This window comes from Salibaculum griseiflavum (assembly GCF_003129565.1).
GTDB lineage: Bacteria > Pseudomonadota > Alphaproteobacteria > Rhodobacterales > Rhodobacteraceae > Salibaculum > Salibaculum griseiflavum.
In genome coordinates this window covers 55,795-155,060 of sequence record NZ_QETF01000007.1, presented here as the reverse complement: position 1 = coordinate 155,060, position 99,266 = coordinate 55,795, and the positions used below count along the sequence as shown (strand labels likewise).

General features: G+C 61.8%; 99 protein-coding genes, 1 tRNA gene and 2 pseudogenes (1 of these 102 running past the window's edge). 49 read left to right on the top strand and 53 right to left on the bottom strand.

Annotated elements, in window-relative coordinates; all coding sequences use genetic code 11:
* Positions 1 to 113 (top strand): annotated as a pseudogene (locus tag DFK10_RS08830) (IS5/IS1182 family transposase); the annotation flags it as partial.
* 369 nt (positions 114 to 482) lie between these two features.
* Here the strand turns inward: DFK10_RS08830 and pncB are convergent.
* Complete coding sequence (pncB, locus tag DFK10_RS08820; RefSeq protein WP_109388652.1) at positions 483 to 1,775, bottom strand: nicotinate phosphoribosyltransferase; 1,293 nt, start codon at positions 1,773 to 1,775, stop codon at positions 483 to 485.
* Positions 1,776 to 1,846: 71 nt separating this feature from the next.
* On the opposite strand from pncB, the gene DFK10_RS08815 reads away from it, so the two are divergent.
* A complete protein-coding gene (locus tag DFK10_RS08815; RefSeq protein WP_109388651.1) occupies positions 1,847 to 2,743 on the top strand; it encodes an ATP-grasp fold amidoligase family protein in 897 nt (298 codons plus the stop codon).
* Here the strand turns inward: DFK10_RS08815 and pncA are convergent.
* Positions 2,740 to 3,333, bottom strand: coding sequence for a bifunctional nicotinamidase/pyrazinamidase (gene pncA / locus DFK10_RS08810; protein ID WP_109388650.1), 594 nt, complete (start codon positions 3,331 to 3,333; stop codon positions 2,740 to 2,742). The two genes, DFK10_RS08815 and pncA, sit on opposite strands and share 4 nt — an antisense overlap.
* Positions 3,334 to 3,484: 151 nt before the next feature.
* Between pncA and DFK10_RS08805 the strand changes: the two genes are divergently transcribed.
* Genes DFK10_RS08805 through DFK10_RS08790 form a run of 4 tightly spaced genes read left to right on the top strand, consistent with a single transcriptional unit; the run spans position 3,485 to position 6,832 of the window.
* On the top strand, positions 3,485 to 4,012 hold the full coding sequence (locus tag DFK10_RS08805) for a flavodoxin domain-containing protein (protein ID WP_109388666.1): 528 nt from the start codon (positions 3,485 to 3,487) through the stop codon (positions 4,010 to 4,012).
* 38 nt (positions 4,013 to 4,050) lie between these two features.
* Positions 4,051 to 4,974 (top strand): oxygen-dependent tRNA uridine(34) hydroxylase TrhO, encoded by a 924-nt coding sequence (gene trhO, locus DFK10_RS08800; protein WP_109388649.1) that lies wholly within the window; start codon positions 4,051 to 4,053, stop codon positions 4,972 to 4,974.
* 9 nt (positions 4,975 to 4,983) lie between these two features.
* Complete coding sequence (locus DFK10_RS08795) at positions 4,984 to 5,547, top strand: hemerythrin domain-containing protein (RefSeq protein WP_109388648.1); 564 nt, start codon at positions 4,984 to 4,986, stop codon at positions 5,545 to 5,547.
* A gap of 40 nt (positions 5,548 to 5,587) precedes the next feature.
* Positions 5,588 to 6,832: an aminotransferase class V-fold PLP-dependent enzyme gene (locus DFK10_RS08790; protein WP_109388647.1), complete on the top strand. Its 1,245-nt coding sequence runs from the start codon at positions 5,588 to 5,590 to the stop codon at positions 6,830 to 6,832.
* Between the two features lie 62 nt (positions 6,833 to 6,894).
* Here DFK10_RS08790 and gyrB read toward each other — a convergent pair whose 3' ends face one another.
* The 10 genes from gyrB to mutM form a co-directional block, all read right to left on the bottom strand.
* A complete protein-coding gene (gyrB, locus tag DFK10_RS08785; RefSeq protein ID WP_109388646.1) occupies positions 6,895 to 9,312 on the bottom strand; it encodes a DNA topoisomerase (ATP-hydrolyzing) subunit B in 2,418 nt (805 codons plus the stop codon).
* An 81-nt stretch (positions 9,313 to 9,393) separates the two neighbouring features.
* A complete protein-coding gene (locus tag DFK10_RS08780; protein WP_109388645.1) occupies positions 9,394 to 10,014 on the bottom strand; it encodes a LysE family translocator in 621 nt (206 codons plus the stop codon).
* A gap of 10 nt (positions 10,015 to 10,024) precedes the next feature.
* Entirely contained in the window at positions 10,025 to 10,567 is a 543-nt protein-coding gene (locus DFK10_RS08775; RefSeq protein WP_109388644.1) for a GNAT family N-acetyltransferase, read from the bottom strand.
* Positions 10,564 to 10,986: a VOC family protein gene (locus DFK10_RS08770; RefSeq protein WP_408005578.1), complete on the bottom strand. Its 423-nt coding sequence runs from the start codon at positions 10,984 to 10,986 to the stop codon at positions 10,564 to 10,566. The genes DFK10_RS08775 and DFK10_RS08770 overlap by 4 nt, the downstream gene beginning before the upstream one ends.
* Positions 10,983 to 12,101 (bottom strand): DNA replication/repair protein RecF, encoded by a 1,119-nt coding sequence (gene recF / locus DFK10_RS08765; RefSeq protein WP_109388643.1) that lies wholly within the window; start codon positions 12,099 to 12,101, stop codon positions 10,983 to 10,985. Before recF ends, DFK10_RS08770 begins: the two co-directional genes overlap by 4 nt.
* 64 nt (positions 12,102 to 12,165) lie before the next feature.
* Positions 12,166 to 13,284, bottom strand: coding sequence for a DNA polymerase III subunit beta (gene dnaN / locus DFK10_RS08760; protein ID WP_109388642.1), 1,119 nt, complete (start codon positions 13,282 to 13,284; stop codon positions 12,166 to 12,168).
* Between the two features lie 173 nt (positions 13,285 to 13,457).
* Positions 13,458 to 14,807: a chromosomal replication initiator protein DnaA gene (gene dnaA, locus DFK10_RS08755; RefSeq protein WP_109388641.1), complete on the bottom strand. Its 1,350-nt coding sequence runs from the start codon at positions 14,805 to 14,807 to the stop codon at positions 13,458 to 13,460.
* Positions 14,808 to 15,349: 542 nt separating this feature from the next.
* On the bottom strand, positions 15,350 to 15,613 hold the full coding sequence (gene rpsT / locus DFK10_RS08750; RefSeq protein ID WP_109388640.1) for a 30S ribosomal protein S20: 264 nt from the start codon (positions 15,611 to 15,613) through the stop codon (positions 15,350 to 15,352).
* Positions 15,614 to 15,785: 172 nt separating this feature from the next.
* Entirely contained in the window at positions 15,786 to 16,562 is a 777-nt protein-coding gene (locus DFK10_RS08745; protein ID WP_109388639.1) for an enoyl-CoA hydratase, read from the bottom strand.
* A 61-nt stretch (positions 16,563 to 16,623) separates the two neighbouring features.
* Entirely contained in the window at positions 16,624 to 17,469 is an 846-nt protein-coding gene (gene mutM / locus DFK10_RS08740; protein ID WP_109388638.1) for a bifunctional DNA-formamidopyrimidine glycosylase/DNA-(apurinic or apyrimidinic site) lyase, read from the bottom strand.
* A 216-nt stretch (positions 17,470 to 17,685) separates the two neighbouring features.
* On the opposite strand from mutM, the gene ubiE reads away from it, so the two are divergent.
* Both ubiE and ubiB read left to right on the top strand, forming a co-directional pair.
* The gene (gene ubiE, locus DFK10_RS08735) at positions 17,686 to 18,435 is read left to right on the top strand and encodes a bifunctional demethylmenaquinone methyltransferase/2-methoxy-6-polyprenyl-1,4-benzoquinol methylase UbiE (protein WP_109388637.1); all 750 of its coding nucleotides are present in this window, start codon (positions 17,686 to 17,688) and stop codon (positions 18,433 to 18,435) included.
* Positions 18,436 to 19,965 carry a 2-polyprenylphenol 6-hydroxylase gene (gene ubiB / locus DFK10_RS08730; protein ID WP_109388636.1) on the top strand — a complete coding sequence of 510 codons (1,530 nt, stop codon included), beginning with the start codon at positions 18,436 to 18,438 and terminating at the stop codon, positions 19,963 to 19,965.
* A gap of 3 nt (positions 19,966 to 19,968) precedes the next feature.
* On the opposite strand, the gene DFK10_RS08725 is transcribed toward ubiB, so the two are convergent.
* Entirely contained in the window at positions 19,969 to 20,625 is a 657-nt protein-coding gene (locus tag DFK10_RS08725) for a flagellar hook capping FlgD N-terminal domain-containing protein (protein WP_109388635.1), read from the bottom strand.
* Between the two features lie 9 nt (positions 20,626 to 20,634).
* Entirely contained in the window at positions 20,635 to 22,074 is a 1,440-nt protein-coding gene (gene fliK / locus DFK10_RS08720; protein ID WP_217810109.1) for a flagellar hook-length control protein FliK, read from the bottom strand.
* 53 nt (positions 22,075 to 22,127) lie between these two features.
* Between fliK and DFK10_RS08715 the strand changes: the two genes are divergently transcribed.
* Both DFK10_RS08715 and DFK10_RS08710 read left to right on the top strand, forming a co-directional pair.
* Positions 22,128 to 22,376: a rod-binding protein gene (locus tag DFK10_RS08715; RefSeq protein WP_109388664.1), complete on the top strand. Its 249-nt coding sequence runs from the start codon at positions 22,128 to 22,130 to the stop codon at positions 22,374 to 22,376.
* The gene (locus DFK10_RS08710; RefSeq protein WP_109388633.1) at positions 22,369 to 22,710 is read left to right on the top strand and encodes a flagellar biosynthesis protein FlgN; all 342 of its coding nucleotides are present in this window, start codon (positions 22,369 to 22,371) and stop codon (positions 22,708 to 22,710) included. The genes DFK10_RS08715 and DFK10_RS08710 overlap by 8 nt, the downstream gene beginning before the upstream one ends.
* A gap of 229 nt (positions 22,711 to 22,939) precedes the next feature.
* Here DFK10_RS08710 and DFK10_RS08705 read toward each other — a convergent pair.
* The 5 genes and pseudogenes from DFK10_RS08705 to DFK10_RS08685 form a co-directional block, all read right to left on the bottom strand.
* Positions 22,940 to 23,029 (bottom strand): annotated as a pseudogene (locus DFK10_RS08705) (chemotaxis protein MotB); the annotation flags it as partial.
* Positions 23,030 to 23,104: 75 nt separating this feature from the next.
* Entirely contained in the window at positions 23,105 to 23,866 is a 762-nt protein-coding gene (locus tag DFK10_RS08700) for an FkbM family methyltransferase (RefSeq protein ID WP_109388632.1), read from the bottom strand.
* On the bottom strand, positions 23,863 to 24,264 hold the full coding sequence (locus tag DFK10_RS08695; protein ID WP_109388631.1) for a DUF6165 family protein: 402 nt from the start codon (positions 24,262 to 24,264) through the stop codon (positions 23,863 to 23,865). Before DFK10_RS08695 ends, DFK10_RS08700 begins: the two co-directional genes overlap by 4 nt.
* A 4-nt stretch (positions 24,265 to 24,268) precedes the next feature.
* Positions 24,269 to 25,633: a tetratricopeptide repeat protein gene (locus DFK10_RS08690; RefSeq protein ID WP_109388630.1), complete on the bottom strand. Its 1,365-nt coding sequence runs from the start codon at positions 25,631 to 25,633 to the stop codon at positions 24,269 to 24,271.
* An 8-nt stretch (positions 25,634 to 25,641) separates the two neighbouring features.
* On the bottom strand, positions 25,642 to 26,421 hold the full coding sequence (locus DFK10_RS08685; RefSeq protein ID WP_109388629.1) for a hypothetical protein: 780 nt from the start codon (positions 26,419 to 26,421) through the stop codon (positions 25,642 to 25,644).
* A gap of 213 nt (positions 26,422 to 26,634) precedes the next feature.
* Here DFK10_RS08685 and DFK10_RS08680 point away from each other — a divergent pair, with 213 nt between their 5' ends.
* The 3 genes from DFK10_RS08680 (at position 26,635) to msrA (DFK10_RS08670) (ending at position 30,068) form a co-directional block, all read left to right on the top strand.
* On the top strand, positions 26,635 to 29,037 hold the full coding sequence (locus tag DFK10_RS08680) for a GcvT family protein (protein ID WP_109388628.1): 2,403 nt from the start codon (positions 26,635 to 26,637) through the stop codon (positions 29,035 to 29,037).
* 75 nt (positions 29,038 to 29,112) lie between these two features.
* Positions 29,113 to 29,559, top strand: a complete 447-nt coding sequence (msrB, locus tag DFK10_RS08675) for a peptide-methionine (R)-S-oxide reductase MsrB (protein WP_109388627.1) — start codon at positions 29,113 to 29,115, stop codon at positions 29,557 to 29,559.
* The gene (gene msrA, locus DFK10_RS08670) at positions 29,559 to 30,068 is read left to right on the top strand and encodes a peptide-methionine (S)-S-oxide reductase MsrA (RefSeq protein WP_109388626.1); all 510 of its coding nucleotides are present in this window, start codon (positions 29,559 to 29,561) and stop codon (positions 30,066 to 30,068) included. The genes msrB and msrA (DFK10_RS08670) overlap by 1 nt, the downstream gene beginning before the upstream one ends.
* A gap of 3 nt (positions 30,069 to 30,071) precedes the next feature.
* Here the strand turns inward: msrA (DFK10_RS08670) and DFK10_RS08665 are convergent, their stop codons facing one another.
* The 6 genes from DFK10_RS08665 to DFK10_RS08640 all read right to left on the bottom strand — a co-directional run bounded on the left by DFK10_RS08665 (position 30,072) and on the right by DFK10_RS08640 (position 36,111).
* Positions 30,072 to 30,707 carry an ATP-binding cassette domain-containing protein gene (locus DFK10_RS08665; protein WP_109388625.1) on the bottom strand — a complete coding sequence of 212 codons (636 nt, stop codon included), beginning with the start codon at positions 30,705 to 30,707 and terminating at the stop codon, positions 30,072 to 30,074.
* Positions 30,700 to 32,340 (bottom strand): ABC transporter permease, encoded by a 1,641-nt coding sequence (locus DFK10_RS08660; protein WP_109388663.1) that lies wholly within the window; start codon positions 32,338 to 32,340, stop codon positions 30,700 to 30,702. Before DFK10_RS08660 ends, DFK10_RS08665 begins: the two co-directional genes overlap by 8 nt.
* Positions 32,341 to 32,377: 37 nt before the next feature.
* Positions 32,378 to 33,577, bottom strand: a complete 1,200-nt coding sequence (locus tag DFK10_RS08655; protein WP_109388624.1) for an ABC transporter substrate-binding protein — start codon at positions 33,575 to 33,577, stop codon at positions 32,378 to 32,380.
* Complete coding sequence (locus DFK10_RS08650; RefSeq protein WP_109388623.1) at positions 33,574 to 34,197, bottom strand: CDP-alcohol phosphatidyltransferase family protein; 624 nt, start codon at positions 34,195 to 34,197, stop codon at positions 33,574 to 33,576. Before DFK10_RS08650 ends, DFK10_RS08655 begins: the two co-directional genes overlap by 4 nt.
* 146 nt (positions 34,198 to 34,343) lie before the next feature.
* Positions 34,344 to 34,796 (bottom strand): c-type cytochrome, encoded by a 453-nt coding sequence (locus DFK10_RS08645; protein WP_109388622.1) that lies wholly within the window; start codon positions 34,794 to 34,796, stop codon positions 34,344 to 34,346.
* A gap of 172 nt (positions 34,797 to 34,968) precedes the next feature.
* Entirely contained in the window at positions 34,969 to 36,111 is a 1,143-nt protein-coding gene (locus tag DFK10_RS08640) for an alpha-D-ribose 1-methylphosphonate 5-triphosphate diphosphatase (protein ID WP_109388662.1), read from the bottom strand.
* A 49-nt stretch (positions 36,112 to 36,160) separates the two neighbouring features.
* Between DFK10_RS08640 and DFK10_RS08635 the strand changes: the two genes are divergently transcribed.
* A complete protein-coding gene (locus DFK10_RS08635; protein WP_109388621.1) occupies positions 36,161 to 36,832 on the top strand; it encodes a DUF1045 domain-containing protein in 672 nt (223 codons plus the stop codon).
* 87 nt (positions 36,833 to 36,919) lie between these two features.
* Here the strand turns inward: DFK10_RS08635 and DFK10_RS08630 are convergent.
* From DFK10_RS08630 to DFK10_RS08615, 4 genes are all read right to left on the bottom strand, one after another.
* Positions 36,920 to 36,995, bottom strand: a tRNA-Thr gene (locus tag DFK10_RS08630).
* Positions 36,996 to 37,038: 43 nt separating this feature from the next.
* Positions 37,039 to 38,493: a heme biosynthesis protein HemY gene (locus DFK10_RS08625; protein ID WP_109388620.1), complete on the bottom strand. Its 1,455-nt coding sequence runs from the start codon at positions 38,491 to 38,493 to the stop codon at positions 37,039 to 37,041.
* A gap of 10 nt (positions 38,494 to 38,503) precedes the next feature.
* Complete coding sequence (locus tag DFK10_RS08620) at positions 38,504 to 39,838, bottom strand: COG4223 family protein (RefSeq protein ID WP_217810107.1); 1,335 nt, start codon at positions 39,836 to 39,838, stop codon at positions 38,504 to 38,506.
* Positions 39,839 to 39,910: 72 nt separating this feature from the next.
* Positions 39,911 to 40,603 carry a uroporphyrinogen-III synthase gene (locus tag DFK10_RS08615; RefSeq protein WP_217810106.1) on the bottom strand — a complete coding sequence of 231 codons (693 nt, stop codon included), beginning with the start codon at positions 40,601 to 40,603 and terminating at the stop codon, positions 39,911 to 39,913.
* Positions 40,604 to 40,675: 72 nt separating this feature from the next.
* Between DFK10_RS08615 and tsaD the strand changes: the two genes are divergently transcribed.
* Genes tsaD through DFK10_RS08590 form a run of 5 tightly spaced genes read left to right on the top strand, consistent with a single transcriptional unit; the run spans position 40,676 to position 43,852 of the window.
* Complete coding sequence (gene tsaD, locus DFK10_RS08610; RefSeq protein WP_109388618.1) at positions 40,676 to 41,770, top strand: tRNA (adenosine(37)-N6)-threonylcarbamoyltransferase complex transferase subunit TsaD; 1,095 nt, start codon at positions 40,676 to 40,678, stop codon at positions 41,768 to 41,770.
* Positions 41,767 to 42,729: an NAD(P)H-dependent glycerol-3-phosphate dehydrogenase gene (locus DFK10_RS08605; protein ID WP_109388617.1), complete on the top strand. Its 963-nt coding sequence runs from the start codon at positions 41,767 to 41,769 to the stop codon at positions 42,727 to 42,729. Before tsaD ends, DFK10_RS08605 begins: the two co-directional genes overlap by 4 nt.
* Before the next feature lies 1 nt (position 42,730).
* Positions 42,731 to 43,003 (top strand): YciI family protein, encoded by a 273-nt coding sequence (locus tag DFK10_RS08600; RefSeq protein ID WP_109388616.1) that lies wholly within the window; start codon positions 42,731 to 42,733, stop codon positions 43,001 to 43,003.
* On the top strand, positions 43,003 to 43,425 hold the full coding sequence (locus DFK10_RS08595; protein ID WP_109388615.1) for an EVE domain-containing protein: 423 nt from the start codon (positions 43,003 to 43,005) through the stop codon (positions 43,423 to 43,425). Before DFK10_RS08600 ends, DFK10_RS08595 begins: the two co-directional genes overlap by 1 nt.
* A 34-nt stretch (positions 43,426 to 43,459) precedes the next feature.
* Positions 43,460 to 43,852 (top strand): DUF1761 domain-containing protein, encoded by a 393-nt coding sequence (locus DFK10_RS08590; RefSeq protein ID WP_109388614.1) that lies wholly within the window; start codon positions 43,460 to 43,462, stop codon positions 43,850 to 43,852.
* Positions 43,853 to 44,089: 237 nt separating this feature from the next.
* On the opposite strand, the gene DFK10_RS08585 is transcribed toward DFK10_RS08590, so the two are convergent.
* Positions 44,090 to 44,431 carry a DUF2853 family protein gene (locus DFK10_RS08585; protein ID WP_109388613.1) on the bottom strand — a complete coding sequence of 114 codons (342 nt, stop codon included), beginning with the start codon at positions 44,429 to 44,431 and terminating at the stop codon, positions 44,090 to 44,092.
* 148 nt (positions 44,432 to 44,579) lie between these two features.
* A complete protein-coding gene (gene ahcY, locus DFK10_RS08580) occupies positions 44,580 to 45,968 on the bottom strand; it encodes an adenosylhomocysteinase (RefSeq protein ID WP_109388612.1) in 1,389 nt (462 codons plus the stop codon).
* Positions 45,969 to 46,157: 189 nt separating this feature from the next.
* On the opposite strand from ahcY, the gene DFK10_RS08575 reads away from it, so the two are divergent.
* Complete coding sequence (locus DFK10_RS08575; RefSeq protein ID WP_109388611.1) at positions 46,158 to 47,114, top strand: glycosyltransferase family 8 protein; 957 nt, start codon at positions 46,158 to 46,160, stop codon at positions 47,112 to 47,114.
* 31 nt (positions 47,115 to 47,145) lie between these two features.
* The gene (locus DFK10_RS08570) at positions 47,146 to 47,709 is read left to right on the top strand and encodes an HD domain-containing protein (RefSeq protein ID WP_109388661.1); all 564 of its coding nucleotides are present in this window, start codon (positions 47,146 to 47,148) and stop codon (positions 47,707 to 47,709) included.
* Positions 47,710 to 47,753: 44 nt separating this feature from the next.
* Here the strand turns inward: DFK10_RS08570 and DFK10_RS16465 are convergent, their stop codons facing one another.
* Positions 47,754 to 47,915, bottom strand: a complete 162-nt coding sequence (locus DFK10_RS16465; protein WP_217810105.1) for a hypothetical protein — start codon at positions 47,913 to 47,915, stop codon at positions 47,754 to 47,756.
* Positions 47,916 to 48,012: 97 nt separating this feature from the next.
* Here DFK10_RS16465 and DFK10_RS08565 point away from each other — a divergent pair, with 97 nt between their 5' ends.
* The gene (locus tag DFK10_RS08565) at positions 48,013 to 48,891 is read left to right on the top strand and encodes a LysR family transcriptional regulator (RefSeq protein WP_109388610.1); all 879 of its coding nucleotides are present in this window, start codon (positions 48,013 to 48,015) and stop codon (positions 48,889 to 48,891) included.
* Here DFK10_RS08565 and DFK10_RS08560 read toward each other — a convergent pair whose 3' ends face one another.
* Together DFK10_RS08560 and DFK10_RS08555 are read right to left on the bottom strand one after the other, a co-directional pair.
* Entirely contained in the window at positions 48,892 to 49,437 is a 546-nt protein-coding gene (locus DFK10_RS08560; protein WP_109388609.1) for an ActR/PrrA/RegA family redox response regulator transcription factor, read from the bottom strand.
* 62 nt (positions 49,438 to 49,499) lie between these two features.
* Positions 49,500 to 50,123, bottom strand: a complete 624-nt coding sequence (locus DFK10_RS08555) for an SCO family protein (RefSeq protein WP_109388608.1) — start codon at positions 50,121 to 50,123, stop codon at positions 49,500 to 49,502.
* A gap of 82 nt (positions 50,124 to 50,205) precedes the next feature.
* Here DFK10_RS08555 and regB point away from each other — a divergent pair, with 82 nt between their 5' ends.
* The 13 genes from regB to DFK10_RS08490 all read left to right on the top strand — a co-directional run bounded on the left by regB (position 50,206) and on the right by DFK10_RS08490 (position 66,417).
* Positions 50,206 to 51,582 carry a sensor histidine kinase RegB gene (regB, locus tag DFK10_RS08550; RefSeq protein WP_109388607.1) on the top strand — a complete coding sequence of 459 codons (1,377 nt, stop codon included), beginning with the start codon at positions 50,206 to 50,208 and terminating at the stop codon, positions 51,580 to 51,582.
* Between the two features lie 63 nt (positions 51,583 to 51,645).
* Positions 51,646 to 52,665 carry a PAS domain-containing protein gene (locus DFK10_RS08545; RefSeq protein ID WP_109388606.1) on the top strand — a complete coding sequence of 340 codons (1,020 nt, stop codon included), beginning with the start codon at positions 51,646 to 51,648 and terminating at the stop codon, positions 52,663 to 52,665.
* 15 nt (positions 52,666 to 52,680) lie between these two features.
* Entirely contained in the window at positions 52,681 to 53,217 is a 537-nt protein-coding gene (locus DFK10_RS08540) for a hypothetical protein (protein WP_146193247.1), read from the top strand.
* Between the two features lie 37 nt (positions 53,218 to 53,254).
* Positions 53,255 to 53,716 carry a tRNA (adenosine(37)-N6)-threonylcarbamoyltransferase complex ATPase subunit type 1 TsaE gene (gene tsaE, locus DFK10_RS08535; protein ID WP_109388604.1) on the top strand — a complete coding sequence of 154 codons (462 nt, stop codon included), beginning with the start codon at positions 53,255 to 53,257 and terminating at the stop codon, positions 53,714 to 53,716.
* Positions 53,706 to 54,665 carry an aminoglycoside phosphotransferase family protein gene (locus tag DFK10_RS08530; RefSeq protein WP_109388603.1) on the top strand — a complete coding sequence of 320 codons (960 nt, stop codon included), beginning with the start codon at positions 53,706 to 53,708 and terminating at the stop codon, positions 54,663 to 54,665. Before tsaE ends, DFK10_RS08530 begins: the two co-directional genes overlap by 11 nt.
* The gene (locus tag DFK10_RS08525) at positions 54,662 to 55,351 is read left to right on the top strand and encodes a nucleotidyltransferase family protein (protein ID WP_109388602.1); all 690 of its coding nucleotides are present in this window, start codon (positions 54,662 to 54,664) and stop codon (positions 55,349 to 55,351) included. The genes DFK10_RS08530 and DFK10_RS08525 overlap by 4 nt, the downstream gene beginning before the upstream one ends.
* Complete coding sequence (addB, locus tag DFK10_RS08520) at positions 55,348 to 58,278, top strand: double-strand break repair protein AddB (RefSeq protein WP_109388601.1); 2,931 nt, start codon at positions 55,348 to 55,350, stop codon at positions 58,276 to 58,278. Before DFK10_RS08525 ends, addB begins: the two co-directional genes overlap by 4 nt.
* A complete protein-coding gene (addA, locus tag DFK10_RS08515) occupies positions 58,275 to 61,655 on the top strand; it encodes a double-strand break repair helicase AddA (protein ID WP_109388600.1) in 3,381 nt (1,126 codons plus the stop codon). The genes addB and addA overlap by 4 nt, the downstream gene beginning before the upstream one ends.
* A gap of 62 nt (positions 61,656 to 61,717) precedes the next feature.
* Positions 61,718 to 62,038 carry a thioredoxin gene (gene trxA, locus DFK10_RS08510; RefSeq protein ID WP_109388599.1) on the top strand — a complete coding sequence of 107 codons (321 nt, stop codon included), beginning with the start codon at positions 61,718 to 61,720 and terminating at the stop codon, positions 62,036 to 62,038.
* Positions 62,039 to 62,149: 111 nt separating this feature from the next.
* Positions 62,150 to 62,707 carry an ATP-dependent protease subunit HslV gene (gene hslV, locus DFK10_RS08505; protein WP_109388598.1) on the top strand — a complete coding sequence of 186 codons (558 nt, stop codon included), beginning with the start codon at positions 62,150 to 62,152 and terminating at the stop codon, positions 62,705 to 62,707.
* The gene (gene hslU / locus DFK10_RS08500) at positions 62,704 to 64,005 is read left to right on the top strand and encodes an ATP-dependent protease ATPase subunit HslU (RefSeq protein WP_109388597.1); all 1,302 of its coding nucleotides are present in this window, start codon (positions 62,704 to 62,706) and stop codon (positions 64,003 to 64,005) included. Before hslV ends, hslU begins: the two co-directional genes overlap by 4 nt.
* Complete coding sequence (locus tag DFK10_RS08495; protein ID WP_109388596.1) at positions 64,005 to 65,114, top strand: alpha/beta hydrolase; 1,110 nt, start codon at positions 64,005 to 64,007, stop codon at positions 65,112 to 65,114. The genes hslU and DFK10_RS08495 overlap by 1 nt, the downstream gene beginning before the upstream one ends.
* Before the next feature lie 79 nt (positions 65,115 to 65,193).
* On the top strand, positions 65,194 to 66,417 hold the full coding sequence (locus DFK10_RS08490) for an MFS transporter (RefSeq protein ID WP_109388595.1): 1,224 nt from the start codon (positions 65,194 to 65,196) through the stop codon (positions 66,415 to 66,417).
* Here the strand turns inward: DFK10_RS08490 and DFK10_RS08485 are convergent.
* Genes DFK10_RS08485 through DFK10_RS08475 form a run of 3 tightly spaced genes read right to left on the bottom strand, consistent with a single transcriptional unit; the run spans position 66,400 to position 68,671 of the window.
* Positions 66,400 to 66,990 carry a Smr/MutS family protein gene (locus tag DFK10_RS08485; protein WP_109388594.1) on the bottom strand — a complete coding sequence of 197 codons (591 nt, stop codon included), beginning with the start codon at positions 66,988 to 66,990 and terminating at the stop codon, positions 66,400 to 66,402. The two genes, DFK10_RS08490 and DFK10_RS08485, sit on opposite strands and share 18 nt — an antisense overlap.
* Positions 66,987 to 67,958: a murein transglycosylase A gene (gene mltA, locus DFK10_RS08480; RefSeq protein ID WP_109388660.1), complete on the bottom strand. Its 972-nt coding sequence runs from the start codon at positions 67,956 to 67,958 to the stop codon at positions 66,987 to 66,989. Before mltA ends, DFK10_RS08485 begins: the two co-directional genes overlap by 4 nt.
* 53 nt (positions 67,959 to 68,011) lie before the next feature.
* The gene (locus tag DFK10_RS08475; RefSeq protein ID WP_109388593.1) at positions 68,012 to 68,671 is read right to left on the bottom strand and encodes a Tim44/TimA family putative adaptor protein; all 660 of its coding nucleotides are present in this window, start codon (positions 68,669 to 68,671) and stop codon (positions 68,012 to 68,014) included.
* Between the two features lie 111 nt (positions 68,672 to 68,782).
* Between DFK10_RS08475 and DFK10_RS08470 the strand changes: the two genes are divergently transcribed.
* The gene (locus DFK10_RS08470; RefSeq protein WP_109388592.1) at positions 68,783 to 69,277 is read left to right on the top strand and encodes an FxsA family protein; all 495 of its coding nucleotides are present in this window, start codon (positions 68,783 to 68,785) and stop codon (positions 69,275 to 69,277) included.
* Positions 69,278 to 69,333: 56 nt separating this feature from the next.
* On the top strand, positions 69,334 to 69,840 hold the full coding sequence (gene secB, locus DFK10_RS08465) for a protein-export chaperone SecB (protein WP_109388591.1): 507 nt from the start codon (positions 69,334 to 69,336) through the stop codon (positions 69,838 to 69,840).
* A gap of 3 nt (positions 69,841 to 69,843) precedes the next feature.
* On the opposite strand, the gene dnaQ is transcribed toward secB, so the two are convergent.
* From dnaQ to DFK10_RS08445, 4 genes are read right to left on the bottom strand one after another with little or no spacing between them, the layout of a single operon-like run.
* Positions 69,844 to 70,578: a DNA polymerase III subunit epsilon gene (gene dnaQ, locus DFK10_RS08460; protein ID WP_109388590.1), complete on the bottom strand. Its 735-nt coding sequence runs from the start codon at positions 70,576 to 70,578 to the stop codon at positions 69,844 to 69,846.
* Entirely contained in the window at positions 70,571 to 71,161 is a 591-nt protein-coding gene (gene coaE, locus DFK10_RS08455) for a dephospho-CoA kinase (protein ID WP_109388589.1), read from the bottom strand. The genes dnaQ and coaE overlap by 8 nt, the downstream gene beginning before the upstream one ends.
* Positions 71,158 to 71,991 (bottom strand): shikimate dehydrogenase, encoded by an 834-nt coding sequence (locus DFK10_RS08450; RefSeq protein WP_109388588.1) that lies wholly within the window; start codon positions 71,989 to 71,991, stop codon positions 71,158 to 71,160. The genes coaE and DFK10_RS08450 overlap by 4 nt, the downstream gene beginning before the upstream one ends.
* Positions 71,988 to 72,587 carry a Maf family protein gene (locus tag DFK10_RS08445; RefSeq protein ID WP_109388587.1) on the bottom strand — a complete coding sequence of 200 codons (600 nt, stop codon included), beginning with the start codon at positions 72,585 to 72,587 and terminating at the stop codon, positions 71,988 to 71,990. The genes DFK10_RS08450 and DFK10_RS08445 overlap by 4 nt, the downstream gene beginning before the upstream one ends.
* A 513-nt stretch (positions 72,588 to 73,100) precedes the next feature.
* On the opposite strand from DFK10_RS08445, the gene rho reads away from it, so the two are divergent.
* From rho to DFK10_RS08415, 6 genes are read left to right on the top strand one after another with little or no spacing between them, the layout of a single operon-like run.
* A complete protein-coding gene (rho, locus tag DFK10_RS08440; RefSeq protein WP_109388586.1) occupies positions 73,101 to 74,375 on the top strand; it encodes a transcription termination factor Rho in 1,275 nt (424 codons plus the stop codon).
* A gap of 19 nt (positions 74,376 to 74,394) precedes the next feature.
* The gene (gene mnmE / locus DFK10_RS08435) at positions 74,395 to 75,681 is read left to right on the top strand and encodes a tRNA uridine-5-carboxymethylaminomethyl(34) synthesis GTPase MnmE (RefSeq protein ID WP_109388585.1); all 1,287 of its coding nucleotides are present in this window, start codon (positions 74,395 to 74,397) and stop codon (positions 75,679 to 75,681) included.
* 3 nt (positions 75,682 to 75,684) lie between these two features.
* Positions 75,685 to 77,568 (top strand): tRNA uridine-5-carboxymethylaminomethyl(34) synthesis enzyme MnmG, encoded by a 1,884-nt coding sequence (mnmG, locus tag DFK10_RS08430; RefSeq protein WP_109388584.1) that lies wholly within the window; start codon positions 75,685 to 75,687, stop codon positions 77,566 to 77,568.
* On the top strand, positions 77,568 to 78,182 hold the full coding sequence (gene rsmG, locus DFK10_RS08425; RefSeq protein WP_109388583.1) for a 16S rRNA (guanine(527)-N(7))-methyltransferase RsmG: 615 nt from the start codon (positions 77,568 to 77,570) through the stop codon (positions 78,180 to 78,182). Before mnmG ends, rsmG begins: the two co-directional genes overlap by 1 nt.
* Positions 78,172 to 78,984, top strand: a complete 813-nt coding sequence (locus DFK10_RS08420) for a ParA family protein (protein WP_109388582.1) — start codon at positions 78,172 to 78,174, stop codon at positions 78,982 to 78,984. The genes rsmG and DFK10_RS08420 overlap by 11 nt, the downstream gene beginning before the upstream one ends.
* Positions 78,981 to 79,868, top strand: a complete 888-nt coding sequence (locus tag DFK10_RS08415) for a ParB/RepB/Spo0J family partition protein (RefSeq protein ID WP_109388581.1) — start codon at positions 78,981 to 78,983, stop codon at positions 79,866 to 79,868. Before DFK10_RS08420 ends, DFK10_RS08415 begins: the two co-directional genes overlap by 4 nt.
* Here the strand turns inward: DFK10_RS08415 and hemW are convergent.
* The 3 genes from hemW to rph are packed head-to-tail and all read right to left on the bottom strand — an operon-like array spanning position 79,829 to position 82,306.
* On the bottom strand, positions 79,829 to 80,995 hold the full coding sequence (gene hemW, locus DFK10_RS08410; protein WP_109388580.1) for a radical SAM family heme chaperone HemW: 1,167 nt from the start codon (positions 80,993 to 80,995) through the stop codon (positions 79,829 to 79,831). The two genes, DFK10_RS08415 and hemW, sit on opposite strands and share 40 nt — an antisense overlap.
* Positions 80,988 to 81,599 carry an RdgB/HAM1 family non-canonical purine NTP pyrophosphatase gene (gene rdgB / locus DFK10_RS08405; protein ID WP_109388579.1) on the bottom strand — a complete coding sequence of 204 codons (612 nt, stop codon included), beginning with the start codon at positions 81,597 to 81,599 and terminating at the stop codon, positions 80,988 to 80,990. The genes hemW and rdgB overlap by 8 nt, the downstream gene beginning before the upstream one ends.
* The gene (gene rph, locus DFK10_RS08400) at positions 81,596 to 82,306 is read right to left on the bottom strand and encodes a ribonuclease PH (protein ID WP_109388578.1); all 711 of its coding nucleotides are present in this window, start codon (positions 82,304 to 82,306) and stop codon (positions 81,596 to 81,598) included. The genes rdgB and rph overlap by 4 nt, the downstream gene beginning before the upstream one ends.
* A 118-nt stretch (positions 82,307 to 82,424) precedes the next feature.
* On the opposite strand from rph, the gene hrcA reads away from it, so the two are divergent.
* Together hrcA and DFK10_RS08390 are read left to right on the top strand one after the other, a co-directional pair.
* Positions 82,425 to 83,486: a heat-inducible transcriptional repressor HrcA gene (gene hrcA, locus DFK10_RS08395; RefSeq protein ID WP_109388577.1), complete on the top strand. Its 1,062-nt coding sequence runs from the start codon at positions 82,425 to 82,427 to the stop codon at positions 83,484 to 83,486.
* Between the two features lie 10 nt (positions 83,487 to 83,496).
* Positions 83,497 to 84,060 (top strand): nucleotide exchange factor GrpE, encoded by a 564-nt coding sequence (locus DFK10_RS08390; protein WP_109388576.1) that lies wholly within the window; start codon positions 83,497 to 83,499, stop codon positions 84,058 to 84,060.
* Here DFK10_RS08390 and mutS read toward each other — a convergent pair.
* Positions 84,038 to 86,683 (bottom strand): DNA mismatch repair protein MutS, encoded by a 2,646-nt coding sequence (gene mutS, locus DFK10_RS08385; protein ID WP_109388575.1) that lies wholly within the window; start codon positions 86,681 to 86,683, stop codon positions 84,038 to 84,040. The two genes, DFK10_RS08390 and mutS, sit on opposite strands and share 23 nt — an antisense overlap.
* A 127-nt stretch (positions 86,684 to 86,810) precedes the next feature.
* Between mutS and DFK10_RS08380 the strand changes: the two genes are divergently transcribed.
* Positions 86,811 to 89,066, top strand: coding sequence for an NADP-dependent malic enzyme (locus DFK10_RS08380; protein ID WP_109388574.1), 2,256 nt, complete (start codon positions 86,811 to 86,813; stop codon positions 89,064 to 89,066).
* Positions 89,066 to 89,932, top strand: a complete 867-nt coding sequence (locus DFK10_RS08375; RefSeq protein WP_109388572.1) for a ribokinase — start codon at positions 89,066 to 89,068, stop codon at positions 89,930 to 89,932. Before DFK10_RS08380 ends, DFK10_RS08375 begins: the two co-directional genes overlap by 1 nt.
* Here DFK10_RS08375 and msrA (DFK10_RS08370) read toward each other — a convergent pair.
* Positions 89,929 to 90,591: a peptide-methionine (S)-S-oxide reductase MsrA gene (gene msrA / locus DFK10_RS08370; RefSeq protein WP_109388571.1), complete on the bottom strand. Its 663-nt coding sequence runs from the start codon at positions 90,589 to 90,591 to the stop codon at positions 89,929 to 89,931. The two genes, DFK10_RS08375 and msrA (DFK10_RS08370), sit on opposite strands and share 4 nt — an antisense overlap.
* A gap of 153 nt (positions 90,592 to 90,744) precedes the next feature.
* On the opposite strand from msrA (DFK10_RS08370), the gene DFK10_RS08365 reads away from it, so the two are divergent.
* Both DFK10_RS08365 and DFK10_RS08360 read left to right on the top strand, forming a co-directional pair.
* Positions 90,745 to 91,662 carry a D-amino acid aminotransferase gene (locus tag DFK10_RS08365; protein WP_109388569.1) on the top strand — a complete coding sequence of 306 codons (918 nt, stop codon included), beginning with the start codon at positions 90,745 to 90,747 and terminating at the stop codon, positions 91,660 to 91,662.
* Positions 91,659 to 92,378, top strand: a complete 720-nt coding sequence (locus tag DFK10_RS08360; protein WP_109388567.1) for a sulfotransferase-like domain-containing protein — start codon at positions 91,659 to 91,661, stop codon at positions 92,376 to 92,378. Before DFK10_RS08365 ends, DFK10_RS08360 begins: the two co-directional genes overlap by 4 nt.
* Here DFK10_RS08360 and DFK10_RS08355 read toward each other — a convergent pair.
* The 7 genes from DFK10_RS08355 to idi all read right to left on the bottom strand — a co-directional run.
* The gene (locus DFK10_RS08355; protein ID WP_109388566.1) at positions 92,375 to 93,364 is read right to left on the bottom strand and encodes an MDR family oxidoreductase; all 990 of its coding nucleotides are present in this window, start codon (positions 93,362 to 93,364) and stop codon (positions 92,375 to 92,377) included. The genes DFK10_RS08360 and DFK10_RS08355 overlap by 4 nt on opposite strands.
* A gap of 88 nt (positions 93,365 to 93,452) precedes the next feature.
* Positions 93,453 to 94,418, bottom strand: coding sequence for an ABC transporter ATP-binding protein (locus tag DFK10_RS08350; RefSeq protein WP_109388564.1), 966 nt, complete (start codon positions 94,416 to 94,418; stop codon positions 93,453 to 93,455).
* Positions 94,415 to 95,404, bottom strand: a complete 990-nt coding sequence (locus DFK10_RS08345; protein ID WP_109388562.1) for an ABC transporter ATP-binding protein — start codon at positions 95,402 to 95,404, stop codon at positions 94,415 to 94,417. Before DFK10_RS08345 ends, DFK10_RS08350 begins: the two co-directional genes overlap by 4 nt.
* Positions 95,401 to 96,342, bottom strand: a complete 942-nt coding sequence (locus tag DFK10_RS08340) for an ABC transporter permease (RefSeq protein ID WP_109388560.1) — start codon at positions 96,340 to 96,342, stop codon at positions 95,401 to 95,403. The genes DFK10_RS08345 and DFK10_RS08340 overlap by 4 nt, the downstream gene beginning before the upstream one ends.
* Position 96,343: 1 nt before the next feature.
* On the bottom strand, positions 96,344 to 97,327 hold the full coding sequence (locus tag DFK10_RS08335; RefSeq protein WP_109388558.1) for an ABC transporter permease: 984 nt from the start codon (positions 97,325 to 97,327) through the stop codon (positions 96,344 to 96,346).
* A 94-nt stretch (positions 97,328 to 97,421) separates the two neighbouring features.
* Positions 97,422 to 98,999: an ABC transporter substrate-binding protein gene (locus tag DFK10_RS08330; protein ID WP_109388556.1), complete on the bottom strand. Its 1,578-nt coding sequence runs from the start codon at positions 98,997 to 98,999 to the stop codon at positions 97,422 to 97,424.
* A 227-nt stretch (positions 99,000 to 99,226) separates the two neighbouring features.
* On the bottom strand, positions 99,227 to 99,266 hold the final stretch of the coding sequence (gene idi, locus DFK10_RS08325) for an isopentenyl-diphosphate Delta-isomerase (RefSeq protein ID WP_109388554.1). It continues 485 nt past the right edge of the window; only the last 40 of its 525 coding nucleotides appear in the window; the start codon falls outside the window, past its right edge; the stop codon is at positions 99,227 to 99,229.

Below are 99,266 nucleotides of genomic sequence, written 5' to 3'. Positions count from 1 at the left end.
TCATGTTTGGTAGGTTGAAGGATTGGCGGCGTGTGGCAACCCGCTACGACAGGTGCCCGAAGGTCTTCCTGTCAGCCATCGCCCTCGCAGCACTCGTCATCTACTGGCTATGAGTCCTGACCCTAAGTTGTGGTCGCGGGAGCGATAATTGGTGTCATGTTCAAAATGGCTCAAAGCCTGATAACTGAGATAATTCGAATTGATAACCAGAATCGCGCGCTTGCGAAGGTGAGCATTGTCGCAACTGACGTACACAACGCATCGTCTGACGGCTTGGATCTAAGTGACGAAGAAATCTACCACCTTAGGACTGGACTTAAGATGGACATGCTTAGAGATCATTTGAAAACCTACTTGTCTGAGAGTTTTGACTACATATCGTCGGATCGCGTGAAAGCTAGATTGAAACAATCAGAAAACAAAAAGAACCAGTCAATGGAGAATGAAGTGCGACTTGGCTCGGAGGCAGATACAGAGGACACCTAAACCACAACCTCCAACCTCTCCTGCTCCCCCACCCCGAACACGCGCTTATAACGTGCGATCTCGTCAACTGGCCCCATGGCCTTGTTGGGGTTGTCCGAGAGTTTCACCGTGGGCCGGCCGTTGGCCTCGACCGCCTTGCAGACGAGGCTGAACGGGGCCAGCGTGTCGCCTGCTGTCAGGCCCTTGAAATCGTTGGTGAGCATGGTGCCCCAGCCGAAAGACACCTTCACCCGGCCCGCGAATTGTTTGTGAAGTTCCGCGATCTTTTCGGCGTCCAGCCCGTCGGAGAAGATGATAAGCTTGTCCTTCGGGTCCTCGCCCCGGGCTTTCCACCAGTCGATGGCGATCTCGGCCCCGGCGGCCGGGTCGCCTGAATCGATGCGGATGCCCGTCCAGCCCGCCAGCCAGTCGGGTGCGTTATCGAGGAAGCCGCGCGTGCCGTAGGTGTCGGGCAGGATGATGCGCAGGTTGCCCTCGTGCTCCTCGTGCCAATCGGACAGCACGTCATAGGGCGCGCGGGCCAGCGCCGCGTCATCCTCTGCCAGCGCGGAATAGACCATGGGCAGTTCATGGGCGTTGGTGCCGATCGCCTCCAGGTCGCGGTTCTTGGCGATCAGGCAGTTGGACGTGCCGACGAAGCGGTCGCCCAGCCCCTCGGTCATGGCCTGCACGCACCAATCCTGCCAGAGGAAGGAATGCCGCCGCCGGGTGCCGAAATCGGCGATGCGCAGCCCGTCGATGGGCCGCAGGTGTTCGATCTTTTCCCACAGCTTGGTCATGGCGCGGGCATAGAGCACCTGCAGTTCGAACCGGCCCATTTCGCCCAGCACGGCGCGGCCGCGCAGCTCCATCAGAACCGCAAGGGCGGGGATTTCCCATAGCATGACCTCAGGCCAGGACCCTTCGAAGGTCAGCTCATACTGACCGTCGCGCTTTTCCAGGTGGTAGGGTGGCAGGCGCAGGGCCTCGAACCAGTCCATGAACTCGGGCGTGAACATCTGCCGCTTGCCGTAGAAGGTGTTGCCGCGCATCCATGTGCTTTCGCCGCGCCGCAGGGACAGCGAGCGGATGTGGTCCAGCTGTTCGCGCAGCTCGCCCTCGTCGATCAGCTCGGCGAGGCGGATGTCCTTGGTCCGGTTGATCAGGCTGAACGTGACCTGCGTGTCGGGCTTGTTTCGAAACACCGACTGGCACATCAGCAGCTTGTAGAAATCGGTATCGATCAGGGACCGGACGATCGGGTCGATCTTCCACTTGTGGTTCCAGACGCGGGTGGCGATATCGACCATGATCGTCCTTTCTGTCGCGAGTCCGGGCGAGTCTTGCTGTTTTTGCACGGCGGTGGCAAGCAGGGTGGCAAATGGCCTGGTCAACGGACCTGAAATGGCCCGCTGACAGCGATGAAGGTACGATGCAGCAATTCCCTACGCGTCAGCGGTCGCAGGTGCCACTGATCGACAGAGCCTTCCATTGGGTGAGCTTCTTGAAGCGCCATAGACGACTTCCTGACCGAAGTCGCAAATGGGTCAGCGACCTGATCTATGACCAGATGACCAGCGGCCGCAATCTGGATCCAGTGGTGCAGCTGACGTCCGACAAGGAACACGTGAAGGCGCATGTCGATGCGGTTCTCGGGCCCGGCCACACGATCCCGACCCACGCCATTCTGCGGACTGCGGACGAAATCGACACCTACGATTTCACATCCGGAACATTCGTGAAACCGACCCATATGTCGAGCAAGGTCGCTCAAGGGGACTCGGTGGACCGTTCCACGCTGAACAAGTGGCTGCGCCGCAATTTCTATTATCGCAAGCGCGAGCATCAGTATCGCTACCTTACCCCCAAGATCATCGTAGAACCGCTGGTATTCGACGGAGCGCCGTTTCGCGAGTTCAAGTTCTATGTCTTGCGTGGTCGCTCACGGCTCGGCTTCGAGGTCCGTCGCAGCCCCGACGGCCAACACTTTCTCATGTTCGGACGAGACCTCTCCGTTGTCCCGTATGACAGCCGCTTCCCTGCGCCGGAGCACCTGGACCCACCGACCTGCTTGGAGGCGATGTGGGATGCCGCGGAGAAGCTGGGCACGCCATTCCATTTTGTCCGCGTCGACATGATGACCGATGGGGAGCGCTACGTCATCAACGAGCTTACGCACTCGGAGGGCGCCGGGCGCTATCGATATCGGTCTCGCAGGCACCCCAATCTGGCCAGCGAACAGGAGGTGTCGGCGCTTCTCTTCGGAGACGCGGATTAACCCACACGGACACCTGCGCCCTTCATCCCTTCGATCGCCGCGTCGAGAGACCCGTCGAAGTCGATTGCACGGCACAGGTCGGTCCGGACGGTGACGTCAAAGCCAAGCCGGGCTGCATCCGTCGCGGACCAGTTGACGCAGAAATCGGTCGCCAACCCGACCATCGTGAGGCTGTCGATGCCACGGCTGCGCAGGTATCCATCCAGCCCGGTCGGTGTTTCATGGTCGTTCTCGAAAAACGCCGAATAGCTGTCGAGGTCCGGGTTGAACCCCTTGCGGAGGATCAAGTCGGCGCGGTCGATCTCCAGGTCGGGGTGGAATTTCGCCCCATGCGATCCCTGGATACAATGATCGGGCCAGAGCACCTGCGGGCCGTAGGGCATTTCGGTCATGCTCATCGGTTCGGCATCATGCGTGGACGCGAAAGAGGAGTGCCCGGCCGGGTGCCAGTCCTGTGTCAGGATCACCGCATCGAAATCGGCCATGAGCGCATTGATCGGCTGCACGATCTGGTCGCCGCCTTCAACGGCCAACGCCCCGCCGGGGCAGAAATCATTTTGCACGTCGATGACGACAAGGGCATGGGTCATGAGGCTTCCTTTCCTGAACGGCGCCAGACTAGGGCGGAGGCGCCGACTTGAAAACCCGACCGGGGAAATCGGAAGGGCAACTTGACTCGCATCAACGCGCAGAGGCGAGAACGCCAGCATTGTATGCCCAATGATCACGGAGGGCACTGACATGAAACTACTGATTGGATACGCCTCGACCGAAGGGCAATCGCGCAAGATCGCGCGGCATATCGCGGACAAGCTGATGGACCAGGGCCATGGTATCGAGCTCCTTTCGCTTGAGGATGCCGAAGGTTTGGAGCCAGATCGGTTCGACCGCGCGGTCCTGGTGGCCTCGGTCCATGCCGGGCAATATCGCAAGGAACTGTCGGGCTTTGCGTCCGATCACCGTAGCTGGCTCGACCGGCATCCGGTGCTTTTCCTGTCCGTATCGCTTGCGGCGGCCGGTCACGAGGCTGAGGACTGGCGCGGACTGGAGCGGATCATCGACGACTTCGCCGAGGTTACGGGCTGGACTCCGGACCGGATCGAACAGGTTGCGGGCGCGTATCGGCCCTCGCGATACGACATGTTCACGCGGTTCATCATGCGCCGCATCATCGCCTCCAAGGATCCGGGCGCGGATCTGGAGTCGGACAAGGAATACACGGACTGGGCCGCTCTGGATCGCCTGATCGACGATTGGATGGGCGGCTGATCTTGCGAGTGGCCCCTTGGGATCGTAAGTGATCGGACATGTTCACCGTCGCCGCGCTCTATCATTTCACACCCTTTGCCGACCCTCGGGCGATCCAGGGGCCGCTCAAAGTGCTGTGCGTGGAGACCGGCACCACCGGCACGCTGCTTCTGGCGCGCGAAGGGATCAACGGCACCATCGCGGGCAGCCGGGACGGGATCGATCGGGTTCTCACCCATATCCGGGCCCTGCCGGGCTGTGCGGAGCTGGAGTGGAAGGAAAGCACGGCCGCAGAACAGCCCTTTGCGCGCATGAAGGTGCGGCTCAAGAAAGAAATCGTCACGATGGGCCAGCCTGACGTGGATCCGCGCGCCCATGTGGGCCGCTATGTCGCGCCAGAGGAATGGAACGATCTTATCAGCGCGCCGGATGTCGCGGTGATCGACACGCGAAACGACTACGAGGTGGCGATCGGCACGTTCGACGGTGCGATAGACCCCGAAACGGCCTCTTTCCGTGACTTTCCCGCCTGGTGGGAGAAAAACAAGGATCGCTTTCACAACAAGCGGATCGCGATGTTCTGCACCGGTGGTATCCGATGCGAGAAATCGACCAATTTCCTGATCGGGCAGGGTGTCGAGGAGGTCTATCACCTCAAGGGTGGCATCCTCAAATACCTCGAAGAGGTGCCCGAAGAGGACAGCCTTTGGCACGGCTCCTGTTTCGTCTTCGATGGGCGGGTCAGTGTCGATCACGGGCTGAAGGAAGGGCCGCATGTGCTTTGCCATGCCTGCCGCCGGCCGCTTCTGCCTTCCGACATGGTGTCCGAGCACTACGAGGCCGGCGTGTCCTGCCATCAGTGTATTGATGAGACCAGCGACGCCGACAAGGCGCGGTTCCGCGAACGGCAGAAGCAGATTGCGCTTGCCCGCGCACGGGGTGTGCAGCATCTGGGGGCTGACCTGTCGGGTGACGCAGGCTAAACGGCCAACATGGACCTGTCACTCGAAACCCGAGAGGGACTGCCCGAGGCCCTTCAAGTGCTCTTGCGTGAACACCCGCGCGAGGCGTGGGAGGCCGACCCTCAGTTCAACGGGTTGATCGCCTTCTGGCTGGATCGTCACATGATGTTCCGCAAGTTGGGTGCCTTGTTGCAGCAGGAATCCGAAACCCTGTTGGACGGCAAGACCGATGCCCGCCGATTTGCCCAGGCGGTCGGCCACTATGGCGGCATGTTCGTCAACCAGCTGCACGGGCATCATCAGATCGAGGATCACCATTACTTCCCCGTGCTGGCGACCCGCGACAAACGGATCGAGAAGGGGTTTACCCTTTTGGATGCGGACCACCATGCGCTGGACGGCCATCTGGACCGGTTCGTGAAATCAGCCAATGCGGCCATCAAAGGGACCGAAGAGGCCGATGCCAAGCCCGCAGCCGCGAAATTCCTTGAGGCGTCCCGCGACATGGATCGTCTGTTGCGCCGACATCTGGACGACGAGGAAGACCTGATCGTGCCGGTGATCCTGAAATATGGCACCGAGGGGCTTGGCTAATCCGGCGCTTTGGTCTCATCTGGGCGCGAAGGAGACCCCGATGATCACAGAGACCCTGCTCAAGGACATTCGCTCCCGTTTCGCCCATGTCGACAGCTGCCCCTTCGAGGGAGAGCGCATCTTTTTCGAGAATGCCGGCGGGGCGCTGACCCTCGGCAGCGTGGTCGAAACATCGGCCCGGTTCGCGGCGATCCCGGACAATCAGGGCCGCGCCAACGGGGCGTCACAGGCGCTGGTCGATATCATTGCACGGGCCAAGACGGCGGGGGCCGAATTCTTCAACGCCCAAGGCGGGCAGGTCATCGTCGGCGAAAGCGGCACGGAATTGCTGTTCCGGCTTGTGCGCACGGCCGTCACGCGACAGGCGCGCGGTGTCGTGCTGAGTTCGACCATCGAACATCCGGCTTCCCGGTCTGCCGTCGCCCATTGGGCCGGTGTCATGGGGCTGGAGCACCGGCTTGTGCCACATGACGATGATCTCGGATTGGTTACGCCCGACGCCTATGCCGCCGCCATGACACCCGATGTCACGGTGGCAACGATCCTGCATACCTCGCCCGTGACCGGGATGGGGATGGATCTGAACGGGATCGCTCGCGCGATCCGCAGCATCGCACCAGAGGCCATGATCATCGTGGATGGAATCCAGCATGCCAGCCATGGCGGGATCGACGTGGCGGCCGCAGGCGTCGATGGCTACGTCATTTCGCCTTACAAGGTGTTTTCCAGGCATGGCTATGGGGTGGCCTGGGTCGGCGACCGGCTGACCGACCTTGGCCCCGAACAGCTGGCGGGCGGCCCGGAACGCAACTGGGAACTGGGCACACGCGACACCGGCGCCTATGCGACCTTTGCCGATGTGGTGGACTATTTCGACTGGCTGGGTGCGCAGGTTGGCTACGCGGACACCCGACGTGGCCGGATCGAGGATGCTGGCCGTGCGATCCATGCGCATGAAAAGCGTCTGACAGACACGATGCTGCATGGCACCGGCAACCTCAAGGGGTTGGCCGAACTTCCGGGCATTCACGTGATCGGAGGCATCGACAACCCCGCCCGCGAGGGGCTGGTCTGTTTCTGGGCCGATCGCATCGCCGCGCCCGATATCGTCGATCGTCTGAACGCCGAAGGCATCCGCACCCATACCCGCAAAGCCGACCATTACAGCGGCAACATCCTTGACCCGCTTGGGCAGGAGGCCGCCGTCCGGGTCAGCATGTGCCACTACAATTCCGAGGCCGAGGTGGCGCGGTTCCTGTCGGTGATGGCCGATATCCTGGAATGAAAAAGGGGGCAGCCGCTTGGCTGCCCCGCTTCATATTGGCAATTGACCGGGCGCCCGGTCGATCAGAAATCCAGGTTTTCCACTGACAGCGCATTCTGCTGAATGAATTCCCGGCGCGGTTCGACCATGTCGCCCATTAGCTTGGTGAACAGGTCATCCGCCTCGATCATGTCATCGACCTTGACCTGCAACAGCGTCCGCGCGTCCGGGTCCAGCGTGGTTTCCCAAAGCTGGTCATCGTTCATCTCGCCCAGACCCTTGTAGCGTTGCAGCGTCAGGCCGCGTTCGCCTTCGCCCAGGATCGCCCTGAGCAGGTCCAGCGGGCCATAGATCGCCTGGTGGCGGTCCTTGCGATGCAGTTGGGCCGGCAGGTTGTAGACCTCTTGCAGTGACTTGGTGAAGCTGCCGGTCTTGCGGGCCTCGCCCGAGCGCAGCATCGGGCCATCCAGCGTCCGCACCTCTTCGACGCCGCGCAGGATACGGGCCAGCCGGATACCGTGATCCTGGGTGATCCGCCCTTGCCAGCCGCGTTCGTATTCCAGCGCGATCTGGTCAAGGCGCGCGGCCACCTTGTCGGCCACGCCTTGCAGGTCGTCATCCACCGCACCCGGCACGAAGGCCCCCGCGATCGCCGCCTGTTCCAGGATGTTGCGCGGGTAATGGGTGGGGAAGGCATCGAGGACGCGGCGCAGCTGACGCGCCTCGTCCACCACGCGCTTGAGGTCCTGGCCGGTGATCTCTTCACCCGATCCCAGGCGCAGCATTGCCCCCTCGACGCCCATGTCGATCAGGTAGTCGTCCAGAGCGGCCTGGTCCTTGAGGTAGACCTCGGACTTGCCCCGGCTGACCTTATAGAGCGGCGGCTGCGCGATATAGAGATACCCGCCCTCGATGATCTCGGGCATCTGCCGGAAGAAGAAGGTCAGCAGTAGCGTGCGGATATGCGCGCCGTCCACGTCCGCATCGGTCATGATGATGATCTTGTGATAGCGCAGCTTGTCGATGTTGAACTCGTCACGTCCGATCCCGGTGCCCAGCGCCATCACCAGATTGCCGATCTCCTGGCTGCCGAGCATCCGGTCGAACCGTGCGCGCTCCACGTTCAGGATCTTGCCGCGCAGGGGCAGAATGGCTTGCGTCCGGCGATCCCGGCCGGTCTGGGCGGACCCGCCAGCGCTGTCGCCCTCGACGAGGAAGAGTTCGGTCTTGGACGGGTCCTTTTCCGAGCAGTCCTTGAGTTTCCCGGCAAGGAAATTCACGTCCATCGCCGTCTTGCGGCGCGTGAGTTCGCGGGCCTTGCGTGCCGCTTCGCGCGCCAACGCGGCCTCGATGATCTTGCCGACGATCATCTTGGCTTCGTTCGGGTTTTCCTCGAACCACTCCGACAGCTTCTCACCAACAAGGTTCTCGACCGCCGGGCGCACCTCGGACGAAACCAGCTTGTCCTTGGTCTGGCTGCTGAACTTCGGGTCCGGGACCTTGACGGATAGCACGCAGGTCAGCCCCTCGCGGGCATCGTCGCCCGTGAAATTGACCTTTTCCTTTTTCGCGATCCCGCTGTCCTGGGCATATTTCGAGATCGTCCGGGTCAGCGCGCCGCGGAAACCTGCCATATGCGTGCCGCCGTCGCGCTGCGGGATGTTGTTGGTAAAGGGCAGCACCGTTTCGTGGTAGCTGTCGTTCCACCACATCGCGACCTCGACGCCGATATCGTCGCGTTCACCGCGCACATAGATCGGCTCTTCCATCATCGCGGCCTTGGACCGATCCAGGTATTTGACGAATTCCTTGACGCCGCCCTCGTAGAACAGTTCCGACTTGAGCGGCTCGGCGGGGCGTTCATCTTCCAGGATGATGCGAACGCCGGAATTGAGGAAGGCCAGTTCGCGCAGCCGCTTTTCAAGCGTTTCGAAGCTATAGTCGAGGTTCGAGAAGGTGTCGGTCGAGGCGAGGAACCGAACCTCGGTCCCGGTTTCATCACCGGCATCGCCGATCACTTCCAGGTGGTCGGTCGTCTCGCCATGGGCAAAGCGGGCCCGGTGCACCTTGCCATTGCGCCAAACGGTCAGCTCCAGCCAGACGGACAACGCATTCACAACAGATACGCCCACGCCGTGCAGGCCGCCGGAAACCTTGTAGGAATTGCTGTCGAATTTGCCGCCCGCATGCAGCTGGGTCATGATGACCTCGGCTGCCGAGACGCCCTCTTCCTCGTGCATCTCGACGGGCACGCCGCGCCCGTTGTCGCGCACCGATACGCTGGAATCCGCGTGGATTTTCACATGCACGTAGTCGGCGTGACCGGCCAGCGCCTCGTCGATCCCGTTATCGACGACCTCGTAGACCATGTGGTGCAGACCGGACCCGTCGTCGGTATCCCCGATATACATGCCGGGGCGCTTGCGGACCGCCTCCAAACCCTTGAGAACCTTGATAGAATCGGCGCCGTATTCGTTCGGCTGCTGCTGCTCTTCGGCCATTGCGGACCCTTTGTGTTATTCCTGCCATTTTATACGAAATCCGGGGGGGAATGTCACGCCGAAGGGGCATATTTTGTGGTGTCAGAAGAAAGGGATGCCCAAGCCGACAACGATCAGCAAAAGGCCCGAGACAACGTTCATCCGGCGCAAGGCTTCGGGCGACTTCAAGAGGGTCTTCACCCTGCCCACGAAGGTCGCCACGATCAGGTTCCCGACCAGGGGCACCAGCGCGGACATCAGGCCGATCGCCACGACATCCCACGCGGTCAGGGCACTCAGATCGAAGAAACCGGGCAACATACCCATGTAGAACAGGATCGCCTTGGGGTTGGCCAGGATTACCGCGAGTCCGGCCAGAAACCCGGCCACGAAGCCAGGGCGAGTCATGCGGCTGTCCCGCCCGATCTCTTTGCCCGCAGAGCGTAAAACAAGTGCGCCCATCAGCAAGAAGGTCGCGCAGGCCACCCATTTCATGACGGTCATCGCCATGGAAAACTGGTCGACCACCCAGGCCATCCCCAGAACCGCCAGAATTGACCACAGCACGTCGCCCACCATGACCCCGAGGGTAAGGGGCCAGGCCGCCGCGAACCCGCCCGACATGGCGCGAGCGATCAGGCCCAGCCAGACCGGTCCGGGCGTCAGGAACAGGATCAGAAGCGCCCCGGCATAGAGGGCTGCATCGGCCGCGGAGATTGTCATCAGGGTTGCCTTAGAATTTCGTGCCCAGCAGGTCGATATGCGCGGTTTCATCCCATGCCAGGTCACCCAGCGGCAGGATCATCATGTCGAACACGCTGTCAGAGCCATCGGTTTGGACAACGTTGCCGGTCCGCGCGCCGAAATGTTCGACATAGGTGAACGTGTTCGGCACCACTCGAAAGCCGTGGCCTGCATAGATCGGACGGTTCCCGAACAGCATGAAGAAGTCGGCGGCGCTGGCGCGGGCTTCCTCGATGGCGACCGCAAGCAGGCGCGTTGCAATCCCTTCACCGCGCCGCTCTGGGTCGGTCGCGACCTCGGCCAAGCCGACGATATCGACGAGGTCCTCGCCCATGCGGATCGCCCGGTAGGTGAGCGCCATGTGACCGATGATATCCGGATCACGCAGGACCAAACGCAGGTGGTGCCGCTGCTGGTGGTAGCTGCGCCCGCCGAAACTATCATCGAAGGCCGACAGAAGTAGCGTCGCGATCTTCTGTTCGTCCGCGTCGGTGAGATGCATTTCGTCGATACGTTCGATTTTTCCGGTCATGCAATACGCCCGTCCTGATCCAGTGGTGAAAATGGGTTATGCGCAAACTCCCAAACATGGCCGTCCGGATCCGCCACATAGCAGGAATAGCCACCCCAATTGGTTTCAAAAGGCGCACGCACCGGCGTGGCCCCGCACTTCAACGCATGGGCATAGGCCGCGTCGACAGCGGCGGGGTCTGGGTAGTTCTGCGCCAGCGTCATGGCCCCGGTGCGCAGGTCAGACGCTTCGCGGCCAGTTTCCTGCGCCAGCCCGTCGAGGGTGAACAACCCGAACTTCGATCCGCCCATGTCGTAGAACGCCACCATCTCGTTGGCGCTTTCCAGTTGCCAACCCAGCGCCTCGTAATAGGCCCGTGCCCGAGGCAGTTCCGCCACGGCGAGGGTGATGAAGGTGACGCGATTGAAAGGCAGTGTCATGGGGCCTCCTCGGGCTCTATACGGCTGGTCTGGTGCTCTTCCTGCACAGCCAGCCACTGGGCGCGCGCGCCCAGGTCTGCGAAGAGTTCGGGCCCGGTCCCGGTCAGGAAGGCCTGTGCGCCCAGCGCGCAGATTTCATCATACAGCGCGGCACGACGACCGGCATCCAGATGCGCCGCGACCTCGTCCAGTAACAGGATCGGCGGCGCGCCAAAATCTTCGGCCAAAGCCCTGCCATTCGCCAAGATCAAAGAGACAAGTAGCGCCTTCTGTTCGCCGGTGGAACAGTCCCGCGCCGCGACACCCTTGGCGGCAAACAGCGCGTCGAGGTCGGCGCGGTGCGGCCCTGCCAAGGTGCGTCCGGCGGCCATGTCGCGGGATCGGCCCGCGGCAAAGCCAGCCTGCAACGCATCAGGATCATCCGGAGCCTCGGGTGCCGGGTCAGGATGTGTCAGGGTCAGGACAGCGGTTGGAAAGGCCGTTTCCGCACGCGCCTGCGCCTCGCTCAACCGAGAGATCGCATGGGCACGGTTGCGGTGGATCACCGCGCCCGCCTCGGCCATCTGCGACTCCAGGGCACGATACCAATGGGCATCCGCCACCTGGTCCTTAAGCAGCCGGTTACGTTCACGCATGGCCTTCTCATAGGTCAGCACCACCTCGGCATGGGCGGGTTCGAAACTGAGCGTGGCCCGGTCCAGGAATCGGCGCCGCCCCTCGGCGCCTTCGATCCAGAGTCGATCCATGGACGGGATCAACCACAGGATACGTGCGATGCGGCCCAGCGCGGTTTGTGGCGCCGCCTTGCCGTCGATCCGCACCTGGCGCGGGGCGGCATTTTCGGACAAGGTCTCGATCTCGTGGTTGCGGCCTAGCGACGTCAGACTGGCGGTGATCTTCCAGCCCAGCGACTCGGGCCGGCGCGCCAGATCCTCGGCGCTGGCCCGTCTCATGCCACGGCCCGGCGAGAGCATCGACACCGCCTCGAGGATGTTGGTCTTGCCTGCGCCGTTGGGGCCGTGAATCGCCACGGGGCGGCCGTTCAATTCCAGTCGCGCCCGCTTGTGCGAGCGAAAATGCGACAGGCCAAGCGTCGTTATGGCCAGACCACTCATCGTCCGTCACCATCATCCAGCCCAGCGAATTGGACTGGGTTTTTCCGGAGAATTACGCGCCCCGTCACACGCGCATCGGCATCACGACATAGACGGCGGTCGTGTCATTGCCTTCGCGCATGAGCGTCGGGTCACCCGAGGAATTGAACAGGAATACGGCGTTCTCGCGGTCGACCTGGCTGGCGATTTCGAGAAGGTATTTCGCGTTGAACCCGATCTCCAGCCGTTCGTCACCATAGGCGACGGCCAGTTCTTCCTCGGCGGCGCCGCTGTCGGGGGCGTTCACGGAAAGAACAAGCTTGTCCTCGTCCAAGGCCAGTTTCACCGCGCGAGAGCGTTCAGAGCTGACAGTCGCGACACGGTCCACCGCCTTGGCAAATTCGGCGGCATCCACTTCCATCTTGCGGGTGTTTCCCTGCGGGATGACGCGGGTGTAGTCGGGGAAGGTGCCGTCGATCACCTTGGATGTCAGGGTGATGTCGGGGGTCGCAAACCGCACCTTGGTTTCGCTGACAGATACGGCGATCGTCATGTCATCATCGTCCAGCAGCTTGCGCAGCTCGCCTACGGTCTTGCGCGGAACGATCACGCCGGGCATGCCGTCCGCGCCCTCGGGCAGGTCGGCGTCGATCCGGGCCAGGCGGTGCCCGTCGGTGGCGACGCAGCGCAGCACCTTGCCGCCATCGGCCTCGGAGACGTGCATGTAGACACCGTTCAGGTAATAGCGGGTTTCCTCGGTCGAGATGGCGAATTTCGACTTGTCGAAGAGGCGCCGCAGCACGGGCGCGGGCGCCGCGAAATTCGTGCTGTAGTCGGACGACGCCATGACCGGGAAATCTTCTTTCGGAAGCGTGGCGAGCGAGAAATTGGACCGCCCCGCCTCGATCGACAGGCGCCCGGCCGCACTGTCCTCGGACAGGGTCACAAGGGCGCCGTCCGGCAATTTGCGGACGATTTCATTCAGCGTCACGGCGGAAACCGTTGTGGCTCCGGCCCGTTCGACCTGGGCCGGAGCCTTGTCGACAACCTCGATATCGAGGTCCGTCGCCCGGAAATACACATCGCTGCCGTCAGCCTCGATCAGGACATTGGCGAGGATCGGAATGGTGTTGCGCCGCTCGACAACAGACTGCGCCTGCGCCACCGCCTTGAGCAACACGCCGCGTTCGATACTGAATTTCATAGCCCTCGCTCCGTCCATAGCGGCCCTGAAGTGAGTTCAGGGGCCGGGAGGGCGAAACTAACGGTTTCACCCTGCCATACAAGTCTTTTGATGGACTGTCCGCGACCGGGATTCAAGCGTCAACAGCCCGCATGGAGACGGCCAATGGCTATGCCCGAGCGTGGCGGATTTGCCTATTCCTGAAGCGCGCGTTGGAGCATTTCCAGATCATCGGCGATCTGGCTGTCCGTCTGGCGCAATTCCTCGATCTTTCGGATTCCGTGCATGATCGTGGTGTGGTCACGCTTGCCGAACTTGCGGCCGATCTCAGGGAGGGACCGGCTGGTCATGTTCTTGCAGAGCCACATGGCGATCTGGCGCGGGCGGGCCAGGTTGCGCGGACGACGCGGCCCCAGCATGTCGGACAACCGAATGGCGTAGTGTTCCGAAACCTTGCGCTGAATCTCCTCGATCGTGACCTTGCGATCCGACGACCGCAGGATGTCCGACAGGCAATCCTGCGCCAGCTCCATCGTCACTTCGCGACCGACCAGCGAGGCGAAGGCGAAAAGCCGGGTCAGAGCCCCCTCCAGAATACGCACGTTGGACGAAATACGGTGCGCCAGGAATTCCAGAACACCGGTCGCCACCTCGACGCCAGGGTAGATCGAGCGATACATCTCCTGCTTGGCATGCAGGATGCCCAGGCGCAGTTCGTAATCGGTGGGATGCAGGTCGACCACAAGGCCGCATTGCAGGCGCGAACGGATACGTTCAGAGACATCCTTGAGCTCGCCCGGCGCGCGATCGGCCGAAATGATAAGCTGTTTGTTCTGGTCCACCAGCGCGTTGAAGGTGTGGAAGAATTCCTCTTGCGTGCTTTCCTTGCCGGCCAGGAACTGGATATCATCGACCATCAGCACATCGACCGAGCGGAACATCTGCTTGAAGTCCATCATCTTGCGATCGCGCAGGGCGGAGATGAAGCGATAGATGAACTGGTCGGCAGAGATGTAGAGCACGTTCAAATCGGGCTGCCGGACAGACAGTTCATGCGCGATGGCATGCATCAGGTGGGTTTTGCCCAGACCAACACCACCATAGAGGAACAGCGGGTTGAACGTGACCGGCCCGCCTTCGGCAACACGCTTGGCAGCGGCATGGGCCAGCTCGTTCGGCTTGCCGACAACGAAGGTGTCAAAGGTGAACCGGTGGTCGGGCTGAATCTCCCCACTCGGCTTCGCTGCCGGCGTGCCGTTGGCGACGGCGGGCTTGGCACTACCGGCCGGCTTCTGAGCGACGGCATCCGCCACGGCGAAGGAAAGGCGCTGAACCTGCGCGCCTTTGCGATTCAGATGGTAGATGATCTGGTCGCCGAAGGTCTTCCCGACGTAATCCCCCATGAAGGCATTCGGCACCTGGATATGGGCCACCCCTTCGCTCAGCGATGATAGAACCAGTGGTTCAATCCAGTTCTTGTAGTTGCTCGCCCCGACCGCGCTGCGGATGTCGTCCTTAACTGCGCGCCATTCGTGTTGTGCCATTCTGTCCCGACCGCCCTGTCAAATAATGCTCTGTCCCACGCGGCGGAAGAATTCGCCACGCCACGGTCCGCATCATTCCCCGGTCAATTGGCAAAGAAGAACCCCTCCGCCGGAACCTGTTCCGACGGTCTCCTTTTCGACCAAACTCAGAGCCTTGCGACGGATCACGGGCAAAAAACCCGATCTGTGCCGCAATCGGCAAGACAGTGGAACAAGGGTGGGCCGGTCTGACCGGTTCTTCGCCTTCGCCGGCGTCCCTATGGATCCGCCCGGGCCTGCGACCCTGAATTGGATCGCGATTTGCCGGGCCGATCCCCCATCTTCCCCCAGGAACGATGTGAATCGCTGAGAAAACATAGCGACCTCGTAGAGCGCATTTCAACTGCAAGGTTGGGCTTGACTCGGTGCTTTGCGAGAACGAATCCGGACAGGGTTTGAATCTTAAGAGAAACTCTTTTTCGCCGCGCCGCAGAAACGCGAAGAGGCACCCGATTGGGTGCCCCTTGAGTGTTGCCGTTTGGCACAGGTCCAGATGATTCTGCCTAGCCCAGCGCCTTCACCCGGGCGCTGAGACGCGACAGTTTCCGCGACACGGTGTTCTTGTGCATCACGCCCTTGGTGACACCGCGCATCAACTCGGGCTGGGCAGCGCGCAGCGCGACGGCGGCGGCATCCTTGTCACCGGCGGCGATGGCCTCTTCGACCTTCCGCAGGTAGGTGCGGATGCGCGAACGGCGGGCCTTGTTGACGGCATAGCGGCGCTCGTTTTGGCGGGCGCGTTTCTTGGACTGGGGCGTATTTGCCATGTGCGTGTTCTCTTTCGTCGGGTCGTTTCAAATTGCAAATGCACGGGACGTCCCGACCCCGGGTTCACTACCGGGCGAATCTGGCCAAGGCGGGCCGCACGCGCATGTCTGGCGCGGCATATACAGGCTTTGGACCGGGTTGCAAACAGCAATTTCGCGCCGGGCGCGCCGCTTACTTGTCGCGGAACTGCGGTTCGCGTTTCTCGGTGAAGGCTGCCATGCCTTCGGACTGGTCCTCGGTCGCAAACAGCGAGAAGAAAAGGCGCCGCTCATAGTTCAACCCTTCGGCCAATGTCGTCTCGTAGGACCGGTTCACCGCATCCTTCGCAGCCATGGAGGCCAGAAGGGATTTCTCGGCGATCTTTCCAGCAGCGGCCAGCGCCTCTTCCTTCAACTTCTTGGCAGGGACGATGCGCGACACCAGCCCACAGCTCTCTGCCTCCTCGGCATCCATGAAACGGCCCGTCAGGTGCATGTCCATGGACTTGGACTTGCCAACGAACCGGGTCAGACGCTGGGTGCCGCCAATCCCGGCAATGACGCCGAGATTGATTTCGGGCTGGCCGAATTTCGCGGTGTCGGCAGCAATGATAAAATCGCACATCATGGCCAGTTCACACCCACCGCCCAGCGCGTAGCCGGATACCGCCGCGATGATGGGCTTGCGCACCCGCAGGAACCGGTCGCTTTCGTTGCCGAAGAAGTTCTGCCGGTACATCTCGACGAAGCCCTTGTCAGCCATCTCGGTAATATCGGCCCCGGCAGCAAACGCCTTCTCGGATCCGGTGATCACCATGCAACGCACCTTGTCGCTGTCATCGGCCTTTTCCAGCGCCGTTGTCAGTTCGCCGAGCAGCTGGCTATTGAGCGCATTGAGCGCCTCGGGCCGGTTCAGCGTGATCAGCGCCACGTGATCCTTGATATCGACGGTAATCGTTTCGTAGGCCATGGAGTGCCTCCTGCGCGTTGCATGGATCGGAAGGGTTACCAGAGGATCGACGGGGATCAACCTATCTTTGGCATTTCGGGCAATAGAAGGTGGACCGCCCTGCCTGCACGATGCGGCGGATTTCTCCACTGCATTCCGGGGTGGAACACGGGCGGCCCTCGCGGTCGTAGGCTTTGAAAACGTGCTGGAAATAGCCGAGTTCGCCATCGGCTTGCCGAAAGTCCCGCAAGGATGATCCACCCGCCTCGATCGCCTCGGAAATGACGTCGCGGATGATGGGAACCAGACGCGCCGCGCGAGCCGCCGACAGCTGCCCGGCCTTGCGGCACGGGTTGATTCCCGCCCGATGCAATGCCTCGCAGACATAGATATTCCCAAGTCCCGCGATGATCCGTTGATCCAGCAAGGCCGCTTTGATGGGCGTGTTGCGGCCCCTCAGCGCGGCAACGAGGTAAGTCTCGTTGAAGGCATTGCCCAGCGGCTCTGGGCCAAGCGGGTCCAGCAGCCAATGCGATGCGCCCGTCGGAAACAGATCCATCGCGCCGAAACGGCGCGGATCGTTGAAGGTCACGCGGGCGCCGTTGGCCATGTGAAAGACGACATGGTCGTGTTTCTCGGGGGCCGGGTGCCGGTGGTGGAATACACCAAGCGGATCACCCGATACGGTCATCCGGCCGGACATGCCAAGATGGATCAAGAGCGTCTCGCCGCTGTCGAGATCGGCCAGGATGTATTTCGATCTCCGCCGCAGGGCCGTCACCCGCACCCCAGTCAACCGCGCGGCCAAGTTGTCCGGGAACGGCCACCGCAGATCCGGGCGGTTCACCTCCGCCTGTTCGATGACCGCCCCGTCCATTGCGGGAACAAGCCCGCGGCGGACGGTTTCGACTTCCGGGAGTTCTGGCATGCGCCCCTCAGGTTTTCGGCGATAGTGATCTGGGCGAAGGTAAGGAACTGCGGCACGTCGGCAAGGCATTTCTAGCCTTCTGGCCAGGCGATGAATGGCCGCGACAGCTGGTGCAGCTCTAATCACGATGCAAACCTGCTGCGTCAGAAAGTGGGTTTGTATCTGAATGGACTTAGCTATAGGTGCAATCCTACTGGATCAGGGCAGGCCCACGACATGACCGAGACCGACCGCACCACCCATTTCGGCTTTGACACCATCCCCGAGCAGGACAAGGCCGGGCGCGTGCAGGGTGTGTTCTCCAGCGTGGCCAGCAAGTATGACGTCATGAACGACGCCATGTCTCTGGGTATCCATCGCATCTGGAAAGACGCGATGATGGATTGGCTGGCCCCGCGGCCCGGGCAGCGGCTATTGGATGTCGCGGGCGGCACCGGCGACATTTCCTTTCGCTTCCTGAAACGGGCCGGATCGGGACATGCCACGGTGCTGGACCTGACCGAGCCGATGTTGATCGAGGGTCGCAAGCGGGCCGAGGCGGCGGACATGGCCGACAGCCTGGACTGGGTCGTGGGGGATGCCATGGCCCTGCCTTTCGATGACAACAGCTTCGATGTCTACACGATCAGCTTCGGCATCCGGAACGTGACCCGGCCGCAAGAGGCCCTGAACGAAGCCTACCGGGTGCTGAAACCGGGTGGGCGGCTGATGGTGCTGGAATTCAGCCAGATCCCCAACGACCTGTTACAGCGTCTCTACGATTTCTATTCCTTCAACGCGATCCCGGTGATGGGCAAGGTCATCACCGGGGACCGGGACAGCTATCAATACCTGGTGGAATCCATCCGGAAATTCCCCGATCAGGACACCTTCCTGTCGATGGTGCGGCAGGCGGGATTCGAAAACGCCAAGTATCGCAACCTGTCGCTGGGTATCGCCTGCCTGCATTCGGGCTGGAAACTCTAGATGCGCGGCCCCCACAATATCTTCCGCCTGATCCGGACCGGCGCGACACTGGAACGCAATGCGGCCATGGCGGACATTCTGGCCGCGGTCGAGGCGCCCCGCCCCGCGCGGATCGCGATCCGCGCGCTGGCCTGGCCGTTCAAGTGGCTCGGCTATCGCGGCGATCCCGGCCTGCCACCCGTGGCACGGGCGCTGACGGCCATGGGGCCGGCCTATATCAAGTTCGGCCAGATCCTGTCGACGCGCCCCGACGTGGTGGGCGACGATCTGGCGCTGCAACTCCGCCTCTTGCAGGACAAGCTGCCGCCCTTCCCGGTCGCCGCTGCGAAAGAGACCGTTGCCTATGAACTCGGTCGCCCAACCGATGAGCTTTTTGCCGAGTTCTCGGAACCCGTCGCCGCTGCCTCCATCGCCCAGGTCCACCGCGCCCGAATGGCAGAAACCGGGCAGGACGTGGCGGTCAAGGTGCTGCGGCCCGGCATCGAACGCGCCTTTCGACGCGATATCGACGCGTTCTATTTCGCCGCAGGGCTCGTGGCGAAGTTCCTGCCTGGGTCGCGTCGCCTGCGACCGGTAGAGGTGATCGAGCATTTCGAAGGTGTGGTCCTCGGCGAGTTGGACCTGCGGCTGGAAAGCGCCTCGGCGTCGGAATTCGCGGACAACACCCAGCACGACGAGGGGTTCCGCCTGCCGCAGGTGCTTTGGAATCATTCCTCTCGCCGGGTCATGACGATGACGTGGGCCGATGGGATCAATGCAAGCGATGTCGAGGCGCTGCGCGCCGCCGGGCATGATATGACGGCGCTCAGCCAGCGGGTGATCCAGCTGTTCCTGAGCCATGCCCTGCGCGACGGCTATTTCCATGCCGACATGCATCACGGAAATCTCAAGATCGCGGCGGACGGCGATATCATCGCCTATGATTTCGGGATCATGGGCCATATCGACGAGTATACTCGCCGGGTCTATGCCGAGATCCTCTATGGCTTCATCAAGCGCGATTACCGGCGCGTGGCCGAGGTGCATTTCGAGGCCGGCTACGTGCCCGCTGATCGGGACGTGGATGAATTTGCCCGTGCCCTCCGCGCCGTTGGCGAGCCGATCTTCGGCATGGATGCCAGCCGGATCTCCATGGGCAAGCTGCTCGCCTACCTGTTCGAGGTCACCGAACGGTTCGGCATGGAAACCCGGACCGAGTTGATCCTGCTGCAACGCACGATGGTCGTTGTCGAAGGGGTGGCACGCACGCTGGATGAGCGCATGAACATCTGGGATGCCGCCAAGCCGGTTGTGGAGCGATATATCGCTGAAAGCATCGGACCCAAGGCCATCACCGGCGATCTGGTCAAGACCGCGCGGGTTCTGGCCCGGTTCGGTCCAAGGCTGCCCGCGCTGGCCGAAGAGGCCCTGATCCGCCTGTCCAAGGAGCCCGAACCGGCCGAACGTCCGTCGCGTTGGTGGGGCCTTGCCTGGGCCGTCATCGGCGGAGCGATCGGGGCGGGCGCGGTGGCTATCCTGACCCTTCTGTAACGATCATTCGCGCAACGCGGTGACCTGTGTGGCCAACACTCCGGCTCCGCCCTCAAGGATCAGGATCGTTTCACCGGCCTCGGCGCGCACCTCCGTCACGCGCGCATAGATCTCGGCCGGCTCGTCGATCAGTATCTCCTCCCCCGAATAACTGATCAGGTTGAACGTGTACTGGCCATGGGGAAGCGGTGAGCCATCCTCGGCCACGCCCTGCCATTCATAAGGCTCGGCCGATGTCGGAAGCTGCAGCCGCTGCACCTCCGCCCCCGACTCGTCGGTCACGACCAGTTCGACCTTGTCAGCAATCGCCGCAGGATTCGGGGCGATGGTGATCGGGTCGCCGTCAAACTGGCCCGGCACCGCGGCCCGCGCCTCGCGCCCCACCCAGGACGCCATCTGCGCCATGCCTGTCGTCCCCATCTGAACCATCAGCGACTCGAGCAGGTCATTTGTCAAAACCTGCTGCTCGACCCCCGAAAAGGTTGCCAATTGCATGGCATATTCAGCGGAGTCCGTGGGATTCAAAGGGTCCTGGTTTTCCATCTGGACGGTCAGCATCTTCAGAAAGGTCTCGAAATCCGAACTGATCACGGTTTCCGGCGTTTCCGTGCTCTGCCCGCTTGCGAAGGCCGTGTTCGACTGCACCTGTGCGATTTCCATTGTCATGTCCTATAGCTTGAGATCCAGCCCGGCGCCGAGGGCGAGGCCCTCGGCGACTTGGGGCATGTCAGTGTCATCGGGCAGGTCGGAACGGGGAACGAAACCGCCGCGAGCTGTCTCGTGGCCGCGGTCTTGTTGGCTCTCACCCTCGAACCGGAAATCGACATCGGCGTATCCCAGCGCCTCGAATTCGCGGGCCAGACTGTCGATATGACGTCGTAACAGATCTGCCGTTTCGGGCCTTTCGGCCGCGATGGCGACGACCAGCCCGCCCTCGGATCCGGAAAGGGACAGCCGGACACGGCCCAGCTCCTCCGGGTTGAGGCGCAGTTCGGTCTGTCCGCCTTGGGCCACCGATACGCCGACGGCGATCTGGTGAGCGATCTGAGCCGGCGTTGCCCGTGTGATGGTGCCGGCCATGGCCGCGGCCGACGCTCCAGTCGCGGCGCGATCGCCTCCGGATACAGGGACCGCGTCGCCCAGCAGCGAAAGCGAACCGTCACCGGTTGAACCAAAGTCAGGCCCCGGCATCGCGGCGGCAAAGGGGAATGGCGCGGTAGTCGCACCGGGAACCGCGCCGACGCCAATGCCTGAAATGATCGCGGACGAGGCCGCCTGCCGATTCATTCCTGCGGTGACGTCCGGGCTCTTCGGGGTAATCTCCGGCACGCGGGACAGATCAGGCACATCAAGAGGACGACCTGATCGTCGAGCTTCCAATTGCTCGGCTACGGACCAAGGCGTTGTTTTTGCAAGGATGGGAACCGAACTGGGCCTTTCCGATGGGGAATGAACACTCGTGGCGCTGACCAGCGGCGCCGGGTCCACCAACCGCGCCAACCGGTCCACAGGCATTCCTGCCGGGCCTGCATTGCTCTCCAATTGTGGCTCCATCCTACCGGACATTGCCCCGGCATGAGACCCAGCCCCGACTGTTCCGCCGTTTTGATCCGGCCGCATCGCATGACCGCGCCCCTCGGGCCATTCAACCGAATGGCGCCCTGTTCCGACCGGTTTCGATTCGACGGGGACAGGCGCAAATTCTGGGCGCTCGACCGTTTCGCGATGCGCTCGCGCAATCTCGGGCATCGGTTCCGAGCGCGTCTCGGAATCCGTTGCCGGCACCATTTCCTCGCCGCCATCCTCGGCCGCCGCGAAAGGCCCTGCACCCCCGCTCTGCTCGTCCATTGACTCCGGCACCGGCAGTTGCCCGGTGGTCTCGGGCAGGGGGTCTTGGTCTCGCATCGCCTCGGACTTCAGGACATCACCAAAGGCATCTGGCTGCCCGGGCATCTCTTTTGTGTGTCCGGCCGCCAGTTTGGGCCGGGCCGGGGACACAGAATGGGTCTCAACGGGAATCATCGGGTTCTCCGAGCGTTGTTTCGACAGCCGTTCTACGCCCGGGAAGCTTACCCAATCTTTACTGACCGACTGCCATAGTGCGCCCAATTCGAATTATCGAGGAAACCGCCATGACGCTCATTTTCGACTCGACCAGCCCCATGCAACCACCCCCCAGAACGAACGACGCGCTCAAGTCGGCCGCGCGTCAACTGGAGGCGAATTTCCTGTCCCGGATGCTCAAATCCGCCGGTATCGGCGAGGCGCCAGAGGCATTCGGCGGAGGGATCGGCGAGGATCAGTTCGCCTCTTTCCTGAGGGAGGAACAGGCCCGCGAAATGGCCGACGCCGGAGGAATAGGCCTCGCCCAGAGCCTGTTCGAAGCGATGAAGGAAGACCGTGATGCCTGATGTGATCGACCGCCTTACCCGCATTCTGGAAGCCGAGCGACAGGCCTTGCGGCAAGGCGACCTTGCCGCCCTGGCCGGTCTGACCCCCGGGAAGGAGGCGCTGGCCGACGACGTATCGGACGGCGCGATGCTGACCCGACCACAGCTTGAACGCATCCAGATGCTGCTCGAGCGCAATCGTCAACTCTTGGCGGCGGCGCAGGAAGGCGTCCGCGATGTCCAGAGCCGCCTGAAGGAGCAACGGCAACTGCGTCAGGGCATCACAACCTATGACAAATCCGGCCAAGAGGCGCGAATTGCCACGTCACGGCCCGATACCGAGCGCCGGTTCTGAAGGCACGATCCATTCGATTCGAATTGCAGGAAATATTCATCGGAAGGCCGCAAACGCGTTAAGTCGTCGTTAGGTTGACCAGCCCAATATCCACCTTGCATCCGATCGGATGGCGCTTTGCCGAAACGGCATCTGCACCCGTCAGAATGACGAAACGTCCGGCTCCAATCCGGGGCCGGTCCCTGAAACCCCGGCGCAAAATGCGCCCCCAAGAACAGGACCAAAACATGGCGACTTTCCAGGCTCCGCCGTGGTGACCATCGCCGCCGACGACCTTCTTGCGCTTGATAATGACCGGCGCGTTCGACTTGTCGCCCATGATCTCACCCTTTTTTCACCCGCATCGGGGGTAGCAGGGCAAAGGTGAAGACCAGCCTAACAGTTCAAATCCGCGCTATTCCTGAACCAGTTGATACACCTCGTCCGGGCCGCAGAATTCGGCCAGCTTGTAGCCATTATCATACATGATCTCACTGATCCTTCGGTCGCCGGTGTTATTCTCGATCGACCAGAATTCGACACTGAACTTGCTGAAATCGAAGGATTCAAGCACAGGGATCTCTCCGCCCTCGATATCGAGCGAGACAAAATCCGGCGCGGTCACGCCGGTCTCTTCCATGATCCCGGCCAGGGTGCGGGTTGCGACCGTAAAGCGGCGTTCCTTGTGGCGGCTGTCGGCCCGCACCGTGGCAAGCGCCCGTTCATCATAGGTTTCGGCCAGGCCACTCATCTGGGTGTAGCCTTCGACCACTTCGATGAAGTCTGCTTCCCCCTCGGTCGCCGCAACCGCGACACCGTGACAAGGGCAGCGCCGCACGTCCTGCGCCTTCTGCAACTGGGCCGGAACGGGTTCGATCAAGGCGCCGGTCCAACCGCGAAAGACCTCAAGGAAGAAGGTATTCGACCCGCGTACGCCGTCATAGCCGCCGATATCGAGGAAGGTTCCGCCACGCTTGCGTTGCAGCATCATGTCGATCACGAGGTCCTGTCCGGCCTGAGAGGAATAGTGATAGCCGGGGTCAAGCATGCGGCGAATCTCGTGCAAGCGGCGCACCATCGGCGCGCGCCGGCGCGTCTTGTCTTTTTCGAGGATGCCGCTCAACCGGCGCACTTCGGCGAAAAGGGCCTGGCGGGTATCGGCGAGAATATCGCTCATGGGTCGACTCCGTGATCGGTGTAGGATTTTTCCTCGACCAGGTCCGATCCCAGCAAGGTGTTGATTTTCTTTTTGACTTCGGCCCGCTTGTCATTGGTTACATAGACCGACCGGGCCAGGTCTATGAATGCCGGCCCGAAATCCCCGCGTGCCTCGCAGGCGCGAATGTCGTCTTCGATGACCCAAAGGCGCGCATTGATCTGGTAGAGATCCTCCCAAAGCGTGGCCAGGTCGTCATCGGCCGGCAAATAAACCTCGGCGGTGCGCGTCAGAACCTGTTGCTCATGGCGGATATTCGACAGCTTGGCGGGATCTTCGATCCGTTCGCTCTTGAGGCGCAGGATCGTCAGCTTGTCGATCAGCTCTGCGGGAGCCGTGGGCACCATGATTCTATCCATACCATCACCGTCCTTTCACTGTCGTCCGCAAGGCCTGTTCGACCCGGCCGAACACTCCGGACCAATCCAGTGGCCGGTCCTGCCGGAACAAGCGCATCGAGGGATACCACGGTGTTGTCTCGCCCGCATGGGTATAAACCCAGAACGGATCCCAGTGCAGGATCGTCCAGACCGGGATGCCCAGCGATCCGGCGATATGCGCCGTTGCGGTGTCCGAGGTAATGACAAGATCCATTTCCAGCATCGTCGCGGCGCAATCGGCGAAATCCCGGTCGGTGCTGGCGGTATCGACCATGTAGGCGGCACTGCCGTCGGCGTGAAACTCAGCCAGCGAAGGCCCCTTGTAGAGCGAGAACAGTTGCACCCCGGCTATATCGGCAAGCGGTAGATAGGCACGATGGGAAAAGGACCGGAACGCGTTGCCCTTGTAGGTGGCCGACCCCGACCAAACCACGCCAACCTTGAACCGGTCCGAGTACGGCGCGGCAATAGCGCGGGCACGGGCACGCGACTCCTCGGGGATGGTCAGGCGCGTCGGCGGTGGAGGCTTTCCCGGCTCATCCGGCGCGAACACGGCCATGGGCATGTCCATCAGGTTCATCCAGGCATCATATGGTGACAGGTCCGACACCGACGTGCCGACCCACGCCGCACCGTCGAGCTCGGCCAACAACCGCGCCACTGGCTTCTCCGCCAGAAAATGAACTCTTGCCCCCTTCTGGGCCAGAACAGGGACGAATCTGGCAAACAGGATCGCATCACCAAACCCCTGTTCGGGGAGGACAAGCACAGTCTTGCCCGCAATTGAATCGCCGTCCTGCCAGGCCGGCAGGTCAATCTTGCGCGGGGTCATCTCATCGCAGCGCCACCGGGCACGATAGCTGCGAAACGCCGGGCCATAGAGGCCCGCGCCCAGCTGTGCAAAGGCCAGTTGCAGCTCGATCTCGGGCTCTTGAGGATGCTCAGCCACCTTGGGCGCAAGATAGTCGATCGCCGCCCGGTAGTCGCCCTTGCCACGTTCGCAACGCCCGATCATCGCGTGGTGCATCAAATGCGTCGCGTCGTCAGCGAGAGCCGCCCGCCGCAGGGCGATGGAACGGTCATAGTCGCCGAGATCGGACAGGATATTGGCATAGTTGTTCCGAATCCCGGGATCGTCCGGACTCAGCGCATGGGCGCGTTCCTGCGCGCGCCGTGCCTGTTCATGCAGGCCTTGCGACCGGAACAGCGCGCCCAGATTGGACCAGATGCTGGCATCCCTTGGATTCTGGTCAAGATAGGCCACATAGCCGGCGCGCGCTTCGTCCAGCTTCCCGTTGCGATGCAGAGCCGTCGCCGCATCGGCGGCCTTGCGTTCCTTCGGCGCCACGCTCGGCCTCAGCCCTTGCGCTCGATGGGTTTGACCAGAGTCGCCGGGCGGCGCGCCTCGGCAGCCTCGAACAGCGAAAAGGTCTGGTTCACATAGTTCACCGCGCCCGAAATCAGCTCCATGTAGGATTTGAGATCGTCGGTCAGCTCCACCTCTTTCACCGCGACGCCGCGATCCTGCGGCAAAGTCTCGAACATCACGTAGAACAGCGGATCGCCCCGCCGCAGCTTGATCGGCTTGTCGGTATCATGCCACTCGAAGGCCCACATCAGCGGCCGCGGCCAGACATTGATCGGAAAGCGCCCACCGAAGATCGTGCCCGGAAGCGGATCTTTCGCATAGTGCATGAAAGGGCTGATTTGGCTGGCGTAGACAGGCTCGTCCGCGATGAAGACATAAGGCAACGACAACTGAATCGTTGGCACGCCCTTGAGGCGCCACTCCGGCTCCGGTGTCAGGTGCAGCTTCTCGCCGAGTTTGTTGGCACGGATCGCACTCTTCGAGCCAGACAGGTTTTTGAGGAAAGGCTTGCCATCCTTGTCACGGTCGAAGCCGACATGAATGTCAAACGGGCAGCGCACCATGAAATAGCGGCTTTCCAGATTGATGACCGCCGGGCAGCGAGACGCCGATTTCGCGTGGTCGCGATTGACCTCGGCGGTGCGGACCCGTTCGGGCGGGTCGTAGATGACGCCGCCTTTCTGATCCGCCAGGAACCAGCCGACAGTCACCGGCCCGGTGGCGGCGGGGGATTCACCGGTCTGCTCGAACGTCACCGACACGCGCATGCTCTGGACTCCTCGTTTCATCGCCCCGGAACGACTTGAAGCCCAAAGAGGTTGCCAAGTCAAAACCTCATGCAAGGGCGGGCACAATTGGCGTCATGCGCGTGTCCTGCCTGCGTCGACCACGGACGTCAGAAGGACCGGATATGTCGCAAACGGGTCTAGACTTGCCCTGTCCCGGTTGTTTTCGTGTCAGGAACAGCAGGAGGACCGATCATGAAAACGCATTACCGGGTCGCCGTAATCGGCGGGGGCGTCGTCGGCGCCTCCGTGGCCTACCATCTGACGAAGTTCGGCTGGACCGACGTTGCAATCATCGAACGAAACGTGCTGACCGCCGGGTCGTCGTGGCATGCGGCTGGCGGCATTCACGCGCTTAACGCCGATCCGAACATGGCGGCCCTGCAAGCCTATACGATCGACCTTCTGGCCGAGGTCGAACAGGAAAGCGGGATCGATATCGGCCTGCACATGACCGGCGGCATCACCATCGCAACGAATGAAACCCGCTGGGAATGGCTTCAATCCTCTTATCGCACCTTCCAATCGGTCGGGATCGAAGATTGCTACCTGATGACCCCGGACGAGGTTAAGGAAAAATGCCCGATCATGGACACGACCGGCGTCATCGGCGGCCTCTGGGCGGATCGCGAGGGCTATATCGACACGACAGGCACCGTCCATGCCTATGCGCGCGCCGCCAAGAACCGGGGCGCCGACATTATCGAGCACAACCGGGTTCTGGAACTGAACTGGAAGGGCGACGCCTGGGAGGTTGTGACCGAAAAAGGCACTATTACGGCTGAACACGTGGTAAATGCCGGTGGCCTTTGGGCCAAGCAGTGTGGCCGGATGGTCGGCCTGGACCTGCCCGTTTCGCCACTCGCGCATCACTACTTCCTGACCGAATCCATTCCGGAAATCGAGGCACTGGATTTCGAGGTGCCCATGACCGTGGACCCCGAAGGCTTCACCTACATGCGGCAGGACAAGAAGGGCATCCTTGTCGGGATCTACGAGATCAATCACCAGCACTGGATGATGGACGGCGCGCCGTGGAACTACGGGATCGAGCTGCTGCAGGAGGATATCGACCGGATCGAGAACGAATTGACCCTGGCCTTCGAGCGTTATCCCTGTCTGAACGACGTCGGGATCGAAAACTGGGTCAACGGCGCCTTCACCTTCTCGCCCGATGGCAACCCGTTGGTCGGGCCCGTGGCGTCCGTGCCGAATTACTGGCTGGCCTGTGGGGTCATGGCCGGGTTCCTTCAGGGCGGTGGCGTTGGCAAGACACTGGCCGAATGGATGATCCACGGCGACACCGAGGCCGATGCCTGGTCGATGGATATCGCCCGCTACGGGCCGCACCAGTCCAACAAGGAATACATCAAGCAGACAACTGGCCAGTTCTATTCGCGCCGCTTCGTCATGTCCTACCCCAATGAACAGCTTCCGGCGGGTCGACCGCTGCGGATGGCGCCGGCCCATTCCGAGATGACGGCGGCCGGCGCGCGTTGGGGATGCAGCTGGGGCCTTGAAACCCCACTCTATTTCGCGCCGGAGGGGTTCGAAGAGGTGCCGAGCCTGAAGCGATCCAACGCACATGACATCGTCGCGGCCGAACACAAGGCCGCGCGCGAGGATGTGGCGCTGCTGGATATCACCGGTTTCAGCCGGTTCGAGGTCACCGGCCCGAAAGCCGAAGCCTGGCTGGACAAGGTATTCTCGACCCGCCTGCCCAAGCCCGGCCGTGCGCGGCTGGCCGTGATGCTGTCACCCGAAGGCAAGCTGAAAGGCGACCTGACACTCTTCAACTGGGGCGACGGCACCTGGTGGATCATGGGCTCCTACTACCTGCGCGAATGGCATATGCGCTGGTTTAGTGACTATATGGAAGAGGGCGTCAGCATCCGTGACATCGGCGATGATATTTGTGGCTTCTCCCTCAATGGTCCCAAATCGCGCGCCGTGATCGAGAAGCTGACAGACGCGCCCATTGGTGACCTGCCCTTCATGGGCTGCGGCACCTTCGACCTTGGACTGATCCGCGCCAAGGTGGGCCGCCTGTCTGTCACGGGCGAGATGGGCTACGAGATTCACTGCAAGGCCAACGAACATATCGCCCTGCGCCGGATGCTGCTGGAGGCCGGTGCCGATCAGAATATCCGCGAAATGGGCTTCAACGCGCTCCTGTCCCTTCGGATCGAAAAGAGTTTCGGCATATGGTCCGCCGAATTCACCCAGGACCGCACCCCCGGCATGACCGGCATGGATCGCTGGATCGCGTGGGGCAAAGGGGATTTCGTCGGCCGCGAGGCCGCGTTGAAAGAACGCGAGGCCGGCACCGAGCAGGTGCTTGTGACCTTGGGTATCGACAGTGCCGAAGCCGAGGCCGTCGGCTATGAGCCCGTCTGGCAGGATGGCAAGAAGGTGGGTTTCACGACGTCCGGGGCCTACGGGCACACGGTCGGTCAGTCCCTGGCCATGGCGCTGGTGGACAAGGGGGCGGCCAATCCCGGAACCGAGCTGACCACCCATATCGTCGGCGTGGAATGCAAGGCCACCGTGCTTGAGCCTTCGCCCTATGACCCGCAAGGCATGGCAATGCGAGGATAGCACCTCGCATCGCCGTGATCGGCACTGGCATTCCTGATCATCAGGCCCATATTCTCGCCGAGGAAAGGAGTGCCGATGACCACTTATCGCAAGACAGACGATGCCGTCGCCCGGCTGACGCCGGAACAATACCGCGTGACGCAGGAAAACGGCACCGAACGGCCCTGGACCGGCCCGTATCTGGAGAACAAGGAGCCAGGTATCTACGTCGATATCGTCTCGGGCGAACCGCTTTTTGCGTCCTCGGCCAAGTATGAGTCCGGCTGCGGCTGGCCCAGCTTCACCAAGCCGATCGAGCCCGCCCATATCAACGAGCTTATGGATGACAGCCTCGGCACGGTGCGCACCGAGGTTCGCTCGACCCATGGTGACAGTCACCTCGGCCATGTCTTTCCCGACGGCCCGCCCGAACATGGCGGGCTGCGCTATTGCATCAACGGTGCTGCGCTTCGCTTCGTCCCGCGTGACGAGATGGAGTCCGAAGGCTATGGTGCCTATCTGGACCAGGTGGAGGATATCTGATGGCTGAAGATCGTGCAGTTCTGGCCGGGGGGTGCTTCTGGGGCATGCAGGAGCTCATCCGCAAGATGCCCGGCGTGATGTCCACCCGTGTCGGCTATACCGGGGGCGACGTGCCCAACGCGACCTACCGCAATCACGGCACCCACGCCGAGGGGATCGAGATTATCTACGACCCCGATACGCTCAGCTATCGGCAAATCTTGGAATTCTTCTTCCAGATCCATGACCCGACCACCCCGAACCGTCAGGGCAATGATATCGGGATGAGCTATCGCTCGGCCATCTACTACACCGATGCCCGCCAGCGCGAGATTGCGCTCGACACGATCAAGGATGTCGAGGCCTCTGGCCTTTGGCCAGGCAAGGTCGTGACCGAGGTCGCGCCGGTCGGCGATTTCTGGGAGGCAGAGCCGGAGCACCAGGACTATTTGCAGCGTGTTCCCAACGGCTACACCTGCCATTTCGTTCGCCCCAACTGGACCCTGCCCAAGCGAAACGCGGCGGAATAGGGTCTATTCACCAAGCAGGATAACCGGGCCGCCAGCGGCCCGGGCATCGTCCTCGTCGTGGGTAACCATAAGGACAGGCAAGTCGCGCGCCCGCGCCATGTCAAAGACCAATTCCCGGATCTGCGCCCGTCGGCTCGTATCGAGCCGGGAAAAGGCCTCGTCCAGAAGCAAGGCCTTCGGCTCAGACAACAGCACGCGCAGCAGCTGCACCCGTGCGGCCTGTCCTCCCGAAAGGGTCGCGGGGTCGCGGCCCTCGAACCCCTTCAGGCCGATCTCTGACAAGGCTTGGGCGATCCGCGCCCGCCGGTCTGCCCGGTTTCCGCCCGGCGCCATCCCAAAAGCGAGGTTCTGGCCAACGCTCATATGCGGAAACAGGATGTCGTCCTGGTAGAGGATGCCAACCTGCCGCAGATGCGGCGGACGCCCGGTGATATCCTCGCCATCCAGCAGAACCCGACCGGTCGCCCTGAAGACGCGGTCCAGTGTCCCGGTCACAAAGGACAGAAGCGTCGATTTCCCGACGCCGGACGGCCCCATGATCGTCAGCACCTCGCCCGGCGCGACAGTGCAATCGACCTCGATCAGCGTTGCCCCGCCATCGGTGATGCGGACATTCTCTAGAACCAACCCGTCAGACATGAAGCCCCCGCCTGTTTCGCCAGACCAGTGTCGGCACGATGATCGCCAGCGCAAAGGGCAGCAGGGCGGCCAGCGTCTGCATGATGCCATAGACCCCGATGGCCCGCCTGTCACCGCCCGAAGCCAGCGCGACCGCCTCGGTCGTCAATGTTGCCACGCGCCCGCCACCGATCAGGAGCGTCGGCAGGTATTGCCCGACAGAGACCGCCATGCCGACCGCAAAGGCTGTCAGTATCGGGCGCAAAAGCATCGGCATCCGCACCCGCCAGAAGATCCGGCCCGGCGACGCGCCCAGGGTGGCCGCCACAACGGCGTTGCGTTGGTCCCAGGCCCGCCATGGATCACCCAAGGAAAGGAAGACATAAGGCAGGACGAAGACCAGGTGCGCAAAAACCACGGGCAGGCGCCCCACATCCGCCCCCGCCTGCAGCAAAAGGATCTGAAGACCGGGCAGAAAGGCCGTCTGCGGCACCAGCAGCGGCAGGTAGAGCAACCACAGGCCGCGCGTCGTTATCGTGCGCCCGGTCCGTTGCTCTGCTTCGAGGCAGCCGAGGACCAACGCAAGGGCAATCACGGTCGCGAGGCCCGCCACGAGGAAAGTCTCGCCCAGCGCCGTGATCGTGCCGGGCCCGTGTCTGGTCCAACTGCGCAAGCCGAAACTGTCGGGCAAAACGGCAGGAAAGCTCCAGAACCCGGCGAAGGACCAGACGAGCAATCCCGCCATGGCCAGCATGACGACCCCGGCCGCAAGGGTGCCAAGGCCGATACCGGCTCGGCGCATCTGCCGGTCCAGGAAGTGCCGCTGCCCGGTTTCGATCCAGCGCGATCCAAGCCGGGCCACCAGGGCTTCGCCGGCCCGCCATAAAAGGAGCGCGAAGACGACAAGCCCAAGCTGCAACATCGCCCCGGCAGCCGCGGTCAGGCGCAGGGACAGGTCCGGGTCGCCCATCCACTTGACGATCTGGACTGACAGGCTGGGCGGCCGCGTCGGGCCGAGGATCATCGCGACGTCCACCACGCTCATGGAGTAGGCAAGCACCACGTAAACCGGCAAGCGGATCTGTCGGTAGACAGCGGGGAATACGGTCTTCAGCCACCCGGTAACACGGTCATAGCCCAGCGTTCGTGCTGTTTTCAGTCTCTGTTCCTGCCGAACCTGCCCCAGTGCTGCCAATGTCATCAACAAGAGGAATGGCACCTCCTTGGCAACAAGACCCAGGGTCATTGCCAAGCCGGCGGGGTCCTGCAAGACCAACAGGTCGGGCGGGCGCCCCCATCCGGTAAGCCAGGGGGAAAACAGGCGGCTGATCCAGCCAGACGGGGCGATCAGGAAGGCCAGGCCGAAGGCCGCGGCGGCATGCGGCACCGAGAGGATCGGCGCAAGGAGCCGCTGCAAGACACCGAAGGCACGGGTGCCGGACCATCCCGCAGTCACCAGCACGACAATCGCCAGCGACAGGACAGTGGCCTGAAGTCCGGGAACGACAGACAGCCCCACCGCCTGCCGCAGACCAGGCCAATCCAGCAGATCGCGCATGGCAACCAGCGATGGGCCGGTCAGACCCGCCCCCGGCAGATGACCGAAGGCGGGCAACACTGTTCCCCACAGCCCGGCCACCACCGGGCCGAGCATGACGACCAGCGTCAGAAGGGGAACATGGCGCAGCACGTCACTGAGCGGTGCCGTAGCGCGCCGCCCAATCCTCTGCGATGCGGGTCATCCAGCTGGGATGCGGCTCATCCTGCACCTTACCGAGCTCGGCCGGCGAAAGCGTGGCGATGCCCAGATCGAGCGCCTCGAATGCAGCACGATCTGCCTCGGGCAGCTTGTCCATGGCCAGCACGGTGCCATAGCCCAGAACCTCCGGGTCTTGCGCCCGCAATTGCGCCTCGGGCGACATCAGGAAGTTCGCGACCACCATGGCTCCGGCAGCGGACCCGGAATTGTACGGAATGGCCACGAAACTGGCATTGCCGATCGTGCCCTTATCCAGCACGAAAGTCCGCACTGTGTCGGGCAGCTGGTAGTTCGCGATCGCCGCCGTCGCTTCGCCGGGGCTGAAGGAAATGGCCATGTCGACTTCGCCATCCGCGATCAGTTGCAACTGCGCCGGTCCAGTCTGCGGATAGGCACGCCCCTCGCGCCAGAGGGTCGGCGTCAACTCTTCCAGAAAGGCCCAGAGCGGCGCGGTAACATCTTCATAGGTCGCATCCTCGACCGGTTGTGACAGGACCGACGGATCCTCCACCAGATCGACCAGAGCCTGCTTCAGGAAGGTGGTGCCGAGAAAATCCGGCGGCTGCGGATAGGTGAAACGACCGGGATTGGCCTTGGACCATTCCAAAATTCCGGTCATCGACCCGAAGGGCGCCGCGATATCGGCGGTATCATACATGAACACGACCTGCGCCATGGCCCAGGGGCTCTCATAGGCCTCGACCGGCACGGTGAAGTCAGTCTGAACGGTCTTGCCCTCAGTGTCTACATAGGCCCAGTTCGGCAAATCCTCGGCGAAGGGGCCAAAAAGTAGCCCGGCTTCCTTCATGGCCGCGAAATTGGCACCGTTGATCCAGATCAGGTCGATCGCGCCGTCAGTGTCCTCTCCGGCCTGTTTCTCACTCAGCACGCGCGTGACGGCGTCCGCCGTATCCGTCAGCTTGACATGCTCCAGCGTCACGCCGTGGTCTTCGGACACGCGTTCGCCCACCCAGGCGATGAAATCGTTGGTGGTGGTCGATCCGCCCCAGGCATTCCAATAGACCGTCTGGCCCTCGGCCTCCTGAAGGACAGCCTCCCAGTCGGAAGGGTTTGGCGTAGCCGAAGCGGCAAACGGCATCAGGAGCGCCGCTGCAAGCGAGAGGTATTTCATGTCTGGTCCTTTGTTCGTGAGAAGACAGTGCGGGCAGAAAGGATACGAAGCCCCGCGGTCGCGAAACAGAGCGCTCCAAATATCCAGGCCAGAGGCGCGAAGGCGGAGGGGAACAAGCAAATAAGAACGAAGAACAGGATCGTTTCCGTTCCTTCGAGCAAGCCGTTCGAGAAATAGAGAGATTTCACACCTTGGGTTGTTGTTTCGATGCCGCGCCGTTCCGCAAGGATCGCGTAGCCCAGAAAACTGGTTCCATTGAAATAGAAACTGACCAGCAGGAACGCACCGGCAACGCCATTGGCACCCGGATCGGACAGCACGAAACCCAGCGGCACCGCGCCATAGAAAAGGAAATCGCTCGTGATATCGAGATAGCCGCCGAAATCCGTTTTCTCGGTGGCACGGGCAATCGCCCCGTCCAGCCCGTCGGCAAGGCGGGACAACAACAAGGGGACCAGCGCGAGGAGCGGCTGGCCCAGCGCGATCAGAAGCGCCGCAAAGAGGCCAATGACCAACCCGAGGATCGTCACCGTATCCGCCCCGATCCCCAGCGCGGCCACGCGCCGCCCGGCCACGTTCAGCGGCGGATCAATCACCTTGCGGGCGGCGGCATCGAGCATCGGTCAGTCCTCGGTTTCGGCCCTTGTCGCCAAGACCGACCCGCAAGACAATCCGGTTGACGCGAAAGTGAGGTGAACGTGTCCCTGGACAAGAAAACGGCCACGCCTGCGCGGGCATGGCCGTTCCGGTTTTCGAGCGGGCACCGTTACTCGGCGGCGCCTTCGTCAAGGCTTGCCAGATAGGCGTAGATGTTCACCGCATCCTCGGGGTTGCGCACGCGGAACGCCATTTTCGAGCGGGCACGATCATCGCCGGTGGCTTCGCGCAGCCAGGCTGTCGGATCCTGGACGTAAGAGGCGAATTTCTCCTCGTTCCAAGTCATGCCTTCTTCGTTCAGCTGCAGGATGGCGGGACCATAGCGAAACTCCTCGGCAGAACCGATGGTGCCGCCGGCGATCCCGTAGAGGTTGGGGCCGGTCCTGACATTCGGCCGCCCGGCAAGAACATCGCCTGCATCGTCAACAACGTTGTGGCAGGATACGCACTGGCGTCCGAAAGCCCGCTCGCCGGCAGCGGCGTCGCCAGTGGCGGCGTGATCGTCGGCAAAAGCGGGGGCCGCGAAAAGAACCGCGGCAGCGGTGATTGCGAATTTGGTCATGACGTCTCCTAGTCTGGTTGTCACTCTCGACGAACCTCTGTCGCAACTTAGTCGGATTCGTTCGCGAAAACAGCCCGAACTCCGACGCGCAGCAAGGTGTCGCCGAAGAGCCACCATATACATGGCGCTTAGGCAATGTGTTTCGGCCCGCCTGCGGCGCTTGGTAGCGGCCTCAGGCGACCCGAAACCCCCTGCAGAAGGTCGCCCGAACCACCGGTATGTCTCCTGCGAGGGCAACACGCACGAAGTCCGCGCGAAGGCTCGGCATGATCCGGCCCCGGTCCGTCAGACCGACGGCGGTCGCGGGCCCGGTGCTCACGGTGGAAATGGCCCTTGGCAGATCATGCCAGATCTCGGCAAGACTGAACGCCGCATGGATCAATCCGGCGGGCACGTAGTCGGACGACAGGATATCGATCAACCCTTCCCTTGCGAGCTCCTCCGCCGACACATTGCCGGAATGGGATCCGCCGCGGATCAGATTCGGTGCCCCCATGATCGTCGCGATCCCAAGGTCGGAGCAAGCCCGGGCCGCCTCGACCGTGGTCGGGAATTCGGCCAGCGAGACCCCCAGGCTCGACGAGTGGGAGACCTGAGCCGCGGTCGTATCATCGTGGCTGGCCAGGGTGGCCCCGATGCGAGCCGCTTCCGCGACGGCGGCGGCCTCGTGCTGCGCCCCGACCTCTGTCTGGAGCGCCTTGAGCTTGACAACAAGCGCCTCGTAGGCGGTGTCGGACAGGTCATACTTGCCCTGCCAATAGGCCCGAAATTGCGCCATGTCGCGGAATTGCCGCTGGCCGGGTGTGTGGTCCATCAGGCTGATAAGACCGACCCGGTCCGAGGGTCCGAACTTTGCCATTTCCTCCACCAGGGTCTCCGAACACAGCTCGGCCCGCAAGTGCAGCATGTGACTGATGCGCAGGGCTCCCTCGGCGCGCAGCGCCAGCAGCTCATCCGCCAGGGTGCGAGCGTATTCGCCATAGTGGGTCTGCCGCTCCGTGAACGACCCGATCCGCAGAGCGTCGAAGACCGTGGTGATCCCGCATCCCGCCAGCTCCGCATCATGCGCCAGCAATGCGGGCTTGTGCGGCCAGTCAACTCTGGGGCGGGGCTTGATATGGCGTTCGAGGTTGTCAGTGTGCAGCTCGATCATGCCGGGTATCACGTAATCCCCTGCCGCATCGATTGCCCCGGCCGGAACCGTCTCGCCCTCGATGATCCTGGTGATCACGCCGTCCTCGAAGTGAACCGCCCCCCGGATCACCTGATCCGGCAGAACCAGACAGGCATTGGCAAGGCAGCCAGAGCCTGTCATCTGGGTGTCATCGTCGTCTGCGAGGGCTGCGGAAAGAGCGGGCGTGTTCATGTCAGACTTCACACGGTTTGCGATCTACTATCTGCCCCCGGAAGGCGGGGACTTGGCGAGATTCGGCGCACATTGGCTGGGTTGGGATGTCGATGCCGCCTGCACCATCCAACAGGATCCGGACCTGTCCGCGCTGACCGAGACCCCAAGGAAATACGGGTTTCACGCCACGATCAAGCCACCTTTCCGGTTGAAGAAGGGTATCGACCCCACGGCGCTTGCCGATGCAACGCGCCGATTTTGCGCCGCAACGCCTCCGATTGCATTGGCCGGTTTGTCGGTGCGCTGCATCGGCGGGTTCGTGGCGCTGTTGCCTGATGGTCCGACAAACCAGATTGATGCCCTGGCCGCGTCCTGCGTCGAAACGCTGGACCGGTTTCGTGCCAGACCCGCCGAGGCCGAACTCGCCAAGAGGCGGGCTGTGGGCCTGACGCCGGAACAGGATCGTAACCTGCACCGCTGGGGCTATCCCCATGTCATGGACGAATTTCGCTTTCACATGACGCTGTCGAGCCGGCTCGTTCCGACGGATCGCAATCATCTGACGCGCATTGCCAAGGAAAGACTGCCGGCCCTGCCGCAGCCCTTTCAAATTGACGAACTCACCCTTGTGGGCGAGCGGAAAGATGGGCGATTTCAGACACTCCATCGCTATGCCCTGTCCGGGTAGAGTGCCGCGGAATGGTCTCAGGCAAGGGTTTACGGGACCTGGCAACATCGACGAGCTGCAGGTTTACCAATGACTTTCCTGTTTGGGTGGTGCCGCTGAAGGGACTCGAACCCCCGACCCCATCATTACGAATGACGTGCTCTACCAGCTGAGCTACAGCGGCCACGGCGCTCCCTTTAGCATTGGCTCGCAACCAAGGAAAAGGGCTATTTTTCCGCTTCGGTTTCGCCGTCGATCACATGGGCCTCTTCTGTCTCTTCCTGAGCATCTTCCGGCCGGCTCTCGATCTGGCCCACGATCAGCGGCAGCATCTCGGTGCCGCTGGGCATCGCAACCTCGCCCGCGGGCGGGCGACGCCAGTCGAGCGTGTCGAAGGCATGGCAATTGCCGCACACCGGCGCCCAGTCCGAATGCACCTGCTGGCAATTGTCACAAATCCACTGCGGGCCGCGCGGCGCCGTCAGCGCCTTGGTCAACCAGCCCCGCACCACGGTATCCGGTTTGCCCTCGCCACGCTCGATGGCAGCCATGATCGTCAAGCTGCGCGCGGTCGGATCGGTTTCTATCAGATCGCCCAGCGCCCGACGCGCAGCCGGAAAATCTTCGGCCGCGATTTGCAGTTCGGCCAGCAGCATCCTGGTTTCAGGATGGTCCGGCTTGATCTTCAACAGCGGCTTGAATCGCTTGATCCGGGCTTGCGGGTCTTCGTCAGGCGCAATTTCGGCAAAGACGCGGGCCAAGTCGGGATGCGGGTGGGTGGTCCATGTCTTCTTGATGATCCGGGCCGCGGGCCGGATCGCACCCTTGGCGATCTGTGCCCGGGCAGCCGCGACAGTGGCCGGGATCAGATCGGGCGAAAGACGGTTCGCCTCGAAAATGGCCTCTTGCGCCTTGCTTTCCGCCCCCTGTTCACGAAGTTCAACGGCCTCGGAGAGGGCCAGGACAGCGTCACGGCGCTTGTGCACATCGCGCGGCAAGGTGCCACTCTTGAGCTTGGCACCGAGGGTTGCCCGCGCGCCCTTCCAATCCGCTTTTTCGGCCTGAAGCCGCAACAGGGTATCCTGGGTCTCTTCATGGCGCGGCTTGATGGCAAAAGCCTTCTCGGCAAGTTTCAGCGCGGTTTCGGTGTCACCATCGGCAAGCTTCTGTTTCATAATGCCCCGAACGCCCACGAACCGGGTCTTTTCGTCCTCCAGCAACTTTCGATAGGTGCGTTCGGCGGTCTTTCTGTCACCGGACATCTCGGCAGCCTGGGCAGCCAGCAGATTGGTCAGATGCGGCTTGCCCAGATATTTCTCGGCCCGCGACGCCTTGGCGAGCGCAAGCTGCCCTTCGCCAGAGGCCAGCGCCATCATGCCCTCGGACAGTGCGTCGAACCCCTTGCGTTCGCGATTGCGCGAGAAATAGCGCGAAATCGCCGTTTCGTCTCCGTTGAGGAACTTGAACGTTGCCACCAGTAGACCGATCAGCTTGATCCCCAGCCAGACAAGCAGGACCAGCAAGGCAAGGACGACGACCAGCTCGAGAACACTCATCGTCATGCCGAAGCCGGCGACGTCGATCACCACCTCGCCTGGCACGTCCATCAGCAACAGCCCCCCATAGGTCAGGGCGGTCACGAGGGCCACGAAGGCCAGTATCTTTACCAGGGACCAGAGCATCAGGGCAGCCTCAGTTCGTGTTCAGGGTTTCGGACAGGTCAGAGATCGCGGCCAGCGCATCGGCACGGGTCTGGGCCTTGGCGGTCCAGTCGGTCATCTCGGCGCGAGACACTTCCGGCAGCGTGGCGATTTCGGCCAGGGCATCGGACAACCGGTCCGATTCGACCGCGGCCTCTGCGCGGGACAGAACCGCATCGGGGTCACTTCCTTCGCGCGGTTGTGTCGACCGAACATCGAATTGCTGGCGCAAGAAACTGCCCAGACCGCCGCTTTCCCCGGCCACGCCCTCTTCTCGGGCGGCGGCCAGTGCCGCCCGTGCGGCCGGTCCGAACTCATCTTCGAGCGTCGCTCGGGTGGCGACGCCGGTTTCAGCGACTGACGTAAGCGCCACCGGCAGATCGCCTGCGACGGGTTCAAGATCCCCCAGAAGCTCGGCAAAGGGATCGCCGGTCTCGACGGCCCCGCGCAAACGGTTCAACGCGGCGCGCCCCGCCGCGGCGCGCGCCTCGCGCAGTGCTTCCTGTTCCATTTCTTCGGCTTCGGCACGGGCCGCATTCAGATCCTCGGCCGCCTGCTCGGCAATGGCGATGACCTCTTGACGCTGCGCGTCGAGCTCCGCGCGCAGCGAGTCCAGCTCGCGTTCGTAAGCCGCAAGCGCCGAATCGCTCAGCGTGCCATCGCTGCCCGGTCGTTTTTCGACTTCGGAAAGACGAGCATCCATAGCGTCGATCCGGTCGGACAAGCTTGTTTCGAGACCGCCAATCTCATCGGAAACGGCGGATTCCAGCGCGGTGATCCGCTCCCGCAGCGGGGTCAGATCCGGCGCGGGCGGGATCGCGTCGATCTCAGCCCGCAGCGCATCGATGGTGCCGGATTGCTCTTCGATCAATGCAGCAAGGTCGGGCCCGGCGGCTTGCTGGTTGTCCAGATAGGTCTCGACGCCATAGCCGAGACCGCCGGCTGCGAGACCACCGATGAGCAAAGGCAAGAACCCTCTGCTGCGACGGGGCTGTTGCGTCACCACGGGAGTTGTCGCCGGGTCCGCATCGCCTTGACTGGCCGCGGGCTGGTCCGGTTCGGCCTCGATATCCACCTCATCCGGGCCGGGTCCGGCATCGGACTCTTCAGTTGATTCGGTTGTGCCATCCGACTCGGACTCGACAGGTGTATCATCGAGGACTTCAGCATCCTCGATGCCCTCGGCCGCGTTGTCGGGCTCGGAGGTTTGGGCCTCCTCATCCGCTTCGACCTTGCCCCTATCGGCTTCGGTTTCGGCGACGAGGTCGTTTTCCTCGACAACCTCGGGTTGGTCCGATTTCGGTTTCTTCCTTGAAGATTTCGCCAACTTCGCCACCCAAATCCTTGTTCCGCCTGACCCATCGGCCAGCTCAAAGCCTATCCTGCCAGCGGGCGGGCCTCAAGCGATCAGCCCTGCGACAAGTCTGACCATCGTCGCCAAGTCCGGTTTTGCCGAGATTTTCACCTCAACCGGGTCCAGCGGCACTGACGCGCGGGCGACGTTCTCGCTCAGGGCACAGACCGTGATCGGTGCCGCGAACGGACCTTGATCAACAAGTAGCGTGGCCGTCTCGGGAGAAAACAGGGGAAGCAGGACCGGTGTTTTCCCCATCAAGGCCGCATCGGCATCTTCCGCCAGCGGCTTGGGGATCTTGCGATACACGATACGATCACTGCAATTCAGCCCGGCAACGCTCAAGGCCCCACAGATATCGGCCGCGCTCACCTCCCCCCGCAAATGCACCAGCTTCCGTTCAGGCTTGGCCGATCGGATGAGGGCGATCAGGTCGTTTGCATCGCCCCCCGCGTTTCTTGTGACAAAGCCCGCAGCCGCAGCCGTTCGGGCCGTGTGATCCCCCACGCACCAGGCGAGCCGCCCGGCGCCGGGCCCCGCATGACGCACCGCCTCACCCGAGGTGAAAATCAGATCGGCACCGGGTTCGACAAGGGCATGCTCGACCGCTTCGTAGTCGAAAAGCGGGCTGACGATCGCAGTCACCCCGGTGACACCGCGGTCGGTCAATGCCTCCAGAAAGGCCCGCGATCCCGCCTCGGGTCGGGTCAGCAGAAGGATCGGTCTTTCAGGTGTCACACGGCCCCCGGCCATTGTCGGATCAGGCCCCGAGTGTTACCTCGGAAAAGGTCCAGTGCAACCGGTCGAGACATGAACGAACCCCTGACACTTCTTGGTATTGAAAGCAGTTGTGACGACACGGCTGCCGCGATTGTCAGGGGCGTTCCCGGCAAGGCTGAAATCCTGTCCTCAGTCGTGTTTGGGCAAACGGACCTGCATGCGGATTTCGGCGGCGTCGTGCCTGAAATCGCCGCGCGCGCCCATGCCGAGAAACTAGATATCGTGGTGGAACAGTGTCTTTCCGAGGCGAATGTCTCGCTGTCCGATCTCGACGGGATCGCGGTGACTGCGGGCCCCGGCCTGATCGGCGGTGTGCTGTCCGGGGTGATGTGCGCCAAGGGCCTGGCGGCCGCCACGGGTCTGCCGCTGATCGGGGTCAACCACCTGGCGGGCCACGCGCTGACGCCCCAATTGTCGCACGGGCTGCCCTTTCCCTATCTCATGCTGCTGGTTTCGGGGGGGCATTGTCAGTTTCTTCTGGTCGAAGGACCGGAGGATTACAGACGGCTCGGTGGCACCATTGACGATGCACCGGGAGAGGCATTCGACAAATCCGCCCGGATTCTCGGGCTGTCTCAGCCGGGTGGTCCCGCCATTGAGCGTGCGGCCCGGGGGGGTGATGCGAGCCGGTTCCAACTGCCCCGTCCATTGCTCGACCGGGACGACTGCAACATGTCCTTCTCGGGTCTGAAAACCGCGATGCTCCGCGCACGGGATGGCCTTGTCGACGCCAAAGGCGGGTTGACCCGACAGGACCAGAATGATCTGGCCGCCGCTTTCCAATCGGCAATCCGGGATGTTCTGGTCGAGAAGACCCGGCGTGCTGTGCATATGGCCCGGTCTTGCCGGGCCGACTTGTCACGGTTTGCCGTGGCCGGTGGCGTTGCCTCGAATATGGACATTCGGGCCGGGTTAGAGACGATATCTGCTGACCTCGACCTTGATTTCGTGGCCCCGCCACTTGCGCTTTGCACCGATAATGCCGCGATGATCGCCTATGCGGGGTTGCTGCGTCATGCCGGGGGCGAGCATGATGACATGACCCTGGCCGCGCGGCCGCGATGGCCGCTGGACCAGCGCAGCCCCAGCCTGCTGGGGGGCGGCAAGAAAGGAGCCAAGGCATGAAGATTGGCGTCGCGGGCGCGGGCGCGTTCGGCACGGCACTGGCTGTCGCCCTCTCGTCCAATGGTCCGGTGACACTTTGGGCACGGGACCGCGACCAGTCACGCGACATGCAGAACCATCGCGAAAACAGGCGCCGCTTGCCAGACGTTGCGCTTGGCCCGAATATTTCGATCACGTCAGACATCGAGTCTCTTTCGGCGCTGGACACAATCCTTGTCGCGGTGCCCGCCCAGACCCTGCGGGGCTGGCTGACAGAACATCGGGCGCTTCTGGGTGGCAAGAGATTGGTGTCTTGCAGCAAGGGCATCGACCTTGAGACGCTCAAGGGAACCGGGGCGCAGCTGGCCGAACTCGTGCCCGATGCCAGCGCCGCCGTGCTGACCGGACCCAGTTTCGCCGTGGATATTGCCCGGCACTTGCCAACCGCCCTCACGCTGGCCTGTGCCGATGCGGACGATGGTGAATACCTGCAATCCTGCCTGTCCACCCCGGCTTTGCGGCTCTACCGGACCACCGATGTGATCGGGGCCGAACTTGGCGGGGCACTGAAAAACGTGATCGCCATCGCCTGCGGGGTTTGCATCGGTGCCGGTTACGGTGAAAGCGCCCGTGCCGCGCTGATGACACGTGGTTTCGCCGAGATGCGGCGGTTGGGTGATGTCCTTGGGGCACAGCCCGAGACGCTGGCCGGCCTGTCGGGGTTCGGCGACCTTGCCTTGACCTGCACCTCGGACAAGTCACGCAACTATCGCTTCGGTCTGTCGATCGGACGCAACGAACCCTTCGACCCATCGACCACCGTCGAGGGTGCCGCAACAGCGGCCGCCCTGATAAAGCTGGCAAGGCATCATGATCTCGACCTGCCGATATCGACGGTCGTTCATGCGCTGGCCACGAAGGAAATGGCGCCCGAAACCGCACTTGGGGCCTTGCTGTCCCGCCCATTGAAGGAAGAATGAAATGCGATATGCCGTGATCTGCCTAGACAAGCCCGGCCAAATTGATCTGCGCAAGGCCAACCGCGATGCCCACCTGGCTTATGTCAAGGAAACGGGCGTGGTCGAGATGGCCGGACCATTCCTCGATGCTGCGGGTGAGATGTGCGGCAGCCTGCTGGTTCTCGAAGTCGAGACGATCGAGCAGGCACGATCGTGGGCCGACGGCGACCCCTACGCCAAGGCCGGTCTGTTCGAAACCGTCTCGATCAGGCCCTGGAAGAAGGTGATCGGCTGATGCGATACTGGCTCTTCAAATCCGAGCCCAACACATGGGGCTGGGACGATCAGGTCGCCAAGGGCGGCACCGGCGAGGAATGGGATGGTGTGCGCAACTACCAGGCCCGAAATTTCATGCGCGAGATGTCGGTGGGCGACCGGGGGTTCTTTTACCACTCGGTCAATGAGAAGCGCATCGTCGGCATTGTCGAGGTCATCGCAGAGGCACATCCCGACAGCACCACGGATGATCCGCGCTGGGAATGCGTGGATATCAAGGCCGTGCGGCCCTTCGAAACACCTGTCACGCTGGACCAGATCAAGGCTGATCCCCGACTGGCCGACATGGTGCTGCTGAAGAATTCGCGGCTGTCAGTGCAGCCTGTCTCGGAAGAAGAGTGGCGCATGATTTGCGCATTGGGCGGGACAAAACCCGATTGACCTGCCAATCTGTTCCAAAAACCGGAGGAAACAGATGGAATTGATCAATATACTAGCGGCCGCTGCGGGTTCTTGGGCCTTCGGCGCAGTTTGGTACATGCTTCTGTCCAAGCCATGGATAGAGGCAGCCGAAATCGAATGTGACGAAAAGGGCCGGCCCAAGGGCGGCAACGCAACACCCTTCATCCTTTCCGCACTGGCGATGATCGTGGTGGCTGGAATGATGCGGCACATCTTTGGGATGGCCGGGATCGACAGCGTGGACAAGGGATTGATCGCGGGGTTGGGGATCGGGGCGTTTTTCATAGCGCCCTGGGTGTTGATCAACAATGCCTACGCCATGCGGCCGTTCAAGCTGACCCTGATCGACGGGGGATACGCGGTCCTTGGTTGCGGCATAATCGGCACGATCTTGACGCTGTTCTGAAACACCGTTTTCCTGAAAAAAGAGAAAGGGCCTGCGCCGTTGCCCAGACCCTTTCCTTCACCCACGTGCTCCCAAAGCCACCACACGTGTATTCGAAACTTGGTCGGGGCCGTACTGGCCTCGCATTCAGTTGTGGCACGAAAAGGGATTACGGGCAAAGGCAAAGCCCCTGGCCTTTGTCTCAAATGTGAAACGCCCGCCGTGGGGCGGGCGCTTTCTGCAAACCGTTCCTGACGATCAGCCGTAGACGGATTCCTTGCCGAAATGCTTGACCAGCATGTAATACACCACCGCGCGGTACTTGTTCCGCTCGGAGCGGCCATAGGTATCGAGGACCGAATTGATTGCGTCCATGAGTTGCGGCCCGTCGGCGAGACCAAGTTTCTTGACGAGGAAATTGTCCTTGACCGTTTCCAGCTCGCTTTCCTGCGTCGCCGCCACGGTCGAGGCATCCGCGTTGTAGATGGCCGGGCCACAGCCGATGGTCACCTTTGTCAAAAGGTCCATGTCCGGTGTCATGCCGCACTTGTTCTTCAGATCATCGGCATATTGCGCGATCAGTTCGTCTCTCTTACCCATTGTAGAGCTCCCACCTGTCAAATGACCGCCAGTTGCGGCCTCGCGAAGAGGTTAGACCCTGTCGCGCGGCCAATCAAAGAAAAATTGACGGTCAGATTCCCCCTTCCGGTCAGGAGAGAAACAGATTTGCAGGCAGGAACCGCCGGCCTCAATACCGATAATGCTCCGGCTTGAACGGCCCCTCGACCGACACGCCGATATAGTCGGCCTGGTCCTTGGCGAGGGTCGACAGCTTGACGCCGATCCGGTCCAGATGCAGCCGTGCGACCTTTTCATCCAGGTGCTTGGGCAGGATGTAGACGCCGGGCGCGTAATCGTCGCCATTGGTCCACAGCTCGATCTGGGCCAGAACCTGGTTGGTGAAGCTTGCCGACATGACGAATGACGGGTGCCCCGTTGCATTGCCAAGGTTCAGCAGACGCCCCTCGGACAGAAGGATGATGCGATTGCCCGAGGGCATCTCGATCATGTCCACCTGGTCCTTGATATTGGTCCATTTGTGGTTCTTCAGGTTGGCCACCTGAATCTCGTTGTCGAAATGGCCGATATTCCCGACGATCGCCATGTCCTTCATCGCGCGCATGTGCTCGATACGGATCACGTCGCGGTTGCCGGTGGTGGTAACGAAGATATCCGCCGTTTCGACGACATCCTCCAGCGTTGTCACTTGAAAGCCGTCCATCGCGGCCTGCAGGGCACAGATCGGATCGACTTCGGTGACGATGACACGCGCGCCGGCACCGGCCAGCGATGCAGCCGATCCCTTGCCCACGTCGCCATACCCGCAAACCACGGCGACCTTGCCGGCCATCATCGTGTCAGTTGCGCGGCGGATACCATCCACCAGGCTTTCCTTACAGCCATACTTGTTGTCGAATTTCGACTTGGTGACGCTGTCGTTCACGTTGATCGCCGGGAAGGGCAGGTTGCCCTTCTTGTGGAGATCGTAGAGGCGGTGCACCCCGGTTGTGGTTTCTTCGGAAACACCCTTGATCGCATCGCGGGTCTTGGTGAACCAACCGGGGGTTTCCTTCATCCGCTTGGCGATCTGGGCCTTGATCACGACCTCTTCCTCGGATTGCGGAACGGGAATGATATCCTCTCCCGCCTCGGCGCGGGCACCCAGCAGGACATAGAGCGTCGCATCGCCGCCATCGTCGAGGATCATATTGGCGCCCTCGGGGAACTGGAACGACCGGTCCAGGTAGTCCCAATGCTCTTCCAGCGACTGGCCCTTGACAGCAAAGACAGGCGTGCCGCCCGCGGCGATCGCGGCAGCGGCATGGTCTTGCGTGGAAAAGATGTTGCACGAGGCCCAGCGCACATCCGCGCCCAGCGCCACCAGCGTCTCGATCAGAACGGCAGTCTGGATAGTCATGTGCAGCGACCCGACGATCCGCGCGCCCTTGAGAGGCTTGCTGTCCCCGTATTCCGCACGGCAGGCCATCAGGCCCGGCATCTCGGTTTCGGCGATATCCAGTTCCTTGCGGCCGAACTCGGCCAGCGAAATGTCTTTGACGATATAGTCTTCGGCCACGCTCACGACTCCTGCAGCGACTTGTTTCGAGGGCATGTAGCACCGGCACCGCACAGGAGCAACGGAGCGCGACTCATTAGCGACTGACCACTGAAGCCATGGTTGTTTTCCGTGCCAGACTATAGCCAAAAGCCTGCCCGGTGATCTAAGAATACATTTGTGTGAAGAGGCCGAGAAGATGGGGACGACATGGCCTTCGAAGTCACAACCAATCGCGCTGCCAAGGCACGCCGCGCCGTGATATTCTGTGTCAACGAGGCCTACTTCCCTTATGCCCTGCTCGCAGCGTCCCAGGTCCGGGCGCTCTGTGCTTCCGAATTGGCCGACATTGTCATATGTGCGGAAACCGGCGAAATCCCCGCCAGCCTTTCAGACTTGGACATTCGCCTCGCGCGTCTGACCCTCGAAGGTCAGACCGCAGATATGGGGCGACTGGACCAGAAAGAGACTGTTACTTATCACAGGCTGTTCCTTCCGCACGCCTTCAAGGACGACTACGATCGAATACTCTACCTGGACAGCGACATCTTCATAGAACGGGGTGATTTCGCGCGGCTGCTGGAAGTCGATCTGAAGGGCCATGTTCTTGCCGCCGTTCGCGATGAGGTGCAGTGGTTCAATCCCGAACGTGATGCCCATGATTTTCGCACCATGGGTATTCGCGGCAAGAAATACTTCAATGCCGGGGTGCTGATCATCAACTGCCAAGCTTATCGGGACAAGGACATTCTGAGTAAAGCATTGGACGCAAACAGGATGTTTCGGGACAAGTTGAAACATAACGATCAACCGCTGCTCAATGCAGCGCTGCGTGGAGAGTGGCTGGAACTCAGCCCGGTTTGGAACTGGCAGCATGCGCGCCGATTTCCAATGCTGACGGCCACGGTACCGGTTGGGATCACCCATTTCATCGGGAAAGCGAAACCATGGAACGATCCCGACTCTCTCTTGCCGCCGCGCTATTCGATGGCCTTTCAGCACTTCATGGCTCGGCATTTTCCCGATCGCCCCGAGATCAAGATCTCAAGCGGTTGCGATGTTTCCGATGCGACGCTAGGACGTCAGGCCTTGCGGTCATGGTGGCATGCTCGCAAGATCACGCGATATCTGAAACGGTTTCCTGACGACCTCGTGGCAAAAGAATAGGCTCTTGAAAAAACCCCGCGCCTGGCAACGCATGCTTTCTGGCCGCAGGCTGGACCTGCTGGACCCGACACCCATGGATATCGAGATCGAGGATATCGCGCATGGGCTGGCCTTTGTCGCCAGATGGAACGGCCAGACACGCGGCGATTACGCCTATTCCGTGGCCGAGCATTCCTTGCTGGTCGAAGAGATTTTCGGGCGCCTGCAACCAAAGGCACCATCCAAATGGCGGCTTGCCGCCTTGCTGCATGACGCGCCGGAATACGTGATCGGCGACATGATTTCGCCAGTAAAGGCGGCGGTTGGTCCGGGCTATGGCGAATTGGATGACAGGTTGCAGGCGGCCATTCATATCCGTTTCGGACTGCCAGCCCAGGTGCCAGCCGCGATCAAGAAACAGATCAAGAAGGCCGACCGCATCAGTGCCTGGCTGGAAGCGACCCAGATCGCGGGTTTCTCGGTCGCCGAGGCTGACAAGTTCTTCGGCCGTGTCACCCCTGAACTGGCCGAGGGGCTGCACATCCGCCTGCGCCCGCCGGTCGAGGTGCGACGGGATTTTACCGACCGTCACGCGACCCTGCTTGCACAGGCCTAAGGAACGGGCCGCCCGGGAGAACAGCGGCCCGCCCCTTTCGGTTGTTACCGCCCATCCAGCGGTTCGGTCACCCGCAGGTCGCGGGCAGCATCACTCGTGCGGCGAAGCGCAGGAGTGAAACGATCGGCCTTGGGCTTGGCCGCTTCCGGCGTTTCGCTGGACTTACGAGACGCGGTGAACATGCTGTCTGCAAGAATGGTGAACATATCGCGCTCCTTTCGCTTGGCTGATATCGCTCATATAGGGGGCGATATCGGCTTCGCGAAGTCAGGAACTTTTTCAAAATGAAAGGTGGGCTAACACATGGATTGGCGTAATGTTCCCTCTTTGACCGCTCTGCGCGCCTTCGAGGCCGCAGCCCGCCTGGGCAGCTTCTCAGCAGCGGCGCGCGACCTTAACGTGACCCATGCGGCAATCGCCCAGAATGTCCGCACCCTGGAAGCACATTTCGACACGATCCTGATGGAACGGCAGGGGCGCGCCATGGTCACAACGGCAGAGGGCCACCGTCTGTCCATGGCCCTGGCCGAGGCCTTTGGCCTTATCGGATCGGCAACCGAAGATCTTCTGGATGTGGCGAGCCAAAGGCCCCTGCGCATCGCCGTGACCCCCTCTTTCGCCGCAAACTGGTTGATGCCACGAATTGGCGCGTTCTGGTCGGAACATCCCGAGATCGAGGTCGAGATCATTCCGGGCGTCGGTCTTGTCGATCTGCGCCATGATGCAATCGATGTGGCCATCCGCTACGGCCGGGGCGGCTGGCCTGGGGTCCAGGTTGCATCGCTGATCCCCGCAGGGCACGTGGCGGTCGCAGCGCCAGGCCTCGTCGGTGCCAACAGGGTGTCGAGGCTGGCGGATCTGCGCGGCGTTACATGGCTGATGGACGGTCAGACCTCGGAAGAACGGTTCTGGGTGGCTGCAAACGGGATTGATCCGGACGAGGAGCGGATAAAAACCTTTGCAACCGCGCAACTGTCACGTGAAGCGGCGCGCGCCGGACTGGGCGTCGCGATTCTACCGGCGCCACTGGTCGAGGACGAGATCGAAAGCGGCCGCCTGGTGGCCCTGTTCCGCGAAAAGGACAGCGCCATCGCCTACCACGTCCTCACCCGGCCCGGCACGGTCTCCGCCCAGCGCGACGCGTTCGTGCGCTGGCTGAAAAAGCAGGTCAGGCCGGGATGATCAGCGCGGACTACGCTTGGCCAGGATACGTTGCAGCGTCCGGCGGTGCATGTTCAGGCGGCGCGCGGTTTCGCTGACATTGCGATCACAGAGCTCGTAGACCCGCTGGATATGTTCCCAGCGCACGCGATCCGCGCTCATCGGATTGTCGGGCGGTGGCGGCAATTCATCACCCGTGGCCAACAGGGCATTCGTCACGTCCTTGGCATCGGCTGGCTTGGACAGGTAGTCCGTCGCCCCGATCTTGACCGCGGCGACAGCCGTCGCAATCGCGCCATAGCCGGTCAGCACCACGATGCGGCTGTCCGGGCGCTGTTCGCGAAGGGTTTCGACCACATCGAGGCCGTTGCCGTCCTCAAGCCGCAGGTCAACGACGGCATAGGCAGGCGGACGCGCGGTGGCGATGGCCTTGCCGGCGGCCACACTGTCAGCGGTTTCCACGGCAAAGCCGCGCTTCTCCATCGCCTTGGCCAGACGCCTCAGAAACGGTTCGTCGTCGTCCACGATGAGAAGCGACGGATCCTCGCCGATTTGCGCTGCGTCCATTTGGGGGGCCTCCGCTAAATCCTTATGACTAGGTAGAGTCTTAGCGCGGTCCGGTCAATTCTCTAGCTACCAGCGGCATTTACGAAACAGGCCACGCTATCGGCCATGGCTTCGGGCCCGACATCCCGGCGATAGAACTCGACGAAACCCTCTTCGGGGAACACCAGGTAAGACATCGTCGTATGGTCAACGAGATAGAATTCATCCTCGGTGTCTTCCTTCTGGAAGAAGGTCTTGTAGGCGCGTGATGCAGCACTGACCTGTTCAGGGGTCCCTGTCAGGCCCAGCATCCGTTCATGGAAGGTATCTGTGAAATCGACCAGGCGTTCCGGGGTATCCCGCTCCGGGTCGATCGAGATGAAGACCGGCTTCACCTCGATGCCGCGATCGTCCAGAAGGTCCACCGCCATCGCGTTGCGCATATTGTCGGTGGGGCAGATATCGGGGCAGAAAGTGTAGCCGAAATAGACAATGGTCGGCCCCGTGATAACGTCGCCATCTGTCACCGTGCGTCCGGTTTCGTCCACCAGTTCGAAAGGCCCGCCGATATCGGCGCCCCCCACGGTCGTTGCGCGGCACTGGGCGAACTTGTCGTCCGCACCCCCGCCGCCATACTGCGTCGCGAAAAAGAGACCGGCCGCCGCTGCGGCTGCGACCGCCACGGAAAGGACGATTATTCTCTGCATGCCCTGAACCTCCGCATCGTGATTGTCGCCTATCTATGCGACCGTTATCCTGCATCAACCTAGAAACCGGGGTCGTGGCACTATGGCGCAGGCATCCTCAGACGCGTTTTTCGCAAACCAGCGCAGCAACTGGGTGCGCATTCGCACCCTCGTACTGCTACGCTGGGTAGCGGTCATCGGGCAAAGCGCCGCGGTGGTCGTGTCGCTTTATGTCTTCAACCTGCGCCTTGAGGTCGGGCTGATCGCGATGACCATCGGCGCGGCCGTTCTGGCCAACATTTTCTCGACCTTCCTTTATCCCGAGAACCGCCGCCTCAACGAGGGCGAAGGCATGATGATGATGGGGTTCGACCTCTTGCAGCTTGGCGTATTGCTTTACCTGACCGGAGGCCTGAGCAACCCGTTTTCACTGTTGATCCTCGCGCCAGTGACCATCGCTGCCAATGTTCTGCCCGCGCGCAGCACGATCCTACTGGGCCTGTTTGCGATCCTTATCATCAGCGCGCTGAGCCAATGGCATATCCAGCTTCTGACCGGCACCGGGTTCCCCCTGGAATTGCCGCGGCTCTTCATCTTCGGTTTCTGGGTGTCTCTTGTCACGGGCATCATCTTCATTGGCCTCTACGCCCGGCAGGTCACGCAGGAAATGGTGTCGATGGGCGAGGCTCTCGCCGCGACCCAGATGGCCCTTGCCCGCGAACAGAAACTGACCGATCTGGGCGGCGTCGTCGCGGCGGCGGCGCATGAATTGGGAACGCCACTGGCCACGATCAAGCTGGTCAGCAGTGAATTGATCGACGAGCTGGAGGAAGGGTCGGACCTGCGCGAGGATGCCAAGCTGATCGGCGAACAGGCGGACCGGTGCCGCGACATCCTGCGGTCGATGGGACGGGCGGGCAAGGATGACAAACACCTGCAACAGGCCCCCTTCGAGACCGTAATCCGGGAAGCCGCCGAGCCGCATCTGAACCGCGGCAAGGACGTCGCCTTTCACATCGCCGACGGCTCTGATCCCATGCAACAACCGTTGATCTTTCGCCAGCCCGAGATCATCCACGGAATCCGCAACCTGGTGCAGAACGCAGTCGATTTCAGCACCCGAACCGTACGGATCGAGCTGTACTGGACGGAAGACGAACTGGGCGTTCGCATCGCCGATGACGGTCAGGGCTTTTCCAGCTCCGTGCTGGGGCGCATCGGGGACCCCTTCATGCGGCGGCGACGCTGGACACTGATGGACGACCCGCGGCCCGGTTACGAGGGGATGGGGTTGGGACTCTTCATCGCCAAGACCCTGCTGGAGCGATCCGGCGCACGGCTGACCTTTTCCAATGGTGGTGCCCGAACCCTCGCCAACCGTTCTGGCGGCGCGATCGTCAATGTGACCTGGCCGACTGACCGTATCGAGGCCGATCCGCAGAGCACCCAACCATTGGGCCAGAATGAACGGATCGCGTGACTTAACCCGGAATTAACCAATCCCTCCGAAATCTGGACCCGTCCAGGTCTCGGAGCGCATGTCATGATCCTATCCCCCGCCCTCGAAGCGTTGCTTGCCGCTGGAATCGGCCTGACGGCCGCCGCCTTGCTGTTCCTGTGGTGGAACCGCACCAATACCGCCAAGGCACTGGCAGCACGGCAGTTGATCGCGGCCAGCGAAGGGGAAACCGTTCTGCTCTTCGATGATGACAGCCTTCTGGATGCGACCCCGCAAGGCCGCGCGCTCTTGGCACAGGCACGCTCGGGCGGGTCGGATTGGGATCGGCTGGTCACCGCGCTTGAGCCACGCTTTCCCGATCTTCGAGCGCAAGGCGCCGATGTCGCAACGTCCGGTCAAAAGACAGTGGCAAGCGAGGGACCCGACAAGGACCTGGTTGAGATGACCTACCTGGACGGTGTGGTGCGCGTTGCGCTGCTGTCGCCCCAGAACGGCACGGATCCGACCGAACGCCTGATCGTCGACGCGATGGAGCAGGAACTGACCCTGCTGCGCAGCATCGGGGACAATGCACCTCAACTGATCTGGCAAAGAAACACCGCCGGCGATCTTGTCTGGGCGAACCGCGCTTACCTCGACCTGGTGGACGAGATTCACCCAGCCGAGGCGGACATGCCCCGGACCTGGCCACCGCAGGACCTCTTTGATGACGTTGCCGAGCCCGGTGGCGCGATCCCCGTGATCGAAGAGAAATGGCTGCAATCCAACGGCCGGCTGGCGCCGCGCTGCTACGAGGTGTCGAGCGTCCGACGAGATGTCGGCACCATGCACTACGCCGTCGATGTGACAGAGGTGATCGAAGCCCGTGAAGACCAGCAGAAATTCGTTCAGACCCTTGCCAAGACCTTTGCGCAGCTTTCGGTCGGGTTGGCGATCTTCGACCGAAACAGGCGGCTTACACTGTTCAATCCGGCCCTGACGGACATGCTGCAAATACCCACCGATTTCCTGATCTCACGACCGCATATCGGCCAGTTCCTCGATCGGCTGCGCGAGGCGCGTATGATCCCGGAACCCAAGGATTATGCCGCATGGCGCACCTAGGTCGAAGCGGTGGAGATGGCAGCCGAGAATGACAGCTATTGCGAGAGCTGGGATTTGCCCAACGGCCAAACCTTCCGCGTGACCGGCCGGCCGCATCCTGACGGGGCCTTGGCCTTCCTCTTCGAGGACATTTCAGAGGAATTGTCGATGACACGCCGTTTCCGGTCTCAGATCGAGATGGGCCAGCAAATCCTCGACTCCATGACCGAGGCCGCCGTCGCTTTCAGCGCGACCGGAGAGATGGTCATGTCGAACCGCGCCTACCGGCTGCTCTGGGGCAGCGAGGGTCATCTGGGACTTGGCGTGCCCACCTTCGCGGATGAACTGGCTGTCTGGCGGGCAAACACCGCGCCAAACCCCTTCTGGCACCGTCTTTCCACGGTGTCAGGCCTAAGCGACCAGATTGCGGATATCCAGATGCACAACGGGCATCCCTACACCTTGCATTTTTCGACCTTGTCCACCGGACACAGGCTGGTCCGCTTCGCCGAACGTGAAACCAACGCGGGCGCAGGTTGGTCCGGCACCGAAAACCTGGCCCGGAACGGATAGGGCTTGTCGCGGCGCGCCAGTCCCATAGTCTGGCACCATGCGAGGTCGCGAGCAAAGGCTCTCATTCAGGTCCGAGGCGGAAACCGCCCGGTTCGGCGAAACCCTCGCCGGGCTTCTGCGGCCCGGTGACGTGGTTCTGCTTGCCGGCGACATCGGGGCTGGAAAATCCTTTCTCGCGCGGGCGATCATCCGCGCCCTTTGCGGCGCCGAGACCGACGTCCCGTCGCCCACATTCACGCTTGTGCAAACTTATGATTGTGACGCAGGCGAGATCTGGCACAGTGATCTCTACAGGCTCAGCGACGCGGACGAAGCCCTTGAGCTCGGGTTGATCGACGCTTTCGAAACAGCCATCAACCTCGTGGAATGGCCGGATCACCTTGGCCCCTACCTGCCTGAGGACGCATTGAGGATCGATATGACAGCCACGCCCGAGGCGCATAAGGCTCGGCTGATCCCCATTGGCAAATGGGCGGAAAGGCTGGAAGATGCGCTCTGACCGGATCACGGAATGGCTCCAGTCCTTGGGGTATGGGCGATGGGAACGCGCCGCCCTTGCCGGCGATGCCTCGGCCAGACGTTATGAACGGCTTGCAGACGGGGCGGGCCAAAGCGTGATCCTGATGGACGCCCCACCCGACAAGGTATCATCGACATCCGATTTCCTGCGTCTGGCCGATTTCCTGTCGGCTCATGGCCTGGCCGCACCGGCGATCTTGCATGCCGAGCCCGAGGCCGGGCTGGTGCTGCTCGAAGATCTTGGCACCACCCATTTCGCCGACTGGCTTACCAATAGGCCCGCCGACGAGGCCGTGCTCTACGCTGAGGCAACGGATGCCCTGTTGGCGGTTCAGCACCTTGGCCTTCCGGCTGGCCTGACCACGCTCGACCCCGAAACCGCAGCGGAAATGGTAACGGTAGCGTTCGACTGGCTGCCAAACACCGCCGACGAGGAAATGCGACGAACCATCGGCGCGGGCATCAGATCAGCCGTCGCTACGCTTTCTGATCGGCGCCAGGTTCTGTCCCTGCGCGACTTCCACGCCGAAAACCTGATCTGGCGCCCCGACCGCGAAGGCACCGAAAGGGTCGGACTACTGGATTTCCAAGACGCCTTCGGCGCCCCCCCGGCCTATGACCTCGCCTCGCTACTGCGAGATGCGCGCCGGGATGTCGCTGATGACACCGCCAACGCCATGATAGACCGGTTCGCCTCCGCAACCGGCAACCGATCAGAGGCCGTGGCGCGGGATGTCGCGATCCTTTCGGTGCAGCGCAATCTGCGTATCCTCGGCGTTTTCGCCAGGCTGGCAAAGCGGGACGGAAAGCGCCGCTATCAAGGCCTGATGCCGCGTATCTGGGGCCATCTGCGCAAGGACCTGGCGCATCCCGACCTCGCGGATCTCAGGGGTTCGCTGCAAAACGCCTTCGAGGAACTGTCTGAATGAGCCTGGCCAAACCCGATACGGCCCTGCTGTTCGGGGCGGGTTTCGGCACCCGCATGGCGCCGCTGACCTTGGACCGTCCGAAACCGCTGGTCGAAGTCGCCGGCAGACCCCTCCTCGACCATGCGCTCGACATTTTGGCCGAGGGCGGGATCGAGCAGATCGCGATCAACACGCATTATCTGGCAGAGCAGATCGCTGACCACCTTGCGGACCGCCCGGTTCTGATCTCGCACGAGCCGGAAATCCTCGATACAGGCGGTGGTTTGAAACAGGCTCTGAACCTGCTTGAAAGCGACCCGGTTCTGACCTTGAACACCGACGCGGTCTGGACCGGACCAAACCCCGTCAAGACACTGCTCCGGCATTGGGATCCGGACAGGATGGAGGCGCTTCTGTTGCTCGTCGCGAATGAAAATGCGACCGGCCACCGGGGCAAAGGCGATTTCCTGATGGACCCGGAGGGCCGGCTCACGCCCGGCCCGGGTGCGGTCTATACCGGGCTGCAGATCATTCGCACGGACAGGGTGAGCCAGCATTCACAAACCGCCTTTTCCCTTTGGGAGATATGGCGCGAAATGCTGGATCGCGGCACCATTTTCGGCGCCCTGCACAAAGGGGGTTGGTGCGATGTCGGGCGACCGGACTCCATCGCCCTGGCCGAAGACCTCTTGCGGAGGCATGCATGACTCTACCGAACCTCTTTTCGATTGCTCCGACCCTTGATTTTGGCAAGGCCTTTCTGAACGGGCTGGATCAACGGTTTGGTCACCTGCCACCCGAGCAATTCGCACGCATCGAAATTCTCGTGAATACACGGCGTACACAGCGCCGCTTGCGTGACCTGTTCGATCAGGGCCCGGCACGTTTGTTGCCGCGAATCCGGCTTGTCACCGACCTCGGCCAGGACGCGGCGTTTCACGATCTGCCGCCCCCTGCCTCGGCCCTGCGCCGCCAGCTGGAACTGTCGACCTTGGTAGGTGAGCTTCTGAGGCAGGATCCGACACTGGCGCCCCGCGAAAACCGCTTTGCGCTGGCCGAGAGCCTTGGGGCGCTTTTCTCGGAGATGCACGGCGAAGGGGTCGATCCGGACCAGATCGTTTCCCTCGATGTCGAGGACGAATCAGGCCACTGGAAACGGGCGCTGCGGTTCATCACGCTGGTTCAGCACTATTTCGACGAAACCCGCCCGGACCCGGACCCCGAAGCACGGCAAAGGCTGGTGGTCGAGCGGCTGGCAGATCAGTGGGCGAACACCCCGCCGGACCACCCGGTCATCGTCGCAGGGTCAACCGGATCACGGGGCACGACGGCACGGCTGATGCAGGCCGTTGCCCGGTTGTCGAACGGTTTCGTCGTCCTGCCGGGGGTCGACCCACACCTGCCCCACGCTGTCTGGGACCGGATGACGGCGATGGATGGTGGAGAAGATCACCCGCAATACCGGTTCAAGGCCCTGGCCGAGACACTTGACATGCACCCGGCGGACATCCCGCCCTGGGTCGATACCGCCGCGCCGGAACAGGCCCGATCAGAGCTGGTGTCCCTCGCGCTGCGGCCAGCGCCGGTGACCGATCATTGGATCACCGAAGGCCCCAAGCTGGCCGCATTGGACAAGGCCACCAAGGGCCTGACCCTGCTTGAGGCGCCAAGCCCGCGCGCCGAGGCCGGGGCGATTGCCATCGCCATGCGCCATGCTGTCGAGCAGGGCAAAACGGTGGCCCTTGTCACGCCCGACAGAACCCTGACCCGACAGGTCACGTCGGCCATGGAGCGGTGGGATATCCTGCCCGATGACAGCGCCGGGACACCCCTGCACCTGTCTCCTCCGGGTCGGTTCCTGCGCCATACCGCCGCCTTGCTTGCAAACCGGCCGACCCCCGAAGCGCTGCTGACCCTGCTCAAGCACCCCTTGTGCCATTCCGGCGCACGCCGCGGGCCGCATGTTCTGAACACAACCGCGCTGGAGCTGAAGTTGCGCCGACACGGACCGGCCTTTCCGGGGCCACAGGATCTGCGCGACTGGGCGGCGGCCGGCAAACCGCCCAGCCCCGAACGGCAGGACTGGGCGCATTGGCTGGCCGCATTGTTGCCCACGCACGATCCGAACCGGCAACTGCCGCTGAAGGACTGGGTTTCGTGGCACCGCTCGCTTTCCGAACAGCTGGCGGCCGGGCCGGACGGCACCAAGGCGGGTGATCTCTGGGAGAAAAAGGCCGGTCGCGAAGCCCTGCGGATGATCACCGCCTTGCAGGAAGACGCCGACGCGGCGGGCGAAATGACCGCGACGGATTACGAGGTTCTGATCGGTCAATACCTGTCCGGCGGCGAGGTCCGCGAGGCGGATCAGAGCCACCCGGATGTGCTGATCTGGGGCACACTCGAAGCACGGGTTCAAAGCGCGGATGTGGTGATCCTGGGCGGGTTGAACGAAGGCACCTGGCCCGCTGTGCCAACCCCGGACCCATGGTTGAATCGCGCGATGCGCCGCGCGGCGGGCCTACTCTTGCCCGAACGCCGCATCGGCCTGTCAGCCCACGATTTCCAGATCGCCGCCTGCGCCCCCGAGGTCATCATCAGCCGGGCAATCCGCGACAACGAGGCGGAAACGGTGGCCAGTCGCTGGGTCAGTCGCCTTCTCAACCTGCTGGGTGGTCTGAAGGCCACGGGCGGCCCGGAGGCTCTTGCAGACATGCGCGCGCGGGGCAGCCGCCTTTTGCACGCCGCGGCCACGCTTGAAACGCCTGAAGATGCCCAGCATCCTGCGCCCCGCCCCTCCCCGCGGCCCCCGGCCACAGCGCGGCCCCGACACCTCTCGGTCACGCAGATCAAGACCCTGATCCGGGATCCCTACGCGATTTATGCGCGGCATGTGCTTGGCCTGAAACCGCTGGACCCGCTGGTGCACTCTCCGGATGCGGTCTTACGGGGTAGCCTGACCCACGATATCCTCGAAGCCTTCCTGCCCGAATGCCCCGATCCCTCCGATCCAGCCGCTTACGAGCGCTTGCTGGAAATCGCCGAAGGGGTGCTGGCCCGGGATTGCCCCTGGCCCGCGGTTCAGAGGCTCTGGCTGGCCAGCGTCGAGCGTTTCGCCCGACAGTTCCTGGAGGACGAGATCGTCAGACAGGCCCGCGCAGCGCCCGGAAACCTGGAAAAGCGCGGCGAAACCCGGCTGGACGGCGTGGATTTCACCCTTGTGGCCAAGGCCGACCGACTGGATGTGACCGAGGACGGGCAGGTCTGGATCTACGACTACAAGACCGGGCAAGCCCCCACAAAGACGGCACAGTCCGCCTATGACAAGCAGCTGCACCTGGAAGCCGCCATGGTCGAACGCGGTGGCTTCGAGGCTGTCGGCAAGGCCCGTGTCGCCGGGGCGGAATACCTGCAACTGGGGTCCGAGGTGAAGACGGTCGCGGCCGACCTTGAGGCCGAAAATGGTGATTTCTGGGAGCGTTTCACCCGGCTGATGCAACGTTGGGCGACCGATGATCTGGGATATACGGCGCGGCGGGCCAACATGAAGGTCGACGAAACAGGCCAGTACGACCACCTGGCCCGCTACGGCGAATGGGACGAGACCCAACCCCCCACACCCGAGGATCTGACATGACGATGGACGATGCCACACGAGCCCAGGTGGACGCGGCCGACCCACGTGCCTCGACCTGGCTGTCGGCCAATGCGGGATCGGGCAAGACACGGGTTCTGACCGATAGGGTTGCGCGGCTTTTGCTGGCCGGAACGGACCCCAGGAACATCCTGTGCCTGACCTATACCAAGGCGGCCGCCTCGGAGATGCAGAACCGGCTGTTCCGGCGGCTGGGCGAATGGGCAATGATGCCGGACCCGGACCTGAAAAGCGCGCTTTTCGAGCTTGGTTTCGACGACCCGGTCGATACGACCGGCCTCGCCGATGCCCGCAAGCTGTTTGCAGCCGCCATCGAAACGCCGGGTGGGCTGAAGATTCAGACGATCCACTCCTTCTGCGCTGGTATCCTGCGCCGCTTCCCGCTGGAGGCCGGGATCAGCCCGCAATTTCGCGAGATGGAAGATCACGAAACCGACCTGCTGCGCGGCGACATCCTCGAAGCCATGGCCGAAGACCACGACAAACCCCTGGTCGATGCCCTGGCCCGGCAATTCACAGGGGCCGAGATCGGCAAGCTTCTGAAAGAGATCACCGGCAATCAGGAGGAGTTTCCAGCCTCGGTCGAAAAAGCCGTCATTTGCGAGGCGCTCGTTGTCGATCCAGATATCACGCCCGATAGCCTGGCAAGCCAGGTCTTCGGCCCGGATGACCAAGCGCTTCTGTCCGAATGGATCGAAATCCTGTCCAGCGGGACCTCCACCGAAATAAGGGCGGCAAATCAGCTTTCCGAAATGGGTCGGGATACGGTTTTCGATCCAAATGATCTGAAGATCATGGAAAGTGTCTTTCTGTTCCGGAGCTCTGCCAAGGTGCCATTTGGCCCCAAGATCGGATCGTTTCCGACAAAGGACACGAGGGGCCGCCATCCCGATCTCTGCGACGCACTCAATGACCTGATGCAGCGCGTGGCGGATTCGCGGCCCATCAGGTTGCGCTCCATGGCACGCGACCGAACGCTGGCCCTACATCGTTTTGCCACCGCCTTCATCGCCCGCTACATCGCGGAAAAACAGCGGCGCGGTGTTCTGGACTTCGATGACCTGATCCACAAAACCCGTGACCTTCTGACCGATCCGGCGGTTGCGCAATGGGTTCTGTTCCGGCTCGACGGCGGGGTTGACCATATCCTCGTGGACGAGGCTCAGGATACATCGCCCGTGCAATGGCAGATCATCGAGCTTCTGACCCAGGAATTCACCAGCGGCGAAGGTGCGCGCGCCGAACGCGACCGGACCATGTTCGTCGTCGGGGATCGCAAGCAATCCATCTATTCCTTCCAGGGGGCCGATCCCGACGAGCTCAACACGATGCGGGACCAATTCGGCCGCGCGCTGGGCAATGTCGGCAAAGCCCTCAGGCCCCGCGAGTTGCGGTATTCCTTCCGGTCCTCTGCCGCGATCCTGAACCTCGTGGATCAGGTCTTCACCGGGGATGACGCCGAGGGGGTCGGAGAAGGCCTGGTTCATCTTCCCTTTCATGCCGAGATGCCCGGCCGGGTGGACCTGTGGCCAGTCATCGAGAAGACAGAACAGGACCAGCCGGAATGGGATGATCCCCGCGATGTCGTGGCAGAGAGTCATCACGAAATTCAGCTGGCACGGAACATCGCCACCGAGATCGAGCGGATAATAAAAGAGGAAAAGCTGACCGTTCCGAGGGATGGATCATGGGTGCGCCGGCCTGTCACACCGGGGGATTTTCTGATCCTCGTGCGGCGGCGCAGCAGCCTCTTCACCGAGATCATCGGCGCCTGCAAGGCAGCCGGGCTGGAGATCGCCGGCGCAGACCGGATGTATCTGGGCGACGACCTCGGCGTGCGAGATATCCTGTCTTGCCTGAGGTTTCTTGCGCTGCCCGAAGACGACCTGTCCTTGGCTGAAGCCCTGAAATCCCCGATTTTCGGCTGGACCGAGACTGACCTGTTTTCACTGGCCCATGGTCGCCCCGAAGGCCGGTCCTTGTGGGAAACGCTGCGTGCCCGGGAAACGGAATTCCCGCAAACCCTGACGATCCTGCACGATCTACGGGACCGCGCAGAATTCCTGCGCCCCTATGACCTGATCAATCGCATCCTTCTGAAACATGACGGTCGCCGGAAGCTGATCGCACGGCTCGGACATCAGGCCGAAGATGGAATCGACGCGCTTCTGGCACAGTCCCTTTCCTTCGAACGCTCTGACGTGCCCAGTCTGACCGGGTTTCTCGCATGGTTCGATGCCGAGCAGATCCAGATCAAGCGGCAGATGGATTCCGCGGGCGATCGTATTCGGGTGATGACAGTGCACGGGGCCAAGGGGCTGGAGGCCCCGATCGTCATCCTGCCGGATACGACGGACCGCAAAAGAGAGCACAAAAGTGATATCCTTTCAGGCGGTCCGGTGCCGATCTGGAAGCCGAGAAAGCCCGACGAGCCACCAGAACTGGGAGAGTTGCGCGAGGCTGGGATCGAGGCGGATTCCCGGGAATTCCGAAGGTTGCTCTATGTTGCTCTGACCCGCGCTGAAAGCTGGCTGATCGTGGCAGGCGCGGGAACGGTGAGCGACAACGGCGAAAACTGGTACAACATGGTCGGCAAGGGCATGGCCCATATCGGCGCTGCAAATGCAGAGCTGCCGGGTATCGGCACCATCCAACGCGCGGAATTCGGTGACTGGACCTCGGCCCCGGTAGACCTAAGCGGCGACGCGACCGATGAAGAGCCAGAGAACCTGCCCCCGTTTGGCGATACCCCGAAGCCCGACCCGAGGCTGAGGACCGTCGCGCCCTCGGATCTTGGCGGCGCCAAGGCGCTTCCCGGCGATATCGACGAAGACGACACCGCCGCCGCGAAGGCCCGCGGCCGCATCATCCACAGCCTGTCAGAGGTCTTGCCCGATCTGCCCGCCAGAGACCGAAGGGCCGCCGCCAAGGCGCTGGTTGGGCGGCATCCGGAAATCGGGCTTGTTGCGGACCGTGACGCTCTGGTCGAAGAGGTCCTGTCGATGCTGGATCGACCGGAATTGGCGAGGATATTCGAAACCGGTCTGGCCGAGGTGGACATCACCGCCACCTTGCCCGGCCTTGGCGACCGCCGCATTCATGGTGCCATCGACAGGCTGGTGGTCACGGACAGCGAGGTGCTGGCCGTCGATCTGAAATCCAACCGCGAGGTGCCGGACAGCGTCACGCAGGTTCCCGTGGGTCTGCGCCGCCAAATGGCAGCCTATCGCGATGCGCTTGCCCAGGTCTATCCGGGCCGATCTATCCGCGTCGCGCTGCTTTGGACCCGCACCGGTGCGCTGATGACCCTGCCCGACGATATGCTCACGGACGCGTTGGCCGAGGCCACGGTGCCTTGACGCGACCCATAACGGCCCATACGTTCCAAATCCGAGATATTTTCAGGCCCCAGGAGATCCCAATGCCTACCGTTGCTGTCACCGACGATACCTTTGACGCCGAAGTCCGCCAGTCCGATATCCCCGTCGTGGTGGATTTCTGGGCCGAATGGTGCGGCCCCTGCAAACAGATCGGCCCGGCCCTTGAGGAGCTGGCCGAGGAAATGGCCGGCAAGGTCAAGATTGCCAAGGTCAACGTGGACGAAAACCCCATGTCGCCCGGCCAGATGGGCGTGCGCGGCATTCCCGCCCTGTTCATCTTCAAGGATGGCGAAGTGGTTTCGAACCGCGCCGGCGCGGCGCCCAAAGCCTCGCTTCAGGGTTGGATCGAAGAAAGCATCTGATCGCATTCTCGACCGGCGAAAGGGCGCCCCCTTAGGGCGCCCTTTTTCGTTGCGGGCTTGAGTCCCGGTTGCTGGACGGCCATATCGGGGCGGCGACAGAAAGGAAAACACATGGCGGAACAGGATTTTCCCGGCTGGCACGGCACCACGATCATCGGTGTGCGCAAGGGCGGCGAGGTGGTCATTGCTGGCGACGGGCAGGTTTCGCTCGGCCAGACCGTGATCAAGGGCACCGCCCGCAAGGTGCGGCGCATCAGCCCGGGCGGCTATGACGTGGTCTGTGGGTTCGCCGGCTCGACCGCCGATGCCTTTACCCTGCTTGAGCGACTGGAAAAGAAACTGGAGTCGACGCCGGGCCAGTTGCAACGGGCCGCCGTCGACCTGGCCAAGGACTGGCGCACGGACAAATACCTGCAGAAGCTCGAAGCGTTCCTGATCGTCAGCGACGGCAAGGACCTTTACGTGATCACCGGGGCCGGCGATGTGTTGGAGCCTGAACATGACGTGACCGCCATCGGATCGGGCGGGAACTATGCGCTGGCCGCCGCCCGCGCCCTGATGGACAGCGACATGAGCGCCGAGGAGATCGCCCGCCGCGCCATGGGTATCGCCGCCGATATCTGTGTCTACACCAATGGCAACCTGACCGTGGAAAGCCTCAAAGCATGACCGACCTGACCCCCCGCGAGATCGTATCCGAGCTTGACCGCTTCATCATCGGCCAGAAAGACGCCAAGCGTGCCGTGGCCGTCGCGTTGCGCAATCGCTGGCGGCGCAAGCAGCTGGGTGACGACCTGCGTGACGAGGTCTATCCGAAAAACATCCTGATGATCGGGCCCACCGGCGTCGGCAAGACCGAGATCAGCCGCCGTCTGGCAAAGCTGGCCCGGGCGCCGTTCCTCAAGGTCGAAGCCACGAAATTCACGGAAGTCGGCTATGTGGGCCGCGACGTGGAACAGATCATCCGGGACCTCGTGGATGCCGCCATCGTCCAGACTCGCGACTACATGCGCGAGGACGTGAAGGCCAAGGCCCACCAAGCCGCCGAGGATCGTGTGATCTCTGCCATTGCCGGCGAAGACGCCCGCGAGTCCACCCGCGAGATGTTTCGCAAGAAACTGAAGTCGGGCGAACTGGACAACACGATGATCGAGCTGGAGTTGCAGGACAATTCCAACCCGTTCGGCGGCATGGAAATGCCGGGTCAGCCCGGTATGGCGCCAGGGATGGACCTGGGATCGATCTTCGGCAAGGCGTTCCAGCGCACTGTCAAGAAGCGCGTCACCGTCGCCGAAAGCTATGAGCTGCTGATCAATGACGAGGCCGACAAGCTGCTGGACGATGAAACCGTGACGAAGCAGGCGGTCGAAAGCGTTGAACAGAACGGCATCGTCTTCCTCGACGAGATCGACAAGGTCTGCCGCAACGCCGATGCGCGCGGCGCGGATGTCAGCCGCGAAGGGGTGCAACGCGACCTGTTGCCCCTTATCGAAGGCACAACCGTCAGCACCAAGCACGGTCCGGTGAAGACCGACCACATCCTGTTCATCGCCTCGGGCGCATTCCACATTGCCAAACCCTCGGATCTGTTGCCCGAACTGCAGGGCCGGTTACCGATCCGTGTCGAGTTGCGCGCGCTGACCGAGGGTGATTTCGTCCGCATCCTGACCGAAACCGACAATGCCCTGACACGGCAATATACCGCCCTGATGGGCACCGAAGACGTGACCGTGACCTTTACCGAGGACGGTATAGCCGCGCTGGCGAAGATTGCCGCCGAGGTCAACGAAAGCGTCGAGAATATCGGCGCGCGGCGGCTTTACACGGTGATGGAGCGGGTGTTCGAAGAGCTGTCCTTCACCGCCCCGGACATGGCCGGAGAAGAGGTGACGGTCGACGATTCATTCGTCGAAGACCATCTTGGCGAACTCAGCCGGTCCACGGATCTGAGCAGGTATGTCTTGTGATGACGCATTGGCGCGGTGCGCTGATCTTTCTGGTTTGGGCCATTGCTGGTTGCACGCCGCGCGGCACAATCGCCCTTGACCCGACCGCGGCCGAGGTCGGACAGCAACGCGCCGTCTTCTATTCCACCACCCGGTCCGCCTCTGACGATCCTGGCCTGGTCTATGGAACCGCCCGCACCGCCCGCGCGAGTTTCGGTCGGTTCGATATGTCGATCCCGCCCGACCGCCAGGCTGGTGATGTTTCTTACCCCCAGAATACGCCCGACCCGAGCACTGACTTCGTAGCAACAGAAGCTGTTGTCTATGATGACCGCACGAGTTTTCGCCGCGCCCTGGCGCGCGACCTGCGCAACCAACCGCGCGGCGAACGCGACGTGGTCCTGTTCGTGCATGGGTTCAACAGCACCTTCGCCGAGGGCATGATCCGTCTGGCACAGCTGGCCGAAGACCTGTCCCTGCCCGGTGTTGCCGTGCATTACGCCTGGCCCAGCCTGAACAACCCGCTGGGTTACAGCTATGATCGCGACAGTGTGCTCTTCGGGCGCGACGGTCTTGAAGCCCTGCTGGAAGAAACCCGCGCGGCCGGGGCCGAGGACATCATTCTCGTCGGACATTCCCTTGGGTCCCTGATGCTGATGGAAACCCTGCGCCAGATCGAAATCGGCCGGCCCGGCGCGGCATCGCGCACCGTCGAAGGTGTGATCCTCATGTCTCCGGATATCGATGTCGACCTGTTCCGCATGCAGGCGCGACGGATCGGTGACCTGCCGCAGCCTTTCCTGATCTTTACGTCACAACGCGACCGGGCACTCCAATTGTCGGCCCGGCTGACGGGACAGCGCGAAAGGCTGGGCAACCTGTCCGATCTGGAACGGGTGGCCGACCTGGAGGTCACCATGCTGGACGTCTCCAATTTCCGGGACGGAACACGACACCTGACCCCCGCAACCTCGCCAACACTGATTGCGTTGATGCAGGATTTGGGAAGCCTGAACGCGGCCTTCCAGGGCGAGCAGGCAGGGCGACCGGGGCTTTTGCCCGGGACTGTCTTGACGGTGCAGAATGCGACCCAGATCATCCTGTCACCCGTCACGGCGCTGTCACCCTGAACCTGGGCCGCGCCCCAGCGCGCGCGGGGAGCGAGATTGGGGCTTTCCACTTTCCGGCGAAAGGCGCAGATATGCGGCCATGCGCCTGCTTCCTTTCATTCGCGACAATGCGGCTTTCCTGTCCGCCGGGTTTCTTCTGACCTTCGGGTCGGCATTCGGTCAAACGTTCTTCATTTCACTGTTCGCAGGCGAGATCCGCGCCGAATTCGGGCTGAGCCATGCGGCCTGGGGACAGATATATGCGGTCGGCACATTGGCCAGCGCGCTCGTGATGGTCTGGTCCGGGGCACTGACGGATGTTTTCCGAATCCGGGCACTGGGCGCGATGATCCTGATCGGCACGGCTGGCGCCTGCCTTTTCATGGCGGCTGCGCCCGCTTGGTGGGTTCTTGTGCCCGCCATCTTTTTCCTGCGGTTCGTGGGCCAGGGCATGATGAGCCATATGGGCCAGGTCGCCATGTCGCGCTGGTTCGTGGCGACACGGGGCAAGGCGCTCTCCATTGCCAGCCTGGGCTTTTCCGTGGCCGAAGCGATCCTGCCGATCCTGATCGTGGCGCTTCTCGTCTGGTTCGACTGGCGTTTGATCTGGGTGGGATGCGCGGTCTTCGCATTGATGTTGTTACCCATCCTACAACGGCTCCTGCGGCTGGAGCGCACGCCGCAGGACGATGCAAAGGGATCTCAGGCCGTTGGCCTTGGAAATCGCCATTGGACGCGTGGCGAGGTTCTGAAACATCCGCTTTTCTGGTTCATGATCCCGGCGCTACTTGGCCCTCCGGCATTCAATACCGCGTTCTTTTTCCAGCAGGTGCACTTTGCCGAGATCAAGGGCTGGACGCATCTGGAACTGGTTGCGCTCTTCCCGCTCTATACGTCCATCAGCGTCGCGGCGGCTTTTGGGACCGGGTTCATCATCGACAAGGTGGGAACACGGCGGCTGATGCCGATCTACCAGTTTCCCATGGCGCTGGGCTTCGTCGCCTTCGCGATGGCGCAAACGCCTTGGGGCGCTGCACTGGGTTTGGCCCTGCTGGCTGTTGGAAGCGGGGCAAACAATCCTCTGACATCCGCGTTCTGGGCGGAATTCTACGGCACCCGCCATATCGGCGCGATCAAGGCCATGGGCACCGCCATCATGGTTCTGGGGTCGGCCATCGGCCCCGGCCTGACCGGTAGTTTGATAACCGCCGGGATCGGGATCGAGACGCAGATGCTCTGGATCGCGGCTTATTTCATCCTGACCTGTATCGCTGCGGGCATCGGCATTGCCAGCGCACGGCAGCTATCAGCCGCGGCGTCTTAGATAAACGTAAAAGGCGCCCTGCCCGCCATGGCGCGCATGCGCCTCTGTCACTTGCAGAACAACCGGAGCCAATGGCGGCATCCGCAACCACTGCGGCACCTGGTGACGCAAGACGCCCAGCCGGGTGGGGATAGGATCGCCGGTATCACGGTTTTTGCCCTTGCCGGTGATCACGAGGACAAGACGCCGACCGGCCGCTTGCGAGGACAGGATGAATGCCATCAGTTCCGGATGCGCCTCGGCCAGTGTCATCCCGTGCAGGTCCAGTCGTGCCTCGGGCTTCAGCTTGCCGCGCTTCAACTTGCCATGTGTCTTTCGATCCATGGCCAGCGGCGCATTTCCGATCTGTTCACTGAGCGAAGGTAGAAGATCATGATCGCCCGAATGGTCGATCTTCTCGCCGATCCGAAATGGCGTCAGCCGATCTGCGGGTGCCTGTGTCTTGGCGGCCGCCTTTCTCTTGGGTGCCGCATCTCGTTGCGGCTTGGGCCGATCCTCCAATGGCTTGGCCGAGCGCGCGACCTTGTCCCACAAGGCGCGCTCCTCGGGCGAAAGGTGACGCGGCCGTTTCATTCCACGATTTCGGGCACCAGGGCCAAAGCGTTCTGGATCGGCATGAGAACGATCATGCGGCCGCCATCACGAACCTTTCCTGCTGCACGTCCGGCCGCATCGCCCGTTCCAAAGAAGATGTCAGCTCGCTGTGCCCCCTTGATCGCCGATCCTGTATCCTGCGCAACCATCAGTCGATTGATCGGCTCGGCGCCGTCCTTTTCGATCCAGACCGGACTGCCCAGCAAGGTGATCGACGGATCCACTGCGATAGTGCGCCCGGCTGTAACCGACCGACCCATCGCACCAATTGGGCCCATATCGGCCGGAACATCGTCGAGCTCTCGGAAGAACACAAAACTGTCGTTGGTCCAGAGTAGACCCTGCCCATCGCGGGGATTGCGCCGCACCCAGGATCGGATCACGTCCGCCGAAACCTGGTGCGCCTTGTAGATGCCACGGCGCACAAGCTCGGACCCGATCGAGGAATACTCATGCCCGTTGGCGCCCGCATAGCCGACGCGGACGATCGACCCATCGTCGAGCTTCACCCGGCCTGATCCCTGCACCTGCAAAAAAAAGACATCGACCGGATCGTCGATCCAGGCGATTTCCAGCCCCCGCCCGTCCAGCACACCGGATTCCTCGATTTCCCGACGGGTCAACCAGGGCGGTTCAAGATCATTCGGCAAACGATACAGCGGGTATTGATAAGGCCCGCCCTGTCGCCGAGACCCCCGGATCGCCGGCTCGAAATAGCCGGTGAACAGCATGTCCTGCTCATCTTGGATCAGAACCGGCGTGAAAAAGGTCTCGAAAAAAGCACGTGCTTCCTGCCCCTGGCTGGCGAGATCACACAGCGCGGGCCATCCGTGCTGCTCGATGTCGCCACAGGTTGTCAGGAAAACATCAAGCGCCTCCTGATGGTCGTCCTCGGACCAACCGCGGAGGTCAGAGAAATCAAGAAGGCTGTAGGTCGGTTCAGCCATGGCCGCCCCGGAGCAGAGGGCAAGCACAAGAACGGCCGATCCGACCCTCCGATTCATTCGCCTGTCGCAACAAGGGTCCAGTTGGGATCGGATGTTCCCATCTTACGGGCAAAGGTCCAGACATCACGCTGACGCTTGATATCGGTGGCGGATCCCTCGATAACATCTCCGGCGCGGTCGCGGACAACCGAGGTCATCTCGCCGATGAAGCGCACGGTCAGTTCGGCCTCGTTCGTCATGTCATCGAAATCCGCGTCGGCCAGTTTCAGTTCAGACACCCCGACAAAGGTGAAGTCGATATTCAGCCCCTGCTCATTGCGGGATTCGACCACTTCGGCAAAGGCTTCGTAAACATCATCGGACAGGAACGGCTTGATATCCGCCATCTCGCCATTCTCGAAAGCGGTCAGGATCATTTCGTAGGCGCCACGTGCACCTTGCAGAAAGTCCCGCACGGAAAAGTCGTTGTCGATCCGTTTCATCTTGGCCAGCGCCTTGGCGGCATCGCTGTCCTCGGGGACATGGTCGATGATGTCGTGATCCGGGCCACTCTCTATCACCTCAAGCTCCGGCGCCTGGCGGTCGTTATCCCTTTGTCGCGGGACGGGCGGCTTTTCGAACCCTTCGCGCGTTCCCAGAACACTCCGCAGCCGGAGGATCAGGAAGATGGCGATCCCGGCAAGGACCAGAAGCTGAAGAATGGGCGAATTCATGGTTATCTCTCTTGCGGATGTAGCAACAATGGCCTGTCGAACCTATGTAAGGTGGCGACCGGGCCAAGTCCACCTTGGCCCCGACCAAGTTCCGCCGGTTGGAGGGCGATCATGCCGCTTTTTCTTCTCTTCATTGCAATTCCGCTGATCGAGATCACCCTGTTCATCCAGTTGGGCGGCCTCATCGGCCTTGGCTGGACGCTGTTCATCGTGATCGCGACTGCAATCATCGGCGCTGCCATGGTCCGCAGCCAGGGCGCTTTGGCGATGGATCGGCTCCGGCGATCGATGGAAGACCTGACCGATCCGTCCGAGCCCCTGGCCCATGGGGCAATGATCCTGTTTTCCGGGGCGCTGATGCTGACGCCCGGTTTCTTCACCGATGCGGTCGGCTTTGCCTTGCTCGTGCCCGGGGTGCGTCAGGCCGTCTTCAGATGGGCGCAGTCGCGGATCAAGATGCGCTCGTTCCAGATGGGAGCCGGTCCGGCGCAAACCGACCCGAACGCGCGCCGCAAGCCAGATGACAGGATCATTGATGCCGAGTTTGAGGATATTCCGTCCGAGCATCGCCCCAATCATAACGGATCCGGCTGGACCAAGCATTGAGGCTTGAGCAATCCGCTGCTACGAAGCCTTCGATTTATTCAACCAGGAGCGCCCCGATGGCCGAGAATGAAAACGGCGCGGCGGAAGAAACCGCCGCCACGACGCAACAGCAAGCCCCTCAGATCAAGCACCGCATCCTCGCGCAATACACCCGCGACATGTCTTTCGAAAACGTCATGGCCCAGACCGGTGTTGACGGCGAGGTGAAGCCCGAGATCAAGGTCGAGGTCAGCCTGGACGCGCGCAAGCGTGGCGCCGAGAACCAATACGAGGTCATCACCAAGATGAAGGTGACATCGACCAACCAGGGATCGGACAAGACCCTTTTCCTGCTGGAGCTGGAATATGCCGGCATCTTCCACGTCGAAGGCGTGCCCGACGAGCAGTTGCATCCGTTCCTTCTGATCGAGTGCCCGCGCCAGACCTTCCCGTTCGTGCGCCGGATCGTGAGCGACGTGACCCGCGACGGTGGTTTCCCGCCGCTCAATCTCGAACAGATCGACTTCCTGGCCCTGTATCGCCAGCAGTTGGCCCAGCGCGCCCAGCAAAAAACCGACGCCTGATCCTCAGGCGTCCAGCGTCTTCCAGAGGGCGTCCTCGCCAAGCGTTTCAACGAACGCCGCGTGGGCGTCCTTTTCCGATTGAGTCAGGCGTTCGGGAAGTGGCTTTGGCCGTGGCATCGGCCGCCAATCGCTGTCGGCTGCAACAGTCCGTGAATCGCGGGTGCCACTGGACAGAACAAGACCAGGCTGGCGCCCACCGATCAGCTCCAGGTAAACCTCTGCCAGGATTTCACTATCGAGCAAAGCGCCGTGCAATGTGCGGGCAGTATTGTCGATGTTGAACCGGCGGCAAAGTGCGTCGAGTGATGCGGGTGAACCGGGGTATTTCCGGCGCGCCATGTCCAGCGTGTCAACGGCCTGCTCCCATGGGATCTGACCAAGACCCGCCCAACCAAGCTCGGCGTTGAGAAACTTCATGTCGAAGGCGGCGTTGTGGATCACCAGGTTGGCATCGCCGATGAACTCGAGGAAGGCCTGCCCGACCGCGGCAAAAAGCGGCTTGTCCTTCAGCGTGACCTCGCCTGCTTCCGCAGCCCGCGGTGGATCAAGAATATCGGGGCCGATCCCGTGCACTTCGAAGGCCGATTGCGGCATGTCCCGCTGGGGATTGATATACTGATGGTAGGTTCGGCCGGTCGGCATATGGTTGAACAGCTCGATCGCACCGATCTCGACGAGACGGTCCCCCTGGCCCGGCTCGAATCCCGTGGTTTCGGTGTCGAGAACGATTTCACGCATGGGTCTCTCTCAGCTCTTCAAGTATTGATCTGACGGATGCCCGCGCAGCGTCAAGCGTCAGCGTCTCGATCACATAGTCCGCGCGGCTTCGCTTTTCGGAATCGGGCATCTGGCGCGACAGGATGGATTGGAATTGCTCTTCGGTCATGCCTGGCCGGGACAGGACCCTGGACTTTTGCACCGCGGGTGGAGCGGTAACGCAGATCGTAACGTCCAGCCAGGCCTCGGCCCCGGTTTCAAAAAGCAACGGAATATCAAACAGCACGAAGGGTGACGCGCGATGGGCCGCAAGGAAATCTTCCCGGTCGCGGGCCACGAGGGGATGAACGATGCCTTCAAGGACCGCGTAGAGGCTGGGATCCGCCTTCAGGATCGCCTTTAGCCGATTCCGGCAGACGGCACCGTCAACAATCGCGTCGGGCATGGCATCGGCAACGGCCGGAACCGCCCTGCCTCCCTTCGCGTAAAGCCGATGAACGGCATGATCCGCGTCCCAGACCGGAAGTCCCTCATCTGCAAACATCTGGGCCGTCGTGCTTTTGCCCATACCGATTGATCCGGTCAGGCCGATAAGACAGGTCATTTGAGAACCGCGGCACGGGTATCTACATCGACCTCCGGACGTACACCGAACCAGCGTTCAAATCCGGGCACGGCCTGATGAAGTAGCATGCCAAGACCGTCGACGGTGACACAGCCAGCTTCCTCGGCCTCCCGCAAGAGGCGGGTGCGCAAAGGTGTGTAGACAAGATCGGTGACGACGGTTCCACGCTGCAATCCGTCCAGCGGCACGCGCAATTCCGGCTGGCCCTTCATGCCAAGGGACGTCGTGTTCACCACCGTCGCGCAATCTTCGAGCATGTTACCGGCCTGAACCCAGTCGATCACGGTAATCCGGGACCCGAATTCCGATTTCAGCGCGTCGGCACGAGGCCGTGTGCGATTGCTTAGAAAGATCTCTTTGACCCCGACCTCGATCAGCGATGACAGGACAGCCCGCGCCGCGCCGCCCGCCCCCAGAACCGCGGCGGGTCCGCTATCGGGTTTCCAGCCGGGAGCGTTCTGCTGAAGGTTGGCGATGAACCCGTAGCCGTCTGTGTTATCGGCATGGATCTTGCCGTCGCGCCGGAAAATCAGCGTGTTCGCCGCCCCGATCAACGTGGCCCGGTCGGTTACGAGGTCCGCGATATCAAGCACGGCAACCTTGTGCGGGATGGTGACGTTCACACCCGCGAAACCCATTGCGGGCAGGGTTCGGATCACCTGTTCAAGGTTCTTTTCCTCGACTCGGATGGGCAAGTAATACCCTTCCCGTCCGTATTTCCGCAGCCAGTGCCGGAACAGGCGGGGTGATTTCGAATGGGCGACCGGGTTTCCCAGGACGCCGGCCAGTGGAATGTGATGATCCGTCATGCCGGCAATGTTCCGCGAAGCGTCAGATATGACAAGAGTTCCAGGAGCGGCAGGCCCTGTATGGTGAAATGATCGCCGATGATGTTGCTGAAAAGCCTGACGCCTTCTTCCTCGATCTTGTAGCCTCCAACGGACCACCGGATGCTGTCCCAGTTCCGGGTGATATAGTCGTCCAGGTAGGCATCGCTGAACTGGCGCATGGTCAGACGGGCAACACCGACATGACGCCAAAGCGGTTCACCATCCTGATAGAGCACGGCGGCGGATAGCAGTTGATGGGTCTGACCTCTTAGAGCGGCGAGCTGCGTGCGGGCCTGTTCGGGATCTTCGGGCTTCGAGAGCAGTTTCTTGTCGAAAGACAAGACCTGGTCACAGCCAAGCACGAGCGAGCCGAAGTTCTTCATGGACAGCTTGCGCGCTTTCATTTCGGCCAGCGCGTCAGCAATGTCGCGCGGGGACGCAGCTTCGGACAGGAGCGCAGCCTTTGTCGCATCCTCGTCTATCCGGGCGGGTATCGATTCGTGTGGCACGCCCGCTGCGCGCAGCATTTGTGACCGGATCGCGGAGGCAGAGGCTAGGATAAACGGATCTTTCATGTGGATATCCTGGTGTGCAATTTCGTGGGCAAACTGCGGAGCGATTGGTTGATCGAGAACCCGTATCGGGGCGCCCAAGGACAAGCACGCCCTTGTCCCAGTGTTCCCCCGGTTTGTCCACTCGGGACAAGGAGGAATCAGTGATGTGGATAAATTGGACCGTTCCTGGGCCCAAACTGGAATGCAATATCGAAAATCGCGCCTGCGAGAATACTAAATGCTTTAATATCAGTCATTTAACCTATATCTTGCCCGGTGACCGCGATTTGGGTTCAACGGCGGAAATGTGGGCAAACCAGAGGAAAAGTCGCAAGAGAGCGATTATCCCCGGCACCACTACCACCACCATCTTTCTAGATTCTTTTTTGATTTGGTAAGAGGTTGGCATGGCAGGGGACGTGCTCTGTCGCTTGACTCGAGAAAGCGATGTGCTTAGCTGCTTCCTGTTCCGTCCGGAACGATGAATTCCCTTAGAAGACTGACAAAGCCGATCTGCTCGGCAGGAGAAGACCATTGTCTGAACACCGACTGAATCTGGCCGACCTGAAGGCACAGAGTCCCAAAGACCTGTTGTCCATGGCCGAGGAACTGGAGATCGAAAACGCCTCGACCATGCGCAAGGGCGATATGATGTTCTCGATCCTGCGGGAGCGGGCTGACGATGGGTGGATCATCGGGGGTGACGGTGTTCTGGAGGTTCTTCAGGATGGCTTTGGCTTCCTTCGCTCGCCGGAAGCGAACTACCTGCCAGGACCGGACGACATTTATGTCAGCCCGGAAATGATCAAGAAATTCTCCCTACGGACCGGTGACACGGTTGAAGGGGTGATCAAGGAACCGAATGACAGCGAACGTTACTTCGCGCTGATCACGGTCGAGTCGATCAACTTCTCGGAGCCGGAAAAAGCCAAGCACAAGGTTGCGTTCGATAACCTGACGCCGCTCTACCCGGATGAGCGGTTGAAGATGGAAATCGAGGACGATCCGACGATCAAGGATCGCTCGGCGCGGATCATCGACCTTGTGGCGCCGATCGGTAAGGGGCAGCGGTCGCTGATCGTGGCCCCGCCGCGCACGGGTAAGACGGTTCTGCTTCAGAACATTGCCCATTCGATCGAGCACAACCATCCCGAATGCTATCTGATCGTCCTTCTGATCGATGAACGGCCGGAGGAGGTCACGGACATGCAGCGCTCGGTGAAAGGCGAGGTCATCTCCTCGACATTCGACGAGCCGGCCTCGCGCCACGTGGCGGTATCCGAGATGGTGATCGAGAAGGCCAAGCGCCTGGTCGAACACAAGCGGGACGTGGTGATCCTGCTGGACTCGATTACCCGTTTGGGGCGCGCCTTCAACACGACCGTGCCGTCGTCCGGCAAGGTCCTGACCGGTGGTGTGGATGCCAATGCGCTGCAGCGGCCGAAGCGGTTCTTTGGTGCCGCAAGAAATATCGAGGAAGGCGGATCGCTGACCATCATCGCGACGGCGCTGATCGATACGGGTAGCCGCATGGACGAGGTGATTTTCGAAGAATTCAAGGGAACTGGTAACAGCGAAATCGTTCTGGACCGCAAGGTTGCCGACAAACGTGTCTTCCCGGCGATGGATATCCTGAAATCGGGCACGCGGAAGGAGGATCTCTTGGTGGACAAGGTCGATCTGCAGAAAACCTTTGTCCTACGGCGGATCCTCAACCCGATGGGCACGACGGATGCCATTGAGTTCCTGATTTCGAAGCTCAAGCAGACCAAGACGAATTCCGATTTCTTCGAGTCCATGAATACCTAATAAATTCAAGGAGTTATGAATGGATACCATATTTGCCCAGGCAACGGCCCCGGGCAAGGCCGGGGTGTCCATCGTGCGGGTTTCCGGGCCAAATGCATTGGAAGCCGGGCGGCTCTTCAATGTGGACCTGGACACCGTTGATCGAAAGGTCGCACGCTTGCAGGACAGCGATGGCGGCCTGATCGACATTGCCTTTGTCCTGTCTTTCGAGAAGGGCCGGAGCTTTACCGGAGAGCCAGTCGTCGAGTTTCATGTTCATGGATCCAGAGCGATTGTTGCGCGGGTTCTGGACCGGCTTTCGGCGGCGGGGTATCGGCACGCTGAACCGGGGGAGTTCACAAGGCGCGCGCTTGAGAATGGCCAGCTTGATTTGGCCCAGGTCGAGGGGCTCGCGGATCTGATAGATGCGGAGACAGAGGAGCAAAGGCGCCAGGCGGTCCGGGTGCTAGATGGGGCCATCGGTAAACTCGTAGAGGGTTGGAGAAGCCGGTTGATCAGGGCAGCTGCGCTTCTCGAGGCAACGATAGATTTCGCTGAAGAGGATATACCTGAAAATGTCTTTCCGGAGGTGACGGAGCTTCTGTCTTCGGTTCATCAGGAATTGAAGCGCGAGGCTGAGGGTGCCGAAATCAGAGAGCGGGTGCGCGACGGGTTCGAGGTCGCGATCATCGGTCCACCGAATGTCGGGAAGTCGACACTTCTGAACAGGCTCGCAGGGCGCGATGCTGCGATCACGTCGGAACATGCGGGTACAACGCGTGACGTGATCGAAGTGAACATGGATCTTCGAGGCATACCGGTGACCATGTTGGATACAGCTGGCCTGCGGGATGCCGAGGATGCCGTCGAGAGGATCGGGATTGACCTTGCCCGAAGACGCGCAGCGGATGCTGATATCAGGATCCAACTTATTGCGTCGCCCGACGACCGTGTTGAACGTTACAGCGAGGATGACATCATCCTGCTTGGCAAGGCGGATTCGCGCCCTTTGGAGGGTATCGATGGCGTATCCGGTTTGACGGGATTGGGCGTTGATGACCTTGTAGACCGCGTCGCGGCGCTCCTTTCGGACCGGGTGATGTCGGCCGGGGCGGCCACGCGTGCACGGCATGCAGTCGCGTTACGGGAAGGGGTTGTTCTGATTGCTGCTGTCTTGGATAGGATTGCCGAGGGTGATATCGAAACAGTGGACCTATTGGCCGAGGATGTCAGGACCGCAACCCGGTCGCTGGATTCGTTGGTCGGGCGCATTGATGTTGAATCGTTGTTGGACGAAATCTTCAGTAGCTTTTGCATCGGAAAGTGAGGCGTGTTTCACGTGAAACATTCGAGCTATGACGTGATAGTAGTCGGTGGAGGGCATGCGGGCGCCGAGGCGGCCCATGCTGCCGCACGCATGGGTGTATCGACGGCCTTGGTCACCTTGTCGGTGAACGGTATCGGGGTGATGTCCTGTAACCCGGCGATCGGTGGACTTGGGAAAGGCCACCTGGTCCGCGAGATCGACGCGATGGATGGCGTGATGGGTCGGGTTGCTGATTTCGCGGGGATCCAGTTTCGCCTTCTTAATCGACGCAAGGGACCCGCCGTTCAAGGGCCACGCACGCAGGCGGACCGGGCGCTTTACCGTAAGGCGATGCTTGACGAGACGATGCGTCAGCCGGGGCTCGACATCATCGAGGGAGAGGCTGTCGACCTTATCGTCAAAGACGGGCAAGCGCGAGGAGTGGTCCTGGGAGATGGAAGTGAGGTTCCGGCAAAGCGGGTCGTTTTGACCACCGGAACTTTTCTCCGAGGGATCATTCATATTGGGGATGAACAACGCCCCGCGGGACGAATGGGCGAGAATCCCTCTGTCCGACTTGCGGAAAGACTGGATCATCTTGGTCTGGAGCTTGGCCGCCTGAAGACTGGAACTCCACCACGTTTGGACGGGCGGACGATCGATTGGAATGGCCTTGATCGCCAGGAGGCTGATCTTGACCCCGTCTTGTTCAGCTTCCTGCATGACAAACCTTTCGCGCGCCAGGTCGCTTGCGGGATCACGCACACGAATGAAAAAACGCATGATATCATTCGGCGAAACCTGGATCGGTCGGCAATGTATGGCGGCATGATCGAGGGTGTTGGGCCGCGCTACTGCCCGTCGATAGAAGACAAGGTCGTGCGGTTCGAGGGTAAGGAGTCGCATCAGGTCTTCCTGGAGCCGGAGGGCCTCGACGATAACACCGTCTATCCGAATGGTATTTCGACGTCGCTGCCGGCTGAGGTGCAGGAGGAATACGTTCATTCGATGGCCGGATTGGAAAACGCTCGTATTCTGCAGCCTGGTTACGCGATCGAGTACGACTATGTTGATCCGCGCAGTCTTACCTCACATCTTGAGCTCCAGGCGTTGCCCGGGCTTTACCTTGCCGGACAGATCAATGGAACGACGGGGTATGAAGAGGCCGCCGCTCAGGGGCTTGTCGCTGGCCTTGCGGCCGCTGCGATGGTTCAGGAGAAGGAGCCGATCCAGTTTGATCGCGCGAATTCCTATATCGGGGTGATGGTGGATGATTTGGTGACCCGCGGTGTTACCGAACCCTATCGCATGTTCACCTCGCGCGCTGAATACCGTCTTGCTCTTCGCGCTGACAATGCCGATGCCCGACTCACAGAGATTGGACGGGCGGCAGGATGTGTTGGTGATCAAAGATGGTCGGTCTTTGAGGAGAAGTCCGAGGCGATTTCAGATTTGACCGATCTGTTGCGCGAAACCATTGTCAGTTCGCGGGAATTGGCGGGCGCCGGGGTCAAGGTCAATCGTGATGGGCCCAAGCGATCTCTTTTCGACGCCTTGTCGATCAGCGGGACTGAGTTTCAAGACATCGTCGGCTTTCTCGATGATGAATTGCGACCGGCGAATGCGAAGATCATCAAGCAAGTCGCCACGAACGCACTTTATCATCACTATCTGGAGCGGCAGCAGAAAGACGTGGCGCTGCTCCGCAAGGACGAGGCGCTGAAATTGCCGACTGATCTCGACTACGAAGGGCTGCCGGGCCTCTCTGGCGAATTGGCGGTCAAGCTGCAGCGCATTCGGCCGGAAACCATTGCGCAAGCGAGCCGGATCGAGGGCATGACTCCGGCGGCCCTGACGTTGCTGGTCGCTCTGATCCGGAAGCGCGAAGCCCGAACGATAGCCTCCTGATGGGACCGCTTGGCATTGCAGGACTTGATGTTTCACGTGAAACATCCGAAAAGCTTGAGGCCCTCGCTGCACTGACGCTGAAATGGACCAACAAGATCAACCTGATCTCGCGCTCAACGCGCGAGGACATTCAAGACAGGCATATCCGGGATTCCGCGCAGCTTTATCTCCTCGCGCCAACCTCGTGGATCAGCTGGACAGATCTTGGTAGCGGCGGTGGCTATCCCGGACTTGTGATCGCTACCCTGGCCTCTGGCCAGCAAAGGGTCACGCTTGTCGAAAGTGATGCCCGCAAGTGCACCTTTCTTAGAACGGCCATTCGTGAGCTTGACCTGCCAGCCAGCGTCGTTAATGAAAGGATAGAGAACGCCAACCTTGTCTCGTCCGATGTTGTGTCGGCACGCGCCTTGGCGCCGCTGGAAAGCCTGCTCACCTATACGGAACACCTTTTGAAAAAGGATGGAGTTGCCCTTTTTCCCAAGGGACGCGGCTATCTCGATGAAATCGCGGCGGCGCATCGAAATTGGGCCTTTGAGCACGAAGCGCTTCCCAGTATCACTAGTCCTGACGCCCGCATCCTCCGACTCTCAGGGATAAACCGACGTGGATCTTAGCCGAACAACTGACCCAAAGATCATTGCCATCGCCAACCAGAAAGGCGGGGTCGGCAAGACGACGACGGCGATCAATCTTGGCGCGGCGCTTGCACGGTCTGGCAGGCGTGTCCTGCTGGTTGATCTTGATCCACAGGGCAACGCGTCGACTGGCCTTGGGATGGATGACCGGGATGTGACGACATATGACCTCATCCTGGGAGATGCGACGCCGGGTGAATCAGCCCAGTCAACAGGCGTCGAAAACCTTCTGCTGATCCCGGCAACAACTGATCTGAGCTCGGCAGATATCAATCTGATCTCCAACGAAAAACGAAGCTTCGTGCTGCATGATGCGCTGCGGCAGCCTTCGATGGATGATTTGCACCTGGATTACATCCTGATCGACTGCCCGCCGTCTTTGAACATCCTGACGGTCAATGCCATGGTTGCGGCGCATTCTGTTGTCGTTCCCTTGCAGAGCGAATTCTTCGCACTTGAGGGCCTGTCGCAGTTGATGTTGACCATCCGAGAAGTGCGCCAGGCCGCGAATCCGTCCTTGCGTATCGAAGGTGTGGTGTTGACGATGTATGATAAACGCAACAACTTGTGTCAGCAGGTTGAGCTGGATGCGCGCGAGAATCTGCAGGACCTTGTTTTCAAGACGGTCATCCCGCGAAATGTGAGGCTGAGCGAGGCGCCCTCTTATGCTCTACCGGTGATGGATTACGATCCCAGTTCCAAGGGCAGTCAGGCCTATTTGGGGCTGGCGCAAGAGATCATGGCACGAGAGGTGCCCGCGGCGGAAAGGCGGACAGGATGAGCGAGAACAAGACACGGGCAAGGGGTCTCGGGCGCGGTTTGTCATCGCTCATGTCCGATGTGGTGACACAGGAGCCGACCGCGACTGACGGCCCTGTTTCGAAAACCAATCCCGATCGTACCGTTCCCATAGAACGCATTCGGCCGAATCCCGAGCAGCCACGGCGCAGTTTCGACGAGGGCGCTCTTGCGGAGCTGGCAGACTCGATCCGGGCGAAGGGGGTCATTCAGCCCTTAATCGTCCGTGAGACTGACGACTCCATGTACGAGATCGTAGCCGGCGAACGCCGCTGGCGTGCCGCTCAAAAGGCCGGTCTGCACGAGCTTCCGGTTCTCGTGCGTGATTTGTCCGACACCGAGGTGCTGGAATTCGCCATTATCGAGAATATTCAACGCGCTGACCTGAATGCCGTGGATGAGGCGACCGGTTATCGCCAGCTGATGGACCGCTTTGATCGCACCCAGGAAGATATCGCGTCCGCGCTGGGGAAGAGCCGCAGTCACATTGCTAATCTCCTCCGCCTGCTCACCCTGCCCCAGGACGTTCAGGCTTTCGTGGTTGACGGGCGACTATCTGCCGGGCACGCCCGTGCGCTGGTTGGCAAGGAAAACGCCTTGGATCTCGCGCGCAAGATCATCAAGGATGGTCTGTCCGTGCGGCAGGTCGAGAAGCTCGCATCAGCGAAACGCAAGAACAAAGCGCCGCAGCCCCAAGCCGTGGAGAAAGACGCGGATACCAAACAGATCGAAAAGGAATTGGCGGCACATCTTGGAATGCCCGTCCAGATCGATCACGCATCCGGTGCAGAGAACGGCAAGCTCACGCTGAAATACCGCGATCTCGCTCAGCTTGATGATTTGCTTAGGCTGTTGTCGGGCGGCTGATCGGCAAACAGGCGGCTCAACACGGCATTCAGAAGCGGGCGGCCCGCCGGGGTCAGGCGTAGCCTGTCATTCACCTTTTCAATCAGCCCAATTTCTTTTAAGTAATTGATATTATTAGAAAAAATATCTGTTTCGCGAGGCGTGATTTCAATACCCTCAACCAGCCTCAACCCCATCAGGAAACGCTCTTGGCACATTTCGCTTTCAGATAGCGCGACGCGAGTCTCCGCGCTGGCCTGATCCACTGCCGATAGCCAAGCCTGAGGGCTTTTCTGTGCCTCGGTCGACCACCGCTGTCCGTCCAGTGTCAACCGGCCATGCGCACCAGGACCGATACCAGCATAGTCCCCACCCATCCAATAGATCAGATTGTGGCGGCTCTCCTGTCTCGGTCGGGCATGGTTAGACACTTCATATGCCGGCAGGCCGGCCCTCTCGGTCATGCCTTGCGTTACATCCCAAAGATCGGCGCCCAGATCCTCATCCGGCAGGCCGCGAAGCCCGCCCCGCGCGAACCTGTCACCGAAAGCCGTCCCGGGCTCGATGGTCAGTTGATAGAGCGAAAGATGCATCGGCTGGAAGTCCAGCGCGCGTGCGAGTTCGGCCGACCACATTTCGATGTCTTGGTCCTGACGGGCATAAATGAGGTCGAAACTGACCCGGTCGAAAACGGATCGTGCGATATTCAACGCGTCGAGCCCTTCACGTGCGGTGTGAAGCCGGCCGAGGCGCCGCAGATCCGTATCGTCGAGCGCCTGCAGACCGAGCGAAACCCGATTCACGCCCGCAGACCGATACGCGGAGAATCTGGACGCCTCGACTGACGTCGGGTTGGCCTCCAACGTGATTTCCACATCGTTTTCGAACCGCCAGTTTCGTTGAACCCTGTCCAGGATCCGGTCAACGGTTCGCCCATCCATCAGGCTTGGTGTCCCCCCACCGAAGAAAACCGATCGGAGAACCCGGTCCGACGTTTCCTCGGCGACCCGATCCAGTTCCTTCAGGTAGGCAGAGGTCCAGGAGTCCTGGTCGATCTTTGCCCAGACATGAGAATTGAAATCGCAATAGGGGCACTTTGCCTGACAGAATGGCCAATGAATATAAAGGCCGAACCCGAGGTCAGGCAAAGCAGCCCTCGATGAGTTTTTCAAAAGCCCGCGCACGGTGGCTGATCCGGTTCTTTTCCCAGCGGTCCATTTCTCCGAACGTCAGGTCATAGCCATCGGGCTGAAAGATCGGATCGTACCCGTGCCCCTGGACGCCCCGCATCGGCCAGACGATCCGGCCGGGCATGACTCCCTCGAAAACCTCGTCATGCCCGTCGGGCCAGGCCAGCACCAGGGTGCACCGGAACTGTGCGAGCCGAGGTTCTGGCGCGTTGCGCGCGTTAAGCTCGTTCCAGGTGCGCGTCATGGCGCGATGAAAGTCGCGTCCATTGGGCCCCTCTGCCCAATCGGCGGTATGCACACCCGGCGCGCCGTCCAGCCCATCCACCGTGATACCACTGTCATCGGCCAATGCCGGCAGGCCCGTCGCCTTGACCCCGGCATGTGCCTTGATCCGTGCATTGCCAACAAAGGTCGTTTCTGTTTCGTCCGGCTCTGGCAGGCCGTGATCGGCATTTGACGAGACGGTCACACTGAAAGGCGCCAAAAGATCGGCGATCTCTTCCAGCTTGCCCTGGTTATGGGTCGCAACCAAAAGGTCCCGGCCCTGGAATCTCCGCGTCACCCCAAGGCCTCCATCTGCGCCCGGCCCAGTTCCGCGACGCCTTTTTGTGCGAGTCCCATCAATTGGTCCATCTGGTCCCGCGAAAAGGTCGACCCCTCTGCCGACATCTGCACTTCGATCATCTTCTCGCCGGTCATGACGAAGTTTCCATCCACGCCCGCTTCGCTATCCTCGGGATAATCCAGGTCAAGAACGGGCTGACCGGCATAGATCCCGCAGCTGACTGCCGCGACCGGTATTTCGAGGGGGTCATGGCTCAATTCCCCGGCCTTGATCAGCTTCTGTACTGCGAGTTTCAAAGCAACCCAGCCGCCGGTGATCGCCGCACAGCGCGTGCCGCCATCCGCCTGGATCACGTCGCAATCCACGGTGATCTGACGCTCGCCCATCGCGACCCGATCGGTTCCAGCCCGCAGGCTGCGGCCGATCAGGCGCTGGATTTCGACGGTGCGGCCGCCTTGTTTGCCTGCGGTGGCCTCGCGCCGCATGCGGCTCCCGGTGGAACGGGGCAACATCCCGTATTCCGCCGTGACCCAGCCCAGCCCCGAGCCCTTTATGAAGGGCGGAACCCGTTCCTCGATCGACGCCGTGCAAAGGACATGCGTGTCCCCGCATCGGATCAGGCAGGACCCCTCCGCGTGTTTCGTCACACCGGTTTCGATTGAAATCGGCCGCATCTCGTCCAAATTACGTCCAGAGGGTCGCATGATAACATCCTTGTTCCGTTCCGGGTCGGGATACGCGCCCTGCCCGGCAATTCCAACCCCGATTGACCTTGCTGGACTGCCGCATTTAATGTGACCGACCGAACCCAGAGACAGTGGAATGGCCGAGCAAACACCATCCATAACCGAACTCAACGAACGCTCGCGCGAAGTCTTTCGCCGGGTGGTAGAGGGCTACCTTGATACCGGTGCTCCAGTCGGGTCCCGAACGCTGACCCGAGCCCTGACCGAGAAAGTCAGCGCAGCGACGATCCGCAACGTGATGCAGGATCTCGAATTTCTCGGACTTCTGGACAGCCCGCATGTCAGCGCCGGCCGTGTCCCGACAGAACTTGGCTTGCGCATGTTCGTCGACGGATTGCTCGAGGTCGGAGAGATGGATGGCCAGGACCGCGCCCGCATCGATGAAACACTTGGCGGGAACGATCAGGATGTCTCCACCGCGCTGGACCGGATCGGCTCTGCCCTGTCCGGCGTGACCCATGGGGCGAGCCTTGTTCTCACACCGAAACACGAAGCCCCGATCAAGCACATAGATTTCGTCAACCTCGGGCCGGATCGGGCGCTTGTCGTGCTCGTCTATGCCGATGGCCATGTCGAAAACCGCGTATTCACCCCGCCGCCGGGGCAAACCCCATCCTCGATGCGGGAAGCGGCCAATTTCATCAACGCCATCGCAGAGGGCCGCACCCTCGCAGAGCTCAGCAAAGCCATCGCCCGAGAGATCGACAAACGCCGTCAGGAGATCGACTCACTGGCGCGCGAGCTGGTCGAAAGCGGCGCTGCGATCTGGGAGAATCCGGGCGAATCATCCGAACGTCTGATTGTCCGTGGCCGCGGAAACCTGATCTCGGACCAAGACGAAACCGATCTGGACCGCATTCGCGTCCTGTTCGATGACCTCGAGCGCAAGCAGGACATCGTCGATTTTCTCGATCTCGCGGAAACCGGAGAGGGCGTGCGCATTTTTATCGGCTCCGAGAACAAGCTTTTCTCACTTTCGGGTTCATCTTTGGTGGTGTCTCCTTATATGAACGCTGACCGAAAGATCGTTGGCGCCGTTGGCGTCATCGGGCCGACCCGACTGAACTATGGACGGATCGTGCCGATTGTGGATTACACCGCGCAGTTGGTGGGGCGACTGATCTCCAACCGCGGATAGGAAGGCGACTATGAGCACAGCGAAACCAGAAGAGCAGATTTCCGACGACACCATGGAAGACATGGCCGACGAGCCGATGTCCCTGGATGAATTGGCCGAGGAAGGCGACGAGATCGAGGCGCTGCGCGCAGAGAACGCCGAGTTGAAAGATGCCTATATTCGCGCCTTGGCCGATGCGGAAAACACCCGCAAGCGGGCCGAGCGTGATCGCCGCGAGGCCGAGAATTACGGTGGTTCCCGCCTCGCGCGGGATCTGCTCCCGGTCTATGACAACCTCGAACGCGCCTTGCGCCAGGACGGGGACGATGTCAGCGAATTCGACAAGGCCCTGCTCGAAGGTGTTCAGCTGACCATGCGCGAGCTGCTCAAGGTTTTTGAAAAACACGGGATTACCCCGATCCAGCCCGAGCTGGGCGACAAGTTCGATCCCCAAAGCCACGAGGCGATGTTCGAAGCGCCGGTGCCCAACACCAAGGCGGGCGACATCATTCAGGTCTCTGCCACGGGATTCATGTTGCACGATCGCCTTCTTCGCCCCGCGCAGGTTGGCGTCAGTTCGACTCCGGCGTCGTAAGCGCCTTCAGCTCGTAAACCAGGTCCAGCGCTTCCCGCGGCGTCAAGTTGTCGGGAAGCACCCCTTTGAGTCTCTCCTCGACTTCCGACTCGGTCGCAGGCGTCGGTGAAGGTGCCGACGGCGTTGCGGAAAACAGCGGTAGCTCGTCGATCAAGCTGTCCGGACCGCGCCCGGTTTCCCGTTCTCCCTTTTCCAGCATCTCCAGAACCACCTTGGCGCGTTCGACAACCTGGGCCGGCAGGCCGGCCAGGCGGGCGACCTGCACACCGTAGCTGCCTTCAGCCGTGCCGCGCTTCACCTCATGCAGGAAGACCACCTCACCTTCCCATTCCTTGACCCGAACCGTCGCGTTCTCGACCCCCTCCAAACGCGCCGAAAGCGCGGTCAATTCGTGGTAATGCGTGGCGAACAGGCTGCGGCAGCGGTTCACCTCATGCAAATGCTCCAGGGTCGCCCAAGCGATGGACAGACCATCATACGTCGATGTTCCACGTCCAATCTCATCGAGGATGACAAGGGCGCGGTCGTCCGCCTGGTTCAGGATTGCCGCCGTTTCGACCATCTCGACCATGAAGGTCGAGCGCCCACGCGCCAGGTCGTCAGAGGCCCCCACCCGGCTGAAAATCTGGCTGACCAACCCGATATGGGCAGATGTTGCCGGCACGAACGATCCGGTCTGTGCCAGCGCCGCGATCAAGGCGTTCTGGCGGAGAAACGTCGATTTACCCGCCATGTTCGGCCCGGTCAGAAGCCAAACCGATTGTTCGGTCAGATTGCAGTCATTGGCGACGAAGGGCGTGCCGTCCTTCTTGAGGGCCGCCTCGACAACCGGGTGGCGTCCGCCGATGATCTCGAAGTCCCGGGTGTCGTCTACCACTGGGCGCGTCCAGCCCTCCTCGCGCGCCAGCTTCGCCAGGGCCGAGATGACGTCCAGCTCGGCGAACGCGCGTGCTAGGGCAGAAATACGCGCCGCCTCCTCGAGAATACGGTCTTTCAAGCTGGAATAGAGCCGCTTTTCGATTTCCAGAACCCGACCCCCGGCATTGAGGATGCGGGTTTCAAGCTCACTCAGTTCCAGGGTTGTGAACCGCACCTGGTTCGCCGTTGTCTGCCGGTGAATGAAGGTCTCCGACAATGGCGGCTCCATCATCTTCTTGGCATGGGTCGAGGTGGTTTCGATGAAGTAGCCCAGAACGTTGTTATGCTTGATCTTGAGAGAGGCGATGTCCGAAAGTTTCGCATAGTCCGTCTGCAATCCGGCGATCACAGACCGTCCCTCGTCCCGTAATTTGCGGAACTCGTCCAGCTCCTCGTCGTAGCCAGCCGCGATGAAAGCGCCGTCACGGGTCAGAAGGGGCGGCTCGGCGACCAGAGCCGCTTCAAGATGTTCCCCGATCTCTTCAAGCCCGACAAGTCCGGCGCGCGCATGTCCCAGGATGTCGGGCATCTGTTCCGGCAGAAGGTCGTGCAGCGCGCGCGCGGCGGCGATGGAATTCCGGATCGCCGCCATGTCGCGTGGCCCACCACGATCCAGCGCCAGTCGGGACAGAGCACGATCGAGGTCATGAACGGATTTCAGAGCCTCACGGACATCTTCGAAGAGTGCCGGCTGCTCATGGGCAAATTCGACACTGTCCAACCTCGACTGCACTGTTTCAAGGGATCGGGACGGGGCGGACAGACGCCGCTCCAGCAGCCGTGCACCGGGCGAGGTGATCGTCTTGTCGATCGCGCCCAACAAGGAGCCGGCCCGCCCCCCTGTCATCGAATTGGTCAATTCCAGTGAGCGCCGGGTGGCGGCGTCGATCTGCATTGCGCCGTCGCGGTATTCCTTGACCGGCGGCCGGAGCAACGGCAGCTTCCCCTTCTGGGTGATCTCCAGATACTCGACCACGGCGGCAAGGGCTGCGATCTCGTGCCGGTCGAAGCTGCCAAATCCGTCAAGTGACTCGACCGAGTAGAGCCTGCACATGCGTGAAAGGCCGTTTGTGCTGTCGAAAGCCGCGCTTCCGAGCACCGTCAACGACGCGCCGGACTCTTCGATGATCTGCCCGAACTCACCCTCACCGCTTTCCGAAACCAACACCTCGCGCGGGGCAAGCCGGGCCAGTTCGGGGCCTAGGGCCACTGGCGCGCAGGTCATGACCGACAGGCTGCCCGTTGAAATATCGGCCCAAGCCAAAGCCGATTGCCCACGAACCTGGGCATAGGCGGCGAGGAAATTATGACGGCGTGCATCGAGCAGGCTTTCCTCGGTCAAGGTGCCCGGTGTCACCAGCCGCACGACCTCGCGTTTGACGACAGCCTTCGATCCCCGCTTTTTTGCTTCGGCGGGGTCTTCCATCTGCTCGCAGACCGCGACCCGGAAGCCCTTGCGGATCAGGGTCAACAAGTAGCCTTCGGCGGAATGCACAGGCACGCCGCACATGGGGATGTCTTCACCCAGGTGTTTGCCGCGCTTGGTCAGGGCGATATCCAACGCCTCGGCCGCCGCCACGGCGTCGTCGAAAAACAACTCGTAGAAATCGCCCATCCGATAAAACAACAGGGCATCGGGATGGCCTTCCTTGATCTCCAGGAATTGCGCCATCATCGGTGTGACACTGGCCGATTTGTTGCTCATTCATCCCCCCGGATACCTGCCCGCCGAACCTAACCAGCGGATGTTAGCGACGAAAGTCGAAAAGAGACCGGTTGCGGGGCCAACCGCCTATCCCTTAAAGCTTCTTGCGCTGAACGGGAGGAACCACATGGCCAAGCACCGCATCACGCGCGAGGAAGCGCTGCAATTCCACATCGAACCCACGCCGGGCAAGTGGGAGGTGCAGGCCACAGTTCCAATGACGACGCAGCGGGACTTGTCGCTGGCCTATTCCCCAGGTGTGGCCGTGCCCTGCGAGGAAATCGCCGCCAACCCGGAGACCGTTTATGACTACACCAACAAGGGCAATCTTGTTGCCGTGATTTCCAACGGCACAGCGGTTTTGGGTCTCGGCAACCTGGGCGCGTCCGGGTCCAAACCGGTGATGGAGGGCAAGTCGGTCCTGTTCAAACGGTTCGCTGATGTGAACTCCATCGATATCGAGCTGGATACCGAAGACCCTGACGAATTCTGCAAGGCCGTGCGCCTGATGGGGCCGACCTTTGGCGGCATCAACCTTGAGGACATCAAGGCGCCCGAGTGTTTCATCATCGAACAGCGTCTCAAGGAAGAGATGGACATTCCCGTCTTCCATGACGACCAGCACGGCACCGCCGTGATATGCGCCGCCGGCCTGATCAACGCGCTGCACCTGTCCGGCAAGAAGATCGAGGATTGCCGCATTGTCCTCAACGGCGCCGGTGCCGCCGGGATCGCCTGTATCGAGCTGCTCAAGGCGATGGGCGCGCGGCATGAAAACTGCGTCGTCTGTGATACCAAAGGCGTGATCTACCAGGGCCGGACCGAGGGCATGAACCAGTGGAAATCGGCCCACGCGATCAAGACCGACCTGCGCAGCCTCGAAGAGGCGATGAAGGGCGCCGACGTTTTCCTGGGCGTGTCGGTCAAGGGGGCCGTGACGCATGAGATGGTCGAGAGCATGGCGGATAACCCTGTCATCTTCGCCATGGCGAACCCCGACCCGGAAATTACCCCCGAAGAGGCGCAAGCCGTTCGCGTGGATGCCATCGTCGCCACCGGTCGCTCGGACTATCCCAACCAGGTGAACAACGTCCTGGGCTTTCCCTACCTGTTCCGAGGCGCACTGGATATTCATGCGCGTGCCATCAACGACGAGATGAAGATTGCCTGCGCTCACGCCCTCGCCCGTCTTGCCCGTGAAGATGTGCCCGACGAGGTCGCTATGGCCTATGGGCGCAAACTGACCTTCGGTCGCGATTATATCATTCCGACGCCCTTTGATCCGCGCCTTATCCACGTGGTGCCACCCGCCGTGGCCCGTGCCGGGATGGAAACGGGTGTGGCCCGGCGACCCATCGTGGACATGGACGGCTACGAGGAATCGCTGAAAACCCGGATGGACCCGACCGCGTCGATCCTGCGCGGGATCAATGCCCGCGCCCGCAAGAACCAGTCCACCGTCGTTTTCGCCGAGGGCGATGACCCGCGCGTGTTGCGCGCCGCCGTGTCGTATCAACGGGGTGGATATGGCCGGGCGCTGGTCGTGGGTCGCGAACAGGACGTGAAACAAAAGCTGGAGGCCGAGGGGCTGGGCGATGCCGTGCGCGAACTGCGCGTGGTGAATGCGGCGAACACCGACTACCTCGATACCTATAAGGACTTCCTCTACGAACGGCTTCAGCGCAAGGGCCATGACCGGCACGACATCCACCGCCTTGCCGCGCGCGATCGGCACGTGTTCTCGGCGCTGATGCTGGCGCATGACCATGCCGATGCCATGGTCACCGGCGCAACCCGCAAATCGGCGCATGTGCTGGAACTGATCAATCACGTTTTCGACGCCAGCCCGCAGGACGGTGCTGTTGGTGTCTCGGCAGTCTTGAACAAGGGGCGGATCGTCCTGATCTCGGATACGCTTGTTCATGAGTGGCCGGACGAGAACGACCTTGCCGTCATCGCCGAGCGCGGCGCCTCGGTCGCGCGCGACCTCGGCTTGGAGCCGCGTGTCGCCTTCCTGTCTTTCTCGACCTTCGGCTATCCGGTTTCGGAACGCGCGACCAAGATGCACATGGCCCCCAAGGTCCTGGACGCACGCGGCGTGGATTTCGAATACGAAGGCGAAATGACCGTCGATGTCGCCCTGAACCCCAAGGCGATGGAGCAATATCCGTTTTCGCGCCTGACCGGCCCGGCAAATGTCTTGGTGGTGCCGGCGCGGCACTCCGCCTCGATCTCGGTCAAGCTGATGCAGGAAATGGCCGGGGCGACCGTGATCGGCCCGATCCTTTCGGGGATCGACCGGCCGATCCAGATCTGCTCCACCACCGCAACGGTGAATGACATCCTGAACATGGCCGTTCTGGCGGCCTGCAAGGTCGGCTGATGACCGTCTGGAACCTCGGCTCGATCAACGCGGATTTCATCTATCAGGTGCCGCATCTGCCCGGGCCGGGCGAAACGCTCAGCTCGACCGACCGGCAGGTTTTCCTCGGCGGCAAGGGGACGAACATGTCTGTCGCCGCCGCACAGGCGGGGGCGCATGTTTCTCATATCGGAGCAGTGGGTCCGGACGGGCGCTGGGCCGTGGACCGGCTGATGGAATACGGCGTCGATACGCGCCATATCGCCCAGGTCGAGACCGAGACCTGCCAGGCGATGATCTTCGTTGATCCGGATGGTGAGAACATGATCGTGCTCCATCCCGGGGCCAACATGAAGATCCCGCCAGAAATCCTCGAACAGGCTCTGACTCGCGCGGAAACGGGTGATTGGCTGGTCATGCAGAACGAAACCATCCTGCAGCCCGAGGCCGCTACCTTGGCCAGCAAAATGGGGTTGAAGGTGGCATATGCGGCGGCGCCGTTCGACGCCGAGAAGGTGCAGGCGGTGCTGGACCATCTCGATCTGCTTTTCCTGAACGCGGTTGAGGCCCAACAACTGGAAGAGGCGACCGGGACATCCCCGGCCAAATTGCCCGTGGAGAACGTGATCGTCACCCAGGGAGGTGATGGAGCCACATGGTTCGGTCCCGATGGACCGGTGCATGTCGCGGCGCTGCAGGTTGAGCCGGTCGATACGACCGGTGCGGGCGACACCTTTACCGGCTATGTTCTGGCGGGGTTGGATCGTGGCATGCCCATGGCGCAGGCCATGGGTCTGGCAAACACGGCGGCGGCCCTTATGGTCATGCGCCACGGCACCGCCGACGTGATCCCCGACCTGGCAGAGGTTCAGTCCTTTCGCGCCTAGTTCACGAACGGCGCGTCGTTCCCCCAGAGCTGCCGAATGCGTGCATCGCGGCCGCAGGCGTCGCGGTAGAACTTGTATGCCTCTTCCATGGTCTTGATGCCGCGCCGGGTAATCACGCGGTCCTGTCCGCGATAATAGTTCTGGTGGTAATCTTCGGCCTCGTAGAAAGGCCCGGCATCGAGAATGGGCGTTACAATGGGTTGCCCCAACTCGGACTCGGCGGCGGCCTTGGCGGCGACCGCCGCGGCGCGTTCCGCCGGATCAGAGACGAAAATCGCCGTGCGATAGCTTTCGCCGCGATCGCAGAACTGGCCGCCGGCATCGGTTGGGTCGATCGAACGGAAGAACAGATCATAGAGTTGCCGCGCCGAGACGCGGTCGGCGTCGTAGCGGATTTCCACCGCCTCGTAATGGCCGGTCCCGCCCCGGGTCACCTGTTTGTAGGTGGGGTTCGCAACCGTTCCGCCGGTATAGCCCGACACCACCTCCTCGACACCCGCCACCTTTTCGAAATCCGCCTCGACGCACCAGAAGCAGCCGCCCGCCACGGTGAGAACCTGCAAGTCGCGTGCCTGGGCCGAACCGGCATGCACGATCCAGCCCAGCATGATTGCGATCATCAGAACGGCGGTCTTCAAGTTGCGACTTGGGCGGGTCATGTCGGAAACTCCTTTGATCGCAGCATGCGCAGCCAACGGGCGGCGCCGCAATTCAAGCGCCCGTGAAGTCACGGGGTCGTGAAAGAGAGGGCGTCCTGTCATACGTTCAAATTCGGGCTTGGATTGGGCGCATCGCCCCCCTAGCCTGCCGGAATGGACGAGAAAGTAACCACACATCAGGCGCAAGACGACGCGCGCAACGATGACATCCTGGTCTGGGTGGACGGGCAGATGAGGCCACGCGCCGAGGCCACGGTATCGGTTTTCGATTCCGGCTTCATGCTGGGGGATGGCGTTTGGGAGGGGCTGCGCCTCTATGACGGGCGCTGGGCCTTTCTGGACGAGCATATCGACCGGCTGTTCGAGGCGGCCAAGGCCATCGATCTGGATATCGGTATGGGCCGGGATGAGGTGATTTCGGCCCTATTAGAGACGCAAAATGCCAATCACATGACCACCGATGCCCATGCCCGGCTGATGGTGACGCGGGGGGTCAAGAGCCGCCCGTTCCAGCACCCTTCGCTTTCGCGGCAGGGGCCCACGATGGTCATCATCATGGAGCATTCCAAGCCCAAGATCCCGCGCCCGATCCGTCTGGCCACGGTGCCGCATATGCGTGGGCTGCCGATGACCCAGGATCCGAAGCTGAACAGCCATTCCAAGCTGAATTGCATCCTGGCCTGTATCGCCGCCGAGAAGGCAGGCGCGGACGAGGCCTTGATGCTGGATGTGCACGGCTTCGTGAATACGACCAATGCCTGCAACTTCTTCATCGTTCGTAAGGGTGAAGTCTGGACCAGCACCGGGGATTACTGCATGAACGGTATCACGCGGGCCAAGGTGATCGAGCTGTGCAAAGCCAACTCGATCCCCGTCTTCGAGCGCAATTTCTCTCTGGTTGATGTCTATGGCGCGGACGAGGCGTTCCTGACCGGGACGTTCGGCGCCCAGACACCCGTGGCCGAAGTTGATGGCCGGATCATAGGAACCGGCGACATGGGCCCGATGACCGAGCGCATCAGAGCCCTCTACAAGGACCTGATCGAGACTGATCAGTCCCAAAACACATGAAATTGGCAGTTTGGAGTGGCCCACGGAACCTTTCGACCGCGATGATGTATGCCTTCGCCAACCGGGCGGATTTCACGGCCGTGGACGAGCCGTTTTATGCCGCATACCTGGCCAGGACGGGTCTTGCACATCCCATGCGCGACGAGATCTGCGCGTCGCAGCCTACTGACCCCGCGCAGGTCGTCGAGGCCCTGACACGCGGCCAGTCGTACGGGACGAAGCATCATTATCAGAAGCACATGGCGCAGCACATGATCCCGGGAATGCCTCGGGACTGGATCGAGACCGTGACGAACGTGTTCCTGATCCGCCATCCCGCCCGCGTGGTGGCGAGCTTTGCGGCGAAATATGATGACCCGACTCTTGCCGATATCGGCTTCGTTCAGCAGGTGGAGCTGTATGAGCAACTTGCCGCACGCGGGCAATCGGCGGTTGTTATCGACAGTGCCGATATCCGGCAGAGCCCGGAAAACGCGCTCAGGGCCTTGTGCGCCGAGGTCGGCCTGGCGTTCGACCCGGCCATGCTGGCGTGGGATATGGGGCCGAAACCGTGCGATGGGGCATGGGCGCCGCACTGGTATGGATCGGTTCATGCCAGCACAGGATTTGCCGGCGCTGAAGGGCCGTTGCCGAAACTTTCAGGGCCTGCCGCCGCCCTGGCAGAGGCGGCGATGCCCTATTATGAGACATTGTTCGCGGTGGCGTTGCGTCCCTAGGCGTTCACATCCACGACGACCCGGCCTTTGACCTGGCCCTTGAGGATATCGGCGCCAAGCCTTGGCAGATCGGCCAGTGTCGCGGGCTGAACCATTGCCTCGAGCTTGTCCATTGGCAGGTCGCTCGCGATGCGTTGCCAGGCCCGAACCCGGTTTTCATAGGGCTGCATAACGCTGTCGATCCCCAGCAGGTTCACGCCCCGCAGGATGAAGGGGGTAATCAGCGCCCCTTCAATCGCCGCGCCGCCGGCAAGACCGATGGCGGCGACGGACGACCCGTATTGCATCTGCTTGAGCACCCGGCCCAGCATGGCGCCGGCAACCGCATCGACCGCCCCGCCCCAGCGTTCCGCCTCCAGCGGTTTGCGCGTCACCTCGGTCAGCTCGTCGCGGGCCACGATCTCGGAGGCGCCAAGGCCCTTGAGGTAGTCTGCCTGTTCCGGCCGCCCGGTCACGGCGGCAACATCATGGCCCAGCTTGGCAAGAATCGCGGTGGCAACCGACCCGACACCGCCGGCGGCCCCGGTGACGAGGATCGGCCCATCCTTGATGCCCTGGTCCTCAAGCGCCATCACGGCCAGCATCGCGGTCAGCCCCGCGGTGCCCACGGCCATGGCCTGCCGGGTGTCCAGCCCCTCGGGCAGCGGCACCAGCCAATCGGCCTTGACGCGGGCCTTTTTGGCATAGCCGCCCCAATGCACTTCACCCACGCGCCAGCCGGTCAGAACGACCTTGTCGCCGGGCTTGTAGCGATCGTCGTCCGAGGACTCGACGGTTCCGGCAAAGTCGATACCCGGGACATGCGGATAGTGCCGGACAAGACCGCCGCCGGGCCCGATGCACAGCCCATCCTTGTAATTCACCGTCGAGTAATCGACCGCGACGGTCACGTCGCCATCGGGCAGCTGGTCTTCGGAGATTTCCTCGACCGCGGCGGCGGTCTTGCCTGTCTCTTCGTCCTTGCGAACGATCAATGCGTGGAACATGAACTCTCCCCTCGGGCTGGTGACTTTGTCGACTCGGTGCGGGTCCAGCATCGAGCTAAAACCGGGCAAGGATCAATCCCTGACTGGCCTATTCGGCATGATGGCAGGCGACGCGGGTATCACCGATATGGCGCATTTCTGGCCGCTCGGTCTTGCAACGCTCTGTCGCCAGCGGGCAGCGCGGATGAAAGGCGCATCCAGGCGGCGGATTGATCGCATCCGGAATCTCGCCCTTGGGTGGGTCAACCTCGCGCCCGAAGGCATCCATCTTGGGAGCCGCGTCGAAAAGCATCTGCGTATATGGATGCTTGGGATCGTTGAACAACTTGTCGCGCGGTGCCTCTTCGACCAACCGGCCCAGGTAGAGCACCCCGATCACGTCGGCCATGTGCTGCACCACGGTCAGGTCATGGCTGATGAACAGGTAGGTCAGGCCGAGGTCTTCGCGCAGGTCGGACATCAGGTTGAGAACCTGGCTTTGGACGGACACGTCAAGCGCCGAGGTCGGCTCGTCACAGACGATGATGCGTGGTTCCGAGGCCAGCGCGCGGGCGATACAGATCCTTTGCCGTTGCCCGCCCGAGAATTCATGCGGGTATTTTCCGGCATCGGCAGCGGACAAACCGACCTGTTCCAGAAGTTTTTCGGCCAGACCGTTCGTCTTTCCACCCTTGGCCGCGACTGGCTCCTCGATAATGTCCCGCACCCGCCAGCGCGGGTTGAGCGAGGCGAACGGGTCCTGGAAAATCATCTGGATATCGTCGCGCACCGCCTCGATCTTCTTCGCGTCGGTCTCGGTGGCGAGATCCACGCCCTCGATTTCGACCGACCCGGCACTGGGCGGGACAAGGCCGACGATGATCTTGCCGATGGTGGATTTGCCCGAGCCGCTTTCCCCGACAAGGGCATAGACGCTGTTTTCCGGAACATCGAAGCTGACATCCGAAACGGCGGTCAGCAGGGCACGGGGCAGGCGTTCGATCACGCGGTTCAACCAGGGCTTCGATACATCGAAGACACGGGTCAGGTCGCGAACGGAGATCAGCGCGCTCATGCGGACACCTCTTGCTTGGCGGTCAGCGGGAACCAGCAGGCCGCGCGCCCGTCGCAGCGGTCAAGCGTTGGCCCCGGTTCCTGCCGGCACTTGTCCTGTGCGAATTCGCAGCGGGGATGAAAGGCACAGCCGGTCGGAAGGGCGCCAAGCCTAGGCATGGAGCCGGGGATCTGCCGCAGTCGTTTCCGCCCCTGGCTGGCAAGCGGCGTCGAGGCCATCAGCCCGGCCGTATACGGGTGCCGCGCCTGGGTCAGAACCTCGCGCACCGGGCCAAGCTCGGCCAGCCGCCCGGCATACATGACGGCCACCCGGTCGGCGGCCTCGGCGATCACGCCCATATCGTGCGTCACCAGCATCACGGCGACGCCACGTTCCCGGCACAACCTCTTCAGCAGGGCAACGATCTGAGCCTGCACGCTCACATCGAGCGCAGTGGTCGGCTCATCCGCGATGACCAGGTCCGGCTCGGCACAAAGCGCCAAAGCGATGACCACGCGTTGCCGCATGCCGCCGGAAAACTCGTGCGGGTAGCTGTTGATGCGCTGGGCGGCGGCGGGAATGCCGACTTCCTCCAGCGCCGCAATCGCGCGTTTTCTGGCCTCGGTCTGGCCCACCTTCAGGTGTTCAAGGATGGTTTCGGTCAGCTGATCGCCCACGGTCAGCAACGGGTTGAGCGAGGTCAGCGGATCCTGAAAAATCATCCCCATCTTCTTGCCGCGCAGCTTGCGGATCGCGTCGCGCTTGAGGCCCTGGATGGGTTGACCCGACAGAAGGATTTCCCCCGACACGATCCGGGCGGGACGGTCCAACAAGCCGATCACGGCATTGCCGGTCATGGACTTGCCGGCGCCGGATTCGCCTACGACGCCAAGGATTTCGCCCGCATGGATGTCGTAGCTGACATTGTCCACGGGGCGCAGGACGCCGTGGCGCGTGGGGATTTCCACGACAAGGTCGCGGACGGAAAGAACGGGTGTGTCTGTCATCTCAGCCTCGGGTTCAGAGCGTCGCGCAGCCAGTCGCCCAGCAGGTTGATGGAAAGGGCCAGCGCCAGAAGGGCGAGGGCCGGGAAGAACAGGATCCACCATTCTCCCGAGAACATGAATTCCTGTCCGATGCGGATCAGCGTGCCCAGCGACGGCTTCGTCGGCGGTGCGCCGACACCGAGGAAGGACAGGGTCGCCTCGGCGATGATCGCCAGTGCCAGCGAGATCGTGGCGATGACCAGAACGGGGTTCAGAACGTTGGGTAGGATGTGGCGCAGCATGATCGCGAAGGGCGATCGACCGATCAGGCGGGCGGCCTGCACGTATTCCTTGCTTTTTTCCACCAACGTCGCACCGCGCACAACGCGGGCGAATTGCACCCAGTCGGAAAGGCCAATGGCCAGGATCAGCACCCAGATCGCCATCTGGTCACGGTATTCCGGTGGTGTGATCCCCTTGGCGATGCCGAAGATCAGCATGGCGACAAGGATCGCCGGAAAGGTCAGCTGCACATCGGCCACCCGCATGATGATCGACTCGACCCAGCCGCCCAGGTATCCGGCCAGAAGGCCGAGCGTCACCCCGATGACCATGGCAAGCATGACGGCGGCGAAGCCCACGAAGAGAGAGATCCGCATTCCATAGAGGATGGTCGAAAACACGTCGCGTCCCTGGTCATCGGTGCCCAACAGGAACGTATCGCCAGTAAAGGCATTCGCCTGTCCCGGCGGGGTAAAGCCGTTCATCAGGTTCAGCGTGGCCGGGTTGAACGGATCATGCGGCGCAATCAGCGGGGCCAGCACCGCCGCAAGGATCAGCACCAGCACGACGAAAGAGGAAATGATCGCCACCGGCGCGTGCCGGAAGGACCAGGCGAAATCGCTGTTCCATGCGCGGCGCAGGCGGCTTTGGGGGGCGGGGGCCGGTGTGTCGGACATGCTAGTGTCCTCCTTGCGTGCGGTCCGCGCGCAGGCGCGGATCGATGGCGAAATAGAGCATGTCGACGATCAGGTTGATGCCCACGAACATGACAGAGATCAGCATCAGGTAGGCGGCCATGACAGGAATATCGACGAACTGGATCGCGTTGATGAACAGCAGGCCGACACCAGGCCACTGGAACACTGTTTCGGTGATGATCGCGAAGGCGATGATACTGCCCAGCTGAAGCCCGGTAATGGTGATCACGGGCACCAGCGTGTTCTTGAGCGCGTGCCGGAAATTGATCGCGCGTTCGCGAATGCCTCGGGCCCGGGCGAAGCGGATATAGTCCATTCGCAACACCTCCAGCATCTCGGTTCGGACCAGGCGCATGATAAGGGTCATCTGGTAAAGCCCCAGGGTGATTGCCGGCAGGATCAGGGCTTTCAGGCCGCTTTCGGTCAGGAAACCTGTGGTCCACCAGCCGAGATCCGTAACCTCGCCGCGCCCGAAACTGGGCAGCCAGCCCAGCTCGACCGAGAAGAGATAGATCAACAGAATGCCGATCAGGAACGTGGGCAGCGACACGCCGATCAGCGAGGCGGTCATGATGATGTTGGCCGACAGGCCGCGCCGGCGAATGGCAGTGAAGATGCCCAGGGCGATGCCCCCTGCCAGGGCCATCAGGCCCGAGACGAAAGCCAGCTCCAGCGTCGCCGGCAGCCGTTCGATCAGGATCTCGGAAACCGGGCGCCCCTGACGATAGCTCAGCCCGAAATTGCCTTGCACCGCCTGTTCGAGGAACCGCCAGTATTGCACGACGAACGGTTGGTCGAGGCCCAGCTGTTCCCGCAGCCGCTCGATATCGGCCTGGGTGCGTTCCTGTCCCAGCATGTTGTCGATCGGATCACCGACAAAGCGGAACATCGAAAAGGCGACAAGCCCCACGACGAAAAGCACCAGTATGGACTGCGCCACGCGGCGGATGATGTAGGCAAGCATGTGCTGGGGTCCCCGGAAAAAGCCGCCCCGCGATCCACAGGATGCAGGGCGAAAACGGGCGGCACCCGTGGTGCCGCCCGCCTGTTGGGTCGGATCAGTTCATTTCGAAGAACTTGAACTTCGGGTCGTCCTCGGGGCTGACCTCGATCCCGACGGCGTCGGTCATCCCCCAGTTCAGAACCTGGTGGTGGATCGGCAGGTACAGCGTTTCTTCCTGAACCACGTTCCAGATCGACGCGATCGCCTCGTTACGGGCGTCCAGGTCGGTCTCGGAGGCCAGCGAGACGATCATCTCGTCAAGCTCGGGGTTCGAGTAGCCGGTGTTGTTCCAGCTACCACGCTCGTCGCCGCGAGTGTGCACCAGGAAGTTGAAGATGTATTCCGAGTCGTAGGTCGGAACGCCCCAGCCGAGCATGTAGAAGTCGGTCTCGGCATTGGTGATCAGCGGGAAGTGCTGCGCCTTGGGCTTGGCATCGAGGTTCACAGTGATGCCGATCTGCGCCATCATGCCCACGGCCGCCTGGCAGATCGCTTCGTCATTGATGTAGCGATCGTTCGGGCAGTCCAGCTGGATCGAGAAGCCGTCACCGTAACCGGCATCGGCCATCAGGGCCTTGGCGGCTTCGACATCGGTTTCCACCGCGTCCATTTCAGCTGTCCAGCCATTGACGAATGGCGGTGCGATCATGCCGGCGGGCTGGGATTGCCCACGCATGACAACCTGCTGGATGGCCTCGCGGTTGATGGCGATGTTCATCGCTTCGCGCACGCGGGCATCGGCCAGCGGGTTGGCGCCCTCGACGTCGTCATTTGCCAGGTCATCGGCGCCCATGTTCATGCCGAAGAAGATGACGCGGTTCTGGGGCGCGGTCTTGACGACCAGGCCCTCGGTATCGGCGACACGGCCAAGGTCCTGCACAGGAACGTCCTGGATGAAGTCCACCTCGCCCGACAACAGCGCGGCGACGCGGGTCGCGGCGTTCTGGATCGGGGTATAGATGATCTCGGTCACCTCCATGGGGAATTGGTCCATGCCCCAGTAGTCTTCGTTCTGGGTCAGGACCGTGCGAACGTCAGGTTCGCGGCTGACCAGCCGATAGGCGCCGGTGCCGTTGGCGTTGGTCGCTGCGAAGGTCTGTTCACCGCCTTCCACGTCCTGCACGTCGACCGCATCGTTCGCTTCGGCCCAGCCCTTGTCCATCATGAACAGGTTGGTCAGGTTCGCCGGAAGGATCGGGTTCGGCCCGTCGGTGACCATCTCGACGGTGTAGTCGTCCACCGCGCGCACCTCGATGACCGAGGACAGCAGTTCCTTCATGTTGGAATTCTCGGATTTCGCCCGGTTGATCGAGAACACCACGTCCTCGGCGGTGAAGTCCGCGCCGTCATGATATTTCACGCCTTCGCGCAGCTCGAACACCCATACGCTGGGATCGTCGGCGCTGGGCGCCCAGGAGGTCGCCAGCGTGGCCTGCGGCGCGCCGGTCATGTCGCGGATGATCAGCGGTTCGTAAATCTGGTGGGCCAGCGTGTGAGTCGGCCCTTCGTTCTGGGCATGGGGGTCGAGCGTAAGGGAATCGCCCGCCCGCGCCCAGCGCAGGGTTTCGGCCGAGGCGCCGATGGCTGTGGATGCCAAGAGGGCCGCGGTAAGAATACCGGTTTGGAATTTCATGTTTTACTCCCTGGTTTGATTGAGCGGCGGCCTTGTTCCGGCCGCGCTGCCATCCCTGACCTTAAGGTGATTTCCGCGGGACAGACAAGCCGCCTGTCCGGGCTGACGTATCGTCAAGCTGGTCGCGCCAGTGTTGTGCCCTTCTGTATTGGGCTTTGCCAAAGAATGAGGCCTGTCGCGCAAGCTCGGTCAGACTGGAAAAGTCCCGCCTTGCAACGCGAATCGCATCATGTCGCGCCGTTGAAAATCTGATCCTGATGATCCGCC

Excerpts from the sequence above, each read along its gene's own strand:
- pncB (WP_109388652.1), bottom strand. The coding sequence starts at position 1,775 with ATGGTCGATATCGCCACCCGCGTCTGGAACCACAAGTGGAAGATCGAC.
- DFK10_RS08815 (WP_109388651.1), top strand. The coding sequence starts at position 1,847 with ATGGCCTGGTCAACGGACCTGAAATGGCCCGCTGACAGCGATGAAGGT.
- pncA (WP_109388650.1), bottom strand. The coding sequence starts at position 3,333 with ATGACCCATGCCCTTGTCGTCATCGACGTGCAAAATGATTTCTGCCCC.
- DFK10_RS08805 (WP_109388666.1), top strand. The coding sequence starts at position 3,485 with ATGAAACTACTGATTGGATACGCCTCGACCGAAGGGCAATCGCGCAAG.
- trhO (WP_109388649.1), top strand. The coding sequence starts at position 4,051 with ATGTTCACCGTCGCCGCGCTCTATCATTTCACACCCTTTGCCGACCCT.
- DFK10_RS08795 (WP_109388648.1), top strand. The coding sequence starts at position 4,984 with ATGGACCTGTCACTCGAAACCCGAGAGGGACTGCCCGAGGCCCTTCAA.
- DFK10_RS08790 (WP_109388647.1), top strand. The coding sequence starts at position 5,588 with ATGATCACAGAGACCCTGCTCAAGGACATTCGCTCCCGTTTCGCCCAT.
- gyrB (WP_109388646.1), bottom strand. The coding sequence starts at position 9,312 with ATGGCCGAAGAGCAGCAGCAGCCGAACGAATACGGCGCCGATTCTATC.
- DFK10_RS08780 (WP_109388645.1), bottom strand. The coding sequence starts at position 10,014 with ATGACAATCTCCGCGGCCGATGCAGCCCTCTATGCCGGGGCGCTTCTG.
- DFK10_RS08775 (WP_109388644.1), bottom strand. The coding sequence starts at position 10,567 with ATGACCGGAAAAATCGAACGTATCGACGAAATGCATCTCACCGACGCG.
- DFK10_RS08770 (WP_408005578.1), bottom strand. The coding sequence starts at position 10,986 with ATGACACTGCCTTTCAATCGCGTCACCTTCATCACCCTCGCCGTGGCG.
- recF (WP_109388643.1), bottom strand. The coding sequence starts at position 12,101 with ATGAGTGGTCTGGCCATAACGACGCTTGGCCTGTCGCATTTTCGCTCG.
- dnaN (WP_109388642.1), bottom strand. The coding sequence starts at position 13,284 with ATGAAATTCAGTATCGAACGCGGCGTGTTGCTCAAGGCGGTGGCGCAG.
- dnaA (WP_109388641.1), bottom strand. The coding sequence starts at position 14,807 with ATGGCACAACACGAATGGCGCGCAGTTAAGGACGACATCCGCAGCGCG.
- rpsT (WP_109388640.1), bottom strand. The coding sequence starts at position 15,613 with ATGGCAAATACGCCCCAGTCCAAGAAACGCGCCCGCCAAAACGAGCGC.
- DFK10_RS08745 (WP_109388639.1), bottom strand. The coding sequence starts at position 16,562 with ATGGCCTACGAAACGATTACCGTCGATATCAAGGATCACGTGGCGCTG.
- mutM (WP_109388638.1), bottom strand. The coding sequence starts at position 17,469 with ATGCCAGAACTCCCGGAAGTCGAAACCGTCCGCCGCGGGCTTGTTCCC.
- ubiE (WP_109388637.1), top strand. The coding sequence starts at position 17,686 with ATGACCGAGACCGACCGCACCACCCATTTCGGCTTTGACACCATCCCC.
- ubiB (WP_109388636.1), top strand. The coding sequence starts at position 18,436 with ATGCGCGGCCCCCACAATATCTTCCGCCTGATCCGGACCGGCGCGACA.
- DFK10_RS08725 (WP_109388635.1), bottom strand. The coding sequence starts at position 20,625 with ATGGAAATCGCACAGGTGCAGTCGAACACGGCCTTCGCAAGCGGGCAG.
- DFK10_RS08715 (WP_109388664.1), top strand. The coding sequence starts at position 22,128 with ATGCAACCACCCCCCAGAACGAACGACGCGCTCAAGTCGGCCGCGCGT.
- DFK10_RS08710 (WP_109388633.1), top strand. The coding sequence starts at position 22,369 with ATGCCTGATGTGATCGACCGCCTTACCCGCATTCTGGAAGCCGAGCGA.
- DFK10_RS08700 (WP_109388632.1), bottom strand. The coding sequence starts at position 23,866 with ATGAGCGATATTCTCGCCGATACCCGCCAGGCCCTTTTCGCCGAAGTG.
- DFK10_RS08695 (WP_109388631.1), bottom strand. The coding sequence starts at position 24,264 with ATGGATAGAATCATGGTGCCCACGGCTCCCGCAGAGCTGATCGACAAG.
- DFK10_RS08685 (WP_109388629.1), bottom strand. The coding sequence starts at position 26,421 with ATGCGCGTGTCGGTGACGTTCGAGCAGACCGGTGAATCCCCCGCCGCC.
- DFK10_RS08680 (WP_109388628.1), top strand. The coding sequence starts at position 26,635 with ATGAAAACGCATTACCGGGTCGCCGTAATCGGCGGGGGCGTCGTCGGC.
- msrB (WP_109388627.1), top strand. The coding sequence starts at position 29,113 with ATGACCACTTATCGCAAGACAGACGATGCCGTCGCCCGGCTGACGCCG.
- msrA (WP_109388626.1), top strand. The coding sequence starts at position 29,559 with ATGGCTGAAGATCGTGCAGTTCTGGCCGGGGGGTGCTTCTGGGGCATG.
- DFK10_RS08665 (WP_109388625.1), bottom strand. The coding sequence starts at position 30,707 with ATGTCTGACGGGTTGGTTCTAGAGAATGTCCGCATCACCGATGGCGGG.
- DFK10_RS08660 (WP_109388663.1), bottom strand. The coding sequence starts at position 32,340 with ATGCTCGGCCCGGTGGTGGCCGGGCTGTGGGGAACAGTGTTGCCCGCC.
- DFK10_RS08655 (WP_109388624.1), bottom strand. The coding sequence starts at position 33,577 with ATGAAATACCTCTCGCTTGCAGCGGCGCTCCTGATGCCGTTTGCCGCT.
- DFK10_RS08650 (WP_109388623.1), bottom strand. The coding sequence starts at position 34,197 with ATGCTCGATGCCGCCGCCCGCAAGGTGATTGATCCGCCGCTGAACGTG.
- DFK10_RS08645 (WP_109388622.1), bottom strand. The coding sequence starts at position 34,796 with ATGACCAAATTCGCAATCACCGCTGCCGCGGTTCTTTTCGCGGCCCCC.
- DFK10_RS08640 (WP_109388662.1), bottom strand. The coding sequence starts at position 36,111 with ATGACAGGCTCTGGCTGCCTTGCCAATGCCTGTCTGGTTCTGCCGGAT.
- DFK10_RS08635 (WP_109388621.1), top strand. The coding sequence starts at position 36,161 with ATGTCAGACTTCACACGGTTTGCGATCTACTATCTGCCCCCGGAAGGC.
- DFK10_RS08625 (WP_109388620.1), bottom strand. The coding sequence starts at position 38,493 with ATGCTCTGGTCCCTGGTAAAGATACTGGCCTTCGTGGCCCTCGTGACC.
- tsaD (WP_109388618.1), top strand. The coding sequence starts at position 40,676 with ATGAACGAACCCCTGACACTTCTTGGTATTGAAAGCAGTTGTGACGAC.
- DFK10_RS08605 (WP_109388617.1), top strand. The coding sequence starts at position 41,767 with ATGAAGATTGGCGTCGCGGGCGCGGGCGCGTTCGGCACGGCACTGGCT.
- DFK10_RS08600 (WP_109388616.1), top strand. The coding sequence starts at position 42,731 with ATGCGATATGCCGTGATCTGCCTAGACAAGCCCGGCCAAATTGATCTG.
- DFK10_RS08595 (WP_109388615.1), top strand. The coding sequence starts at position 43,003 with ATGCGATACTGGCTCTTCAAATCCGAGCCCAACACATGGGGCTGGGAC.
- DFK10_RS08590 (WP_109388614.1), top strand. The coding sequence starts at position 43,460 with ATGGAATTGATCAATATACTAGCGGCCGCTGCGGGTTCTTGGGCCTTC.
- DFK10_RS08585 (WP_109388613.1), bottom strand. The coding sequence starts at position 44,431 with ATGGGTAAGAGAGACGAACTGATCGCGCAATATGCCGATGATCTGAAG.
- DFK10_RS08575 (WP_109388611.1), top strand. The coding sequence starts at position 46,158 with ATGGCCTTCGAAGTCACAACCAATCGCGCTGCCAAGGCACGCCGCGCC.
- DFK10_RS08570 (WP_109388661.1), top strand. The coding sequence starts at position 47,146 with ATGCTTTCTGGCCGCAGGCTGGACCTGCTGGACCCGACACCCATGGAT.
- DFK10_RS16465 (WP_217810105.1), bottom strand. The coding sequence starts at position 47,915 with ATGTTCACCATTCTTGCAGACAGCATGTTCACCGCGTCTCGTAAGTCC.
- DFK10_RS08565 (WP_109388610.1), top strand. The coding sequence starts at position 48,013 with ATGGATTGGCGTAATGTTCCCTCTTTGACCGCTCTGCGCGCCTTCGAG.
- DFK10_RS08560 (WP_109388609.1), bottom strand. The coding sequence starts at position 49,437 with ATGGACGCAGCGCAAATCGGCGAGGATCCGTCGCTTCTCATCGTGGAC.
- DFK10_RS08555 (WP_109388608.1), bottom strand. The coding sequence starts at position 50,123 with ATGCAGAGAATAATCGTCCTTTCCGTGGCGGTCGCAGCCGCAGCGGCG.
- regB (WP_109388607.1), top strand. The coding sequence starts at position 50,206 with ATGGCGCAGGCATCCTCAGACGCGTTTTTCGCAAACCAGCGCAGCAAC.
- DFK10_RS08545 (WP_109388606.1), top strand. The coding sequence starts at position 51,646 with ATGATCCTATCCCCCGCCCTCGAAGCGTTGCTTGCCGCTGGAATCGGC.
- DFK10_RS08540 (WP_146193247.1), top strand. The coding sequence starts at position 52,681 with ATGGCAGCCGAGAATGACAGCTATTGCGAGAGCTGGGATTTGCCCAAC.
- tsaE (WP_109388604.1), top strand. The coding sequence starts at position 53,255 with ATGCGAGGTCGCGAGCAAAGGCTCTCATTCAGGTCCGAGGCGGAAACC.
- DFK10_RS08530 (WP_109388603.1), top strand. The coding sequence starts at position 53,706 with ATGCGCTCTGACCGGATCACGGAATGGCTCCAGTCCTTGGGGTATGGG.
- DFK10_RS08525 (WP_109388602.1), top strand. The coding sequence starts at position 54,662 with ATGAGCCTGGCCAAACCCGATACGGCCCTGCTGTTCGGGGCGGGTTTC.
- addB (WP_109388601.1), top strand. The coding sequence starts at position 55,348 with ATGACTCTACCGAACCTCTTTTCGATTGCTCCGACCCTTGATTTTGGC.
- addA (WP_109388600.1), top strand. The coding sequence starts at position 58,275 with ATGACGATGGACGATGCCACACGAGCCCAGGTGGACGCGGCCGACCCA.
- trxA (WP_109388599.1), top strand. The coding sequence starts at position 61,718 with ATGCCTACCGTTGCTGTCACCGACGATACCTTTGACGCCGAAGTCCGC.
- hslV (WP_109388598.1), top strand. The coding sequence starts at position 62,150 with ATGGCGGAACAGGATTTTCCCGGCTGGCACGGCACCACGATCATCGGT.
- hslU (WP_109388597.1), top strand. The coding sequence starts at position 62,704 with ATGACCGACCTGACCCCCCGCGAGATCGTATCCGAGCTTGACCGCTTC.
- DFK10_RS08495 (WP_109388596.1), top strand. The coding sequence starts at position 64,005 with ATGACGCATTGGCGCGGTGCGCTGATCTTTCTGGTTTGGGCCATTGCT.
- DFK10_RS08490 (WP_109388595.1), top strand. The coding sequence starts at position 65,194 with ATGCGCCTGCTTCCTTTCATTCGCGACAATGCGGCTTTCCTGTCCGCC.
- DFK10_RS08485 (WP_109388594.1), bottom strand. The coding sequence starts at position 66,990 with ATGAAACGGCCGCGTCACCTTTCGCCCGAGGAGCGCGCCTTGTGGGAC.
- mltA (WP_109388660.1), bottom strand. The coding sequence starts at position 67,958 with ATGGCTGAACCGACCTACAGCCTTCTTGATTTCTCTGACCTCCGCGGT.
- DFK10_RS08475 (WP_109388593.1), bottom strand. The coding sequence starts at position 68,671 with ATGAATTCGCCCATTCTTCAGCTTCTGGTCCTTGCCGGGATCGCCATC.
- DFK10_RS08470 (WP_109388592.1), top strand. The coding sequence starts at position 68,783 with ATGCCGCTTTTTCTTCTCTTCATTGCAATTCCGCTGATCGAGATCACC.
- secB (WP_109388591.1), top strand. The coding sequence starts at position 69,334 with ATGGCCGAGAATGAAAACGGCGCGGCGGAAGAAACCGCCGCCACGACG.
- dnaQ (WP_109388590.1), bottom strand. The coding sequence starts at position 70,578 with ATGCGTGAAATCGTTCTCGACACCGAAACCACGGGATTCGAGCCGGGC.
- coaE (WP_109388589.1), bottom strand. The coding sequence starts at position 71,161 with ATGACCTGTCTTATCGGCCTGACCGGATCAATCGGTATGGGCAAAAGC.
- DFK10_RS08450 (WP_109388588.1), bottom strand. The coding sequence starts at position 71,991 with ATGACGGATCATCACATTCCACTGGCCGGCGTCCTGGGAAACCCGGTC.
- DFK10_RS08445 (WP_109388587.1), bottom strand. The coding sequence starts at position 72,587 with ATGAAAGATCCGTTTATCCTAGCCTCTGCCTCCGCGATCCGGTCACAA.
- mnmE (WP_109388585.1), top strand. The coding sequence starts at position 74,395 with ATGGATACCATATTTGCCCAGGCAACGGCCCCGGGCAAGGCCGGGGTG.
- rsmG (WP_109388583.1), top strand. The coding sequence starts at position 77,568 with ATGGGACCGCTTGGCATTGCAGGACTTGATGTTTCACGTGAAACATCC.
- DFK10_RS08415 (WP_109388581.1), top strand. The coding sequence starts at position 78,981 with ATGAGCGAGAACAAGACACGGGCAAGGGGTCTCGGGCGCGGTTTGTCA.
- rph (WP_109388578.1), bottom strand. The coding sequence starts at position 82,306 with ATGCGACCCTCTGGACGTAATTTGGACGAGATGCGGCCGATTTCAATC.
- hrcA (WP_109388577.1), top strand. The coding sequence starts at position 82,425 with ATGGCCGAGCAAACACCATCCATAACCGAACTCAACGAACGCTCGCGC.
- DFK10_RS08390 (WP_109388576.1), top strand. The coding sequence starts at position 83,497 with ATGAGCACAGCGAAACCAGAAGAGCAGATTTCCGACGACACCATGGAA.
- mutS (WP_109388575.1), bottom strand. The coding sequence starts at position 86,683 with ATGAGCAACAAATCGGCCAGTGTCACACCGATGATGGCGCAATTCCTG.
- DFK10_RS08380 (WP_109388574.1), top strand. The coding sequence starts at position 86,811 with ATGGCCAAGCACCGCATCACGCGCGAGGAAGCGCTGCAATTCCACATC.
- DFK10_RS08375 (WP_109388572.1), top strand. The coding sequence starts at position 89,066 with ATGACCGTCTGGAACCTCGGCTCGATCAACGCGGATTTCATCTATCAG.
- msrA (WP_109388571.1), bottom strand. The coding sequence starts at position 90,591 with ATGACCCGCCCAAGTCGCAACTTGAAGACCGCCGTTCTGATGATCGCA.
- DFK10_RS08365 (WP_109388569.1), top strand. The coding sequence starts at position 90,745 with ATGGACGAGAAAGTAACCACACATCAGGCGCAAGACGACGCGCGCAAC.
- DFK10_RS08360 (WP_109388567.1), top strand. The coding sequence starts at position 91,659 with ATGAAATTGGCAGTTTGGAGTGGCCCACGGAACCTTTCGACCGCGATG.
- DFK10_RS08355 (WP_109388566.1), bottom strand. The coding sequence starts at position 93,364 with ATGTTCCACGCATTGATCGTTCGCAAGGACGAAGAGACAGGCAAGACC.
- DFK10_RS08350 (WP_109388564.1), bottom strand. The coding sequence starts at position 94,418 with ATGAGCGCGCTGATCTCCGTTCGCGACCTGACCCGTGTCTTCGATGTA.
- DFK10_RS08345 (WP_109388562.1), bottom strand. The coding sequence starts at position 95,404 with ATGACAGACACACCCGTTCTTTCCGTCCGCGACCTTGTCGTGGAAATC.
- DFK10_RS08340 (WP_109388560.1), bottom strand. The coding sequence starts at position 96,342 with ATGTCCGACACACCGGCCCCCGCCCCCCAAAGCCGCCTGCGCCGCGCA.
- DFK10_RS08335 (WP_109388558.1), bottom strand. The coding sequence starts at position 97,327 with ATGCTTGCCTACATCATCCGCCGCGTGGCGCAGTCCATACTGGTGCTT.
- DFK10_RS08330 (WP_109388556.1), bottom strand. The coding sequence starts at position 98,999 with ATGAAATTCCAAACCGGTATTCTTACCGCGGCCCTCTTGGCATCCACA.